The organism is Specibacter sp. NPDC057265, assembly GCF_042668835.1.
Lineage (GTDB): Bacteria > Actinomycetota > Actinomycetes > Actinomycetales > Micrococcaceae > Specibacter.
Window position 1 is genome coordinate 112,389 of the sequence record NZ_JBHUYE010000005.1, and the last position, 85,173, is coordinate 197,561.

The 85,173-nt window shown below is 64.3% G+C and carries 75 protein-coding genes and 3 tRNA genes (1 of these 78 cut by a window edge); 53 read left to right on the forward strand and 25 right to left on the reverse strand.

What is annotated here, in order from left to right:
• The 5 genes from murI to rdgB form a co-directional block, all read left to right on the forward strand.
• Positions 1–849, forward strand: the 3' portion of a protein-coding gene (gene murI / locus ACFUCV_RS05710; RefSeq protein WP_380813125.1) for a glutamate racemase. 192 nt of this gene lie to the left of the window's left edge; 849 of the gene's 1,041 nt are visible here — the last part of the coding sequence; its start codon lies beyond the left edge, outside the window; it ends in the stop codon at positions 847–849.
• Entirely contained in the window at positions 846–1,643 is a 798-nt protein-coding gene (locus ACFUCV_RS05715) for an MBL fold metallo-hydrolase (protein WP_380813127.1), read from the forward strand. Before murI ends, ACFUCV_RS05715 begins: the two co-directional genes overlap by 4 nt.
• A 150-nt stretch (positions 1,644–1,793) precedes the next feature.
• Positions 1,794–2,321, forward strand: a complete 528-nt coding sequence (locus tag ACFUCV_RS05720) for a hypothetical protein (protein WP_380813132.1) — start codon at positions 1,794–1,796, stop codon at positions 2,319–2,321.
• An 80-nt stretch (positions 2,322–2,401) separates the two neighbouring features.
• Positions 2,402–3,142 carry a ribonuclease PH gene (rph, locus tag ACFUCV_RS05725; RefSeq protein ID WP_380813135.1) on the forward strand — a complete coding sequence of 247 codons (741 nt, stop codon included), beginning with the start codon at positions 2,402–2,404 and terminating at the stop codon, positions 3,140–3,142.
• Positions 3,142–3,771 carry an RdgB/HAM1 family non-canonical purine NTP pyrophosphatase gene (gene rdgB / locus ACFUCV_RS05730; RefSeq protein ID WP_380813138.1) on the forward strand — a complete coding sequence of 210 codons (630 nt, stop codon included), beginning with the start codon at positions 3,142–3,144 and terminating at the stop codon, positions 3,769–3,771. Before rph ends, rdgB begins: the two co-directional genes overlap by 1 nt.
• Before the next feature lie 76 nt (positions 3,772–3,847).
• Here the strand turns inward: rdgB and ACFUCV_RS05735 are convergent, their stop codons facing one another.
• Positions 3,848–4,573, reverse strand: a complete 726-nt coding sequence (locus tag ACFUCV_RS05735; RefSeq protein ID WP_380813350.1) for a VTT domain-containing protein — start codon at positions 4,571–4,573, stop codon at positions 3,848–3,850.
• Between the two features lie 165 nt (positions 4,574–4,738).
• Between ACFUCV_RS05735 and ACFUCV_RS05740 the strand changes: the two genes are divergently transcribed.
• The 4 genes from ACFUCV_RS05740 (at position 4,739) to ACFUCV_RS05755 (ending at position 7,933) form a co-directional block, all read left to right on the forward strand.
• Positions 4,739–5,137, forward strand: a complete 399-nt coding sequence (locus ACFUCV_RS05740) for a GntR family transcriptional regulator (protein WP_380813141.1) — start codon at positions 4,739–4,741, stop codon at positions 5,135–5,137.
• Positions 5,134–6,081 carry an ABC transporter ATP-binding protein gene (locus ACFUCV_RS05745; RefSeq protein WP_380813144.1) on the forward strand — a complete coding sequence of 316 codons (948 nt, stop codon included), beginning with the start codon at positions 5,134–5,136 and terminating at the stop codon, positions 6,079–6,081. Before ACFUCV_RS05740 ends, ACFUCV_RS05745 begins: the two co-directional genes overlap by 4 nt.
• Positions 6,078–6,767, forward strand: coding sequence for a hypothetical protein (locus tag ACFUCV_RS05750; protein WP_380813147.1), 690 nt, complete (start codon positions 6,078–6,080; stop codon positions 6,765–6,767). Before ACFUCV_RS05745 ends, ACFUCV_RS05750 begins: the two co-directional genes overlap by 4 nt.
• 167 nt (positions 6,768–6,934) lie before the next feature.
• Complete coding sequence (locus tag ACFUCV_RS05755) at positions 6,935–7,933, forward strand: exonuclease domain-containing protein (protein ID WP_380813150.1); 999 nt, start codon at positions 6,935–6,937, stop codon at positions 7,931–7,933.
• A gap of 6 nt (positions 7,934–7,939) precedes the next feature.
• On the opposite strand, the gene ACFUCV_RS05760 is transcribed toward ACFUCV_RS05755, so the two are convergent.
• Entirely contained in the window at positions 7,940–9,028 is a 1,089-nt protein-coding gene (locus ACFUCV_RS05760; RefSeq protein ID WP_380813153.1) for an ADP-ribosylglycohydrolase family protein, read from the reverse strand.
• 80 nt (positions 9,029–9,108) lie between these two features.
• Between ACFUCV_RS05760 and ACFUCV_RS05765 the strand changes: the two genes are divergently transcribed.
• From ACFUCV_RS05765 to ACFUCV_RS05780, 4 genes are read left to right on the forward strand one after another with little or no spacing between them, the layout of a single operon-like run.
• On the forward strand, positions 9,109–9,465 hold the full coding sequence (locus ACFUCV_RS05765) for a YidH family protein (RefSeq protein ID WP_380813156.1): 357 nt from the start codon (positions 9,109–9,111) through the stop codon (positions 9,463–9,465).
• A gap of 1 nt (position 9,466) precedes the next feature.
• On the forward strand, positions 9,467–9,886 hold the full coding sequence (locus ACFUCV_RS05770) for a DUF202 domain-containing protein (protein ID WP_380813158.1): 420 nt from the start codon (positions 9,467–9,469) through the stop codon (positions 9,884–9,886).
• Between the two features lie 58 nt (positions 9,887–9,944).
• A complete protein-coding gene (locus ACFUCV_RS05775; RefSeq protein ID WP_380813160.1) occupies positions 9,945–10,841 on the forward strand; it encodes an aquaporin in 897 nt (298 codons plus the stop codon).
• 28 nt (positions 10,842–10,869) lie between these two features.
• Positions 10,870–11,232, forward strand: a complete 363-nt coding sequence (locus ACFUCV_RS05780; protein WP_380813162.1) for an SdpI family protein — start codon at positions 10,870–10,872, stop codon at positions 11,230–11,232.
• 129 nt (positions 11,233–11,361) lie between these two features.
• Here the strand turns inward: ACFUCV_RS05780 and ACFUCV_RS05785 are convergent, their stop codons facing one another.
• From ACFUCV_RS05785 to ACFUCV_RS05795, 3 genes are read right to left on the reverse strand one after another with little or no spacing between them, the layout of a single operon-like run.
• Positions 11,362–12,201, reverse strand: coding sequence for a sugar phosphate isomerase/epimerase family protein (locus ACFUCV_RS05785; protein WP_380813164.1), 840 nt, complete (start codon positions 12,199–12,201; stop codon positions 11,362–11,364).
• A complete protein-coding gene (locus ACFUCV_RS05790) occupies positions 12,198–13,412 on the reverse strand; it encodes a dihydrodipicolinate synthase family protein (RefSeq protein ID WP_380813167.1) in 1,215 nt (404 codons plus the stop codon). Before ACFUCV_RS05790 ends, ACFUCV_RS05785 begins: the two co-directional genes overlap by 4 nt.
• The gene (locus ACFUCV_RS05795) at positions 13,412–14,581 is read right to left on the reverse strand and encodes a Gfo/Idh/MocA family protein (protein ID WP_380813170.1); all 1,170 of its coding nucleotides are present in this window, start codon (positions 14,579–14,581) and stop codon (positions 13,412–13,414) included. The genes ACFUCV_RS05790 and ACFUCV_RS05795 overlap by 1 nt, the downstream gene beginning before the upstream one ends.
• 178 nt (positions 14,582–14,759) lie before the next feature.
• Here ACFUCV_RS05795 and ACFUCV_RS05800 point away from each other — a divergent pair, with 178 nt between their 5' ends.
• From ACFUCV_RS05800 to ACFUCV_RS05815, 4 genes are all read left to right on the forward strand, one after another.
• Positions 14,760–15,848, forward strand: coding sequence for a LacI family DNA-binding transcriptional regulator (locus ACFUCV_RS05800; protein ID WP_380813173.1), 1,089 nt, complete (start codon positions 14,760–14,762; stop codon positions 15,846–15,848).
• A 92-nt stretch (positions 15,849–15,940) separates the two neighbouring features.
• Positions 15,941–17,101 carry an exonuclease SbcCD subunit D gene (locus ACFUCV_RS05805; RefSeq protein ID WP_380813177.1) on the forward strand — a complete coding sequence of 387 codons (1,161 nt, stop codon included), beginning with the start codon at positions 15,941–15,943 and terminating at the stop codon, positions 17,099–17,101.
• Complete coding sequence (locus tag ACFUCV_RS05810) at positions 17,098–20,139, forward strand: AAA family ATPase (RefSeq protein WP_380813184.1); 3,042 nt, start codon at positions 17,098–17,100, stop codon at positions 20,137–20,139. Before ACFUCV_RS05805 ends, ACFUCV_RS05810 begins: the two co-directional genes overlap by 4 nt.
• Before the next feature lie 90 nt (positions 20,140–20,229).
• Complete coding sequence (locus tag ACFUCV_RS05815) at positions 20,230–21,531, forward strand: MFS transporter (RefSeq protein ID WP_380813187.1); 1,302 nt, start codon at positions 20,230–20,232, stop codon at positions 21,529–21,531.
• 13 nt (positions 21,532–21,544) lie between these two features.
• Here ACFUCV_RS05815 and ACFUCV_RS05820 read toward each other — a convergent pair whose 3' ends face one another.
• Both ACFUCV_RS05820 and ACFUCV_RS05825 read right to left on the reverse strand, forming a co-directional pair.
• On the reverse strand, positions 21,545–22,288 hold the full coding sequence (locus ACFUCV_RS05820; protein WP_380813190.1) for an alpha/beta fold hydrolase: 744 nt from the start codon (positions 22,286–22,288) through the stop codon (positions 21,545–21,547).
• Between the two features lie 168 nt (positions 22,289–22,456).
• Positions 22,457–23,839 (reverse strand): amino acid permease, encoded by a 1,383-nt coding sequence (locus ACFUCV_RS05825; RefSeq protein WP_380813193.1) that lies wholly within the window; start codon positions 23,837–23,839, stop codon positions 22,457–22,459.
• Positions 23,840–24,034: 195 nt separating this feature from the next.
• Here ACFUCV_RS05825 and ACFUCV_RS05830 point away from each other — a divergent pair, with 195 nt between their 5' ends.
• The 6 genes from ACFUCV_RS05830 (at position 24,035) to ACFUCV_RS05855 (ending at position 30,383) form a co-directional block, all read left to right on the forward strand.
• Positions 24,035–24,772: an NUDIX domain-containing protein gene (locus ACFUCV_RS05830; RefSeq protein ID WP_380813196.1), complete on the forward strand. Its 738-nt coding sequence runs from the start codon at positions 24,035–24,037 to the stop codon at positions 24,770–24,772.
• Positions 24,773–24,826: 54 nt separating this feature from the next.
• Positions 24,827–26,185: a quinolinate synthase NadA gene (gene nadA / locus ACFUCV_RS05835; protein ID WP_380813201.1), complete on the forward strand. Its 1,359-nt coding sequence runs from the start codon at positions 24,827–24,829 to the stop codon at positions 26,183–26,185.
• Positions 26,182–27,876, forward strand: coding sequence for an L-aspartate oxidase (gene nadB / locus ACFUCV_RS05840; protein ID WP_380813204.1), 1,695 nt, complete (start codon positions 26,182–26,184; stop codon positions 27,874–27,876). The genes nadA and nadB overlap by 4 nt, the downstream gene beginning before the upstream one ends.
• Positions 27,873–28,781: a carboxylating nicotinate-nucleotide diphosphorylase gene (nadC, locus tag ACFUCV_RS05845; protein WP_380813207.1), complete on the forward strand. Its 909-nt coding sequence runs from the start codon at positions 27,873–27,875 to the stop codon at positions 28,779–28,781. The genes nadB and nadC overlap by 4 nt, the downstream gene beginning before the upstream one ends.
• Entirely contained in the window at positions 28,778–29,989 is a 1,212-nt protein-coding gene (locus ACFUCV_RS05850; protein WP_380813210.1) for a cysteine desulfurase family protein, read from the forward strand. Before nadC ends, ACFUCV_RS05850 begins: the two co-directional genes overlap by 4 nt.
• 100 nt (positions 29,990–30,089) lie before the next feature.
• Positions 30,090–30,383, forward strand: coding sequence for a DUF1540 domain-containing protein (locus ACFUCV_RS05855; protein WP_380813213.1), 294 nt, complete (start codon positions 30,090–30,092; stop codon positions 30,381–30,383).
• Here ACFUCV_RS05855 and ACFUCV_RS05860 read toward each other — a convergent pair.
• The 7 genes from ACFUCV_RS05860 to ACFUCV_RS05890 all read right to left on the reverse strand — a co-directional run bounded on the left by ACFUCV_RS05860 (position 30,380) and on the right by ACFUCV_RS05890 (position 40,057).
• Entirely contained in the window at positions 30,380–30,877 is a 498-nt protein-coding gene (locus ACFUCV_RS05860; protein WP_380813216.1) for a GtrA family protein, read from the reverse strand. The genes ACFUCV_RS05855 and ACFUCV_RS05860 overlap by 4 nt on opposite strands.
• 13 nt (positions 30,878–30,890) lie before the next feature.
• Positions 30,891–31,724, reverse strand: a complete 834-nt coding sequence (locus tag ACFUCV_RS05865; protein ID WP_380813219.1) for a fumarylacetoacetate hydrolase family protein — start codon at positions 31,722–31,724, stop codon at positions 30,891–30,893.
• A 61-nt stretch (positions 31,725–31,785) separates the two neighbouring features.
• Positions 31,786–32,241 carry a MarR family winged helix-turn-helix transcriptional regulator gene (locus ACFUCV_RS05870; RefSeq protein ID WP_380813222.1) on the reverse strand — a complete coding sequence of 152 codons (456 nt, stop codon included), beginning with the start codon at positions 32,239–32,241 and terminating at the stop codon, positions 31,786–31,788.
• Position 32,242: 1 nt separating this feature from the next.
• Positions 32,243–33,346, reverse strand: a complete 1,104-nt coding sequence (locus tag ACFUCV_RS05875; RefSeq protein ID WP_380813225.1) for an LLM class flavin-dependent oxidoreductase — start codon at positions 33,344–33,346, stop codon at positions 32,243–32,245.
• Between the two features lie 96 nt (positions 33,347–33,442).
• Positions 33,443–36,691: an efflux RND transporter permease subunit gene (locus tag ACFUCV_RS05880; RefSeq protein WP_380813228.1), complete on the reverse strand. Its 3,249-nt coding sequence runs from the start codon at positions 36,689–36,691 to the stop codon at positions 33,443–33,445.
• A gap of 74 nt (positions 36,692–36,765) precedes the next feature.
• Entirely contained in the window at positions 36,766–38,253 is a 1,488-nt protein-coding gene (locus tag ACFUCV_RS05885; RefSeq protein WP_380813231.1) for a malate:quinone oxidoreductase, read from the reverse strand.
• Between the two features lie 124 nt (positions 38,254–38,377).
• On the reverse strand, positions 38,378–40,057 hold the full coding sequence (locus ACFUCV_RS05890) for an ABC transporter substrate-binding protein (protein WP_380813234.1): 1,680 nt from the start codon (positions 40,055–40,057) through the stop codon (positions 38,378–38,380).
• 174 nt (positions 40,058–40,231) lie between these two features.
• Between ACFUCV_RS05890 and ACFUCV_RS05895 the strand changes: the two genes are divergently transcribed.
• A tRNA-Leu gene (locus ACFUCV_RS05895) sits at positions 40,232–40,316 on the forward strand.
• 46 nt (positions 40,317–40,362) lie between these two features.
• On the opposite strand, the gene bcp is transcribed toward ACFUCV_RS05895, so the two are convergent.
• From bcp to ACFUCV_RS05910, 3 genes are all read right to left on the reverse strand, one after another.
• Positions 40,363–40,857 carry a thioredoxin-dependent thiol peroxidase gene (bcp, locus tag ACFUCV_RS05900; RefSeq protein ID WP_380813237.1) on the reverse strand — a complete coding sequence of 165 codons (495 nt, stop codon included), beginning with the start codon at positions 40,855–40,857 and terminating at the stop codon, positions 40,363–40,365.
• 151 nt (positions 40,858–41,008) lie between these two features.
• Positions 41,009–41,084: transfer RNA gene (locus ACFUCV_RS05905), tRNA-Lys, on the reverse strand.
• 67 nt (positions 41,085–41,151) lie between these two features.
• Positions 41,152–41,224: transfer RNA gene (locus ACFUCV_RS05910), tRNA-Lys, on the reverse strand.
• A 188-nt stretch (positions 41,225–41,412) separates the two neighbouring features.
• Here ACFUCV_RS05910 and ilvD point away from each other — a divergent pair.
• The 4 genes from ilvD to ilvC all read left to right on the forward strand — a co-directional run bounded on the left by ilvD (position 41,413) and on the right by ilvC (position 47,179).
• Positions 41,413–43,161 (forward strand): dihydroxy-acid dehydratase, encoded by a 1,749-nt coding sequence (gene ilvD, locus ACFUCV_RS05915; RefSeq protein WP_380813240.1) that lies wholly within the window; start codon positions 41,413–41,415, stop codon positions 43,159–43,161.
• Positions 43,162–43,670: 509 nt separating this feature from the next.
• Complete coding sequence (locus tag ACFUCV_RS05920) at positions 43,671–45,560, forward strand: acetolactate synthase large subunit (RefSeq protein ID WP_380813243.1); 1,890 nt, start codon at positions 43,671–43,673, stop codon at positions 45,558–45,560.
• A gap of 2 nt (positions 45,561–45,562) precedes the next feature.
• Positions 45,563–46,075 (forward strand): acetolactate synthase small subunit, encoded by a 513-nt coding sequence (gene ilvN, locus ACFUCV_RS05925; protein ID WP_380813246.1) that lies wholly within the window; start codon positions 45,563–45,565, stop codon positions 46,073–46,075.
• Positions 46,076–46,153: 78 nt separating this feature from the next.
• The gene (ilvC, locus tag ACFUCV_RS05930) at positions 46,154–47,179 is read left to right on the forward strand and encodes a ketol-acid reductoisomerase (protein ID WP_380813248.1); all 1,026 of its coding nucleotides are present in this window, start codon (positions 46,154–46,156) and stop codon (positions 47,177–47,179) included.
• A gap of 173 nt (positions 47,180–47,352) precedes the next feature.
• Here ilvC and ACFUCV_RS05935 read toward each other — a convergent pair whose 3' ends face one another.
• Positions 47,353–48,522, reverse strand: a complete 1,170-nt coding sequence (locus ACFUCV_RS05935; protein WP_380813251.1) for an ROK family protein — start codon at positions 48,520–48,522, stop codon at positions 47,353–47,355.
• A gap of 289 nt (positions 48,523–48,811) precedes the next feature.
• On the opposite strand from ACFUCV_RS05935, the gene ACFUCV_RS05940 reads away from it, so the two are divergent.
• From ACFUCV_RS05940 to metG, 9 genes are all read left to right on the forward strand, one after another.
• Entirely contained in the window at positions 48,812–50,068 is a 1,257-nt protein-coding gene (locus ACFUCV_RS05940; RefSeq protein ID WP_380813256.1) for an ABC transporter substrate-binding protein, read from the forward strand.
• A gap of 22 nt (positions 50,069–50,090) precedes the next feature.
• Entirely contained in the window at positions 50,091–51,002 is a 912-nt protein-coding gene (locus ACFUCV_RS05945; RefSeq protein ID WP_380813259.1) for a carbohydrate ABC transporter permease, read from the forward strand.
• A complete protein-coding gene (locus ACFUCV_RS05950) occupies positions 50,992–51,921 on the forward strand; it encodes a carbohydrate ABC transporter permease (protein WP_380813262.1) in 930 nt (309 codons plus the stop codon). The genes ACFUCV_RS05945 and ACFUCV_RS05950 overlap by 11 nt, the downstream gene beginning before the upstream one ends.
• The gene (locus ACFUCV_RS05955) at positions 51,911–52,894 is read left to right on the forward strand and encodes an ROK family protein (RefSeq protein ID WP_380813264.1); all 984 of its coding nucleotides are present in this window, start codon (positions 51,911–51,913) and stop codon (positions 52,892–52,894) included. Before ACFUCV_RS05950 ends, ACFUCV_RS05955 begins: the two co-directional genes overlap by 11 nt.
• A gap of 68 nt (positions 52,895–52,962) precedes the next feature.
• Positions 52,963–54,477 carry a M81 family metallopeptidase gene (locus ACFUCV_RS05960; protein ID WP_380813353.1) on the forward strand — a complete coding sequence of 505 codons (1,515 nt, stop codon included), beginning with the start codon at positions 52,963–52,965 and terminating at the stop codon, positions 54,475–54,477.
• Positions 54,478–54,479: 2 nt separating this feature from the next.
• Positions 54,480–55,829, forward strand: a complete 1,350-nt coding sequence (locus ACFUCV_RS05965; protein ID WP_380813267.1) for an alpha-L-fucosidase — start codon at positions 54,480–54,482, stop codon at positions 55,827–55,829.
• 23 nt (positions 55,830–55,852) lie between these two features.
• A complete protein-coding gene (locus ACFUCV_RS05970) occupies positions 55,853–56,593 on the forward strand; it encodes a copper homeostasis protein CutC (RefSeq protein WP_380813270.1) in 741 nt (246 codons plus the stop codon).
• Between the two features lie 215 nt (positions 56,594–56,808).
• A complete protein-coding gene (serA, locus tag ACFUCV_RS05975) occupies positions 56,809–58,404 on the forward strand; it encodes a phosphoglycerate dehydrogenase (protein WP_380813273.1) in 1,596 nt (531 codons plus the stop codon).
• Between the two features lie 112 nt (positions 58,405–58,516).
• Positions 58,517–60,091 (forward strand): methionine--tRNA ligase, encoded by a 1,575-nt coding sequence (metG, locus tag ACFUCV_RS05980; protein WP_380813275.1) that lies wholly within the window; start codon positions 58,517–58,519, stop codon positions 60,089–60,091.
• 69 nt (positions 60,092–60,160) lie between these two features.
• Here metG and ACFUCV_RS05985 read toward each other — a convergent pair whose 3' ends face one another.
• The 5 genes from ACFUCV_RS05985 to ACFUCV_RS06005 all read right to left on the reverse strand — a co-directional run bounded on the left by ACFUCV_RS05985 (position 60,161) and on the right by ACFUCV_RS06005 (position 67,290).
• The gene (locus ACFUCV_RS05985; RefSeq protein WP_380813278.1) at positions 60,161–62,656 is read right to left on the reverse strand and encodes an FtsX-like permease family protein; all 2,496 of its coding nucleotides are present in this window, start codon (positions 62,654–62,656) and stop codon (positions 60,161–60,163) included.
• A 3-nt stretch (positions 62,657–62,659) separates the two neighbouring features.
• Positions 62,660–63,412 (reverse strand): ABC transporter ATP-binding protein, encoded by a 753-nt coding sequence (locus tag ACFUCV_RS05990; protein ID WP_380813281.1) that lies wholly within the window; start codon positions 63,410–63,412, stop codon positions 62,660–62,662.
• A 401-nt stretch (positions 63,413–63,813) separates the two neighbouring features.
• Positions 63,814–64,521: a response regulator gene (locus tag ACFUCV_RS05995; RefSeq protein WP_380813284.1), complete on the reverse strand. Its 708-nt coding sequence runs from the start codon at positions 64,519–64,521 to the stop codon at positions 63,814–63,816.
• A 4-nt stretch (positions 64,522–64,525) separates the two neighbouring features.
• Complete coding sequence (locus tag ACFUCV_RS06000) at positions 64,526–65,728, reverse strand: sensor histidine kinase (RefSeq protein ID WP_380813356.1); 1,203 nt, start codon at positions 65,726–65,728, stop codon at positions 64,526–64,528.
• 65 nt (positions 65,729–65,793) lie between these two features.
• Positions 65,794–67,290, reverse strand: a complete 1,497-nt coding sequence (locus tag ACFUCV_RS06005) for an SDR family oxidoreductase (RefSeq protein ID WP_380813287.1) — start codon at positions 67,288–67,290, stop codon at positions 65,794–65,796.
• Positions 67,291–67,374: 84 nt separating this feature from the next.
• Between ACFUCV_RS06005 and ACFUCV_RS06010 the strand changes: the two genes are divergently transcribed.
• From ACFUCV_RS06010 to ACFUCV_RS06055, 10 genes are all read left to right on the forward strand, one after another.
• On the forward strand, positions 67,375–67,899 hold the full coding sequence (locus ACFUCV_RS06010; protein WP_380813290.1) for a MarR family winged helix-turn-helix transcriptional regulator: 525 nt from the start codon (positions 67,375–67,377) through the stop codon (positions 67,897–67,899).
• A complete protein-coding gene (locus tag ACFUCV_RS06015) occupies positions 67,899–69,119 on the forward strand; it encodes a polyprenyl synthetase family protein (protein WP_380813293.1) in 1,221 nt (406 codons plus the stop codon). The genes ACFUCV_RS06010 and ACFUCV_RS06015 overlap by 1 nt, the downstream gene beginning before the upstream one ends.
• Before the next feature lie 2 nt (positions 69,120–69,121).
• Entirely contained in the window at positions 69,122–70,033 is a 912-nt protein-coding gene (locus ACFUCV_RS06020) for a phytoene/squalene synthase family protein (protein ID WP_380813296.1), read from the forward strand.
• Positions 70,030–71,649, forward strand: a complete 1,620-nt coding sequence (crtI, locus tag ACFUCV_RS06025) for a phytoene desaturase family protein (protein ID WP_380813299.1) — start codon at positions 70,030–70,032, stop codon at positions 71,647–71,649. The genes ACFUCV_RS06020 and crtI overlap by 4 nt, the downstream gene beginning before the upstream one ends.
• Complete coding sequence (locus ACFUCV_RS06030; RefSeq protein WP_380813302.1) at positions 71,646–72,014, forward strand: lycopene cyclase domain-containing protein; 369 nt, start codon at positions 71,646–71,648, stop codon at positions 72,012–72,014. Before crtI ends, ACFUCV_RS06030 begins: the two co-directional genes overlap by 4 nt.
• Complete coding sequence (locus tag ACFUCV_RS06035) at positions 72,011–72,319, forward strand: lycopene cyclase domain-containing protein (RefSeq protein ID WP_380813305.1); 309 nt, start codon at positions 72,011–72,013, stop codon at positions 72,317–72,319. Before ACFUCV_RS06030 ends, ACFUCV_RS06035 begins: the two co-directional genes overlap by 4 nt.
• Positions 72,316–73,164, forward strand: coding sequence for a prenyltransferase (locus ACFUCV_RS06040; protein ID WP_380813308.1), 849 nt, complete (start codon positions 72,316–72,318; stop codon positions 73,162–73,164). Before ACFUCV_RS06035 ends, ACFUCV_RS06040 begins: the two co-directional genes overlap by 4 nt.
• A gap of 46 nt (positions 73,165–73,210) precedes the next feature.
• A complete protein-coding gene (locus tag ACFUCV_RS06045; RefSeq protein ID WP_380813311.1) occupies positions 73,211–74,584 on the forward strand; it encodes a cryptochrome/photolyase family protein in 1,374 nt (457 codons plus the stop codon).
• Positions 74,585–74,647: 63 nt separating this feature from the next.
• Positions 74,648–75,700 carry a 3-isopropylmalate dehydrogenase gene (locus ACFUCV_RS06050; protein ID WP_380813314.1) on the forward strand — a complete coding sequence of 351 codons (1,053 nt, stop codon included), beginning with the start codon at positions 74,648–74,650 and terminating at the stop codon, positions 75,698–75,700.
• A 127-nt stretch (positions 75,701–75,827) separates the two neighbouring features.
• On the forward strand, positions 75,828–76,940 hold the full coding sequence (locus ACFUCV_RS06055) for a branched-chain amino acid aminotransferase (protein WP_380813317.1): 1,113 nt from the start codon (positions 75,828–75,830) through the stop codon (positions 76,938–76,940).
• 93 nt (positions 76,941–77,033) lie between these two features.
• Here the strand turns inward: ACFUCV_RS06055 and ACFUCV_RS06060 are convergent, their stop codons facing one another.
• A complete protein-coding gene (locus ACFUCV_RS06060; RefSeq protein WP_380813320.1) occupies positions 77,034–78,104 on the reverse strand; it encodes a mechanosensitive ion channel family protein in 1,071 nt (356 codons plus the stop codon).
• Positions 78,105–78,280: 176 nt separating this feature from the next.
• Between ACFUCV_RS06060 and ACFUCV_RS06065 the strand changes: the two genes are divergently transcribed.
• The 6 genes from ACFUCV_RS06065 (at position 78,281) to ACFUCV_RS06090 (ending at position 84,315) form a co-directional block, all read left to right on the forward strand.
• Positions 78,281–79,057, forward strand: coding sequence for a fumarylacetoacetate hydrolase family protein (locus ACFUCV_RS06065; RefSeq protein WP_380813322.1), 777 nt, complete (start codon positions 78,281–78,283; stop codon positions 79,055–79,057).
• A gap of 170 nt (positions 79,058–79,227) precedes the next feature.
• Entirely contained in the window at positions 79,228–80,460 is a 1,233-nt protein-coding gene (locus ACFUCV_RS06070) for a sensor histidine kinase (RefSeq protein WP_380813325.1), read from the forward strand.
• On the forward strand, positions 80,457–81,113 hold the full coding sequence (locus tag ACFUCV_RS06075) for a response regulator (RefSeq protein WP_380813328.1): 657 nt from the start codon (positions 80,457–80,459) through the stop codon (positions 81,111–81,113). The genes ACFUCV_RS06070 and ACFUCV_RS06075 overlap by 4 nt, the downstream gene beginning before the upstream one ends.
• A 153-nt stretch (positions 81,114–81,266) precedes the next feature.
• The gene (locus ACFUCV_RS06080; RefSeq protein WP_380813331.1) at positions 81,267–82,709 is read left to right on the forward strand and encodes an amino acid permease; all 1,443 of its coding nucleotides are present in this window, start codon (positions 81,267–81,269) and stop codon (positions 82,707–82,709) included.
• Between the two features lie 81 nt (positions 82,710–82,790).
• Positions 82,791–84,068, forward strand: coding sequence for a hypothetical protein (locus tag ACFUCV_RS06085; RefSeq protein ID WP_380813334.1), 1,278 nt, complete (start codon positions 82,791–82,793; stop codon positions 84,066–84,068).
• A gap of 46 nt (positions 84,069–84,114) precedes the next feature.
• A complete protein-coding gene (locus ACFUCV_RS06090; RefSeq protein WP_380813337.1) occupies positions 84,115–84,315 on the forward strand; it encodes a hypothetical protein in 201 nt (66 codons plus the stop codon).
• A gap of 176 nt (positions 84,316–84,491) precedes the next feature.
• Here the strand turns inward: ACFUCV_RS06090 and ACFUCV_RS06095 are convergent, their stop codons facing one another.
• Positions 84,492–84,932: a cytidine deaminase gene (locus ACFUCV_RS06095; protein WP_380813340.1), complete on the reverse strand. Its 441-nt coding sequence runs from the start codon at positions 84,930–84,932 to the stop codon at positions 84,492–84,494.
• Between the last annotated feature and the right edge of the window lie 241 nt (positions 84,933–85,173).

The window sequence follows — 85,173 nt, forward strand, 5'->3', positions numbered from 1 at the left end:
GGCCCGCTGCCCATAGCCGAAGTCCGGGCCAATGCCCTGGGCGTGATGGATGAACTGGTCGACTCCGGCGTAAAGCTGCTGGTGATTGCCTGCAACTCGGCCTCCGCCGCAGTGCTGCGCGACGCCAGGGAACGCTACACCGCCCGCTACGGCATTCCCGTCATTGAGGTCATCCAGCCGGCCGTCCGCCGGGCCGTTTCGGCAACACGCACCGGCAAGGTGGGTGTCATCGGCACCGTGGCCACGGTGGGTTCGCGTGCCTATGAGGACACTTTCGCCGCGGCCCCCAACTTGTCCATCACCTCGGCGGCCTGCCCGGATTTTGTCAGATTTGTGGAATCCGGCATCACGGCAGGTCCGGAACTGCTCACCACGGCGGAACGCTACCTGGCCCCCTTGAAGGCCGCAGCCGTGGACACCCTGGTTTTGGGGTGCACGCATTACCCGCTGCTGACAGGCATCATCTCCTACGTCATGGGGGACAGCGTCACCCTGGTCTCCAGTGCCGAGGAAACTGCCAAGGACGTCTACCGGGCGCTGGTCAGCCACGACCTGGAACGGGTTGGCACCGAGCCGCCCACCCACCAGTTCCTCGCCACCGGCGACGCTGCCGCCTTTGGCGTGCTGGCACGGCGTTTTTTGGGCCCCGAGGTGGGCCGGGTTGAACAGGTCAGCCACGTCTCGGCGCATTACCCCACCGGTTCCCTGGCCAAGGTCACCGAGGACATGCTCCTCGCGGCACGAAAAAGTTCCAACGCAACAGCAGCGAACCCGGTCTCCAATTTTGTTTTAGCTGATTCCGTGGGCAGACTGTCTTATCCGGGACCAGCTGCGGGGGAGCAGAGATGAAACTGACCATAGTGGGATGCAGCGGGTCCTTTCCCGGACCGGCGTCGCCCGCCTCCTGCTACCTGTTGACAGCCCATGACGGTGAACGCCCCTGGCGGGTGTTGATTGATTTAGGCAGCGGCGCGCTCGGGGACGTGCAAAAGTACATGGACCTGGAAGACATTGACGCCATCTTCCTCAGCCACCTGCACCCGGACCACTGCATGGATTTGTGCGGCCTGCACGTTGCCGTGCGCTGGAGCCCGCACGGCTGGCACCGCGGCAGGATCCCCGTCTGGGGCCCGGCGGAAACCGCCGACAGGCTCGCCACCGCCTACGGTTTGGAGCTGGACCCGGGCATGCGCGAGGAATTCGACTTCATCAACTGGCGCGAACGTGAAGCTGTCACGGTGGGTCCCTTCAAGGTCACCCCGTACCCCGTCAACCACCCCGTTCCCGAGGCCTACGCGCTGCGGGTGGAAGTGGACGAATACGACGGCACCGGCCTGGACCGCACAGCCGTGCTGACGTATTCCGGCGACACCGACAGTTGTGCCAGCCTCGAGGAGGCGGCGGCGTCGGCGGATTTGTTCCTGTGCGAGGCAGCCTTTGAAGAGGGCCGCGACGATGCCATCAAGGATGTCCACCTCACCGGCAAGCGCGCCGGCGAGGCGGCGGCCCGGGCCGGCGTCAAACGACTGCTGCTGACCCACATCCCCGTGTGGACCGACACCAACAAGGTGGTGGCCGAGGCCCGCGGGGTCTACGGCGGGGACGTGTCGGCCGCCGTGGCGGGCGTGCATTACACAATCTAGGCGCCCCGGGCCGGCCCGGCCAAGGAGGCGTTCCCGGCGGCAAAGATACTCCGGAAGGACTATCCCTTTGGCCGCCTGTCCCGGCTAGGATCAGTGGCACCTGGGGACGGCCAACAGTGCCGTCCGTACCCGAGAACAAGGATGCCGACCATGACAGAGATGCCCCGCTACAGCCCCGCCGCCTCGGACCAGACCCAAGGCAAGGCGCCCACCGCCCCGCCCGTGATGAACACCGTCTTTTGGCTGCTCGTGGCCGCCGCCGTCATGAGCGTTGTCTCCGCCATTTTCAGTGTCATGCACGCCGGTTCCGACAAGGCCCGCGCCGAGATGGAACGCCAGCTTGTGGCACAGAACGTGGGGGACGTCACCGCCGAAATGCTGGACGTGATCATCAGCATTTCCATCACCACCGTCATCGCCGTTACCGTCATTTCAGTCATTGCCTACGTAGTGCTGGCGATTTTCCTCAAGAAGGGCATGGGCTGGGCACGCATTGTGGCGGCGGTGCTGGCAGTGCTTTCCCTGGGCAACCTGGTGGGCATGACCATGCCGGGGGCAATCGCCGCAATCGCGCAGATTCTGCTCGGCGTGGTGGCAGTGGTTTTGTGCTTCACCGGGGCCGGAGCCGCCTACTTCCGTGCCAGGAAGAACTACAAACTGGCCAACAAGGCCGCTTAGTCCACCTGGCCGGGCACCGGAGCCGCCACACCCTCCCTGCGCCGGTGCCCGGCCCGGGTCCCGGGCGCTAGGCTTGGTTTATGACTTCCAGCGAAAAGCTGCGTTCCGATGGGCGCACCAATGAACAACTCCGCGACATCACCATTACCCGGGGATGGTCCAAGCAGGCCGAAGGTTCGGCCCTGATTGAATTCGGCAACACCCGAGTGCTCTGCACCGCCTCCCTGACCCCGGGCGTGCCGCGCTGGCTCAAGGGCGAGGGGACCGGCTGGGTGACGGCCGAATACGCCATGCTGCCGCGCGCCACCAACACCCGTAATTCCCGTGAATCCGTCAAGGGCAAGATTGGCGGGCGCACCCATGAGATTTCCCGGCTCATTGGCCGTTCCCTGCGCGCGGTGATAGATACCAAGGCGCTGGGGGAGAACACCATAGTGCTGGACTGCGACGTGCTGCAGGCCGACGGCGGGACCCGCACCGCCGCCATCACCGGGGCCTATGTGGCGCTTGCCGATGCCATTGCCTACGCCAAGGAAAACAAGCTCATCGCCAAAAACGCCCAGCCCCTCATTGACTCGGTGGCGGCCATCTCCGTGGGCATCATTGACGGCGTCCCCATGCTGGATCTGCCCTACGTGGAAGACGTGCGCGCCGGAACGGACATGAACGTGGTGGTCACCGGATCAGGCAAGTTCGTGGAGGTCCAGGGCACCGCCGAAGAAGCGCCGTTCGACCGCGATGAGCTTAACTCGCTTCTTGATTTGGCGCTTTTGGGCACCACTGAACTGGCACGCATCCAGCGCGAGACGCTCGCCCGCTGATGGCTGCTCCGAAGCTGGTGCTGGCCACGCACAACCAAGGCAAATTGCGGGAGCTGCGGGAATTGCTGCGCAACCAGGTCCCCGGCCTGAATGTGGACACGGACGTGGTCGACGCCGGTGCCATCCATGCACCCGATGTTGCCGAAACAGGGGTCACCTTCGCCGAGAACGCCCGCCTCAAGGCCCACGCCGTGGCTGCCTTCAGCGGGGTGCTGGCCATTGCAGACGACTCGGGCCTGGCGGTGGACGTCCTGGGCGGTGCACCTGGAATTTTCTCCGCCCGCTGGGCCGGTGTGCACGGTGATGACGACGCCAACCTGAAATTGTTGCTGGCCCAGCTAAGTGACATTGTCCCGGGGAACCGCGGGGCCGCCTTTATCTGCGCCGCTGCTTTGGCAAGTGCCGACGGCAAGGTGGATCTGGTGGAGGAAGGCACGCTGCGCGGGACTTTGCTTAAGGAGCCTCGGGGAGAGGGCGGTTTTGGCTATGACCCAATCCTGCTGCCGGAGAATTTGAACAAGAGCTGCGCGGAGCTGAGTTCGGCGGAAAAGAACGCGATCAGCCACCGCGGGCAGGCGTTCCGCGCGCTGCTGCCGCATATTGTTGCAGCCTTGGGCGCGCAGGCCTGAAACGGTCCATCCAGATGCATGACAGCTACGGCCCCCGGACTCCTGCGTCCGGGGGCCGTAGCTGTCGTGGGGGTGTTTAGACCTCGGTGGCGTCTGTGCGTGCCGCGGACTTGGCGTTGTTCCTGCGGCCGTGGAGCAGGGCCTTGGTGCCTTCAATGATCATGGGCACCACTGAGACAAACACAATGGCCAGGAAGATCAAATCAATGTTCTCACCCACCCAGGCGTACTGCCCGAGCCAGAATCCCAGCATGGTGACACCCACGCCCCACAGCAGGGCACCGAGGAGGTTGAAGACGATGAAGGTGCGGTAGGGCATTTTGGCCACACCGGCAATAACAGGCACAAAGGTGCGCACAATCGGCACAAAACGGGCCAGGACCACGGCACGGCCGCCAAAGCGTTCAAAGAAGCCATGCGCCCGCTCCACGTAGCTTTGCTTGAAGAAGCGCGAATCAGGCCGCTTGAAAATGGTTGGCCCGGCCTTGTTGCCAATTAAATAGCCGGTCTGGTCACCCAGGAACGCCGCCAGGAAAATAAACAAGGCAAACAGTGGCAGTGAGACATCCAGCGCCCCCGTGGCCACCAGCAACCCCGCGGTGAAGAGCAGGGAGTCCCCGGGAAGGAAGAATCCCACCAGCAGCCCCGTCTCTGCGAAGACAATGCCGCAGACAATCAGGACAATCCACGGCGCCAGGGCGGGATCGCGCAAAAAGACATCCGGGTTCAGCCAGTCAGGCAGGATGCCCAGGGTCGGTGCTGGGCCGTGGCCCATCAAGGCGGGCATGGCGAAGTCACTCAAAGCGGAAAGTATCACACTTCAAGGTTACGGCACTTCCCTGAATGGATGCTCCACAAAAATACCCGCCCCAAGGGTTGACAGCGGGCGCCGGGCTTATATGGTTAGTCACATGAGTAACGAACCAACACACCTGAGCATGGGGTTCCAGCCAGGGGCGGTGGGCCCATGATCGATGACAGCAGGCCGATCTTTGTGCAAATTGCCGAATTGATTGAAAACGACATTGTCGACGGCGTGCTGGCCGAGGAATCCCAGGTTCCCTCCACCAATGAGTTCGCAGCATTCCACCGCATTAATCCAGCCACAGCCGCCAAGGGCGTCAACCGCTTGGTGGACAGCGGCATTCTCTATAAAAAAAGGGGCATAGGCATGTTTGTTGCCGCAGGAGCCCGGGCTGTCCTGGTGGGCAGGCGCCGGGAGGATTTTTTTGAACAATTCGTCAGGCCGCTTCTCGGCGAAGCCGGCAAACTGGGAATCAGCGGTGAGCAGCTCGCCGCCATGTTGCAGCTTGCCGGACCGGACAGCGGGATGGACCTGAACAAGGCGAAAGAAGGTGCGCGATGAACACCGCCATTGTGGAAGTAAAGGATCTGCATCGCAGCTTCCGGCACGTCGAGGCGCTGGACGGCGTCAACCTCACCTTGGCCGAGGGAAAAATTTATGGTCTGTTGGGCCGCAATGGTGCGGGCAAGACCACCTTGATGTCCATCCTGACTGCCCAGGCCTTTGCCAGCAGTGGATCGGTCAGCGTCTTTGGTGAACCACCTTATGAAAATGAAAAGGTTCTGCGCCGGCTGTGCTTTATCCGGGAGTCCCAAAAATACGCCGATGACTTCAAGCCCGTGCATGCCTTCAGGGCAGCATCCCTGTTCCACCGGAACTGGGACCAGGCACTGGCGATGGAGTTGGCCCGGGACTTTGGCCTGCCACTGAACCGCCGGATCAAAAAACTCTCCCGGGGCCAGCTGTCGGCGGTGGGGGCCATCATTGGCCTGGCCTCACGGGCGGAGCTGACTTTTTTTGACGAACCCTATCTGGGCCTGGATGCCGTGGCGCGCCAGCTTTTCTACGACCGCCTGCTGGCGGACTATGCCGAGTTCCCGCGCACCATTGTCTTGTCCTCCCACCTCATTGATGAGGTGGCCAACATCCTTGAGCACGTGGTCATTATCGACCGGGGAAAAATCATTCTCGATCAGGATGCCGACACCATCCGCGGCTCGGCGTTTACCCTGGCGGGCAGCCGCGCCAGGGTCGAAGCCTTTGCTGCCGGACGGAAGGTGCTTCACCGAGGGGACATGGGTGCCCTTGCCGCATGGACCATTGATGGCCCGCTCAGCCCGGGCGAACGCCGGGAAGCGCAGGAACTGGATCTGGAAATTTCCCCGGTGTCGCTGCAGCAGTTCGTGATTCGAAAAACCCTTGACGCAGGTGGCGCGGCCATCAAGGCCGCCGGCAACGGCGGCGCAGATGCCCGGCAGGCAAACAGGACAGGAGCATTGCAATGAACCGCGCAGTCGGGGTTGCCAAAATGCAGCTCATCAACAAATGGACCTTTCTGGGCATTCCGGCAGTCATTGTCCTGGTCTCCTTTGCCTTTAGCCTGGGCATCTGGGCGCTCATTCCCAACACCGTGGGCATGAAGTACTCGGGAGCCGGGCAGGCGGTCATGTGGTACTTCTTTGGCCTGGGGATCCAATCCCTGACCATGACCTTTCCCTTTTCACAAGGCCTCAGCGTCAGCCGGCGCAATTTCTTCTTCGGCACCGTGGGGCTCTTCACCGTCCTGGCGGCGCTCGTGGCCGGCCTCTACGTCCTGCTCGGCGTGGTGGAAAAATCCACGAATGGTTGGGGATTGCAGGGCCGCATGTTTGCCCTGGAATGGGTGGCGGACCAACCGTGGTTCATTCAACTGTTTTTCTACTTTGTCCTGATGATGTTCCTGTTCCTGTTGGGCTTCTGGTCGGCCACCGTCTACAAGCGCTGGCAAACCACCGGCACCCTGGTGATGTGCATCGCGTTGGCCGTGCTGCTCCTGGGGGCCGCGGCCCTCACCACCTGGCAGCAGCGGTGGAGTGAATTTGGGCTCTGGGTGTCCACGCTGACGCCGGGCACCACCGGACTCCTGGCGCTGGCGCTCGCCGTCCTGCTGGGCGTGGGCGGTTTCCTGACCCTGCGCCGGGCGACCCCCTAAGGCAAAACCACCCGCCGCCGTCGAACCCGCAGATAATGTCCCTTTGCCCCGTTCAAAGGGACATTATCTGCGGGTTCGCGGGCAACGGCAGTGGAAGGGGGGCGGAGGCACTGTGAGCTGCGGCTCGTGATGCGCCGGTGCGCCGGGGCGGGCTGTAACCTTGAGCGGTGGCCTTGGACTTTACAGCAATAGATTTTGAAACCGCCAACGGATTCCGGGGTTCCCCCTGCTCGGTGGGCGTGACGAAGGTCCGTGATGGCCAACTGGTGGATCAGGGCTACTGGCTCATGCGTCCGCCCGAGGGCCATGACCACTTTGATTCGCGCAACATCACCATTCACGGCATCACCCCCGATGACGTCGCGCGGGCGCCGCGTTTTCGCGAGGTCTTTGCCGAGGTCGAGTCGTTCATTGGCGGTGATGCGCTGGTGGCGCACAACGCCGCGTTCGACATTGGTGTGATCCGTTCGGCCTCGGAAGTCTCCGGCATGCCGGCCCGCGCCCTGGACTACGCCTGCACGGTGATGCTCTCGCGGAAGAACTATTCACTGCCGTCCTACTCGCTGCCCTTTGTGGCCGAGGCGGCCGGGGTGCCCCTGCGCAACCACCACGATGCCACTGAAGATGCCCGTGCCTGTGCCGGGATCATGGTGGACATTGCCGCCAAGCACGGGGCGGATTCGCTCCGCGGGGTGTTTGAGGCCATGGCGTTGACCATGCCCAGCATTGCACCCTACAACCCGGCCACCGACGAGGTCTCCAAAGCCACCCGCTCGGCCCTGGAAAAAATGGCCCTGCAGGGCCCGGCGGGAGCCCCCGGCGCCGTCCGCGGCGGCCGCTCCAGCTGGTCCACCGAGGGCCCGAATCCGCCGGCCAACCTGCACGCCGACGTTTCCCATCCACTCTTTGGCCAAACAGTGGTCTTTACGGGCGATTTGGCGCTGGGCCGGCCGGAAGCCAAAGTCCTGGCCGCCGTCCACGGTGCCCAGTGTGCAAGCAGCGTCACCTTGAAAACCACTGTGCTGGTGGTGGGCAGCGGCTTTACGGCCAGTGATCTGCGCAGCGGACGCCTGACCTCCAAGGCCGCGCGCGTGCTGGAACTGCAGCGCCGCGGCCAAGGCATTGAAGTGTTGTCCGAGGGCGAATTCATGCAAATGCTTGGCTAGCTGGAGCTAGGCGGCACCTGTGGTCAACGTCAAAAAGTCATCCGCCAGGCGGCGGATCAACTCCGGGGCTTCAACCACAGCCAACCACTGCGCCGGCAGCGCGGCCTCCCCGTAAAGGGCACCGAGCAGGTTCCCGGCAAGGGCGGCTGTCGAGTCGCTGTCTCCGCTGTGGTTGGCGGCCAGGGGCACAGCGGTGCGGAAGTGCTCGGCGGGGGAGGCGGCGGAGCTCTCGGTGACCAGCACGCAGTACAGGGCCACCGCCAATGCCTCCTCAGCCACCCACCCCAGCCCCAATGCCTCCGTGAGGTCATCACCGGAAAGCGGCTCGTTGGCGGACAGCGTCAGCGCAGCATCCAGACGGGCCAGCAGGGCGGGATCGGCGGCAGGCTCGGCCGCGGCACGTGCCTGGGCGCTTTGGGCCGCCGCGCGCAGGGACAGGCCGCCAATGACCAGCTGGTGGATGAGCCAGCTGAAGGCACCGGAACTTTGCCGTGCCGCCGGGTGGCCGTGGGTCAGGGACGCTGCCTCGGAGCTGATCTTGTACACGGTTTCAGCCTCAACATGGGGCAGCAGGCCGTAGGGGGCCGAGCGCATCACGGTCCCGCAGCCCTTCGAATCGGGATTGACAGGGCGCGCCACCGTGCCCATCTCCCCGGTTCCCAGCCCCGAGAGGCAGGCGTTGCCGGGATGGCGCCGATGGTGCAGCACCGTCTGCGCATCGATCCAGCGCGGAGGCTGCGCGGGGGCGTGGCCCGGAACCGGAACCTTCTGGGTTTTGAGCCAGCGCAAATACGCCAACCATTGGCAGGCATTGATGTCAGCACCCACGCCGTCATTGGCCCACTCCAACACATCGAGCAGGCCGTCCAGGGTATAGAGGGTCATTTGGGTGTCATCGGAAAAGTGCACGGGGGAACCGGCCGCAGCGAGGTCCTGCAAACCGGAGGGACCATGGGCGTTGACAATGTCGGCCAAGGAGTCAAATTCCACCAAATAGCCAAAGGCGTCGCCCAGGGCACCGCCCATGAGGGTGCCATGGACCCGGGTGGCGAAGTCGGGGCGGGCATGGTGGAGGGGCGCGGCAGCAAAGGTCATGATCCCAATTTACCGGTTCGGGGGCCGGCTGCCCTGCCCAGTAGACTCTGGGGTGAAACTAGACCCCCACAAGGAGTTCCATGCGCGAGCCGGCTTGGCGAAGAACGGGTAAGACTCCCGACTACAGGTTTTCACTGGCCAATGAACGCACCTTTTTGGCCTGGGTCCGCACGGCCCTGGCACTCCTGGCGGGTGCGGTGGCCATTGACCAGCTGGCACCGGAAATAGCCCCGCCGCTGGTGCGCATGCTGTTGTGCCTGGCGTTGGCCGGCATTGGAGCCGTGCTGGCAGTGATCAGCTACCGGCGCTGGGCACATCAAGAGCGGGCCATGCGCCACGACGCCGAGCTGCCGCACTCCTGGCTCATGTTGGGCATGGCAGCCATTGTGTCCGTGGCCGCCATTGTTTTTGCCGTGCTGATCTTGGTGCGGCCTTAAAGTGGCCGCCGGCAAACGGCCCGGTGCTGGGGCAGCCCCGCCGCCGGGCCGGGATCCGGGGCTGCAGCCTGAACGCACAGCCCTGTCGTGGCGGCGCACCATCATGAGCGCCGTGGTGGCCGATCTTTTGATCTGGCGGGCCTGGTTCACCGCGTTGGCCGCTCCCCACGACGGCATGGGCCCAGGCTCCGCGCTGCCATCCCAAGTGGTGGGGCTGGGGGTGTGTGCAGTGGTGGCCTGTGTGACCACCATCGTGCTGGTGGGGTGCGCGGCCCGCCGCATCCAGTGTTTGCGAACCGGCGTCCAGGGGCCCGCCAGTGGTGTCCAGCTGCCCGTTTCCACGCTTATGGTACGTACAGCATCGGCCGCTATAGTGGCTCTGGCCCTTGCCGCCATGGGCGCGCTGGCCCTGGGGCTGTAGCGCGTCGATTGCCGGGCCCCAAAGTCCATTCACGTTTCAAACAAAGGATTTACCCGCCATGACGTCATCCGGAGCAGTCCCGGTGCAGGCCCATCCGCTCAGTACCCGCGTCATCGTGGAGGGATTGGGCAGCTTTTTCATTGTTTTTGCCGGACTCGGCACGGCGCTTTTCAGTGCCGCAGGCGCGGGGACGAACGTGGGCTTTGCCTACGGCCTGGCCATGGTGGCTGCCATTATTTCCTTTGGCCATATTTCCAACGGCTATTTCAATCCCGCGTTTTCGCTCGCCATGGCCGTGGCGGGGCGGTTGAAGTTCTCCGCCATGGCCCTGTACCTGGTGGCCCAGACCATTGGCGCCGTGCTGGCCTCGGTGGTCTGGCTGGGCTTGATGATGGTCATGCCCGCGGGGGCCGCACCTGCAACACCTGAACTTTTTGCCGCCCTGGCCAATGGTTTTGATGCCCACTCGCCCTCCCAGGTGCCGTTGATTGGCGTGGCCATAGTGGAAGTGGTGGGTGCCGGCATTCTCACCGCGCTGCTGCTGGGCGCCACGTCCCCGCGCAACAAGAGCGTCCTGGGGCCGGTGGCGGTGGGCCTGGCCTTCGCCGTCGCCGTGGGCATCACCATGCCGTTGAGCAACGGTTCATTGAACCCGGCACGGGCCACCTCGGTGGTCTTTTTGGCCGACGGCTGGGCACTGGGCCAGCTCTGGCTCTTCTGGCTGGCGCCGCTGGCCGGAGCCGCGCTGGCGGCAGCCCTGCACCGCGCCTTCGCCCCGCGCACCGCAGTGGCGCACGACGCCGACACCTCCACCGCGCCCCAGCAAGCCGACACCGGGGTGGAGCAGGCACAGGAGCTCCTGGATGCTGAATCCGTGGCGGAGCCGGCACCGGTGCCCGCCGCGCAGCTCGATGATGCGCAGGCCTTCTTCGACGGACGCGGCAAAAAGCCGTGAGCCGCTGCACGCACACCGGATGGGTGCCATGCTGATTTTCTCCCTGGTGCTGCTTGCCGCGTGCTCCCTGGGCATTGCCGCCGCCAACCACGCATGCGCCACGGGCAGGATCAAGGTCAACGCGCTGGTGGGGATCCGTACTGCCCAGACCATGGTCAGTGAAAGGACCTGGCAGGCGGGCCACCGCGCCGCCGTGCAGCCACTGTGGGTCAGCGGGATTGCCGCCGCGGCCATTTCCCTGGCCGGACTGTTGTTTCTCGATGAACCCAACACCCAGGTGGTCATGTCACTGCTGGCCTGCGCGCTGCTGCTGGTGGCGGTCCTGTACGGGACCAAGGTGGCCAATACCGCAGCGCTGGAGGCACTGGACGCCAAGGAACCGCGCCGCTAGCCCAAGCGCCGGGACCTTGTTTGACCGGGTGGACGGCCAGGATTGCTGCCTGCGCCGCCCACCGCGGCCTGTGCCGCGGTGGGCGGGCGTTGGAGCGGGCCTGAGCCACCGCCCCCGGGGCGCCGTGCCTCAGGCGTACGGAAGCACCAAATCCGCGTAGCGTGCCTTGACGGTTTCCAGAACCTGGTTCCCGTCCGTGTCCCAGATCTCCTGGTTGAAGATCTCCACTTCAATGTCGCCGGTGTAGCCCGCCTCCCGCACCCACGAGCCGATCGTGGCGAAGTCCACCACGCCGTCGCCCATGTAGCCGCGCGAAAGCAGCGGATCCGCGGCCAGGGGCATGTTGAAGTCACACACCTGGTAGGAGGCGATCCGGTTTTCCCGCCCGGCGCGGGCAATCTGCGCCTGCAGCTCCGGATCCCACCAGACGTGGAAGGTGTCCACGGCGACGCCGACCGTGGCGGCATCGAACGGGGCGGCCAGATCCAGAGCCTGCCCCAGGGTGGAGATCAAAGCCCGGTCCGCCGCGTACATGGGGTGCAGCGGCTCGAGCACCAGCCGGACACCGTTTTCCTGGGCAAAGGGCACCAGATCGGCCAGACGGTCGGCGACGCGCTGGCGTGCCGCCACCACATCCCGCTCTCCGGGTGCCAGCCCGCCCACCACCAGGAACAGTTCCTGCGTGTTTAAGGCAACGGCCTCCAAAATGGCCGCACGGTTGTCCGCCAAGGCAGCCGCCTGCCCTTCGGCGTCGGCCGCGGTCAGAAAACCTCCCCGGCAGAGCGAGGAAACCCGCAGGCCGGCATCCTGGATCAGCTTGGCGGCCTGCTCCAGGCCAAGCTCGTGGACCCGGTCCCGCCAGGGGCCGATGGCGGGAATGCCCGCTGCCACGCAGCCTTCAACGGCTTGTGCCAGGGTCCACTTCTTGGTGGTGGCGCTGTTCAGGGACAGGCGTGAAAAACCGCTCATGCGCCCACCCCGTTGATGCGCAGGAAGTTTGACATCCTGGACGCGGCCAGCGACGGATCCTGCAGCAGCCCGGCCTGGTCGGCAAGTTCGAACGTTTTGGCCAAATGTCCCACGGAGCGTCCCGAGTGCAGTCCGCCCACCATCTGGAAACCGGCCTGGTGGCCATTGAGCCAGGACATGAAGGCGATGCCCGTCTTGTAGTAGAAGGTGGGGGCACTGAAAATGTGCTTGCCCAGCTCACGGGTGGAGTCCAAAATCTCCCGGGCCTTGGCGTCTTCACCGGCATCGTAGTGCTGCAGCGCCACGGACGCGGCAGGGTAGATGGCGGCGAAGATGCCCAGCAGGGCGTCGGAGTGGTGGCTTCCGTCGCCATGGATCAGTTCCGGGTAGTTGAAATCGTCGCCGGTGTAGAGCCGGACGCCTGCGGGCAGGGCTGCGCGCAGGGCAGTCTCGTGGTCCGCGTCCAGCAGTGACACCTTGACGCCGTCGACCTTGGCGGCGTTCTCGCGGATGAGCGAGAGGAACGTCGCGGTGGCTTCGGCGACGTCGCCGCTGCCCCAGTATCCTGCCAGCGCGGGATCAAACATGGTGCCGAGCCAGTGCAAAATGACCGGCTGCTCCACTTCCTGCAGCAGCGTGGAGTACACCTTGAGGTAGTCCTGGGGACCAGAGGCGATCCTGGCCAGCGCCCGGGACGACATCAGGATGATTTTGGGTCCGGCCTCGCTGACGACGGCGATCTGCTCCCGGTAGGCCTCCAGGACGGCCGCCAGCCCCGCCTGCCCGGTGGGCAGGGTCTCCAGGTCCAGCTGGTCGGTGCCGGCACCGCAGGAGACCAGGTCCCGGACGGTTTTTCCGGCGGTGGCGGCATTGTTGGCGGCGACCACGGAGGCCGCCTCCACGCCGGTGCGCTTGATGAGCTCCGCGGTGGCTGACCAGTCAAGGCCCATGCCGCGCTGGGCAGTGTCCATGGCATCGGCAACGCCCAGGCCATAGGACCACAGCTCATGCCGGTAGGCCATGGTGGCGTCCCAGTCCAGGCGTGCCGGGGCGCCGGGGGTGTTGTCAGCGAGCACCTCGGGAATGACGTGCGCGGCGGCATAGGCGTGCCGCGCCGTGAGGGGGGCGGTGGGCCGCTGCCAAACGGTGCGGCCCTGGACCCGGTATTCGCGGGTGCCGCCGTCTTCGGTGGGAAGTATCAACGAGGTCATTAGAGCGTGATCTCCGGGATGTCGATGGTGCGGCGTTCCTCGTTGGACTGCAGGCCGAGCTCGGCCAGCTGGACGCCGCGGGCGGCTGAAAGCAGGCCAAAGCGGTGTTCGCGGCCGGCGACCACGTCGCGGAGGAATTCCTCCCACTGCGCCTTGAAGCCGTTGTCCAGCTCCGCATTGGCGGGAACTTCCTGCCACTGGGCGCGGAAGGACTCCGTGACGGGAAGATCCGGGTTCCAGACGGGCTTGGGCGTGTGGGCCCGCTGCTGGGCCACGCATTTGTTCAAACCGGCAACGGCCGAGCCGTGGGTGCCGTCAATCTGGAACTCGACCAGTTCATCGCGGTAGACGCGCACGGCCCAGGAGGAGTTGATCTGGCCAACCACCTCATCCCCGTCCGGGGTTTCCAGTTCAAAGATGCCGTAGGAGGCGTCGTCGGCGGTAGCTGCGTATTCCGTGCCTGTTTCGTCCCAACGGGCAGGGATGTGGGTGGCGGTCTTGGCGTTGACGGACTTGACCTTGCCAATGATGCCTTCAAGGACGTAGTTCCAGTGGCAGAACATGTCAGTGGTCATGCCGCCGCCATCTTCCTTGCGGTAGTTCCACGACGGGCGCTGGGCATCCTGGACGTCTCCTTCAAAGACCCAGTAACCAAACTCGCCGCGGATGGAGAGGATGCGGCCAAAGAAGCCCTCATCCACCAGGCGGCGCAACTTGACCAGGCCCGGCAGGTAGAGCTTGTCATGGACGACGCCGGCGGTGACGCCTGCCTCCTTGCCAATGCGGGCCAGTTCAATGGCCTCTTCCAGGGTTTCCGCCGTGGGCTTTTCCGTGAAAATGTGCTTGCCGGCAAGCATGGCCTTCTTCAAGGTCGCGGCCCGCAGGCTGGTCATGGAGGCGTCAAAGATGATGTCCACCGTGGGGTCGTTGATCACGGAGTCAAGGTCCGTGGTCCATTCGGAGACCTTGTGCAGCTCGGCCAGTTCGCGGATCTTCGCTTCATTGCGGCCCACCAGGATCGGTTCCACCTGGACGCGCGTGCCGTCTTCCAAGGTGAAGCCGCCGGCGTCGCGGATGGGAAGAATGGAACGCAGCAGGTGCTGGCGGTAGCCCATGCGGCCGGTGATGCCGTTCATGGCGATGCGAATTGTTTTGGTTTCGAAGCCCAATTGGTCCTCCACGGTGAGTGAGCAGCGTTGCTCAAATGGTCGGGAAAGCGCATTCCCTCCCTCCATGATGCATGCGGAAGCGGGCTATGGCAAACGCTTTCCGAACTTGCTAAAGTATGTGGGGTCCCTGGCGCCCGCATGCCCGGAATTCACAAGCCCGACTGAACAGGAGGCGGCCATGGCCGCAAGCACGTTGGCAGAGGTGGCCAGGCTGGCCGGGGTTTCCCCCGCCACGGCTTCCCGCGTCCTCAATGGATCCGCCAGGACGCCGGGCCCGGACATTGCCCAGCGGGTCCGCAAGGCGGCCGACTCCCTGGGCTACGTTCCCAACGCCACCGCACAGGGCCTGGTCAAGGCGAGCTCCGGCCTCATTGGCTTGATAGTCCATGACATTGCCGATCCCTACTTCTCGGCCATAGCCCACGGCGTGCAGGAAACGGCCCGCGAGCGCCACAAGATGGTGCTGCTGGCCACCACCGACGGCACCCCTGGCGACGAGCACACAGCCGTCGCCGCCTTTGCCGCCCGCCGTGCCGATTCAATTGTGATTGCCGGCTCACGCTCCACCCGCCGGGAAGACGACGGCAGCAATGCGCAGTTGGCCGCCGAACTTGACCGTTACTGCCGCAATGGCGGACGGGTGGGCGTGGTGGGGCACCCCGTGGTCGGCGCCTCGGCGGCCGAGGGCTACCATGTGGTGGCCGTGCCAAATGAAGAGCTTGCCGCCGAACTTGCCGCCGAACTTGCAAGCACCCACAGCGGTGGCTTTGTGATTATTGGCGCCCCGGAAGGCCTGCTCACCTCCGACGACCGGGTCCGTGGTTTTCAACGGGGTCTGGCCGCGGCCGGTCTGCCGCCGGCGGAAGTGCTGCGCACCGGATTCAACCGCACAGGCGGCTACGAGGCGGGACTGGCACTGGCCCAAGGGATCCTTGACGCCCGGGAAGCCGTCCAGACGCCCGGTGGGGCAGCGGCCAGGCCCTGTATTTTTGCCGTCAACGACGTGGTGGCCATTGGTGTGGTGGCAGCCCTGCGCGCCAAGGGGGTGAAGGTGCCCCGGGATGTGCTGATTGCAGGATTTGACGACATTGAAACGCTGCGTGACTTCCGCCCCGCCCTGTCCACCGTCCGCCTCCCCCTGGAGGAGATGGGCAGGCTCGCAGCGCTGGACGGACCGGCGCAGGCCGGCGGCGCGCGGGACTGCATCAGCGGCCAAGTGGTCCTGCGCCGCAGCACCGAGACGGTCCCCGCCACATTGGAACAGTGAATACCGGATTGGAACAGTGAACACCGGCCCGCGGCTGCGGGGGACGTTTGGCTGAATCCATGAATGTGGCTGCCCTCCGCTAGCGTGGAGGCATGAAGCTACTGCACACCTCAGACTGGCACTTGGGCAGGTCCTTCCACGGCGTGGGAACACTGGAGGCCCAGCGGCGCTTTGCCGGGCAGCTGCTGGAGACCGTCTCCGCCGAGGGCGTGGATGTGGTCCTGATTGCGGGGGACGTGTACGACCGTGCGTTGCCGGGAGTGGATGTGGTGAATCTCTTTGATGAGATTCTGGCGCGGCTCAATGAGGCCAATGTGCAGGTGGTCATCAGCGGCGGCAACCATGATTCCGCCACGCGGCTGGGCTTTGGCGGGCGCCTTTTGGAACGGGCCGGCGTGCACCTGCGCACCAGGCTGGCAGACCTGGACAGGCCTGTGCTGCTGCCGCTGGGGGACACCGGGGAACAAGTGGCCATTTACGGCATCCCCTACCTTGAGCCACGTCTGGCCGCCGAGACGCTCGGTGTGGAAACGGCCACCCACTTCAGCGTCACGGAGGCCGCCGTGCAGCTTGTCGCCGCGGATTTAAGCACCCGTGCGCCGGGAACGCATTCGGTGGTGCTGGCGCACACCTTTGCCAGCGGCGGCATCACCTCCGACAGCGAACGTGAACTGGCCATTGGGGGAGTGGGGGCAGTGCCGCTGGATTTATTTGAGCAGTTCACCTACACGGCCCTGGGCCATTTGCACGGGCCGCAGCGGTTGAGCACGAACGTGCGCTACTCCGGTTCGCCGCTGCCCTATTCCTTCTCCGAGGCGCGCCACGGCAAGGGGGCCTGGCTGGTGGAGATCACGCCGCAGGGGCTCGGCGCCGTCACGAAGGTCAACTGGGCTCCGGAACGGCAGCTGGCGGTATTGTCCGGGAAGATCGACGAGCTGCTCAGCAGCGGCGAATGGGACTTTGCAGAAGGACATTTTTGCCAAATCACCCTCACCGACAATGACCGGCCGGCACTGGCCATGGAGCGGCTGCGTGCCCGGTTCCCGCACACCCTGGTGTTGTTGTTTGCCCCGGAAACGGCGCGGGCGGACAGGGGGCAAAGTTATGGGGCAAGGATTGCGCAGGCCAGCGATGAACTGGATTTGTGCTGCGGCTTTCTTGACCATGTACGTGAACGTGGCGCCAATGACGACGAGGAAGAGGTGCTGCGCGGGGTCCTGGCCGCAGTGCGGGCGCAGGAGGTGGCGGCATGAGGATCCACCGCTTGGAAATTCAGGCCTTTGGCCCCTTTGCCGGCAGGGAAAACGTGGATTTTGACCAGTTGGGCTCCCAAGGGCTGTTTTTGCTCAACGGTTCCACCGGCGCCGGCAAGACCAGCGTCCTGGACGCCATCTGCTACGCCCTCTATGGCCGGGTTCCGGGTGCCCGGCAAAGCACCGGCATTGCCCTGCGCAGCCACCATGCCCTGGAGGGGGTGGCGCCGGAGGTCCTGTGTGAATTCAGTGCCGGGGGCAGGCACCTGGAAGTTCGGCGCAGCCCGGAGTGGATGCGTCCGGTCAAGCGCGGCTCCGGGACCACGCGGGAGCAGGCCAAGACGCAGTTGCGGGAAAAAACGCCCACCGGGTGGGAAGTGAAATCCACCCGCAATGACGAAGCCGCCGTGGAAATCCAGGATCTGCTGGGCATGAACATGGCCCAGTTCACCAAGGTGGTGCTGCTGGCCCAGGGGGAGTTTGCGGCATTCCTGCGTGCCACCGCGGAGGAACGCCAAATCCTGCTGCAAAAACTCTTTGGCACCGACATTTACAAGGATGTGGAGCAGCGCCTGGCCGCGGACGCCAAAGTGGCCCATGGGCTGTTGGCTGCCGGACTCGCCGAGCTGAAGGCAAGCGAGCAACTGGGACGCAGCCACGCGGCAGCGCATCTGGACCAGGCTGCAGAATCCCTCGCGGAGGAACTGCAGGGCGTGGAACTTTTTGACCATCTGCGCAGCATCCTCACCGACCGGGTCCGCGGCGCGCGCTCCAGCGCCGAAGAGTCCCAGCGGCGCGCCGGGGACTTGACCGCCGGGCTGCAGCAATCCCAGGTCCGCAGCGAACGTCATCAAGCACTGGCAGCGGCACTGGCCGAACAGCAGCGCCTGGCGGAGTTGGGACCCCAGGCGCGGCAGTGGCGCACAGAGCAGGAACAACACCATCAAGCGCAGGTTTTGGCACCGGTGTTGGCCGCCGCCGCCAAGGCCGCCGGTGGCGCCAGGCTCGCCGACACGGCAGTGGAGCGCCAGATGCTGGAACTGCTGGACAACGGGCTTGTGGCGGAGCTGGCCCAAAGCGGCGCCGCCCCGCTGGGCGAGCCGGAACTGGAGCAGCTGGACCGCACGCTGCTGACGCACTTGGCAACCGTCAATGCGGCACTGCCCAACGAGCCCCGGCATGCCGGCCTGGTCCAGGAGCTGACGCACAAGCGGCAGCTCCTGGACCAGGCACAACAGCTGGCCACGGAGCAGGAGGAGGTGGCCCGGGCAGCGGCTGCGCGGCTGGAACGGATACACCTGGAACAAGCGGAAATCCGCCTCGGCGGGCACAATGTGGACGCGGCCCTCCAGCAGGCGGAGCAGGCCCGCGAGCTGCTCGCCACCATTGCGCAACATCAGCAGCAGCACGCACTGGTGGAGCAGCTTGCCCAGGAGGAAAAACTCGCCTGGGAGGAATGCCTTTCGGCCAAGCAGCAGTGGCTGGAGGCCTTTGACAGGCGGCTGGGCCAAGCGGCCGGCGAACTGGCCGGTGCATTGGTGGACGGTGAACCCTGTCTGGTCTGCGGCAGCACCACGCACCCGGCACCCTCGCCCCTGGCAGGTGCCGGGGCCGATCTGGTACGTGCGGAAAAAGCCGCGAAAAAGGTCCTGGAGGGCGCTGAGGCTGCCGCCACCGAAGCCCGCACGGCCCTTGCCGAGGCCAAAAACCTGCTCACTGTCCTGGCCGGGCGCGGCGGTGGGGAGCCCCTGGAGCGTGCCCATGCCGCCGTCGAACTGCATGAGCGGGCACTGGCGCAGGCCATCGAATCCGTGGCGGCGCTGGCCAAGCTGGCTGCTGAGGAGGAACAGCTCCTGGGCACCGCCGCCGACTCCCGAAAGGAGGTGTTGGCGGCGGTGGCGCAGGCCGCCGCGCTGGAGGCCGGCAATGTGGCACTGGCCGCGGAAATTGCCGGCCTGGAGACCGGTTTGGCGCAGGCCCGCAGCGGCTTCCCCTCCCTGGCCGGACGCCGCGAGGCACTGTTGGATGCCCAGCGCCCCGTGGCGGGGCTGCTGCGCGCGCTCCGCCGGCAGACCGAGGCGCAGCGCGTGCAGGACGAGGCGCAGGAAGCCCTGCACGCGGCCGTGGCGCAGTCCCCGTTTGCGGACGTGGACGCGGTGCAGGAGGCACTGTTGACTGCGGCCCAGGTGGAGGCGCTGGAGGGCCGGCTTCAGGAACACGCCCATGCCGTGGCTGTCAACGCGGACCGGCTGCAGGGTGCCGAGCTGGTGGCGGCGCAGGCGGAGGCGGCGGCCCACGTCCAGGTGCCTACCGCCCAGGAGCTGGAGTCGCTGCGTGAAGAGGTGCACCAGGCAGTTGCGGAAGCACGCGCCCAGGAGCTTGGCTGGGAACTGCTCCGCTCCGCCGCGGCGCAGCTGGCTGCGGCCGAAGCAGCCTTTCTGAAACTGGAGGAGACGGTGGCGCCCCTGCGGGCCCGCTCGCAACTGCTGGGCGCCCTGGCCGAGGCTGTGCGGGGCGGCGGGGACAACAAGCTGAAAATGACCCTCAGCAGCTATGTGCTGGCGGCCCGGCTGGAACAAGTTGCCGATGCCGCCTCCCTGCGCCTGGCCACCATGAGCGATGCCCGCTACACGCTGCGGCACAGCGACGCGAAGTCCGGCAACAAAAAATCCGGGCTGGGCCTGGAAGTGGTGGATGAATGGACAGGTGCCAGCCGGGACACGGCAACCCTCTCCGGTGGCGAATCCTTTATGGCCTCGCTGTCCCTGGCGCTGGGATTGTCCGATGTGGTGCAGCACGAGTCCGGCGGACTGGACATTGAAACCCTGTTCGTTGACGAGGGCTTTGGGAGCCTGGACGAGCAGTCCCTGGAGCAGGTCATGGACGCCCTGGAGGGACTGCGTGACGGCGGGCGCATGGTGGGCCTGGTCAGCCACGTGGCGGAAATGAAACAACGCATCCCGGTGCATCTGCAGGTGCACAAGGGGCGCAACGGTTCCACCCTGGAGCTGTCCGTGGCGGGCGCTGCACTGGCTTGAGCAGCTAGACTGGGGGGTCTGCAATTCTGGCAATGCCATGCACCCGTCAGTGGTGCCTTGAAGTGAAAGTAGCTGAGCTCCACGCCGTATTTGGAAACACCCCACGCCACCGCACCCGCAGCAAAAAAGTCCGGGCGCTATTCAGTGCTGCCCGTCCTTGCAGGCGGCAGCTACATTCCCTTGGGGCTTTTTGCCCGGGTGCCGCTGGCCATGCTGACCATAGGTGTCCTGACCCTGGTCACGCAGGTCAGCAACTCCTACGCCATTGGCGGCTTTGCTGCCGGGTGCATTGGCGTCGGGGCCGCCGTGGGTGCCCCCGTCACGGGGTACCTTGCTGACAGGGTGGGGCAAAAGAAGGTCCTTTTGGTCGCTGCCGTGCTGAACGCCCTGCTGGTGACGGCCGTGGTGCTGCTGGCCTATGGTCTGCTGCCGGATGCAGGCGCCCAGCCCGGCGACGCATCAACCCTGGCCGTACTGGGGACGGCGCTGCTGGCCGGCGCCAGTTCACCGCAGGTGGGGCCGCTGTCAAGGGTGCGGTGGATGGCACTGAGCAAGAAACTGCCGGCCAAGGAACAGGGCCCGGCAGTGGACACCGCCCTGTCGCTGGAGGGCACGGCAGATGAAATCACCTTTGTGCTGGGTCCGGCACTGGTGGGCCTGTTGGCGTCCCTCGTGGCTCCCTGGCTGCCCCTGGCCCTCGCCGCTGCCATGACCTTGACGCTGGTGACCCTCTTTGCCTTCCACCCCACCTCCGCACTCGTGGGCCCCCGCCAAGCCGTGAGCAGTTCGGTGGGCAATGCCGGCTACGTCAGCGCCCAGCGTCCGAACTGGTGGCTGGTGGCGGTTCCGGTGGCTGCCATGCTCTGCATGGGCACCTTCTTTGGCTCCTCCCAGACAGCCCTAACGGCCTTCACCGGCGTTTACGGCTCCGTGGATCAAGCCGGACTCATGTACGCGATCATGGGTGCCAGCTCCGCCGTGACGGCATTGTCAGTGGCGTATTGGCCCACGAAATTCAGCTACGGCTGGCGTTGGGTCCTCTCGGCCTCACTCATGGCAGCGAGCACCGTCATGTTCCTGCTCCCCTCCACACTGGGTCACATGGTGTGGGTGCTGCTGCTGGTGGGCTTGTTTGTGGGCCCCACCATGGTGACGATCTTCAGCGTGGGCAGCGTGGTGGCCCCACCCCAGTGGATGGGCACGGTCATGACGGCGCTGGCCAGCGGCATCGTGGCGGGCACCGCCTTGGGTTCGTCCCTCTCCGGAGCGCTGGCCCAAAACTCCGGCTACCACACGGCGTTCATTGTCCCCGTGGCGGCAGCTTCGGCACTGCTGCTGCTGGGCCTGCTGGCGGCCGTGATCCTGCGGGGGAAGCTGGCGCGCGGACTCTAGGGCCGGCTGCGCGTCACTGCAGGAAGGCAATGGCGGCGTCCTTGAAGCCGCGGGATGTGATGGTGTTGCTGTGGTCGCGTTTGGCAATGACGCTCTGCTGGACGTTTTTGGCCAGTTCAGCCAGGCGGCTCATGCTGCGGGCCCGCTCGTCCAAGTCCCCGGCGACCAGCAGGATGGGCATGTGGGGCACCGCATCGGCCGGACTGAAGGGCTCCATTTTGACTGCCTGAATCAATGACAGCAGCGCAAAAATGTTGTTGGAGGGTATGACCTGCGCCATTTCCAGCAGCCAGGCAGTGGAGGCGTCGCCAATGGGAGTGCCGTCGTTGAGGAAATCCTGGGCCGCCCGCAAATCAAAGTCAGCCAGCGGGTCCTGCGGGTTGGGGCCGCCCAGGACCATTTTGCGCACCAGCTCCGGCTGGGTGGCACCAAATTCCCAGGACAGCCGCGCACCCAGGGAATAGCCCAAAAGGTCCACCCCGCTGCTGGGGTCGGCGGCGTCCAGGGGTTTAACGCCATAGTCAACCAGGAGCTGGAGCAGATCCGCGCGGATTTTACTGGGCGTGTAGGAGTCAAGATCCATGGGCGCGGCGCTGCCGCCATGGCCCGGCAGGTCAACGCTGAGCACCCGGCGGCCGGCGTCGTTCAGCGCCTTCACCCAGCCGGTCTTGACCCAGTTCAGCTCCGTGGAGGAGCCAAAACCATGGATGAGAAACACCGGTGGCAGCGCAACGGCATGTTCAGGCTCAAAAAACACTGAGTTCAGCCCTGCAGGGGATCCTTCGGTGCTGTGCGGCTCGGCCCTGTGCCGGGGGGATGCTGCGCTGCTCTCTGGGGTTACCACGGCCAACCTTTCCCGCGGCGGCACCTGCCGCCGTCGTAGCTCAACCATAGCTAAAACTGCGCCGGCACGCGGGCGGGGGAGTTACTTGGACTTTTGGCGTGCACGGGCCAACTTGCCCAGTGCGGCCATGACCGCCACCAGCGCGAAGGTGCCCAACAGCTGCCTGCGGCTGGCGGCATCGCAGAAGCCCACCACAAAAATACCCAGCAGCACCAGCAGGCCGGCGGCGGTGAGCCAAGGGAAGGCGCGCATGCGCAGCGGCAACACCGTGCCTTCGCGGTCGGCACGCCGGCGCAGCACAAATTGGGAGACGAGTGCGGACCCCCACACCACCAGGCAGGTGGAGCCCACCAGGTTCAGCAGCAGCACCAAAACGGTGTCGGGGTAGAAAAACTCCCAAGCCACCGTGACAAAGCCAAAGGCGACGGAAATTAAAACGGCCGCCACCGGAACGTGCCGCTTGTTGGTGCGGGAGAAGATCCGCGGCGCCTCCCCACGTTCGGACAGGGAGTGGACCATGCGGGAGGCGCCGTAAAGGTTCGCGTTCAGGGCAGAGAGCAGCGCGGCGGCGGCAATGAGGGTGATGGCGGTGCCGGCCCATTCCAGTCCGGCAAAGTTCAACACCCCGGCAAAGGGGGAGGCCAGGGCTTCGGAGGTCCAGGGGAGCACTGCGGCAATGATGAAGATGCTGCCAACATAAAAGACCAGGATCCGCCACACCACGGTGCGGACGGCGGAAGCGACGCTGCGTGCGGGGTTGTCTGTCTCGGCAGCTGCAACCGCCACAATCTCCGTGCCGCCAAAGGCGAAGACCACCACAAACAATGCCGTGGCAATGCCCGCCATGCCGTTGGGGGCAAAGCCGCCGGCATTGACAAAGTTGCCCAGACCAGGGGACGTTGCGCCGGGAACCAGGCCCAGCAGCAGGGCCACGCCAAAGAGCAGGAACAAGACTATGGCTGTCACCTTCAACAGGGCAAACCAGTATTCAAACTCCCCGTAGTTCTTCACCGAACTGAGGTTGATGGCGGTGAAGACCACCATGAAGGTCAAGGTCAGGGCCCAGGCCGGCAGCACAGGCCAAATGGTGACCAAAAGCTGCGAGGCGCCCAAGGCTTCGGCAGCAATGACCACCACCAGCTGCAACCACCACAGCCAGCCCACCGTGGAACCGGCGGTTTTTCCCATGGCCTTTTCGGCGTAGACGGAGAAGGCCCCCGAGTTGGGATTCGCCGCGGCCATTTCACCCAGTGCCCACATCACCAAAATGACCAGGGTCCCGGCCACCAAATAGGAAACCAACACCGCCGGTCCGGCGGTCATCAGGCCTTCACCGGAGCCCAGGAAAAGTCCTGCGCCAATGGCGCTGCCCAGACCCATCATGGTGAGTTGGCGTTGTTTGAGCGATGTGCCCAGAGCTGTGGTTGCTGTCGCTGCCGAGGTGGCGGCGGACCGGGTCTTCATGAATGAGTGCCTTCTCTAGGGATGCCCCGCCGGCGTCGAAGCGGAGATGGGCGCTGGCCCGCCATGCATTATCCCCCGGGACGGGCGGCTGTCCCAAATGCAAGGGCGGGAGCAGGATTTGTCCAGCAGGCCGCCAGGCCCTACCCTTAGTTAGAGTCAAATTGACCATAACTAAGCAGGAAGGGGGCGGGCGCTGTGGTGCATCGGCTTCCGGCCCCGGAGGCGGCCGCTTTCGTGGGCGCCAACATCAGCGAACGCAAAGCCCTGCCCCCGGCTTTGGCCATCTCCACCGTGATCTTTGCCCTGCGCCCCAGTGCCAGCAGCGGACGTTCCACCCTGTGGCTGCCCCTGGTCCGCCGCATCCGCGAACCCTTTCAGGGGCTGTGGGCACTGCCCGGGGGGCCACTGACGCAAATGGATTCGCTGCAGGACGCCGCGGCCCGGAACCTGCAGGACACCACGGGCCTGGCGCCGGCGTATTTGGAGCAGCTGTATGCCTTCGGCGGCCTGCACCGTTCACCCAGCCAGCGCGTGGTGTCCATTGTGTACTGGGCGCTGGTCAAGCCCACGGAAGCGGAACTGGCGCGGGAGTCCGAAAATGTCAGCTGGTTCCGCGCCGACGGTCTGGCACCCCTGGCCTTTGACCACAATGAAATTGTTGACTATGCCCTGTGGCGGTTGCGCAACAAGATGACGTACGGCTCCATAGCGCACCACCTGCTGGGGGAGAAGTTCACCCTCGCCCAGCTCCGGGAGGTGTATGAGGCGGTTCTGAACCGCGGGGTCGATCCGGCGAATTTCCGCCGGCAGCTCAAGCAGGCCGCGAACATTGAAGCCACCGACGAATTTCTGCAGGGCGGCAAGCACCGCCCGCCGCGCCTGTACCGCTATACCGGTGGGAAGTCACCGCTGGAGAGCACCACACGGCTGTAGCCGCCCGGCAGCCCTGCCTGGAAAAATTTTGTCCCTACCGCCTTGGAGCACGTCATGACGTCAGTGAACACCACCCTTCGTTTGATCACGCGTGGGCAGGACGGGCTCCTGGCCCAGCCCACCGCCGGGCCCGGCCGGTCCCAGAGCAGTTGCGGCACCGGGCTTGCCAAGGGGCCGTGGGAGTTTGATGTGGCCGAGGCCCTGGCCGGCACCCCCGGATATGGGCCCGGCGCCTCCGTGGACGACGTTGCCCCGGCAGCCACTCCCCGGCAGGGCCAGCTGCCCCAGGAGTACAAGGACGCGTCCGACGCCGAACTCGAGGCACGCATCAAGGCCGCCAAAGCGGAGCTTGGGGAGCGGGTGGTCGTGCTGGGGCACTTCTACCAGCGCGACGAGGTCGTGGCGTTTGCCGACTTCGTGGGGGATTCCTTCCAATTGGCCAATGCGGCCCAAAGCAGGGACAAGGCTGAAGCCATAGTCTTTTGCGGCGTGCATTTCATGGCCGAAACCGCTGACATGCTCTCCGGCGCCCACCAGTCGGTGATCCTGCCCAACCTTGCCGCGGGCTGTTCCATGGCGGACATGGCCGACCTTCCCTCCGTGGAGGCCTGCTGGGCGGAGTTGCAGGAGCTGTACGGGACCGCGCCCGACGCCGCCGGACGGGTTCCCGTCATCCCTGTCACCTACATGAACTCCTCGGCGGCATTGAAAGCCTTCTGCGGCAGGCACGGCGGGATTGTCTGCACCTCCTCAAACGCCTCGACCGTGCTGGAGTGGGCCTTTGAGCGCGGCCAGCGCGTCTTGTTCTTCCCTGACCAGCATCTGGGCCGCAACACTGCCAAAGCCATGGGCGTGCCCCTGGCCAGGATGCCGCTGTGGAATCCGCGCCTGCCCCTGGGCGGCAACAGCCCCGAGGTCATGGAAAGCGCCTCAGTGGTGCTGTGGCAGGGATTTTGTTCGGTGCACAAACGCTTCACCACCGCCCAAATTGAGCAGGCGCGTGCCGACCATCCTGGAGTGCGGGTGATAGTCCACCCCGAATGCCCCATGGAAGTGGTGGATGCGGCGGATGAGGCCGGCTCCACCGACTACATTTTAAAGGCCATCCAGGGCGCCCCGGCCGGCAGCACCTTTGCCATTGGCACTGAGATCAACATGGTGAACCGGTTGGCACACCAGCACCCCGAACACACCATCTTTTGCCTGGACCCCGTCATCTGCCCCTGCTCCACGATGTACCGCATACATCCGGGTTACCTGGCATGGGTGCTCGAAGGCCTGGTGGCCGGGGAAGTGCGCAATCAAATCACCGTCCCGGAGGAAACCGCCCGGGATGCCCGCATTGCCCTGGCGCGGATGCTGGCCGCCAAGCCGGTGCCGCGCCCCTCCCCGGGCACTGAAACCCGGGGATGAACACCACCACGGGCCCGTCCCACCTGGTGGTGGTGGGCAGCGGCATTGCCGGACTCTATGGCGCCTTGCTGGCCGCTGAATCCGGCGTCCGCGTGACCCTGCTGAGCAAAGGCGGGCTGGCCCAAAGCAACACCCGCCACGCCCAGGGCGGAATCTGCGCCGTCCTTGCCCCTGGCGAGGCCGCGCCCGGCGACACCGTCGGGTCCCACATTGCCGACACCCTTAAAGCCGGGGCCGGCCAGTGCGATCCGGACGCCGTGCGGATCCTGTGCTCGGAGGCGGCCGGGGACATTGCGGCATTGGAGCGCTTCGGCATTGCCTTTGACACCGACGCCGCCGGCCGGCGGGCCCTGGGCCTGGAGGGCGCCCATTCGGCGCCCCGCATCCTGCACGCCGGCGGGGACGCCACCGGTGCCGTCATTGCCGCCTCTCTGATGGCGGCCGTGCGGGACAGTGCGGCACTGGGACTGATCACCATCCGGGAACATTGCCTGGCCACCGGGCTGCTCCAGGCGGGGCCCGGGGACCTAGGCGCCGTCGTCGCCGTGACCTACCTGGATGCCCGGCAGATGCGGCACACGGTGGCTGCCGACGCCGTGCTGCTCGCCACGGGCGGGGCCGGGCAGCTTTTTGAGGCCACCACCAATCCCGACATTGCCACTGGCGACGGCGTGGCCCTGGCGTGGCGGGCAGGGGCCGTCCTGGCGGATTTGGAGTACTTCCAATTCCATCCCACGGCCTTGGCCGGCGGCCAACACTTCCTTATCTCCGAAGCCGTGCGCGGGGCCGGTGCGGTGCTGCGCGACGCCGGCGGCCGGCGCTTCATGAGAAGCCGGCACCCGGAGGCGGAGCTGGCTCCCCGGGACGTGGTGGCCCGCAGCATCGCCGCCGAACTGGCAGGCGGTGCCGGTTCGGGCCGGGAAAGGGGTGTTTTCCTTGATGCCACCGGACTGGAGGAAAGCCATGGGGCCGGTTATCTGGCGGCCAGATTCCCCACCATTAACGCCGCCCTGGCTGGCCGCGGCCTTGATTGGAGGCAACAGTGGCTGCCCATAACGCCTGCGGCACATTACTGGATGGGCGGGGTGGTGACGGATGTGTGGGGCCGGACCACTGTGCCCGGACTTTACGCGGCCGGGGAGGTGGCCTGCACGGGTGTCCACGGGGCCAACCGGCTGGCCTCGAATTCACTGCTCGAGGGCCTGGTGTTCAGCCGCCGGGCCGTTGCGGCCTTTGTCCGGGAAATGCAGCAGCCCCGCCACGGGCGCGCACGCTGGCCAGGTCCCGTCCTGGAGGCCCAAACACCGGGCCCGCTTGCCGTGTGTGGCGCCGGCTTTTCCCGCTTGCGCCTGCAGCAGCTCATGAGCCGCTTCGCCGCGGTGGTGCGGGAACCCGGCGGCCTGCGCCAAGCGCTGGCGGAACTTGCCGCCGGCAGCACCGAAGCGGACAAAAACGCCTTGGTGCCGGCGGAGCGGGTGCAGACGCAGAATCTTTCCCTGCTGGCCCAATTGCTGTTGTATGCCGCGCTGGCCCGCGAAGAATCCGTCGGCGCCCATTACCGCCAGGACTTTCCCCACGGTTCCCCTGAAGCCGGGCGCAAACCCAACTTCTGGCGTCAGGCCCGCCCCGCGGCAGTGCCGTCCCGGCAGCTGCCCAACACCTTAGAGCTACGTGAAAGCGAGAGCGTATGAACGCCGTCGACCTTGACCTCCCTGCCGTTTTGCCAACGGCCCCCCTGCCGCCGGCTGCCGTGCTGGAAATCCTGGCCCGTGCCTTTGCCGAAGACGCCCCCCAAGGGGACATCACCTCAAATCTGCTTTTGCCCGCTGGGGCGCAGGCCAGCGCATGGTTGGTGGCGAGGGAGGCTGGGACCTTTTGTGGGGGTGCGGTGTTTGCGGCAGCCATGAAATACCAGGACGCTGACGCGCACATCCAACAGCACGTGGCCGACGGGGCCGGCTTTGCCGCCGGGCAGCGGCTCATGAGCGTTCAGGGACTGGCCCGGGCTGTGCTCACGGCCGAGCGGGTGGCCCTGAACCTCACCCAGCGGATGAGCGCCATTGCCACACAAACGGCCCTTTACGCCGATCTTGTGGCAGGAACAGGCGCCCGGGTGGCTGATACCCGCAAGACCACCCCGGGACTGCGCGTGCTGGAACGCTACGCCGTGCGGTGCGGCGGCGGACACAACCACCGCTTTTCCCTCTCCGATGCGGTGCTGGCCAAGGACAACCACCTGGCAGTGCTGACCGGCGGCGACCGGGGCAAACTCACCGCTGCGCTCGCAGGGGTGCGGGCGCAGCTGCCGCACACCGTGCACTTCGAGGTGGAGGTCGATGAGCTGGCCCAAATCGAACCCGTGCTGGCCGCCGGAGTGGACACCATCATGCTGGATAATTTCAGTTTGGAGGACCTGGCGGCAGCTGTTGAACTCATTGACGGCCGGGTCCTGGTGGAGGCCAGCGGCAATGTCAATCCCGCCACTGTCGCCGGCATTGCCCGCACCGGCGTTGACATTATTTCCGTAGGCGCCCTGACCCACAGTGTCCGGGCGCTGGATTTGGGCCTTGATGTTGTGGTGGAGCGCAGCCCATGATTTATCTTGATGCGGCGTCCACCACGCCTGTCCGGCGGGAAGCCATTGAGGCCATGTTCCCCTTTTTGACCAACCAGTTTGGCAACCCCTCCAGCCACCACGAGCTGGGGGAGTTGGCGGCGCAGGCGCTGGCCCAGGCCCGGGAACGCTGCGCGGCCGTGCTGGGCGTCCACGCCCAGGAGCTGGTGTTCACCTCCGGTGGCACGGAGGGGGACAATATGGCGCTGAAGGGATTGGCGCTGGCCCGCAGGGCAGCCAACCCGGCCTTGAACCAGGTGGTGATCAGCGCGGTGGAGCATCCAGCCATTGTGGAGTCGGCACGGTACCTGGACCGGGTGCATGGATTTGAGGTCCTGCAACTGCCGGTCAACGCAGCCGGGGAGGTTTCAGCCCAGGACTTTGCGGCCCTGTTGGGCCTGACCGGGGGCGGTCCGGCCCCACAGGGCCGCGGCAGTGTTGCGGTGGCATCGGTGATGTATGCCAACAATGAAGTGGGAACAGTGCAGGACATTGCCGCCTTGGCCCGGCTGGCCGCGCAGGCCCAGGTGCCGCTGCACAGTGACGCCGTCCAGGCCGCAGGGTGGCTGCCGCTGCAACCCCGCCGACTCGGCGTCGCGGCGCTGACCCTCTCGGGCCACAAAATCGGCGCGCCCAAAGGCAGCGGACTGCTGTACCTCCGGGCAGGAACGGCCTGCGAACCGCTGATCCACGGCGGCGGGCAGGAACGCGGCGCACGTTCGGGCACCCCAAACGTGGCCTTTGCCGTGGCTTTGGCCACCGCATTGGAATTGGCTGAGCAGGAACGCACGGAGGCCGCGCAGCGGGTCGCCGCGCAGCGCGATGAATTCACCGCATGGGTGCTCAGGCACATTCCCGGCGCCGTCCGCACCGGCCACGCGCGTGCACGGCTGCCGGGCGTGGCTTCCTTCTGCTTTCCCGGAACCAGCGGGGAATCCCTGCTGCTGGAGTTGGAACGCCGCGGCATAGTGTGTTCCTCAGGCTCGGCGTGCGCGGCCGGTTCGGATGAACCCTCACCGGTGCTCACCGCCATGGGCATGGAGCGCAGCGTGGCGCAGACAGCCCTGCGCCTGAGCTTCAACAGCTCCGTCACAGCGGCCGAACTGGCCGCCGCAGGGCGGGAACTGGCCGCGGCGGTGCAAAGTGTCCAGCGGTTCAAGGCAGCGCCACAACAGCACCAGGGGCAGTAATTAGGGAAGAAAATTGGCACTAATTAGCTGGCTGCTTTTGGGAGTAGGGTGAAGAAAAGCCGGGCCACCGAAGGGTCCGGCCCACACCGAGGAGAATGCCATGACCACCACGGTTCCCGTCACTGAATGCGCTGTGGCCCAGTGCTCGTTCAATGACCACACGCACTGCAATGCCGCCGGCATCACCATTGCCGGCGCCTCCGACCATGCCCAGTGTGCCACCTTCATTGACATTGGGGCCCACGGCGGGCTGCCCAAGGTCCTCGCCTCCGTGGGAGCCTGCCAACGCACCGAGTGCCGGCACAACGATCACCTGATGTGCGGTGCCGACTCAGTGAAGGTGGGCCCCGGCGCGGACAGCGCCGACTGTCTCACGTACGAGCACTCGGACTAGGGAATTTTTGCTGCGGACGCCTGTTCCGGGTCCGCCGGCCGGGCCGTGTGCACGCGCCGGAAAATCCAATACCGCAACAGCACAAAGCGGCTCAGGGCAGAGGCCACATTACCCAAGACGATCACTGCCAGCTCCAGGACCACGGGGGGCTCGGGATTGATCCGGTGCAGCAACCACAGGCTGCCGCTGGTCAACACCAGGGCCAAGGCCATGACGCCCAAGCCGCGGCGCTGGTCCCGCCACCAAAGCCTGCGGCTGGAAATCTTAAAGGTCAGACGCCTGTTCAAGGTGGTGTTGAGCACCGAACACAGCACCAGGGAAACGGCGTTGGCCCACTGGGTGCCCAGCCACGGCCGCAGCCCGGCAAAAAGCGCCATGGAAATGGCCGTGCAGACCACTGCCACCACGGCAAAACCCCGCAGTTGGGCCAGCAGCGCCGGATGGCGCCTGAGGCGGCGCAGCAGCGCGGCACGCATCCGGCCTTCAGATTCCATGGACGCCGATTTTTTAGACGCCGGCAACAACAGGGTTGCGCAGTTCGCCAATGCCGCCCACCCGGGCAACAACTTCATCACCTGGAACAATCCTGCGGCATTCGGCAGGGAATCCGGTCATGATCACATCCCCTGGCTGGAGGGTCATGAAACTGCTCAGGTAGACCAGAATCTCAGCAACATTCCAACCCAAATCACTGCTTGACGCCGACGCCAATTCGATGCCGTTGTGCACAATGCCAATGGCCACGGACTCGTCCTGCAGACCCACAACAATCCACGGACCCAGGGGTGTAAAGGTATCGGGGCTCTTGGCGCTGATCCACAACTGATCGGACTTCTGGGCATCGCGGTCCGAGACGTCATTGCCAATGGTGAAGCCCAGGATGGCGCTGCGTGCGTTGTCCAGCGTCAGGTTCCTGGCCGTGATGCCCATGACCACCGTCAACTCCGCCTCCGGATCGGTGTAGCCGGTGGCTGCGGTCAAGACAATGGGCTCCTCCGGGCCGATGACGGAACTGGCCGCCTTATGGAAGGCCTGCGGCGGGAGCGCGCGGCCGGGAGCGCCGGTGTTGTGCGCCATCCCAAAGACATTGACCGGCGCGCACGGGGCCAGGAAGGTGAATTGGCTTTGATTCACCACCGCCCCCAGGGTCCATCCGTCACGGAAGGCGCTGTTCTGGTTCGCCGCCGAGGAAGGAAAGGGGGAGGGCACCACAGTCCACAGCTGGCCCTGCGGACTCTCAAAGTCCAAGGCATCGCTGCGGACAAAGAACTGCTCCGGCAAGGCGGTCGGCAAGGCATCATGCGGGCGGATTCGGGCAAGGCGGTGGGGCGCAGTGGTCATGAGGACATCCTATCTTCCGCCGTGGTGCCGCATGCCACGCCCCCGGTGCCCGCGCCGGGCGCTAATGTTCCCGGGTGATGCCTGCACGCATCTTGCCCGTCAACTGCTGCAGCATGCGCATCTCCGCATCCGTCAGGCCCGCGTCCATGAGCTCCATAATGCGCTGGACATGGGCCCGGCCCACCGTCTTTTGCAACTGCGCACCCGTTTCAGTGAGCCCAATGAGCACCCCGCGCTTGTCATCCTCGGCACTTTTGCGGCGGACCAGTCCGCGGGCCTCCAGCCTGTCCACCATGCGTGAGATGCTCGGCTGCGTCAACAACACGTGGTCATTGAGTTCATTGAGCCGCAGCCATCCGCTGGGGCAGCGGGAAAGATTGAACAGCACATCGTACTCCCGGCTGCCCAACTCCTTGATGAGCGGTTCCTTGTTCAGCTCACGCATCATGGCCACTTGGGTGCGCAGCAGCGACTCCCAGGCGTCAGTGGCCAGCTTGCGGTGTCCGGGGGCCGCCACCCTACTTCACTCCCTGCGCGTGTGCCGCTTCGACGCCGGCGGCGGCCCGGCGCTCCGCGAAGGTGGGGCCGTGGGGCACGGAGGCGGGGCGGTCCTTGGCGAACTCCGCACGCAGGGTGGGCAGAACCTCGGAGCCGAACAGGTCCAGCTGCTCCAGCACGGTCTTCAGCGGCAGGCCCGCGTGGTCAATGAGGAAAAGCTGGCGTTGGTAGTCACCGAAGTAGTCGCGGAAGGCCAGGGTCTTTTCAATCATTTCCGCAGGGCTGCCCACTGTCAGCGGAGTCTGCGAGGTGAAGTCCTCCATGGACGGACCGTGGCCGTAGACCGGCGCATTGTCAAAGTAGGGCCGGAATTCATTGACGGCGTCCTGTGAGTTTTTACGGATGAAGAATTGGCCGCCCAAACCCACAATGGCCTGCTCCGGTGTGCCGTGGCCATAGTGGGCGTAACGCTCGCGGTAAAGATTGATGAGATTGATGTAGTGCTCCTTGGGCCAAAAAATGTTGTTGGCAAAGAAGCCGTCGCCATAGTAGGCGGCTATTTCAGCAATTTGCGGGGTCCGGATGGCACCATGCCAGACGAAGGGGGCAACGCCGTCCAGCGGGCGGGGCGTGGCCGTGAAGCCGCGCAGCGGGGTGCGGAACTTCCCTTCCCAGTTGACGACCTCCTCATCCCAGAGGCGGCGCAGCAGGGCGTAGTTCTCCACTGTCAGCTCCACCGAGTCCTGGTTGTTTTTGCCGAACCAGGGATAGACGGCGCCCATATTGCCCCGGCCCAGCACAAGGTCGGTGCGGCCGTCGGAGAGGTGCTGCAAGGTGGCAAAATCCTCCGCGATCTTCACCGGGTCATTGGTGGTGATGAGGGTGGTGGCGGTGGAGAGGATGATCTTGCTGGTCTGCGCGGCAATGTAGGCCAAAATGGTGGTGGGGGAGCTGGGGTAGAACGGCGGATTATGGTGCTCGCCGGTGGCAAAGACGTCCATGCCAATGTCTTCAGCGTGCTTGGCAATGGTGGTGATGGCCTTGAGGCGCTCGTGCTCGGTGGGGGTGTGTGCGTTGGTGGGGTCCATGGTGATGTCGCCAACACTGAAAATTCCGAACTGCATGGTGCGCTCCTCTGCTCACGGGATCACCGCGAGATATATGCGTTTGTATCTATTATAGGAGACAACCAGACCCTGGACCAATATGTTCCCCGGCTGCTAGTCGTTGGCGGCGCGGCGGCCGCGGACCTTGGGAATGGCCCCTGTGGTCCAGTCCTGGAAACCGGCTTTGCCCTCTGCCCCCGCTGCCGGACGGCCGGGCTGATGCACCACGTGCAGGGACTTGATGAGGTCCCTGCGCTCCCGGCGGCCCTCAATGAGGCGGTAAAGCACCGGCACCAACACCAGGGTCAGGGCTGTGGAGGAGACGAGCCCGCCGACCACCACCACCGCCAGGGGCTGGGAAATGAAACCGCCGCTGCCCGTCAATCCCAAGGCCATGGGAGTCAAGGCAAAAATGGTTGCCAGGGCCGTCATGAGGATGGGGCGCAGGCGTTGCCGGGCGCCATGTTCAATGGCATCGGCCACGTTCATGCCTGGCCGCCCCTGCGCGGGCAGCCGGTACTGGTTGATCAGGTCAATGAGCACAATGGCGTTCGTGACCACAATGCCCACCAGCATGAGCAGCCCGATCAAGGACGGCAGACCCAGCGGAATGCCTGTGATGAGCAGCAGGGCAATGGCCCCCGTGGCGGCAAAGGGAATGGACACCAGCAGAATCAGCGGCTGGATAAGCGATTTAAAGGTGGCCACCATGATGATGTACACAATGGCAACGGCAGCCAGCATGGCCAGGCCCAGTTGCTGGAACGACTCGCTCTGCTGCGAGGCGGCGCCGCCGAGTTCAGCCACGGTGCCCGCCGGCAGGCTGGTCGCGTCCAGGCGCTTTTGCGCCTCTGAGCTGAGGGAACCCAGGGCATCGTTTTCGGGGGTGATGGAAATGGTGGCTGTGCGCTGGCCATCGGAAGAGGTGACGGTCAAGGGGGTCTGGACCTCTTCGACGGTGGCAACACTGGAAAGCGCCACGGGACCTGCGGCCGTGGGGATTTGGGCTGCCGCCAGTGCCGCAATTGAGTCAAAGCTGGTTCCGAGCCCAATCTGGACAGGGTAGTCATTGGTGTCAATCCGCACGGTGCCGCCCGGAAGCGGGCTGACGGTTGCCGCCAGCAGGCCGGTGATCTGCTGTTCATCCAGACCGGCAGCAACGGCCTTGGCCCGGTTTACGTTCACCTGCACCACCGGCTGGGAACCGCTGAGGTTGCTGGCCACGGACTGGGCGCCGGGGAGGTCGGCCAGGGCCGCCAGCAAGGTGTCGCTGGCCTCCTGGAGCTCGTCGCCGGTGGTGGATTTGAGGGTGATGTCCACGGTGCCGGACATGCCCAGACCCCCGCCCTGCGCGGCCAAGGTGATCTCACCGGCGTCCTGGATCCCCTCCACCGCGGTGCGCACCTGGCCCTGGAGGGCAACTTGATCCGCATCGGGGTCGGTGATGACCTGAAAGGAGGCACTGGAGGCGCCGGAGGACAGCAGGGCCGCAAAGCCGCTGGAGCCGTTGCCAATGCTTACCTGGACATCGCTCACACCCGCAATGCCGGCAAGTGCATCCTCAACCTTTTCCGCCGCCCGCGCCGTGACGTCCAAGCTGGTCCCCGGCGGCAGCTCCTGCTCAATGCTGAGGCTGTTTTGTCCGGTGTTGCCCAGCAGGTTGGTGGGCAGGAACGGGACCATGGCCAAGGTGGCCGCCAAGATCACGCCGCCGGCAATGAGGGTCACCACCGGATGCTTTTGGGTTTTCGCCAAAATGGGCAGGTAGCCGCGCTGCAGCCGTGTGGCACGTTCCTGCGCTTCGGCAGTGTTGGGCGCACTGCCGGCGGCCGCGCCCGGGGCGGTGCCGGCGTCGTCCGGGGCAGCTGCAGGCGCCCCCACGGGGGTGGACTTGAGGAACCAGTAGGCCAGCACCGGCACAATGGTCAGCGACACCAGCAGCGAAGCCACCAGCGCCATGGTCACCGTCAACGCAAAGGGGCGGAAGAGCTCTCCGGCGAGGCTGCCGACGAAGGCAATGGGCAAAAACACTGCCACCGTGGTCAGGGTGGACGCCGTAATGGCAGCAGCCACCTCCCCAATGGCTGTCAAGATGGCCTGCTTCTTGTCCTCCCCGTAACTTAAATGCCGCTTGATGTTCTCAATGACCACAATGGAGTCATCCACCACCCGGCCAATGGCAATGGTGAGTGCGCCCAGGGTGAGGATGTTCAGCGAATAGCCCGTGGCCCACAGCCCAATGAACGTCACCAGCAACGACAGCGGGATGGAGATCGCAGTGACCAGCGTGGAGCGCACGGACATGAGGAAGATCAAGATGACCACCACTGCAAAGCCCAGCCCCAGCAGCCCCTCCACGGTGAGGTCGTGGATGGACTTTTCAATGAAGGGCGCTTGGTCCAGGACAGTGGTGAAGGTGGTGTTGTTGCCCATGGCCGCGGCAATTTCCGGCAGCACCTCAGTGATCTGGTGCGAGAGGGAAACGGTGTCACCGGCAGGCTTTTTAGTGATGGACAGCGCCAGGGTGGGTTCGCCGTTGGTGCGGGTGATGGAGGTGGTGGGATCATCGGCCAGGGCCACCGAAGCCACAGAGCCAATGGTGGGTGCGGCGCCGCTGGAGCTTGAATCCGCCAGCGGCAGGGCCTTCACGGCGTCGAGCGAATCCACCGGGCTGCCGGCCTGGATGGACAGGGTGGTGCCTTCGGTGCTGAGCTGACCGACGGGCACCAGGGTGCCATTGTTCTCCAAGGCCTTGGCCAGGGAGCCAGGGTTGACGCCGGCGGCCGCCATTTTTGCCGGATCCGGCAGGATTTCAATGTGTTGGGAGTTCGCGCCACTGACGTCGGCGCTGCGCACACCCTCAATCTTCATGAGTTTGGGCACGCCGGTGCGCTGGAGCTCAGTGTTCAGTGCCGCCAGGTCCAGGTCGGAGGAGACAGCCAAAAACACGATGGGGAAGTCGTTGATGCTCCCAGCCACCGGCTGCGGCGTCACACCCTCGGGCAGATTTTGGCCCACCGTGGAGATGGCGCGGTCAACCTGGTTGCGGGCCCGGTCAAGGTTGGTGCCATAGGTGAAGGACAAGTTGATGGTGGAAAAGCCGCTGCGGGAGGTGGAGGTGCTTGATTCCAGCCCCTCCACCGCATTCAGCGCAGCCTCAAGGGGCTCGCTGACCTGCTTGTCCACCACTGCCGGGGACGCCCCGGGCATGGCGGACACCACTGTGATTTGCGGGAACTCAATGCTGGGAATGAGCTCCTGCTTGAGGGAACCGAGCGTGATGACACCAAACACCATGGCAAAAATGGTGATGAGGGCAATCAACGCCCGGTTGCCCAGCGACATTTTGGCCAATTTAAACATCAAACCACTCCCAGTGCTTCATGCCATTCATGTCCGGGCCCGAGGGAGCGCCGGGTGTGTCCCTGGTGGAACCGCTACTTCAACTGCAGTGATGCCGCCGTGTTGGCCAGCGTGGTCTCAAAGAGCCCGGGGTTGTCATTGAGCTTGGTGCCGAAGGTGGGCATCATGGTGCGCAGGGTGTCCTGCCATTCCAGCTTGAACTTGCGCGGGAAGCAGCGCTGCAGCAGTTCGATCATGATGGGCACCGCAGTGGAGGCCCCGGGGGAGGCGCCAAGCAGGGCTGACAAGGTGCCATCGGCGGCCGTGATGACCTCGGTGCCGAACTGCAGCACGCCACCCTTCTTGTGGTCCTTTTTAATGATCTGCACACGCTGGCCGGCTGTAATAAGCTCCCAGTTTTCGCCGTCGGCCTCGGGGAAGTACTCGTGCAGTGCCTCCACCTTGCCGGCGCGGGACTTGGTCACCTCACTCACCAGGTACTTGACCAGATCCAGGTTGTCCTTGCCCACCGCCAACATGGGAATCAAGTTCCCGGGCCGGATGGAACCGGGCAGGTCCAGGTAGCTGCCGGTTTTGAGGTACTTGGTGGAGAATCCGCCGTAGGGGCCGAACAGGAGCGAACGCTTGCCGTCGACATAGCGGGTGTCCAGGTGCGGCACACTCATGGGGGGTGCCCCCACGGACGCCTGGCCGTAGACCTTGGCGCTGTGCTGGGAGGCCGTTTTTTCATCCGTGCACCTGAAGAACTGGCCCGAGACGGGGAAGCCGCCAAAGCCCTTGCCTTCAGGAATGCCGGACTTCTGCAGCAGGTGCAGGGCCCCGCCGCCGGAGCCAATGAAGACGAACTTGGCCTTGATCCTGCCACGCTCACCGGAGGAGGGGTGCTTGAGCGAGACGTCCCAACCGCCGTCGGAGGTCTTGGAGACGTCGGTGACGGAGGTGTTGTAGCTGATCTCCACCCCGTTGCTGCCCAGGTAGCCCAGGATCTCGCGGGTCAGCGCGCCAAAGTCCACGTCCGTGCCCTCGGGGGCGTGGGTGGCTGTGACCATCTGCGCAGGATCACGGCCCGTCATCACCAGCGGGGCCCACTGGCTGATGGTGCCGGGATCCTCGGAGTACTTCATGGAGGCAAAGAGCGGGCTGGACTTCAGCGCCTCATGCCGGGCCTTCAAAAACTTCCGGTGCGCCTCGCCTATGACGAAGCTCATATGCGGGACAGTGTTAATGAAACCCTTGGGTGAGCCAATCAGCGATTCATCCACCAGATGCGCCCAAAACTGGCGTGAAAGCTGGAACTGTTCGTTGATCTGGATGGCCTTGCTGGGATCCACGGAGCCGTCCTTGGCCACCGGGGAATAGTTGAGTTCACAGAGCGCGGAGTGGCCGGTGCCGGCGTTGTTCCACGGGCTGGAGGATTCCAGGCCGGGGGTGTCGAGCTGTTCAAACAGCGCAATTTTCCAGCTCGGTTCGAGTTGCTTGAGCATGGCGCCCAGCGTGGCGCTCATGATGCCGCCTCCGATGAGTACGACGTCAGCGTCTTTGGTGTTCGAAATGAAGGTCACAGTCAACTCCGTTAGAGGCTCTTCCTAGCGCTAGAAGCGTATCGCGGCAAGGAGCGGATGCATAAATCCATGCTTTGGACACCCTCCCCAGGAACGGACGCCTGTGGCCCGGGGCGGCGGCGGGCTAATCCTTGCGCGGAACCAGTTTCACCTGGTTGAAAACCTCGTTCAACACCGGACTCAGGGGATAGGAGGCCACCCTGTCCGAGAGGGCAATGGCGGAAATGGGGAACGCGATGGGAACTGCCGGCACCGTGGCCGCAAGCTGCTTGCTGATGGATTCATAGGCCTGAACCCGGTCCGGTCCGTTGGGCATCCCGCGCGCACGGGTGATCTTGGAGAACAGCTGGGGATCGTTCATGCCCAGCTCGGCGCTGTCAGCGGTAAAAAGGGGTCCCACAAAATTGTCGGGGTCCGCATAGCTGCCGTTCCAGCCCAGCAGACTCAAGGCGTGGCCGCCGTCGGCCTTGACGGCATTGACGTAGCCTTCGTTCCAGGGAATCGGCACGGGCTTGATGTTGAAGCCGGCTGCCGTGAGACCGGCGGCAATTTGGGCGTAGACCTTCTCCGGGGAGGGCAGATAGGTCCGCGCCGCATTGGTGGGGTAATAAAACTCCAGCGCCTGGCCCTGGTAGGAGGAGTCCGCCAGGAGTTCCTTGGCCTTGGCGGGATCGTAGGCTATTCCTTCAACGGCATTGTTGAAGCCGCTGAGTTTGGGTGGAATGAACTGTGCGGTGGTGGCTGTGCCGGCAATGAAATGGTTTGCGGCAATGGCGCTCTTGTCAATCGCCGCCGCAATGGCTTCACGCACCTTTTGATCGGCCAACACGGGATTCTTTTGGTTGATGCCCAGATACATGACGGAGAACGGGTCGCGTTGAAGCACCTGCTGGCCGCTCTTGATCAACTTGTCAAAGTTTCCGGGGGTGACGGGGTCGAAACCGTCCAAGGAGCCGTCCTGCAATGCGGCAAAACGGGTTTCCGGCTGCTCAAAGGTGATGAAGTTCAAGGTGGTGATTTCACCTTTTTCACCCCAGTAGCGCGGATAGGCCTTCATGGTGACGGCGCCGGGCTCCGCGGTGGTGAAGGTGAAGGGGCCGGTGCCCACGGGGTGCAGGCCATATTTGGAGACCTTGGCGCCGGCGAAGGTGCTGTCCGACACATTGGCTGTTCCAGCTTCCAGGGCGGTGGGTGAGGAAATGGCAAAGGCCGGCAGGGTCAGCGCCTGCAAAAAGCCCGTCAGCCGGGTTTTCAAGGAGATGGTCACTGCCAGCGGCGCCTGGACGCTGCAGCCTTGGTAAATGGAATTTTCGGGGTCGTCGGAGAAGGCCCGGAAGACCTGCTTGAACATGGCCAGCGAACCGTCACCCCGGGTGGCCTCGCCCAGGGCGTACCAGCGCTCAAAGTTGGTGCAGACGGCCTGTGCATCAAAGGCGGTGCCGTCGTGGAACGTCACGTCCGGCCGCAGGGTGAAGGAATAGCTCAGCCCATTGTCCAATTCCTGCCATTCGGTGGCCAGGCTGGGCGCAGGGGTTCCCGTGACGGGGTCAATGGTGAGCAGGCCCTCCAGGATCTGCCGCGTGACCCGGAACGATTCCGTGTCCGAGACCAGGGCCGGGTCAAAGCCCGAGGGGTCCGAGCCGGTCCCGAAATTAAACACCGCCGGCACCGGCGGGGAGCTCGCCGGCGGGTCGATTGCCGGCTGGGGTGCGCCGGTGCATCCCGTGGCCGCAAGCAAGACGACGGCGGCGAGCGTCAGGGCGCGGCGGGCCACCCTCTGCAGAGGTCCGGTGGTGCTGGGCACGTGGTGTTTCTCCTCGGTGGGCGGTGATGCAATGGGCCGGGCTGGCATGGCCTTGCGCCACTTATCCTAGTGGCCCCGGCTGTGGGCTTCAGGTGCCGGGGGGCTTCCCGCGGCTGCCTTGTGGTCAGGGAAGCTGCGCCGGGACGGTATTATGATTGTTGTTTCAATGCACCTGCGCGAGTGGTGGAATTGGTAGACACGCAGGTTTTAGGTACCTGTGCCTTCGGGCGTAGGGGTTCAAGTCCCCTCTTGCGCACCAGAAAAAAAGAACCCCGCCGGGCTTGATGGCGGGGTTCTTTGGCGTTTTAGCCAAGCTGGTGTGCGGGTGCGTCGGCAATCTTCAGGTCCCGGCGCAACTTGGCCACATGCCCGGTGGCCCGCACGTTGTATTGGGCAACTTCCACGCCACCTTCCGGGCCGATCACCACGGTGGAACGGATCAGGCCCTGGTAGCTCTTGCCGTAGTTCTTCTTTTCCCCCCAGGCGCCGTAGGCAAGCGCCACCGCATGGTCCTCATCGCTGAGCAGCGGGTAGCTCAAACCATCCCGGGCCGCGAACTTTTCCAGCTTGGCCACGGGATCGGGGGAAATGCCCAGCACCTGGTAGCCGTGGGACTGCAGGGAAGCCAGGTTGTCACGGAAGTCGCAGGCTTCTTTGGTGCAACCCGGGGTCATGGCGGCCGGGTAGAAGAACAGGATCACGCGCTGACCGGCAAAATCGGTCAGGGAGGTGGTGCCTGCACCGGCGGTGGGCAGGCTGAACAGGGGAGCTGCATCCCCCGGGACGAGACGTGTTGTCATTGACTGCTCCTCGGGCGCCGCGTCAAAGCGGGGCCGGGTAGGTGGTTTGGGCACTCCCTCCAGCCTAGCCGGTGCCGTTTGGTGGCGCGGGCCGGGGCACAGCAAAAGAACCGCCCCCGTCGGGCAGCTGCCGGACGGGGGCGGTTCCTGGTGGTGCACCCCTCCGGACTTGAACCGGAAACCCATTGATTAAGAGTCAATTGCTCTGCCAATTGAGCTAGAGGTGCGGGTTGTTGGAGCAGTAAAAAACCGCTCCGGCACTGCTTGTTGCCAGTGCCGGAGCGGTCTTGGCAGTGCACCCCTCCGGACTTGAACCGGAAACCCATTGATTAAGAGTCAATTGCTCTGCCAATTGAGCTAGAGGTGCATCTTTCCACTGCTGATTCCCACTGCTGGATTGTGTCCGGCGTGTTCATCGCAACGACATGAAACTATACTGCTTTTTCCTCCTGGTGTGAAATCGAAAATCCCAGATCCCGTTTTTTGCGGTGTGAATCACAATTTCACCTTCCCCGGTTCGTGACTTGCCTCACGGGCCCACCCTAGACTGGCCCCATGAGTGTTGAATCGGATGCCGCAAACGAAGCCCCTGCCGCAGTGCCTGCCCCCGCAGCCGTGCCGGACATCAAGCCCCGCAGCCGGGCCGTCACCGACGGAATCCATGCCGCCCCGGCGCGCGGCATGTTCCGTGCCCTGGGGATGGGCGACGACGACTTCCGGAAACCGCAGATTGGCGTGGCCAGTTCATGGAATGAAATCACCCCCTGCAACCTTTCCCTGAACCGCCTGGCCCAGGGCGCCAAGGAAGGCGTCTTTGCCGCCGACGGCTTTCCCATGCAGTTTGGCACCATTTCGGTTTCCGACGGCATTTCCATGGGCCACGAGGGCATGCACTTTTCGCTGGTCTCCCGTGAGGTCATTGCCGACTCGGTGGAGACTGTCATGATGGCTGAGCGCCTGGACGGATCGGTGCTGCTGGCCGGCTGCGACAAGTCCCTGCCCGGCATGCTCATGGCGGCCGCCCGCCTGAACCTCGCCAGCGTATTCCTCTATGCGGGCTCCATCATGCCCGGCTTTGCGAAGTTGGAGGACGGCACGGAGAAGGAGGTCACGCTCATTGATGCCTTTGAGGCGGTGGGTGCCTGTGCGGCCGGGAAGATGAGCCTGAAGGATTTGGACAGCATTGAACGCGCCATTTGCCCGGGGGAGGGGGCGTGCGGGGGAATGTACACCGCCAACACCATGGCGTGCATAGCCGAGGCCATGGGCATGTCCCTCCCCGGCTCCGCCGCCCCGCCCAGCGCCGACCGGCGCCGGGACATGTATGCCCGCAGGTCCGGTGAGGCAGTGGTCAATTTGTTGAAATCCGGAATCCGGGCCCGGGACATCATGACCAAGGAAGCCTTTGAAAACGCCATCGCCGTGACCATGGCGTTTGGGGGCTCCACCAATGCCGTGCTGCACCTTTTGGCCATTGCCCGGGAGGCGGAAGTGGACTTGAGCCTCCACGACTTCAACCGGATTGGCGACCGGATCCCGCATTTGGGCGATCTGAAACCCTTTGGCCGCTACGTCATGCATGACGTGGACAAGATTGGCGGCGTGCCAGTGGTCATGAAGGCACTGCTCGACGCCGGACTCCTCCATGGCGATGCCCTCACCGTCACGGGCAGGACCGTGGCGCAGAACCTGGCCGAGATCAGCCCCCCGGACCCCGATGGCAAGGTGCTGCGGGCCTTGGATAATCCCATTCACAAAACCGGCGGGATCACCATCCTGCATGGTTCGCTGGCTCCGGAAGGTGCCGTGGTCAAGAGTGCAGGCTTTGACCTGGATGTGTTTGAGGGCACCGCAAGGGTCTTTGAACGCGAACAAAGCGCCCTGGAGGCCCTGGATGCGGGCCGGATCCATGCCGGGGACGTGGTGGTGATCCGCTATGAAGGTCCCAAGGGCGGCCCGGGCATGCGGGAGATGCTGGCCATCACCGGTGCCATCAAGGGGGCCGGGCTGGGGAAGGAGGTGCTGCTGCTCACCGATGGACGCTTCTCCGGCGGCACCACGGGCCTGTGCATAGGACATGTGGCCCCGGAGGCGGCCGACGGCGGTCCCATTGCCCTGGTGCATGACGGCGACAGGATCAGGGTGGACATCGCGGCCCGGTCCTTTGAGCTGTTGGTGGATGACGCCGAGCTGCAGTCCAGAAGGGAAAAGTGGACGCCGCTGGCACCCAAGTTCACCACCGGGGTTCTGGCCAAGTACGCCAAACTCGTCAACAGCGCCTCCACCGGCGCCTACTGCGGCTAGGGGAGCTGAAAAAGCGCCTGAGGGGGCTTCTGCGGGGCCTTGGCGCCGGGCGTTTCTCCTGGCGGGGGTGCCGATCGGCTGCCATGCCAACGTCGGGGCCGCCCCTGCCGTCTGTCCGCAAGGGCTTCGCGGCGTCAGGGTCAAGTCATCCCCGCGCCCCGCACCCTTGACCACCTGTTGGACAGGGCGTCCAAATAATGAGACGCGGGGTGCCGTGTTTGACACTTATGCGCGTTAAACGGGAGACTGATCACATGCAATCAAAGCTTGTAACCGTCATTAGCTAGCGCGTGACGCAACTGACCACACCCACGGTCAAGGCTCCCGTGACGCTCCAATGACAGGGCGCCACACCACGTGCATACCCCTCGCTGAGAGCCTTATGGGCTGAGGGGTTTTTTTGTTTCCACCACCAGCGGCAACTCGAACCACTGCGTCCAGCACAGCAATGGGTGCAACCACATCAAGCAGTACCTTCGTAAAAGATGAGTTACCCAAAGGAAGAACCGATGAGTAAAGGAACGCCCGCCAGCCCAGCGCTGATGGCAACCAAATCCTCCGGGCCCGGCGCTGCGTCTGCTGCCGCCTCCGGTGCCGTGAGCACCCTCCACGCAAGTTCCGACGTCGTGGGTCCCAACAATGTTGTGGCGCCCGTGCGGATGAGCGGATCCGAGGCATTGGTGCGCTCCTTGGAGGAGCTCGGCGTCAAGGACATTTTTGGACTTCCCGGCGGCGCCATTTTGCCCACCTACGACCCGCTGATGGCTTCCTCGCTCAACCACGTGCTGGTACGCCACGAACAAGGCGCCGGACACGCCGCCCAAGGCTATGCCATGGTGACGGGGGAAGTTGGCGTCTGCATCGCCACGTCGGGGCCGGGGGCCACCAACCTGGTCACCGCCATCATGGATGCGCACATGGATTCGGTTCCCCTGGTTGCCATCACGGGCCAGGTCTCCAGCGCCGTGATCGGCACCGACGCCTTTCAGGAGGCGGACATTGTGGGCATCACCATGCCCATCACCAAACACTCCTACCTGGTGACGGATCCCAACGAAATTCCCCGCATTCTGGCCGAAGCATTCCACCTGGCCTCCACCGGACGTCCCGGCCCCGTCCTGGTGGACGTTTCCAAGGATGCCCAGGTGGGCCAGATGACCTTCTCCTGGCCTCCCGTGATCGATCTGCCCGGCTACCGCCCGGTCTTCCGTGGCCATTCGAAGCAATTGCGCGAAGCCGCCCGGCTCATCCGCGAAGCCAAGAAGCCGGTGCTGTACGTGGGAGGCGGAGTGCTCAAGGGCAACGCCTCCGCGGAACTGATGGTCCTGGCGGAACTGACCGGTGCACCCGTGGTCACCACCTTGATGGCCCGGGGGGTCTTCCCGGATTCGCACCCGCTGCACGTGGGCATGCCCGGCATGCACGGGACAGTGTCGGCAGTCACGGCGCTGCAGCAGTCGGACCTGCTGATCACCCTGGGTGCGCGCTTTGACGACCGCGTCACGGGTGTGCTCAGCAGCTTCGCTCCGCACGCCAAGGTCATTCACGCCGACATTGATCCGGCGGAAATTTCCAAGAACCGCTCAGCCGACGTGCCGATCGTTGGCTCGGTCAAGGAGATCATCCCGGATTTGGCCGCCGCCGTCAGGGCCGAGTTCGAAGCCAACGGGCCCTCCGACCTCGGTGACTGGTGGGCCTTTTTGGGCAACCTGCGCGACACCTACCCGCTGGGATGGACAGAGCCCGAAGACGGCCTGATGTCCCCGCAACGGGTGATTTCACGCATTGGCGAGCTCACCGGCCCCGAAGGTGTTTATGTGGCAGGTGTGGGCCAACACCAGATGTGGGCCGCGCAGTTCATCAAGTACGAGCGCTCCCGTTCCTGGCTCAACTCCGGCGGTGCCGGCACCATGGGGTACTCGGTTCCCGCGGCCATGGGCGCCAAGGTGGGCAACCCCGACCGCGTGGTCTGGGCCATTGACGGTGACGGCTGTTTCCAAATGACGAACCAGGAGCTGGCCACCTGCCGGATCAACAACATCCCCATCAAGGTGGCGGTGATCAACAACTCCTCCTTGGGCATGGTGCGCCAGTGGCAGACGCTGTTTTACGAAAGCCGCTATTCCAACACCGATTTGAACACCGGTCATGACACCATTCGCGTGCCCGACTTTGTCAAGCTCGCCGACGCCTACGACTGCGTGGGCCTGCGCTGTGAACGGGTGGAGGACATTGACGCCACCATTGAGGCGGCCCTGGCCATCAATGACCGTCCGGTGGTCATTGACTTTGTGGTCAGCCCCGACTCCATGGTGTGGCCCATGGTGCCCTCGGGCGTCAGCAACGACCAAATCCAAGTGGCCCGCAACATGACCCCGGTATGGGATGAGGAGGACTAGCAATGACACGGCACACCCTTTCCGTCCTCGTTGAGGACAAGCCGGGCGTTTTGACCCGCGTGGCCAGCATGTTTGCCCGCCGCGCCTTCAACATCAACTCCCTGGCCGTTGGACCCACTGAAAATGCCGGCATCTCCCGCATGACGGTGGTGGTCGACGCCGACGGCGACTTGATTGAACAAGTCACCAAACAGCTGAATAAACTAATCAACGTCATCAAGATCGTTGAATTGGTGTCAGAGAATTCCGTGCAGCGGGACCACATCCTGGTCAAGGTGCGTGCGGACGCCGCGACAAGGCTGCAGGTCACCCAAGCCGCAGACCTCTTTCGGGCCTCGGTGGTGGATGTGTCCACAGACTCACTCACCATTGAAGCCACCGGCTATGCAGACAAGCTCGCTGCCCTGCTGAACGTTCTGGAGCCTTTTGGCATCCGGGAAATCGTGCAGTCGGGCACCCTGGCCATTGGGCGGGGATCCCGCTCCATGAGCGATCGGGCGCTGAAGGCTTCCTAGGCCTGGCCCCTGCGGGGCCGCGCAGCAAAAACACTTTTCATCACAGCTTCACCCACCATTTATTCAAGGAGTTCCACAGTGACCGACATGTTTTACGACGACGACGCCGACCTGTCCATCATCCAGGGCCGCAAGGTCGCCGTCATTGGCTACGGCAGCCAGGGCCACGCGCATGCACTGAGCCTGCGCGATTCCGGCGTCGACGTACGCGTTGGCCTCAAGGAAGGTTCCAAGTCCATTGCCAAGGCCGAAGCCGAGGGCCTGCGCGTGCTCAGCGTTGCCGAGGCTACGAAGGAAGCCGATTTGATCATGATCCTCACCCCGGATCAGGTCCAGCGCTTCGTGTACGCCGAAGACATCGCCCCGAACCTGTCGGCCGGCGACGCCCTGTTCTTTGGCCACGGCTTCAACATCCGCTTTGGCTACATCACGCCCCCGGCCGACGTTGACGTGGCCCTGGTTGCCCCCAAGGCGCCGGGCCACACCGTGCGCCGCGAATTTGAGGCCGGCCGCGGCATTCCCGACCTGATTGCCGTGGAGCAGGACTTCACCGGCAACGCCAAGGCCCTGGCCCTTTCCTACGCCAAGGGCATTGGTGGAACCCGTGCCGGCGTAATCGAGACCACCTTCACCGAAGAGACTGAAACCGACCTCTTTGGCGAGCAGGCAGTGCTGTGCGGCGGTACCTCACAGTTGGTCCAGTACGGCTTCGAAGTTCTCACCGAAGCCGGCTACAAGCCCGAGATCGCCTACTTCGAGGTGCTGCACGAGCTCAAGCTCATTGTTGACCTCATGTGGGAAGGTGGCATTGCCAAGCAGCGCTGGAGCGTCTCGGACACCGCCGAATACGGCGACTACGTCTCCGGTCCGCGCGTCATCACCCCCGAGGTGAAGGAAAACATGAAGGCTGTCCTCGCGGACATCCAGAGTGGTGCCTTCGCCAAGCGCTTCATTGAGGACCAGGACAACGGCGGTGTTGAATTCAAGGCGTTGCGCAAGAAGGGCGAGGACCACCCGATCGAGGCCACCGGCCGCGAACTGCGAGGACTGTTCTCCTGGATCTCCAACAGCGACGACTACACCGAAGGCTCCGTAGCCCGCTAGGGATCATCATTTGCCCCAGGCGGAACCGCTGGCGCGCCCGTGCTTGGGATCCATAAGTGCATGCGTCCAGCCTCCTTGAGGTGTGTGGCACCAAATATGACGGCCCTTCCGTACCCTCCCGGGTACGGAAGGGCCGTCATACTGTTTTTAGGCGGCCTAGCGGTTTGGTAGGGCTACTGCCCAGGGCCCAAGTCTGCCAGGACGCGCTCCAGTACCAGCCGTGCTGCCCCGCGCAGCCCCGAATCCTGGCCCGTGCAGGCGGCACCAATATGCAGGTTTTGGGTCGTGAGTGGGTGGCAGCCCTCGTACACGCGACTGCGGACTGCGGCGATGAACAGTTCACTGGACGCCAGCCGGCCGGTCAGGAATAAAGAATCCGGGTTGAAGAAGTTTACAATGCTGGAGAGCACCCCTCCCAGGTGAGTGCCGGCCGTGCGCAGTCCCGTGGTGGCCAGCGGGTTGGCGAGGTTCACGAGCGTCAGCACGTCCTCGGTGGTAGCCACGTCCAGGCCTTGTCCTCGCAGCAGCCTCACCAGCGCCGCGCCACTGGCAATGGTCTCTAAACATCCCATGTTTCCGCAGGTGCAGGGCTCGTTCGCCGCGGCTTCAACCCGAGTGTGAGTGACGTCCCCAGCGGCGCCGGATGCGCCGCGGTGTAGTTCGCCGGCCACTATGATTCCGCTGCCGATGGCCGTGCCTGCCTTGACTGTGATGCTGTGCTGCCGGGGACCCAGGCTCGCGTGGTGCTCACCCAACGCGCTGAGGTTGGCGTCGTTGTCCACCACGGATGGAAGTCCGGTCTTCTCCTCAAGCCACGCCCGGACCGGGAAGCCGGACCATTCCGGCATGCGCGAGGGCAGCTGAACGGTGCCCGTGTTGACGTCTACGGGACCGGGTAGGCCAATGCCTACGCCGCGCAGTCCACTCAGGGCCGCAGCCTCTCCACCTGCGAGTTTCCTCCACGCCTCAACAACGGCCTCAAGGGTGGTCTCGGGACCGGCTTCCACGCTCACAGGGACGGTGGTTGTGGCCAGAAGCGCGCCGGTCAGTGAGAAACGGCCCAGCCGGGCGTGTCGGCCGCCGAGGTCCGCTGTGAGCACCTGTCCGCCTGCCTCGTCCAAGCGCAACAGCCGTGGTTTGCGTCCTCCCTTGGATGCGCCCGTGCCATTCTCGGCCAGGATGCCGAGCCCGGTCAGTTCGGCAATCCTCAACGAGACCGTTGACGGTGCCAGTCGCAGGCTCTTGGCAAGCTCGGCGCGCGTGGTGGCAGTGCCGTGGGCCACGAGGGCAATGATCTGCTGCGCCTGTGCGGGGATTGACGGCGTGGGCACAGATTGATGCATGGTTTTCCTTCGGGTCGAACTAACCAGGGACATGGGCGGGCGTCGGCTGCACCGTCGTAATGGAAGCAATGAGGCTGTATCCAAACAAAAATATGGATTTTACCGCCAAAGGTCGGACGAATGACTTTGAGATACAGGTCTCATCTGCCATGATTACTTTACGCGATGGAAAACGAAAGTTAGTTCGTATGTCGAAGTAAGTAGCATAAATGCGTCGCGTTGCACACATAATCATTCGTCGATACAAGCCTTGGCATTGCCGTGCCGAGAACTGAGGAGCAGATTTTCAATGAAGAAAGCACACATCGGCATCATGGCGGTTGCAGCCGCCACCTCACTGGCACTGACCGGCTGCGGGGGTGGCACAACGGGTGCCGATGCTTCCTCGGACAGCATTGTCATTGACATGTGGTCGGGCAGCGAGGACGACACCGCTGCTCTTGAGGCGCAGCTGGCAATCGCCAAAGAGGAGAACCCGGACCTGGACATTTCCCTGCGCACCGCCCCCTGGGGCGACTACTTCACCAAGATGACCACCAACATGGCATCGGGCAACATGGCCTGCATCTCCGGTATGAACTCAGGCATGCTCTCGGGCTACACCGCAGGCTTCGCCGAACTGACTGCCGAGGATATGAACGCTGCAGGGCTGGCCGAGGAGGACTTCGCGCCGGGTGCCTTGGATATCCTCAAAAACAAGGGCACCATGTTCGGCGTCCCGTTCGACATGTCCACCATGCTCACCTTCTACAACGAAGACCTGCTTAAGGCCGCCAGCGCCACCACTCCGAAGATTGGCTGGACATTCAGCGATTTTGAGAAGACGGCCAAAGAAGCCACCAAGGACGGCAAGTCCGGCTTCGCCGTGGGCATGGGTGATTTCCAGTGGCAGGCTTTGCCCATCTCCAAAGCAGGCGTCCAGCCAGTCAAGGAAGATGGCACCCTGGATTTGACCAACCCCGATTTTGTGGCGGCCTCGGAATGGTACGCCGGTCTGGTCACCAAGGAAAAGGTGGCAGTTCCCGTTGCCAGTGCATCGGACACTGGTTGGGGCGAGAACCAGTTCACCAGCGGCAACGCCGCCATGGCGGTGGACGGCACCTGGAATGCCGTGGGCTACTTGAACAACGATTCCGGCTTCGCAGCCGGAATGGCGCCACTGCCGGCAGGCAAGGACGGCGCCTTGGGACTCGTCCTGGGCTCCGGCTACGGCGTATCCAAGGAATGCAAGAACAAGGAAGGCGCCCTGAAGGTCCTCGGATCACTGCTTGGCACCAAGTCCCAGGACTACATTGCCTCCTCGGGCCGCAGCTACCCGGCACGCCTGGCGTCGCAGCCGCTGTACTTCGAAACCATTGATGCCAAGTACCGCGACCAGGTCAAGAGCGTCTTCGAGGCGGCATTTGAAAACGTCGAAGGACAGCGCGTCAACGACCAGTGGTCCAAGGTGGGCACATTCATCCAGCCGAACCTGGTGAGCGTATTCAACGGGCAGGACTCCATGTCCAAGGTGCTCGAATCCGCCCAGCAGCAGTTCGCCAAGTAAGCAATCCAGGAAGTTCCCCCTCATGATCTACACCGCAACCGACCGCCGCCGCGGCGCGTTGGCCAAGGCAGAATCGCGCCAGGCGCTGGGCTTCGTCAGCCCAGCCCTGGCCGGGCTGGCCCTGTTCACCGTGTTGCCAGTGGTGCTGTCCATTGTCATGGCATTCTTCGACTGGCCCACCTTTGGCGAGAAGAAGTTTATTGGCTTCGACAACTACACCAAACTCTTCAACGACAGCCCGGACTTCTGGCCGGCACTGCGCAACACGGCGCTGTTTACGATCATGTACGTGCCCCTGAGCGTCATCCTCTCGCTCACCCTGGCGCTTGCACTGCACGAACGCATCCGTGGCCGCGCCGCACTGCGCATCCTGTTCTTCATCCCCGTGGTGACTCCCATGGTGGCCAACGTCCTGGTGTGGAAGATGATCCTGCAGCCCCAGGGCCTGCTCAACGGCCTGTCCATTGAATTCTTCGGCCTGCAGCTGCCCAACTTTCTGGCCGATCCCCAGTGGGCCATGGTCATGGTGGTCATGATGTCCGTATGGCAAGGCCTGGGCTACAACATGCTCATTTTCTCCGCTGCCCTGGAACAACTGCCGGACTCTGTCATGGAAGCCGCCAAGCTCGACGGTGCCCGCGGGTTGCTGCTGTTGTGGAAGGTCAAGATGCCGCTCATCTCGCCGTCCATCTTCTTTGCCAGCGTGATGACCATGATCTCTGCGCTCCAGGTGTTCGTGCAGCCGCAGCTGCTGACCGGCGGCGGCCCCGGCAACGCCACCCAGCCGCTGGTGCAGTTCATCTACAACCAAGGTTTCAAGTTCCAGGACCTGGGCCTCGCGGCCGCAGCCGCTTGGATACTGTTCGCCATCATTATCGGCCTGACAGCAGGGCAGTTCGCCGTGCAGAAGAAGTGGGTGCACTATGAGCACTGATGTCCAGGAAAATGCGACCCGCTCCCGCCGCGACGTCGAGAAGACCAACGCGCCAAAGAAGAAGGTCCGCAGGAGCCGGCCCCCCATGAGCCGGGGCGAACGCGTTCGCCTGATCATTGCCCACTTCTGCATCTACCTGGCGGCGGCGCTCTTCCTCTCGCCCCTGGTGTACGCGTTTTTCTCCGCGCTGAAGCCCAACGGTGAAATGTTCGCCATGCCGCCGCGCTTGGTCGGCTCGGAAATCCGTTGGAGCAACTTCGCCGACGTCTTCTCCTATGGCCCGTTCGTCACGTACATCGGGAACTCGTTCTTCGTGGCCATCGCAGGCACCATCGTGGTGCTGATTGTGTCCACCACCGCCGGCTACGCGTTCGGCCGGCTCCGCTGGAAGGGCCGGGACGCCGTGTTCGTCCTATTCTTGGCAACTCTGATGGTGCCCCAGGAAGTCACCGTCATCCCCATGTTCATCCTCATGCAGTGGCTCGGCTGGGTAGACACCTACCAGGCCCTGATCCTGCCGTTCGCGTTCACGGCCTTCGGCACGTTCCTCATGCGCCAGTTCTTCCGCGGCATTCCCTACGAGCTGGAAGAAGCCGCACGTGTGGACGGCGCAGGCCCGCTGCGCTGCTTCCTGCAGATCATCCTGCCCCTGGCCAAGTCCGCTGTAGCCGTGTTGGCCGTGTTCACTTTCATGTCATTTTGGAACAGCTATCTGTGGCCGCTCATTGTCACCGTGGATTACGACTCCCTTGGCACACTTCCCGTGGGCTTGGCATCATTCTCCGGACTGACCGGCACCCGATGGGACCTGCAAATGGCTGCGGCAATCATTTCCATGATTCCCACCACGATCTTGGTCATTGCCCTCCAGAAGCACCTCGTCAAGGGGATCTCCATGGCGGGCCTGGGTGGCCGCTGACATGTTTGCAGCCAGTTCAAACAACGTTGTGGCCGGCATTGATCTGGGTGGCACCAAAACCACCGCAGTCCTGTGCCGGCCCGATGGCACCATAGCGGCACAGGTCACCATCCCCACTCCGGCCAAGGAAGGCGGCGCCGCCATGAGCGCCGCCGCCGCCGCCCTGGTCCGGCAGCTGGAGGCCACCCTAGGGCAGCGCGTTCTCGCCGTGGGCGTGGGTGCCGCCGGCGTCATTGACCAAAAGAACGGCGTCGTCACGGCTGCCTCGGCATCCTTCACCGACTGGGCCGGATTCCCGCTCGCTGCGGACCTGTCTGCCCGGCTGGGCGCCGGCGTCGTGATCGACAACGACGTCAACGCGTTCCTGCGCGGTGAAATGTCGTACGGTTCCCTGGCCGGGTGCAGCAACGCCATTGGCATCATGCTCGGCACGGGCGTGGGCGGTGCCCTGGCTCTGGGTGGGAGCTTGTTTCACGGTCCCCGCGGAGCCGCCGGGGAGATTGGTCACACGCCGGGCTTCAGCACCCTGCGTTGCAGCTGCGGGAAGATCGGGCACCTGGAAACGCTCGCCTCGGGCCGGTCCATTGCCCAGCGATATGCCGAACGCTCCGGCCGGGCAGCCGGCGGCGCCGAACAAGTTGCACAACTGGCCAGGATGGGGGACGCCCACGCGCGGGCAACCTTCGAGACGGCCGGTGCTGCCCTGGGCCAGGCCATTTCCACCACGGCCACCCTCCTGGACGTCCAGGATGTGGTGGTGGGCGGCGGTGTGCGTGGGGCCTGGGATCTGCTGGAACCGCCCCTGATCCGGATGCTCAAGGACAACATGCCTGTCTCCGGCTACCCGCTCATCGTCCACCCCGGCAACCTGGGCAGCAGCTCGGCCGTGCTGGGCTCCGCGGCGGCCGCCTGGGCAACGCTTGACCCCTCAACCATTCCCGCCACCACCATGAAAGAAGGATCCTCGTGTTGAACCTGACCGAGCCTGCGCAAGCCTCGCAGATTTGGACCGGCCCGCTGCGCCCACTAGCGACGGGCGGACTGCAGCGTCCGCGCATCGGCGTGGCCGGCATTGCCATTGAATCCAGCACCTTCAGCCCGCACATCAGCGGGGACGAGGCCTTCACCGAACGCCGCGGCGAAGAGCTCATGGCGTACTACGGTTTCCTGAACCCCGGTGACGAACTCCGTGAGGCAGCCGACTGGGTACCCCTGGTGCAGGCCCGCTCCCTGCCAGGCGGTGCCGTGGACCCTGCCACCTATGCGCGGCTCAAGGCGGAGATCCTGGAAGGCATTCGCACCCAGGGTCCCTTTGACGGGTTCTGGTTCGACATCCACGGTGCCATGAGCGTTGTCGGCATGGAAGACGCCGAAGGTGACCTGGGCCAGGCAGTGCGTGAAGCACTGGGCGCAGACACTTTTGTCTCCACCTCCATGGACCTGCACGGAAACGTCTCCCGCGAGCTGCTGGACATGTCCGATCTCATCACCTGCTACCGCATGGCACCGCACGAGGATGCCGGGAACACCAAGCAGCGCGCCGTGCACAACATGCTGGAACTCCTGCGGGCAGAGACGGGCTCGGATGTCGACGCCCGCCGCCCGTACAAGGCGTGGCTTCAAGTCCCGGTGCTGTTGCCCGGCGAAAAGACCAGTACGCGCATTGAACCGGCACGCAGCCTCTACGCCGCCGTTCCTGCAGTTGAGGCACTGGACGGCGTTATCGACGCTGCCATCTGGGTAGGCTACGCCTGGGCCGACGAGGCACGTTGCCAGGCGGCCGTGGTGGTCACCGGACATGACTCGGACGTGGTTCGCGCAGCTGCGGAGCGGCTTGCGAAGGCTTACTGGGATGCCCGCGACGAATTTGTTTTCGTCGCCGACGCCCTCCCTCTCGACCAAAGCCTCGACGCTGCCCTGGCCGACGGCGCACCGCGCCCCTACGTGGTCTCCGACTCCGGCGACAACCCCACGGCAGGTGGTGCTGGGGACGTGTCCTGGACGCTGGGCCAATTGCTGTCCCGGCCGGAATTTGCCGACGGAAGCACCACAGTGGTGCACGCCTCCATTTTTGACGCCCCCGCCGTGGCCGCATGCGTGCAGGCAGGGGTTGGGGGAGAGGTTGTCCTCAATGTTGGTGCCCGGGTGGATTCCGGACCCAGCGGTCCCGTAGCCATCTCGGGCACTGTCTTCTCCATCACGGACGGCGACAAGGATGCAGGCACGCAGGTTGTGGTGAAGTCCGGTGGCGTGCACGCCATCATCACCGAGCGACGCAAGCCGTTTCACCACATCCATGATTTCGCCATGCTGGGCATCGACCCGCACGCCATGGATGTGGTCTGCGTAAAAATCGGCTACCTGGAGCCTGAACTCTACGAACTGGCCGCGGGTTGGAAGTTGGGCCTGACGCCCGGCGGCGTGGACCAGGACCTGCTGCGGCTGGGCCACAAAAACCTGGCCCCGGGGGTGTACCCGTTCGCCGCCGGCGGGCCGGAACCGAAGCTGGCTGCAATTGTCACACGGGTGCAAGACGGAAAGGTTGAGGAGTTTTAACCATGCTGAATTTTGAAACACGGGTGGGCCCGGACTTCGGCGCCAACGCACCTAGCTACCCGTTGAACGCGGTGCCGGAATGGTACCGCGACGCCAAGTTGGGCTTCTTCATCCACTGGGGCCTGTACTCGGTCCCGGCCTGGGCCACGGCCCACGGGGAAGGCGGGGTACCCACAGAGGACGCCTACGCCCATCACCAGTACGCCGAGTGGTACGGCAACACCGTGCGGATTGCCGGCAGCCCCAGCTGGGTCAGGCACCAGGAGCTCTATGGCACCGGAACCAGCTATGAGGACCTGGCCGAGCACTGGGATGCGGGGAACTTTGACGCCGCTGACTTCGTGGGCAAACTGCGTGCCGCAGGGGCGCAGTACATTGTGCCCACCACCAAGCACCATGAGGGCTTCTGCCTGTGGGATACAGAAACCACCGAGTTCAACTCGGTCAAGCGCGGCCCCAAGCGTGACCTCATTGCAGAACTTGGCACGGCCACCCGCGCCTCCGGTGCCCGGTTCGGCGTCTACTTCTCCGGTGCCCTTGACTGGCATGTGAGCGACTTCCCGCCCATCGAATCGGACACGGACCTGTTCCGCTACCGCCGCAACGATGAGCAGTTCGCCAAGTACAGCGCCGCCCAGCTGGAGGAACTCGTTGAGCGCTTCTCCCCGGACATCCTCTGGAACGACATCGAATGGCCCGACGGCGGCAAGGACTCCTCCGAGCACTCCGTGGCCGCACTGTTGCGCCGCTACTTTGACGCCGTGCCGGAAGGCGTGGTCAATGACCGCTGGGGCGTGCCTTACCACGGCTACCTCACGCGCGAATACCGCCACGTGGAGAACATCATCGAGCAGCCCTGGGAATCCACCCGCGGTCTGGGCTACTCCTTCGGGTACAACCAGGATGAGGGCCCCGAGCACTCGCTGTCAGGCGAGGAGCTCATCCGGCTCCTGGTGGACGTCGTATCCAAAAACGGGAACCTGCTGATCAACGTGGGCCCCCGCGCGGACGGCTCCATTCCGGAGTTGCAGGAAATTGCCATGGCCGCCATGGGCAGCTGGCTGGAGGGCAACGGCGAAGCCATTTACGGTACGCGTCCGTGGCACCGTCCCGGCGACAGTCTGGGCGGCTCCCCAGTTTCCTACACCACCAAGGGTGGGGAGCTGTTCGTGCTCGCCATGGATCCCGCGGCAGGCTCCTTGACGCTGCCGGCCGAGCTGCGCAATGCCGCACGCATCGCCTGGCTCCCCGGTGAGGGCGCCGCCACCGTTGCCACCGGCGGCGTGGTGGAGATCCCTGAGGAATTGCGCGGCTCCGCCGTGGCCGTGGCCCGCATCACTGGGATTCAGTAGCGGTGGGCGCGGTGGCGCGGCCCATGCTCGAGATCGCGGTGCAGGACCCGGACGGAGCCAGGGCAGCCATGGCCGCGGGCGCCGACCGGGTGGAGCTTTGCACGGGTCTTTCCACCGGTGGGCTGACGCCTTCTTCTGGACTGGTGGCGGCGGTCGTGGAGGCCGCGGGCCCGGGACGCGTCCACGTGTTGGTCCGTCCGCGCGAGGGAGGCTTTGTCTACAGTTCAGCCGAGGTGGGGGTCATGGTCCGCGACGTTGAGTTGCTGGCACGTGGGGCGGCCAACGGAAGCGGCGTGGCCGGCGTCGTGGTGGGTGCCCTGTTGCCAGGAGGTGCGCTGGATGTGGCAGCCACAGGACGGATGGTTGCGGCGGCAGGCGGGTTGGAAGTGACGTTCCACCGAGCCATTGACGTGTGCCCGGAACCGGAGGCACTCGTGGACGGGCTGCTGGAACTGGGCATCGCCCGTGTCTTGACCTCCGGCTGCGCCAGCCGCAGCATCGACGGGATCAGCGTCATTGCCGCCCTGGCCGCCCGTGTCGGGGACCGCTTGGAAATCCAGGCAGGCGGCGGCGTGCGGGTGGAGGACATCCCGGCCTTGCTCGATGCCGGCGCCTCGGCCGTTCATCTCTCTGCGCGGCGGCAGGAAGATGCGGCTGGTCCCAGTGGCCCAGGTGGAGGGACTGCGGCATATGACGTGACCACGCCGGACATTGTGACGAAGGCGGCGGCCGCCGTCGCCACCTACCGGAATCGGCAGGCATAGGCAGGGACAGCCCCGCGGGCTGCTGCCCACAGGGTGGACAATAAACCCGTTGGTCCTGTGATTTATGTCGCTTACGTCGTCGATGCAGGCGATTATTACGGCCGCAAAGCCGGTCTCACCTAAACTGGAGACCGGCTTTTCTGCTGTATATGAGCACCAAAAGCAATCACCAAAATCCCCACAAGAACACAACTGAAAGCTAAAGAGGTCACCAGGTGAGCGCCACCAAGCCCGTAGTACTCCTCGCTGAGGAACTTTCGCCCGCCACGATCGAGGCGTTGGGTCCCGATTTCGAGATCCGCCACGCCGACGGCGCCGACCGTTCCGCCCTGCTGTCCGCCATTGTTGACGTTGATGCGATCCTGGTCCGCTCCGCAACCCAGGTGGACGCGGAGGCCATTGCGGCAGCGAAAAAGCTGAAGGTCATTGCACGTGCCGGCGTGGGGCTGGACAACGTGGACATCAAGGCCGCCACGCAGGCCGGGGTCATGGTGGTCAACGCGCCGACGTCGAACATTGTCTCCGCCGCCGAACTGACGATCGGGCACATCCTGTCCCTGGCCCGCCACATCCCCGCGGCCAGCACCGCGCTGAAGAACGGCGAGTGGAAGCGCTCCAAGTACACCGGCACGGAACTGCTGGAAAAGAAGCTGGGCATCATTGGCCTGGGCCGCATTGGCGCGCTCATCACCGAACGCGCCAAGGCCTTCGGCATGGACATTGTGGCCTACGATCCCTACGTCACCTCCGCCCGCGCCGCGAGCCTGGGCGTGCAGCTGCTGAGCCTGGATGAACTGCTGGAGCAGTCCGACTTCATCACCATCCACATGCCGCGCACACCGGAGACCCTGGGCATGATCGGCACCGAGGCGTTTGCGAAGATGAAGAAGAGCGCCTACGTCATCAACGTGGCCCGGGGCGGTTTGATTGATGAAGCAGCCCTGAACATTGCCCTGCGCGAGGGCGAAATTGCCGGCGCCGGCATTGACGTGTTCGTCAAGGAGCCGGCCACGGACGTGGACTTCCTGGAACTGGACAATGTCATTGCCACCCCGCACCTGGGCGCCTCCACCGACGAAGCCCAGGAAAAGGCCGGCGTCTCGGTGGCCAAGTCCGTGCGCCTGGCGTTGGCCGGTGAACTGGTGCCCGACGCCGTCAACGTCGCCGGTGGCGTCATTGCCGCCGAAGTGCGCCCGGGGATTCCGTTGATTGAAAGGCTGGGCCGCATCTTCACAGCCCTCAGCCACGCCTCCGTGACGCAGATCGACATTGAAGTTGCCGGTGAAATTGCCGCACTGGACGTCAAGGCCCTGGAGCTGGCAGCCTTGAAGGGCGTGTTCAAGGATGTTGTTTCGGAGCAGGTCTCCTACGTCAATGCCCCCGTTTTGGCGCAGCAGCGCGGCATTGCCACCAACTTGATCACCACCGCCGAATCCGCGGACTACCGCAATGTGCTCAGCATCCGCGGTGCCTTGTCCGATGATTCCCAGATCGCCGTTTCCGGCACGCTCACGGGGCCCAAGCAGATCCAGAAGATTGTGGCCGTCAACGGCTATGAAGTGGAAATCCCCATGAGCGACCACCTGCTGGTGATTTCCTACTCCGACCGCCCGGGCGTGGTGGGCACCCTGGGGCGCCTGCTGGGTGAAAACGACGTCAACATTGCCGGCATGCAGGTGGCGCGCCAGATTGAAGGCGGCCAGGCCCTGGCCCTGATCACCGTCGACAGCGCCGTACCGCAGCCGGTGCTCGATGCCATCAAGTCAGGCATTGGCGCCACCATGATCCGTGAAGTTGATTTGGAGGATTAGTCCCCACCCGGCATTGACGACGGCGGCGCCTGAACGGGCGCCGCCGTCGTGGTTTAAGGTCCAACACTGACACGAATCCATGTTTGGGGCCGGTTCGCGGTAAATTCTTTAGGTGACATCTACTGAATCGGCCAAGACGCCTTACTACCTCACCACTGCCATCACGTACCCCAACGGTGTCCCGCACATTGGGCACGCCTACGAGTACATTGCCACCGACGCCATGGCCCGCTTCAAGCGGCTCGACGGCTTTGACGTGATGTTCGTGACCGGCACCGATGAGCACGGCATGAAAATTGCGCAGGCGGCCGAGAAGGAAGGCATCACGCCCAAGGAGCTCGTGGACCGCAATGCCGCCGTGTACCAGCAGGCCCACGCGGCCCTGGGCATCAGCTATGACAGGTTCATCCGCACCACCGACGCCGACCACTACGCCGCCTCCCAGGCCATTTGGCGCAAGATGGAGGCTGCCGGGGACATCTACCTGGGTAAGTACGAGGGCTGGTACTCCGTCCGCGACGAGGCCTACTACGGTGAGGACGAGACCGAGCTGCGTGCGGACGGGGTGCGTTACTCCAAGGTCACCGACACCGAACTGACCTGGACCGAAGAGGAGAGCTACTTCTTCCGCCTGTCCAACTACCAGGACAAGCTGCTTGCCCTGTACGCGGACCAGCCGGACTTTGGCGCTCCGCGCACCCGCTTCAATGAGGTCATCAGCTTCGTCAAGGGCGGTCTTGAGGACCTTTCCGTCAGCCGCACCACCTTTGACTGGGGCGTCCCCGTGCCCGGCAACTACAAGCACGTGATGTACGTATGGGTTGACGCGCTCACCAACTACCTGACGGCTGTGGGCTACCCGGAGGTGGACTCCGAGTCCTTCACAAAGTTCTGGCCCGCAGACGTGCACGTGATTGGCAAGGACATTTCCCGCTTCCACGCCGTGTACTGGCCGGCGTTCCTCATGTCCGCCGGCCTGGAACTGCCCAAGCGCGTGATGATCCACGGCTTCCTGCACAACAATGGCGTGAAGATGTCCAAGTCCCTGGGCAATGTGGTGGCCCCGGCTGACTGGGTGGCCCAGTACGGGCTGGACCAGGTGCGCTTCTTCCTGCTGCGCGAAGTCCCCTTCGGTGCCGACGGCTCCTACAACCACGACGCCGTGGTGGGCCGCATGAACGCAGATCTTGCCAACAACCTGGGCAATCTGGCGCAGCGTTCCCTGTCCATGGTGGCCAAGAACTGCGCCGGCGTGGTGCCCACCCCCGGTGCGTTCACTGCCGCGGACGAGGCCATTTTGGCTGCTGCCGATGCCCTGCTGGCGCATTCGCGCGCCGCCTACCAGCAGCAGGACTTCCACGGTTCGCTGGAGCGGATCTGGCACGTGCTGGGAGAGACCAACGCCTACTTTGCCGAGCAGGCCCCGTGGGTGCTGCGCAAGACGGATGTGCCGCGCATGGAAACGGTGCTGTATGTGACCCTCGAGGTCCTGCGCAAGGTGGCACTGCTGGTGCAGCCCGTCATGCCCGACGCCGGCGCCGCCCTGCTGACGGTGCTGGGCCAGGGCACAGCCGCCGGTGACGCCGTGCGCTCCTTCGCAGCCTTTGGCACGCCGCTGGTGGCAGGCACGCAGCTGCCCGCCCCCACGCCGATCTTCCCCCGCTACGAGGAGCCGGCCGCGCCCTGACGGACTCTGGCAAAGCACAAAACGACCCTGCGGCACCTGCCGCAGGGTCGTTTTTGTGCCGTGGCCATGTCAATCCATGGCCAGCCCCTGCACGGGGGAGAGCTTGGCGGCCCGGCGTGCCGGCACCACGGAGGCCAGCAGCCCGGCCACGGCAGCCACCACCACCACCGCAGCAATTTGCACCCACGGGATCACGGCTGTGACCTCGGCGAAGGAGCCCAGGGCGGACTGCGCCCCGGCCCAGCCGTACACGGCGCCTAGAACCGACCCAATGACGGCGGCCACGCCGGCAATGAGGACGGCTTCCAGGGCCAGCATCCCGCGCAGTTGTCCGCGGGTCAGCCCCAGCGCCCGCAGCAGCGAGTTCTCCCGGGTCCGTTCCAAAACGGACAGGGACAGGGTGTTGGCCACCCCAATGAGGGCAATGAAGACCGCCACGGCCAACAGCCCCGTGACCACCAGCAACAGCAGGTCGATGACCTGGTTGAACATGATCTTCTCCAGCACCGCCCCGTCCACTTGGAACAGTTCCACGCCCAAGGTGCTGGCCAGTTCGGACTGCAGGTCCAGAGCGGCATTGGCGTCGAGTGAAGCGTCCACGGCAATCCACAACGGTGCCGCCGTGTCCTGGTAAAGCGGGTCCCCGGCGGGCAGGGGCACGAAGGAATCCAGGGACACAATGGCGGCGAAGCTGTCGGTGGTGGAAGGGACGGCTGTGAGGTTGGTGCTTTGCGCACCGGCCGTCAGGGCCACCGAATCACTAAAGAAGTTCCTGGGAATGACGGCAGTGGTCCCGCTGGGCCGGTTGCCGGGGGTGGACAGCACGGCCTGGGCGTCGGCGTCGGAAATTCCATAGGCGTCCAAGGTGGTGCCGCCGCTTTCCACGGTGCCCACCAGTTCCAGGCGGGCAATGTGCTTCACGCCCGGCAGCTGCGCCGCCTGGGCCACGGCGCTGTCGGCAATGCGGGGGCTGCCGGGGATGTTGCGCACCAGCATGTCCACCGGGTAGCTGCTGGCCAGTTCCGAGTCCAGGGCGGTGCGGGCAGTGGCGGCACCTGTCATCATCATGGTGACCAGGGTGACCCCAATCAGCAGGGCCGAGGCCGTGGCGGTGGTCCGGCGCGGGTTCCGCACGGCATTCTCCGCTGCCATCCTCCCCGGCACACCCGCAGGACGGGCCAAGGTCCCGGCGAAGGACACCAGCTTGGGCACAAAGAGGCTTGCCGCCATCAAAAAGCCCACAAAGGACGCTGCACCGGCAGGCAGTGCCAGCGGGAGGTTGGCGGTCATGCCACCGGCAACCAGGCCCGCGCCGCCGGCCAGCAGCAACACCACACCGCTGATCAACCGGATGACGCCGCCGGCATTGTGGACGGAGACGTCGTCGGCCGGGCGCAGCGCAGCCAGGGGAGCCACCGCGGTTGCAGCCCGTGCCGGGACCAGCGAGGCCAGGACCGTCAGGACAGTTCCCACGAGCAGGCCGGCAATGACGGCCGACGGCGGAACCGCCAACACCGCGAAATTGAAGTCGGGATTTTGGCCCAGCACGCCAACCACCAGTGCCATGGTGCCCGTGGCCGCGGCCACACCAAGGACCGAGGCCACCAGGCCCACCACCAGCGCCTCCATGACCACCGAGCGCCGGATCTGGCCCCTGCCGGCACCAATGCAGCGCAGCAGCGCAAGTTCACGGGTCCGCTGGGCAATGATCACCGAGAAGGTGTTCGCCACCACCAAGGTGGCCACCAGCAAGGCAACTGCGGCGAAGGCAAGCAGCACAATGGTGAGCTGGTCATCGCCGCCGGTGAACGAGGCAACCATTTGGGTGGTCATCTCATCCGTGGTCAGGATGGCGCCTTCGGGCCTGTCCAGTGCCGCGGCCAAGGCGGTCTTGGCTTCACTGGTGGATGTTCCGGCCACCAGGTTCAAGGTGATGTGCTCCGGTGCCAGGTCCGCGGACCCCAGCTGCTCCACGGCGGACCGGGTCCCCACGAACTGCGCAGTGCCCTGATCAATGGGATTGGATGAGGCTGCCATGATCCCGCTGATGGTGGCAGCAAGCACTGGTTCGGTGTCAACACCCGATGCCGCGTCCGGCTGCGCCGGGCCGCTGAGGCTTACGGTGCTGCCCACTGTCAGCTCATTGCGCCCGGCGGTCACCTCATCCACAGTCACTTCCGTGTCATTGGCAGGCCAGCTGCCCGACAAGAGCTTGACGGGCTGCAGCTGCGGATGTTCCGGCAGGTTCCGCAAGCTGGCGCCAAGTGCTGCCTTGCCCAGATCTGATTGGGCATAAACGCTCAGTTGCGGGTAGGACTGTGCCACCAGCGGAGACAATGCGATCTTTTCCGCGTCTGCAAGTGTCAGGGGCCGCTCGTAGCTGGGGGAGACCACCATCTCAGCCGCCGCGTAGGACTGCCCGATGCTGGCTTTCAGTGAGGCCTTGGTGGAGGCATTGACCATGAGTGTGGCTGAGAGGAAGGCCACGGCGAGGAGCACGGCCAAGGTGATGGCAATGAATCGCCGGGAGTGGCTCTTTAATTGACTGAAGGTTAGTGCCAGCATGGATTACGCCCCCAGTTTGGCGAGGGAAGCCAGCACGGAATCGGCGGTGGGTTCGAGCAGCTCGCCCACCAGTTCGCCGTCGTTCATCAAGACCACGCGGTCCGCGTAGGACGCGGCGACGGGATCGTGGGTGACCATGATGATGCTCTGTCCCATTTCCCGGGAGGAGTGCTGCAGCATGCCCAGGACCTCCGCCCCGGAGCGTGAATCGAGGTTGCCGGTGGGCTCGTCACCAAAAATGACGTCGGGGCGGGTCAGGAGTGCACGGGCCACCGCGACGCGCTGCTGCTGGCCGCCGGAGAGTTCATGGGGTTTGTGCTTGAGTCTGCCATTGAGTCCCAGGGTGGTGGTGATGTACTGGAACCATTCCTTGTCCACGGTGCCCCCGGCCAGGGCCACCGGCAAAGTGATGTTGGCTTCGGCGCTGAGAGTGGGCACCAGGTTGAAGGCCTGGAAGACAAAGCCAATCCGGTCCCGTCGGAGCTGCGTGAGCGCCTTGTCATTGAGGGCTGTCAATTCCGTGCCGCCGAGGTGGATGGTGCCGGCGGTGACCGTGTCCAGGCCGGCCAGGCAATGCATGAGGGTCGATTTTCCGGAACCCGACGGGCCCATGATGGCTGTGAACTGACCGGCGGGGAAGTCAAGGTCCACACCCTTCAAGGCTGTCACCTCGGTGTCGCCCTTGCCAAAGTTCTTGCGAAGCCCGCGGGCCTGAACGGCCAGTGTTTGTTGCGTGTGCTGTGTTGTGGTGGTCATGATTCCACCCTATTTATCAGTCCATGGTGTGCGGATCGGAGCAGGGGTGGAGATCGGCGGACAATCCATGAAGTGCTCTCCTACCTGGGACGGAGACGGCAGTCCTTGCCGGCGGAGCGATGCCGTCAAATTGCTGCGGGGAATCATGTCATGGGCGGGTGGCCGGGCCCCGGGAGTGCCCAAGGGGTGTCCGGCCACGTGCGGAGTCAGTGCCCAAGCGGTGCGCAATTCCATTCCCCCGGCGCTCGCGGCCTGGTCCGGACGCCAATCCGCAGATAATGTCCCCTTCAGCGGCTAGTAGGGACATTATCTGCGGGTTCGCGGGTTCGCGGGCTCGCGGGTTCGCGGGTTCGCGGGCTCGCGGGTTCGCGGCGGGGCGGCGGGGAAGGCGGAGGCAGCGTTTAGCGGGGGGAAACAATTCCGGTCTCGTAGGCAATCACCACAAGCTGCACGCGGTCCCGCGCCTGGAGCTTGGCCAGAATATGCCCCACATGCGTTTTCACGGTGGCTTCGGAAACGAAGAGCTGCCGGGCAATTTCGGGGTTCGAGAGGCCGTTGGCGATGAGCACAAACACCTCATGTTCGCGGGCGGTCAAGCTGGCAACAGCTGCGGAGTGGATGTCCTTTGCCGGGCTTGGGGCTGAAAGCATGGGTGCCACATGATCCAGCAGCCTGCGCGTGGTGGAGGGGGCAATGACGGCGTCGCCGGCAAAGACGGTCCTGATGGCGCCCAATAATTCCTCCGGGGGAGCGTCCTTGAGCAAAAACCCGCTGGCTCCGGCCTGGATGGCCGCCAAGGCGTACTCATCCAGGTCAAAGGTGGTCAGCACCACGATCTTCAACTGGGACAGCCAGGATCCGGAAGGGGCAACCTTGACGCGTTCCATGAGTTTTCCCGTGGTTTCAAGTCCGTCCATGCCCGGCATGCGCACATCCATGAGCACCACGTCGGCGGCCGTGCCGGAGAGCCCGGCGAGTGCCTCAATGCCGTTGCCTGCCTGCAGGACCACCTCAAGGTCGGCCTGGGAATTAATGAGCATGGCCAAGCCGGAACGAACCAGCTGTTGATCATCAACCAGTGCCACGCGGATGGGGGAGTTGCTTGTCATGATTTCAATGCTCCGTGTAGGGGATGAATGCCGCAATGCCGAAACCGCCACCGCTGAGCGGGGCTGCTGAAAGTGTGCCGTCATAGAGTTTGATGCGCTCGGCCATGCCGCGCAAGCCATTGCCCGTGCCGGCATCCGCAGCATCGCCGCGCTCCCCGCCGCGTCCATTGTCCTGGACCGTGATTTCCAGGCCACGGGCGTTCCAAATCAGATTTACAGTGGCCACGGCATTGGGACCGGCGTGTTTAATGACATTGGTCAAGCCTTCTTGAACCACGCGGTAGGCGCTGAGTTCAGCCCCGGGTGGCAGCTGCCGGCGGGCCTCTCCCGAGAGCGTGCACGTGACGGCCAGCCCTGTGGCGCGGATCCCCAGCAGCAGTTCGTCCAGGTCAGCCAGGCCAGGCAGCGGCCGCGTGGAGACTTCCGCGTCACCACGCAGCACTCCCAAGAGCCGGCGCATTTCCTGCAGGGAGGAACGCCCCGTGGCGGCAATGGTGGCCAGGGTTTCCGGAGCGATCTCAGGATGGGCCACCGCCGCGTAGCGTGCGCCGTCGGCCTGGGTGATGATGACGGAGAGGGAATGGGCCACGATGTCATGCATTTCGCGGGCAATGTGGGCGCGTTCATCACTGGCGGCAAGCGCGCGCTCGTGCTGGGCCTCAATTTCCAGGCGGTGCGCGCGATCCGAGAGGGCTTGTTCGCGCAGGCGTTTGGTGCGGGTGAGGTCCCCTGCCGTCCAGCTGAACAGCACCAGCACCCACACCATGAAAATGATCACCAGCGCATACGGCAGCTCGCCCAGGGTGAACAGGGTCAATTGATAGAAGTACCGGGTGACCAATAAAACCGAGCCCGCCAGGGCCAGCGCCAGACCTCCCAGGCTGGCCCATCGCGGCCCAAAAGCGGCCAGGGCATAGAGAATGAGCGGCACAGCCAGGTTGGCGGCCATGGGTTGCACCCCCACCGCCCACTGCAGCAGCGCCACCGCGGCAATGGCTCCACCGGCCCACACGGTGCGCGTGCGCCGCCAAGCCAGGGGAACCACCAGCGCCGTGGCAAAGGCTCCGGCAATGAGGGAATCCCTTAGGGAGGCGTCATATCCGCCGTCTATGACACTGAGCGGCGTGAACATCAGCCACAATGCGCCCATGAGGACAAAGTCCACAGCAAAGCGGTGCTGGCGGAACCAGTCGTAGATGGCATGCATAATCACAGCTTCAACTCTAGGCTGGAGCGGAAGCGCAAAACATCCTGCTGCGGGTGGAGACGCCCCTAGCTGCCCTGCTCCCGCACCTGTTCAACCCGGGCAGCCGCGGCAGTGATCCGGCTGGCCATGTTCTTGAAAATGACTCCGTGGAACGGCAGCACGGCCAGCCAGTACAAACGGCCCCATAGGCCGCGGGGGAAGAAAATGGCCCGTTGCCGGAAGACGCTGCCATCGTCTTCCTTAGCGGGGGTGACTTCAAATTCCAGCCAAGCGCGCCCAGGAACAATCATTTCCGCGCGGAGCCGCAACAAGTGCCCACGTTCGAGGGTTTCCACGCGCCACCAGTCCACGGTGTCATTGAGCTGGAGATGATTGGGGCTGCGCCGTCCACGCGCCAGTCCCACCCCGCCAGCCAGCTTGTCCATCCAGCCACGCACGGTCCAGGCAAAGGGCAGGGAGTAGTAACCGTTCTCCCCGCCAATGCCCTCCACCACCGCCCAGACCTTGCTGGCCGGGGCGGCAGTGGCCTTGCTGCGCTCATCGGTGAAGACCTTTTGTCCGGCCCACTCCGGATCACTGGGAAGCGGTTCCGCCGGCGCGCTGAGGGCATGGGCGGTGGCCCAGGTGGTTTCCACGGCGTCGGCCTGGATTTTGCGCAGCGCCAGCTCCACGGCCCGCCGGTAGGACGTCAGGCCGCCCTCGGGTTCGGGAATGTATTCCATGATGTCGGACTCGGCCACCACGCAATCATGTTGCAGGGACTCCACCAGCGGGATGGCCAGGTTGCGGGGAACGGGAGTGACCAAATTGACCCACTGGGCGGCCAGCCATGGGGTCAGCACCGGCAGGGCAATAATGGTGGGACTGCGCAAACCGGCCATTGCAGCATAGCCACGCATCATTTGCGCGTACGTCAGAACATCCGGACCGCCAATGTCGAACGTCCGGTTCAGTGTGCTGGGCAGCTCCGCGGCGCCCATGAGGTAGTGCAGCGCATCCCTGACGGCAATGGGCTGAATCTTATTCAAAACCCACTTCGGCGCCGGCATCACCGGCAGGACGTCGGTGAGGTGCCTGATCATTTCAAAGCTTGCCGAGCCGGAACCAATCACCAGCCCCGCCTGCAGGACCGCCGTGGGCACGCCGGAGGCCAACAGAATCTCCCCCACCTCGGTGCGGGAAGACAAATGACGGCTCAACTCTCCCTCGGGGTGCAGTCCTGAAAGGTACACCAAACGCTTGACTCCGGCGTCGCGGGCGGCCTGCCCCAAGTTCAAGGCGCAAAGGCGTTCGACTTTTTCAAAATCGGCGGCGGCACCCTTGCTCCCCGACATGGAGTGGACCAGGTAATAGACAATGTCGGCACCGGCACACAACTGCGCCGCAGCATGGGCCTGCTCCATGGATCCCTCCACGGTCTTGACGCGCTCACGCCAAGGCACATCGCGCAGCTTTTGAACATTGCGGCTCAGCACGGTCACTTCGTGTCCGGCCGCCAACAACAAGGGAATCAATCGGCCGCCTACGTACCCTGTGGCTCCTGCTACTGCAATACTGGCCATGATGCGTACCCTTCAGGTCGACAAAATTGATTTGTTACACCATTATGTAATTAGATTTTCTTATTATCAAGCGGGGAGAGGCAAATGACTGAAGGCCACGGCGGACCCCCCAGGGGCGCCATGCACGAAGCCTCGTTTTTGGTGCGCAAAATTCTGGTCCTGAACGAAAAAATGGAATTCATGATGCGCCGGGAGATGGACATCAATGAAACCGACTTCCAAGCCATGCAACACCTCATCAAAGCCAAGAGCATGACCCCCGGCCAATTGGCCCAATTGCTGCACCTCACGCCCGCAGCCACCACAACCGTCATTGACCGGCTGGTCAACAAGGGCCACGCAGGCCGCACACCGCACCCCACGGACCGGCGACGCTGGGTCATTACCCCCAGCGGGGATTCCGTCAAGTCTGCCATGGAAAAGCTCATGCCCATGATTTTGGATGTGGACAGCAAGATCCGCAGTTACGCCCCCGAGCAGCAAAGTGTCATTGTGGATTTCCTTTCCGGAGTGGTGAACGCGATGGACAACCGCGCCGCCGTTTTGGAATCAGAATGGACCGGCAAGAGTGCAAGAATTGAAGACACAACAGCCAAAGGTGAAAAGTGATGTCAGGTGCCCAGCAAAAACACAGCTCGCTTTTGGGCGAGCGCTTGGGCGGTGAAGGCAGCACCGCTTCCCCCACCGGAGAGCCGCAGCGAAACCCGGTGACGGGGCAGGCCGCTGATGGGTTCTCCGCACAGCCCGGCCGGCCCGCCGGCGCAGCGCCCGCCGGTGCAGCGCCGGACCTGGACTGGACGGCCTTCAAAGCCCAGGTCCACACCGTGCTGACCGAGTATTTTCAAAGCCACACGGCGCGGGCACGGGCCTATTCGCCTGCTTTCGGCGTGCTCTGGGAGCAAATGGCGGAGGCAACCCTGGGCGGGAAGTGGATGCGCCCCAAGCTGGTGTACCTGGCGTACGGTGCATTTGGCGGCGGCAACTGGCGCGCAGGTGCCGAACTCGCTGCGGCCTTTGAGGTGCTGCATGCAGCCCTGTTGGTGCACGACGACGTCATTGACCGGGACTTTGTGCGTCGCGGCGCACCCACCCTGGGCGCTGCGTACCGGGACATGGCAGCCACCTTGGGCCAGAATGCCCAGGACGCCGAGCATGCGGGTTTTGCCGCCGCGATCATTGCCGGCGACCTGCTGTTGACGGGATCCCTGCGGCTGGCGGGCACCGCTGCCAAAAACCATCCCAACAGCGCCTTGATCCTGGGGGCCGTGCACGAAGCGATTTTCGCCTCGGCCGCCGGTGAGCTTGATGACCTGCTGTTTTCCCTGGGCGGGCTGGCGGCGCAAATGCCGGAGGTTTTGAAGATGGAGCGCCTGAAAACCGCCGTCTATTCCTTTGAAACCCCGTTGCGGGCCGGAGCCCTGCTGGCAGGTGAGTCCGTGTCCACCGCCGACGCGTTGGCCACCGTGGGCCGTGACATTGGGATCGCCTATCAAGTCATTGATGATGTCTTGGGCACCTTCGGGCAATCCTCCGAGACCGGAAAGTCAGTGGATTCTGATCTGCGCGAGGGCAAGCGCACCATCTTGACCACCTATGCCGCCGGCTCGCCGGAGTTTGCCGCGATGCTGGAATCGTTCCGCAACGGCCAGGCGCAAACGGGGGAGCTCCGGGAAGTGCTGCATCAAATTGGTGCCCGCAACTTTGCCGTGGAGCTGGCCGAATCCCTGATCAACGATGCCTTGGGGCGGGCCGTGGAGCTGGAATTGCCGCCCACCCTGTACGCCGAACTTTCCAATATTTGTGATTACGTCCTAACCAGGAGGAATTGACCATGGGGAACGACCCTCTGGGGCACTATTCGGCCACGGCGACGCGCAGTGCCGGGGTGGTCATTGGCAGCTATTCGACGTCGTTTGGCATGGCCTGCCTGATGCTGGGCACCCGGCAGCGCCGCCACATTGAGAACATTTACGCCCTGGTGCGGGTCGCTGACGAGGTGGTTGATGGGGCAGCCGCGGCGGCCGGCCTCAACGCCCAGGACGTGTGCTGGCACCTGGATCATTTGGAGCAGGAAACGGAACGTGCCATGGCCTGCGGCTACAGCACAAATATGGTGGTCCACGCCTTTGCCCTCACGGCACGCAGCACGGGCATCGATTCCTCGCTGACCCGGCCGTTCTTTGAATCCATGCGCACGGACGTCCTTGAAAGCGTGCACTCGGAACAGACCCTGGCCCAGTACATCTATGGTTCCGCCGAGGTGGTGGGACTGATGTGCCTGAAAGTCTTCCAGGCCATGGACAAGTCCCGGACCGGCCACGAGGAGGAACTGGTGGCCTCGGCCCGTGCCTTGGGGGCGGCGTTTCAGAAAGTGAACTTCTTGCGTGACCTGGGAGCGGACAGCTCAGATCTTGGCCGCTTTTACTTTCCCGGCCTTGACCCCACCGTGTTCAGCGAGGTGCACAAGCAGCAGCTCCTTGATGACATCCGCCATGATCTGGCCGTGGCACGCCAGGGCATGCCCCATCTGGCGCCCGCCGCCCGCCGTTCCGTGCGCCTGGCCCACGACCTGTTCCTGGCGCTGGTCAATAGAATTGCCGGGATTCCCGCGGAAAAGTTGACCAGCCGCCGCGTGCGTGTCCCCGGCTGGCAAAAGGCCCTGATTGTGGTGGCGGTCTTCACCCGGCCCCTGGCCGCCCAGGAAAACATGCCCACACCCGCCACGGAAGGACTCCGGCCATGAAGCAGGCCCAGACACAGCAGTGTGTGGTCATTGGCGGCGGAATTTCCGGGCTGGCCACGGCCGCACTGTTGGCGCGCGATGGCCACCACGTGACCATTTTGGAAAAGCAGGACACCTTGGGCGGCCGTGCCGGCCGGTGGGAAAGCCATAACTTTGTCTTTGACACCGGTCCCAGCTGGTACTTGATGCCAGAGGTCATTGACCACTGGTTCAAGCTCATGGGCACCAGCGCCGAGGCGGAGTTGACGCTGGAGAGACTTGATCCGGCCTACAAATTGTTCAGCGCCCCCACGGACGACGGCGCCCGGCCCACCAATGTGCGTACGGGACGCGCCGATGCCATGGATTTGTTTGAATCCCAGCAAAAGGGCTCCGGCGCCACCCTGGCACAGTATTTGGACTCCGCCCAGCAGGCCTATGAGCTGGCCAAAAAACACTTCCTGTACGATCCCTTCAGCAACCTCAAGGGCCTGCTGAGCCCCGCGGTGCTCCGCCATGCACCCAAGCTTGCGCAATTGCTGCTGCGCAAACTTCATGGCCATGTTGCTGCCCGTTTTTCCCATCCCCTGCAGCAAAAGGTCCTGGGCTACCCGGCCGTGTTTTTAGGCACCAGCCCCTACAAGGCGCCTTCGATCTACCATTTGATGAGCCATTTGGATCTGCAGGACGGCGTGCTGTACCCGCAGGGTGGATTTGCCGCGCTGGTTGATGCCATGGAGCGCGTGGCCCGGGCTGCGGGCGTGCGCATTGTCACCGGCGCCACGGCCACGGCCATCAACACTGTTCCGGATGCGAAGGTGGCGCGCTGCGCGTCGGTGTCCTGGCAGGATGGCAACGGTGTGGCGCAGCGTACGGCGGCAAGCCTGGTGGTGGGCGCCGCCGATCTGCACCATGTGGAATCGGCGCTGCTGCCCCAGGAACTGCGCAGCCGCAGCAGCCGGCAGTGGCAGCGCGCCGATCCGGGCATCAGCGCCGTGCTGGTCTGCCTGGGCGTGCAGGGGACCCTGCCGGAACTGGCCCACCACAACCTGCTGTTCACCGAAGACTGGCAGGAGAACTTTGCCCGGATCGCCGACGGCCAGGCCCTGGGTGAGAGCACCTCGCTGTATGTGTGCCGGCCCAGCGCCACGGATCGCTCAGTGGCGCCGGCGGGGGATGAGAACCTGTTCATTTTGGTTCCGGCGCCTGCGCTGACCCGGTGGGGCAAGGGCGGGCTCGACGGCGGCGGCTCGGCGCAGGTGGAAAAGGTTGCCGATGCCGCCATTGCGCAGCTGGCCCAGTGGACCAACACCCCCGATCTGGCCGAACGCATTGTGGTCCGCCGCAGCTATGGTCCGGGCGATTTTGCCGAGGACTTCAATGCCTGGCAGGGCAGCGCCCTGGGCTTGGCGCACACCCTGGGACAAAGCGCGTTTTTGCGCCCGGGCAACAGCAACGCCAAGGTGGCCGGCCTGTTCTACGCGGGCAGCTCGGTGCGTCCCGGCATTGGCGTGCCCATGTGCATGATCAGCGCCGAAATTGTCCTGAAGCTGGTCCGCGGCGATACCGCGGTTGGTCCCGTGCCGGAGCCGTCCGCGGCCGTTTCCAGCACCCGGCAGGCAGTGGATGGTTCATGACTTATCTACTGATTTTGCTGGCCCTGTTGGGCTGCATGGCCCTCACTGATGCGCGTTGGAAGCTGTTTTTGTTCCACCGGCCCGCAGCCGGTGCCGCGGTCCTGATCCTGGGCACGGCGTTCTTTCTTGTGTGGGACGTTGCGGCCATTGCCGCCGGAATTTTCCTGCACCGCGATTCAGCGCTCATGACAGGGATCATGATTGGTGAACAGCTGCCCCTGGAGGAAGGCTTCTTCCTGTTGTTCCTGTGCTACCAAACCATGATCCTGTTCACCGTGGCCCAACGCCTTGTGGAGCACCGGATTAGCCGCCGTACCCGCCGCGGTGTGGCCGCGGACCGGCACGCGGGGGTGGGGCGGCAATGAGCTTTGTGGAGCTGAACATTATTTTCCTCTCCGCGGCCGCCCTGCTCTTTGCCGTGGGGTTGTGGCGCAGCGCTGAAAAACGCAAGGCCGCCGGCGCCGCAGTGGTGGCCATGGTGGTGCTGGTGGTGCTCACTGCCATCTTTGACAACATCATGATTGCCTCCGGGCTCTTTGACTACGCCGGCCACACCCTGCAGGGGTTCCACGTGGGCCTGGCCCCCATTGAGGACTTTGCCTACCCGGCCGGGGCAGTGCTGTTCCTGGGCGGTTTGTGGCTGGCGTTCACCGGGCGGAGCCGGGCATGAAGAATTTGTTTATGACCTCCCGGCCGGTGTCCTGGATCAATACCGCCTACCCCTTTGCCGCCGCGTATTTTCTGGTCACCGGCCGCATTGACTGGGTGCTTGTGGTGGGCACCTTGTTTTTCCTGATCCCCTACAATCTGCTCATGTACGGGGTCAATGACGTCTTTGACTATGAATCGGATCTGCTCAATGCCCGCAAGGGGGGAGTGGAGGGCGCCGTCCTGGACCGCAGCCAACACCGCCTGGTGCTGGCCGCATCAACGCTGCTGCCCGTTCCCTTTGTGGTGTTGCTGGCAACGCAGGGTGGGTGGGCCGCCAACACCGCCCTGACCGTTTCCCTGTTCGCGGTGGTGGCCTACAGCGCCCCCAAACTGCGTTTCAAGGAACGTCCCTTCCTGGATTCACTGACCTCCAGCACCCACTTTGTCTCCCCGGCCGTGTATGCCCTGGTTTTGGTCCAGGCGGAGTTCACCGCCGGCCTGTGGGCCATCCTGGTGGCTTTTTTCCTGTGGGGCATGGCCAGCCACGCCTTCGGCGCCGTGCAGGACATTGTCCCTGACCGTGAAGGCGGACTCGCTTCGGTTGCCACCGTGCTGGGTGCGCGGTTCACCGTCGGTTTTGCCTTTATTTCCTACGCCCTGGCCGGCGTGCTGATGTTGTGGACCCAGGTGCCCGCCGCAGCATTTTTGGCGGTGCCCTACCTGATCAATGTGGGCATCCACCTGCGGGTCACCGACGCCAGCTCGGAAACCGTCAACGTGGCCTGGAAACGCTTTTTGTGGCTGAACTACCTCACCGGATTCCTGGTCACCATGATCTTCATTGTCAGGGCCCTCATCCCGTAGGCCCGTCACAGTCCACCCCTGGTTTCCACCTTTGAAAGGACCCCGCATGAACGTGTCCCTTGTTTGGTTTCGTGATGATTTGCGCGTGGCCGACCACCCGGCCCTCACCGCGGCTGCCGGTGACGGGCAGGCAGTGGCGCTTTATGTCCTGGATGAAGTCAGCGCGGGGATCAGGCCGCTGGGCGGTGCCGCGCATTGGTGGCTCCACCACGCCCTGGTGGATCTGCGCCAGGAACTGGACGCCCTGGGCATCCCGCTGCTTTTGCGCCGGGGCGCCGGTCTTGACATGGTGACCGCCGTGGCCACCGAGCTTGGCGCCGGTTCCATCCGGTGGAACCGCCGCTATGGCGGTCCGGAACGCACAGTCGATGCCGAGGTGAAGCTCTGGGCCCAGGAACATGGCCTCCACGCCGAAAGTCATCAGGCCAATCTGCTGCATGAGCCATGGAAAGTCACCACCGGCGCAGGGGGCCCCTACCGGGTCTTCACCCCCTTTTGGCGCACCGTGTCCGCCCACGACTTCCGTGCTCCGCTGGACGCGCCGGATCCCGGCCATGGGTTCGCCGGGGAACTGCCGCACGGTGATGGGCTTCAGGACTGGGGCCTGCTGCCCCACACCCCGGACTGGGCCCAGGGACTGCGGGAGAGCTGGACCCCCACGGCCGCCGCCGGCCATGAACGCCTTGAAGGCTTCCTGGCCGAACGGGTGGCCGACTACTCCGAAGCACGCGACAGGCCTGCCATCAATGGCACCAGCGGACTTTCCCCCTATTTGCGCTGGGGCCAGCTGAGCCCCTTCCAAATCTGGGCCGCCCTGGGGCCAAGGCGGCGGGAGCTCGCCGGCAGCAACGGCCCCGGCGTCTTTGCCACGGAACTGGGCTGGCGGGAATTTTGCTGGCACCAGCTGTTCCACAATCCCGAGCTGGCCACCACAAATCTGCGGACCCAGTTCAACCAGTTCCCCTGGCGGGACCCGGCCAATGATCCGGACGCGGCGGCTCAGCTGCAGGCCTGGAAGCAGGGGCGGACCGGCATCCCGCTGGTGGACGCCGGTCTGCGGGAACTGTGGCACAGCGGCGCCATGCACAACCGCGTGCGCATGGTGGTGGCCAGTTTTCTGATCAAGAACCTGCGCCTGGACTGGCGGCTGGGGGAGGCATGGTTTTGGGACACGCTGGTGGACGCCGACGCCGCATCCAATCCGGCCAACTGGCAGTGGGTGGCCGGTTCCGGTGCCGACGCCTCGCCGTACTTCCGCATTTTCAATCCCGTGACCCAGGCCAAGAAGTTCGACGCCGAAGGACGGTACACCACGCACTGGATCCCGGAACTGCTGACCGGCGCCTACCCGGAGCCCATAGTGGATCTGCAGGAAACCCGCAGGGAGGCCCTGGACGCCTACGCCTCGATTAAAGACTGACACCGCGTCTCGGATCCTGAGATGCTTTGCCCATCATGTGGATGGTTTGATTAGGCTGATGCAATGAGCGCACAGATTGACATTGCAGTAATTGCCGGTGACGGCATTGGTCCCGAAGTCACGGCCGAGGCCGTGAAGGTGTTGAAAAAAGTCACCGCCGGTGAGGGTGTGGAGCTCAAGCTCACCGATTACCCCTTGGGCGCCGAACACTGGCTGGCCACCGGCGAAACCCTGCCCGATGCGACCATTGAGGCGCTGCGCGGCCATGACGCCATCCTTTTTGGCGCCGTGGGTGCCGCTCCGGGGGACACCTCCATCCCTTCGGGCCTGATAGAGCGCGAGATGCTCCTGAAGCTGCGCTTCAGTTTGGACCACTACGTCAATTTGCGCCCCTCCTTCCTGTACCCCGGCGTCGCCTCACCCCTGGCCAACCCCGGCACCATTGACTTCGTGGTGGTCCGCGAAGGCACCGAAGGTCCCTATGTGGGCAACGGCGGCGTGCTGCGCAGGGGCACCGCGCACGAGGTGGCCACGGAAGTTTCCGTCAACACCGCTTTTGGGGTGGAGCGTCTGGTCCGCGACGGCTTCCGCCGCGCCAACGAACGCCCGCGCAAAAAACTCACCTATGTGCACAAACACAATGTGCTGGTCTACGCCGGCCACCTGTGGAAGCGCACCGTGGAAGCCGTGGCACAGGAATTCCCTGACGTCACGGTGGATTACCTGCACGTGGACGCGGCCATGATCTTCCTGGTCACCGACCCGGCCCGCTTTGACGTCATTGTCACCGACAACCTTTTTGGCGACATTGTCACCGATCTCGCCGCGGCCGTCACCGGCGGCATTGGCCTGGCGGCCTCGGGCAACATCAACATGGACCGCACCGCGCCGTCCATGTTTGAACCCGTCCATGGTTCGGCCCCTGACATTGCCGGACAGCAGAAGGCGGATCCCACCGCTGCCATCCTGTCAGCGGCGCTGCTGCTAAGGCACTTGGGCCACCACGGTGCCGCGCAGCGCATTGAAACAGCAGTGGCCGCCGACATTGCCGCACGAACCCCGCAGCAGCCACGGACCACCAGCGCCATTGGCGACGCCATCGCGGCAGCCGCCTGACGCCGTCGTGCCTGTCCACAGCACAGGCGGGAGTAGGCTTTGGGGAAGATATTGACACTGGGGGCGCACGCAACAGGGCCGGGCCGGCCGCAGCGCACCCATCAGGGCATCACATTGTGGAGGAAGCATGACACAGCACGCCAATGGGCTCGGTTTCACACGCAGGCCCAACGAAAATCCCAGGAGCCAGGCCGAGCGCGAGGCAGTGCTGGCGAACCCCGGATTTGGCGACCACTTCACGGACCACACGGCAGTGGTGGACTACAAGGTCGACCCCGGGGGCGCAGGCGGCTGGTCCAATGCCCGCATTGAACCCTACGGACCCATTTTGATGGACCCGGCGGCGGCAGTGCTGCACTATGGGCAGGAGATCTTTGAAGGCATGAAGGCCTACCGCCATACCGACGGTTCCATCTGGACCTTCCGGGCCGATGCCAACGCGGCCCGCTTCAATGCCTCCGCCCGCCGCCTGGCCCTGCCGGAGCTGCCCGAGGAAACCTTCCTGGATTCGCTGCGGGAACTGGTCACAGCGGACAGGGAATGGGTGCCCAGCCGCGACGGCGACGCCCTGTACCTGCGTCCGTTCATGATTGCCACCGAGGCCTTCCTGGGAGTGCGCCCGGCCCGTGAGGTCTCCTACCGGGTCATTGCCTCCCCGGCCGGAAACTACTTTGGCGGGGAACTGAAGCCGGTGTCCATCTGGTTGACCACCACCTATGCCCGCGCCGGCGAGGGTGGCACCGGCGAGGCCAAGTGCGGCGGCAACTATGCGGCGTCCCTGGCGGCGCAATTGGAGGCCGAAGCCCACGGCTGCAAGCAGGTGTTGTTCCTGGATCCGCACAATGACAATGCTGTCGAAGAGCTTGGCGGCATGAACATCTTCTTCGTCTTCGGCGACGGCACCCTGGTCACGCCGGAACTCAACGGACACATCCTCCATGGCATCACCCGCTCCTCCGTGCTGCAGCTGGCGGCGGACCGCGGCATGACCATCCAGGAACGCAAAATCACCATTGACGAATGGCGTTCAGGGGTGGACTCCGGTGCCATCACGGAGGTTTTTGCCTGCGGCACGGCGGCCGTCATCACCCCCATTGGCGAGCTCAAGACCGCCGACGGCTCCATTGCCTCGCCCGCCCAGGGCATTGGCGAGGTCACGGCAGCCATCCGTGAACAGCTGGTGGGCATCCAGACCGGTGCGGTCCCGGATCTGCATGGCTGGTTGACGCGCCTGGCCTAGCATTTTTCGCGCCGGAGTCTCCCATGCCCCCCAGGTGGGGATCCGTGGGAGGCTCCTTGCATGCTTGCATCAGCAGGGCACGACGGCGGGAGGTCACCGTGCGGCGGCCGGCTGCGGCGTGTGCTCTCGGGGCTCCGACATCATTTCCCAGCGCTGGCGCGGCAGCGAGGCCGGCTGGATCGTTTGGATGAAACCCACCAGGGATTCGCGGATCAGGCAGCGCAGGTCCCACAGCTCGCCGCTGTCCGTGGCGCTGACCACCACCCTGATCCGGACCAGGCCGCCCACGGCGTCCGTCACCTCCAGTTTCCCGGTCCGCCCGTCCCAGAGCGGCGTGGAAGCCAGCAGGCCGTGAAGATGGGTGCGCAGTTCGGATACCGGTGTGTGCCAGTCCAGGTCCAGCTCCACGCTGCCCATGATTTTGGGGCTGTTGCGGGTCCAGTTCTCAAACGGGGTGGTGGTGAAGTGTGTGGACGGCAGGATCAGCATCCGTTCGTCCCACACCCGCACCACAACATAGGTCATGGTGATCTCCTCCACCCGTCCCCACAGGCCTTCCACCACCACCACATCATCAATCCTGAGGGCATCGGTGAAGGCCAGCTGCACACCCGCGAACACATTCGCCAAAGAACTCTGGACGGCAAGGCCGGCGACGATCGAGATGAGTCCGGCCGAGGCCAAAATCCCCGTCCCCAGCGTCCTGACTTCAGGGATGGTCAGCAACAACCCGGCCACGGCCAAGGTAATCACCAAAGCACCAATGATGCGCCGGCCCAAGGTCACCTGCGTGGTAAGCCTGCGACGGCGCCGGCCATCGGTGACGCGCCCGGTGAACTGGCGCAGCACAATGCGCTCGGCCACTGATAGTGCGGCCAGGACCAGCCAGCACAATGCCGCAATGAAGCCTGCCACCAGAATGAAGTCCACCGGAGCAAACCACGGCTGGCCGGACATGGTGGAGGCCATGGCAATGCGCAGCCCCACACAGAGCATGACCACAAAGACCGGGGCCGTCGCCGACGCGGAGCGGCTCTTGAAGTCCGGAACCCTGCGGAAAACATGATTCACTGCCAGCCGCAGCACAAGTGTTGCCAGCAGGGCAATGCCGGTGGCGGCGAGAACCGCCAGAATGGGTTTGATCGCTGATTCAAGTTCTTCCATCCATCGATCGTGCCAGAGGGTCCTGGGTGTTTGTCCAATTGCGCCGGGGTTGGTGCGGTCCCGGACCCACATGGCTGGTTGACGTCCCTGGTGGCCCTGGCCCAGGGTGTGGGCCAAAGCGCAGGGCGCGTCATGAACTTCCCGAACTGTGGGGCGTTGCCGATACACTAAGGCACATGCGTATAGCCCGTTTTGTAGTAGACAATGACCCGATGTACGGCGTGGTGGAGGGGGAGTCCGGCAGTGAAATAATCACTGTCATCAAGGGCGACCCCTTCTTCAACGGCGTGGAGCGCACAGCCGAAAAGCACCCGCTGGCGGACGTGCGCCTGGTGGCCCCCATCATTCCCCGCAGCAAGGTCATTGGTGTGGGGCGGAACTTCGCCGAGCACGCCCGCGAACTGGGCAATGAGGTCCCCGAAAGCCCCCTGCTGTTCCTCAAGCCCAACACCTCCGTGGTGGGCCCCAACGAACCCATTGTGCTGCCGGAATTTTCGGAGGAAATTTCCTACGAGGCCGAATTGTGCGTGGTCATTGGCCGCATCTGCAAGGACGTTCCCGAAGAGCGCGTGGACGAGGTCATCTTCGGTTACACCTGCGGCAACGACCTCACGGCCCGGGACATCCAGTCCGGTGACGGCCAATGGGCGCGCGCGAAGGGTTTTGACACCTCCGCGCCCCTGGGCCCGTGGATCGAGACCGAACTGGACCCCGACGAGCTCTCCATCAAGGGCTGGCTCAATGGCGAACTGCGCCAGGACGGCAACAGCAATCAAATGGTGCGCAGCGTCCGCGAACTCGTCTCCCTGATTTCCCACGCCTTCACCCTGCTTCCCGGGGACGTCATCATGACAGGCACCCCGGCCGGAGTTGACCTGCTTGAAGCCGGCGACCGCTACGAGGTGGAGGTTGAAGGCATCGGCCGCCTGTCCAACCCGGTGGTGCGCCGCTAGGAGTTCCTGCCAGCAGATTCAGTCAAGCGTGCCGCCGTCGTTTATGAACGACGGCGGCACGCTTGGCGTGGGGGACGCCCCCGGGTTTGGCCCGGGACGGCAATGCCGGGGGTGAAAGCGACAACTTTAGTTGGATGCGGTGCAGGCGGCTGAAAATTTAGGCTCGAAACATGACAACACAAAAATCCGCAGGCAGCAGCCGCCGGCGCACGGCCATGCTGGTGCTTTCCATCGCAGTGGCAGATGTTCTTTTGTCCCTGATGGCGCTGGGGCTTGGCCTGGAGGACGGTTCGGTGCCGGCGGTCCCTTCCGCGGCCGAGCTGCTTCGCTTTGCAGCGGCGCCGCTGTTGGCCCCGCTGGGGGCGGTTGCGCTCATCTGGCGCCATCGCTTTCCCGCAACGGTGGCGGCGGCCGCCGCCGTGCTCGGTGCCCTGTCCTTGAGCGGCCTGGCCTTTTTTGTGGCCCTGTACCTGCTGGCATGGCGACGCCTCTGGGCACGGGTGGCGGCCGTGATCGCCCTGGGCCTTGCGGCCGAGGCGTTGCTGGGGATGCAGCCGTTGGGCTGGGATGTGGCATTGCTCATGGCGGCATTTCTTGCAGCGGTGGCCGGCTGGGGTGCCTACCGGGGCCAGCGTGCCCGGGCCCTGGCTGAGAATGTGGCCATGCTGCGTGAACGGGCGGAACAGGCGCAGTCATCACGGGCGGCCGATCTGGAACGTGCCCAACTCTTTGAGCGTCAGCGCATTGCCCGGGAAATGCACGACACCCTGGCCCACCGCATGTCCTTGGTAGCATTGCAGGCCTCGGCCCTGCAGCTTGCTGCCCCGGACACCGAGACGTCAACGGCTGCCCGGGGGATCCGGGAAACGGCGCACGCGGCATTGCGGGAACTGCGTGATGTTTTAGGCGTCCTGCATGAGGACGGCACCCGCGGCCCGGGCCCGGAGGGGGCCTGGCCGGACGGCGTGGGCCGCGGTGCAGCCGGGACGCCGGCAGCCCTCAGCGCCCCTGGCGGGATCAAGCAAATCCCCGCCCTGGTGGAGCAGTGGCGCGAAGCTGGCCTCACCGTGCACTACGAGCCCGAACCGCTGGTGGCGGAAGACCTTCCCGAGACCGTCAACCGGGCCGCTTTCCGGGTCATCCAGGAAGGGCTGACCAATGTGGCCAGGCATGCACCCCAGGCGCAGGCCTGGGTGAAACTCGCCCGCAGGGATGGGGAACTGCTCCTGGCCGTCAGCAACAGCCCCGGCACGGCCGGGCCTGCCGTCCCCGGTTCAGGCCTGGGCCTTGCCGGCCTGGCCGAACGGCTCGGCTTGCTCGGCGGTGCACTGGAGCACGGGCCCGGCCCGGCCGGCTTTGAGCTGAGCGCACGCATCCCCGTAAACGGCCAGGTCCGGGCATGAGTGCACCCATCCGGATCATTGTGGCGGAGGATGAAACCCTGGTGCGCTCAGCCCTGGTCAAAATCATCAGCACCCAAAGCGACCTGCAGGTGGTGGCCGAGGCCGCCAATGGGCCGGAAGCTGTCAAAAGTGCGCAGCGGTTCCGCTGCGAGGTGGTGCTCATGGACGTGCGCATGCCGGGCGGGGACGGCATCAGCGCCACGGCGCAGCTGCGGGCCCTGCCCAACGCCCCGCAGGTGCTGGTGCTCACCACTTTTGACCTCGATGACCACGTCTTCGCGGCCCTGGAGGCTGGAGCGGCCGGTTTCCTGTTGAAGGACACGGATCCACAGCGGCTCCTGGACGCCATCCGGGCAGTGGCTGCCGGGGAAGGAATGTTGGCGCCCACGGTGACCAAACGGCTCATTGACCGGACCCGGGAGCGGGCCACGGCCGCCAAATCCAACAATGCCGTCACCAAATTGGAGCTTTTGACCGCCCGCGAAGCGGAGGTGCTCCATGCCGTGGCGCAGGGAATGGCCAACGAGGCAATAGCGCGGCATTTGTTTATGAGCACGGCCACCGTCAAGACCCATGTGTCGCGCATTCTAGCCAAGCTGGAATTGGAAAACAGGGTGCAGGCGGCGCTGCTGTTCCGCGACGCGCGCCGGTGAAAGTGAGCGCACCCGGTGAACCAGGAAGGAACGGCCTGCGGGCCCGGGAGCAGCCGGCAGGAGTAGAATCATCAAGGCCTTTGCCCCGTCGCGTTTCATGAATCCGCCAAATACGGGCGCCAAAGGGTTCCGCCAAGCAGAGGATTCTTTTTCATGTCGCACCACGTCACCGACGTAGCACAAGCGCCACGCGCCCACAACGTCTCGGTGGAGGGTTATCAACAAACCCTGTCGCGGCGGCATGTCACCATGATCGCCATGGGTGGGGCCATTGGTGTGGGGCTCTTCATGGGCGCCGGCGGGAGGCTTGCCAGCACCGGGCCTGCCCTGGTCTTTTCCTACCTGATTGCCGGCGTCATTGCCTACCTGCTCATGCGGGCCCTGGGCGAGTTGATCATGTACCGGCAAACTTCGGGTTCCTTTGTTTCCTACGCCGGTGAACTGTTTGGGAAAAAAGGCGCCTACCTTTCCGGATGGATGTATTTCATCAACTGGGCCATGACGGGCATTGCCGAACTCATTGCCATTGGCCTGTACTTCCAATATTTTTTCCCCGGGGTGCCCGTGTGGCTCAGCGCATTGTGCGCACTTGTCCTCCTGGTGGCGGTGAATTTGCTCAGCGTCAAGGCCTTCGCGGAGTTTGAATTCTGGGCTGCGTGCCTGAAGGTCGGCGCACTTGTGGTCTTCCTTGTGGTGGGCACCGTGCTGGTGGTGGTGAATGCCCAGGTGGGCGGCACCCAGGCCAGTGTGGGCAACCTTGTCAACGGTGCCGGTGGCATGTTTCCCCAAGGTGGCCTGGTCATGATCCTGGCCCTGAATGCAGTGATCTTTGCCTACAACGCCATTGAGCTGGTGGGCATCACGGCCGGGGAGATGAAAAATCCCGAACGCGAGGTGCCCAAGGCGATCCGCGCCGTGGTGCTGCGGATCCTGGTGTTTTACGTGGGCTCGGTGTCACTGTTGGCCATGCTCATGCCCTCGGAGAACTACAAGGCCGGGGAGAGCCCGTTTGTCACGGTGTTTGCGGCCATGGGCCTTGACTGGGTGGGATCGGCGATGAACTTTGTGGTCATTGCCGCAGCGCTTTCCTCCTGCAACTCCGGGCTGTACTCCATTGGACGCATTTTCCGCTCCATGGCCAACAATGGGCATGCGCCGGGCTGGCTGACCAAAATGTCTTCCCGGCATGTGCCCTACGCCGCCATTTTGAGCATTGCCGGGGTGTACGTGGCGGGTGTGCTGGCAAACATTTGGCTCGGTGGTTCCTACGCCTTTGACCTTGCCCTGAACACGGCCTCCATTGGGGTGATCTTCACCTGGTCCGCCATATTTGCCTGCCAGATCATGTTGCGCAGGAAAAAGGGGCTGGTGTCCACACTGCCCATGCCCGGCTCGCCCTGGACCAGCTGGCTCGGCTTGATTTCACTGGCTGTCATTACAGTGCTCATTGGCTTTGACACGTTGGCGAAGCCCGACGGCGGCGTGTACCTGTTGGGGCTGTGGACGCTGTGCGCCATTCCAATCCTTGCCCTGGTGCTGTGGTTTGGCTGGCAGTTTGTGAAGCGGAACGAGCCCAGGAACCCGCTCTTTAGCTGATCCCCGCGCTGCCGGCGGCAACTGCTGGATGGACGCGCCGGCCTCCTGCCCGCAGCGACCCATGGCTCGTAGACTTCTTTCATGTCAGAGACGGAGATTGCTTCCAAGGTTCCCGCCGGTGCCAGTGCCGGGGTCTGCCTGGCATGGCTGATCCTGAACTCCCCGCAGTGGGTGCACCGGCGGGTTGAAGCCCTCCGGATGGGAGAGAACGGGCGGTCCCGCTGGCACATTTCCCACGACCTCACCGTTCCTGCGGAATTCAGCATTCCCGGCAGCAAAAATCGCATGGTGGTGCCCCTGGGTTCCCTGCGCAAGGGTGCGCTTAAAAATGTTGACACCTCCGGCGCCGGGTCCACGTCATTGTCCATTCTGGGGGCGGCGGACAACGGCGACTATGCCGTGGCAATGCTGTTGATGATGGCCGAGTCCCTGCTGGGCCCTGAAATCGCCGGTGCTTCCCAGTGCAGTGAAGTCCTGACGAACATGGTGCGGGCGACGGCTGGAGGCGAAGAAGAGGCCAAGTTGGAGTTCACCCGCTGGCTGGCAGGGAGCGTGGCCTCCTTGGACCCCCGGTCCAAGGGATCCGGGTTTGAGCAGCGCCTTGATTTTTTCCAGGAATTCGCCAGCCAGTTTGCCGCAACATTTCTGCTGCTGATTGAAATTGATGCCAGTCTTGCCGGCACACGGTGTGTCATCAAGTACTCCAGGGATGATGCCGCGCCGGAGCGCCTTGATGCGGCATCCCAGCAATTGGCGTGGGAGATCCCGGACTATGGATTCGCCCGGAGCTATCATCTTGAAGTCCAGGTGCCGCCCGGCCTGGTGTACACGGAACTGGAAATACTGGAGCTGGATTCCAATGGTGAGTTGTCTTCCCGGGTGGTGGACGCTCCGCACCGGCCCCAGGTCCTGGCCCATGTTGCCTGCACGCCCCATGAGCGCATGGCCTCGGCGGTGGCCGGATTGACGCTGTCGCCGGCCAAGCAGGGGCAGTACCAGGTGGCAGGATTCAGCGCCGTCACGGTCTTTGTCATGTCGGTGCTTGCCTGGCTGTCCTCGCTCATGCCGGGGGCATTCACCGCCGGCGATTCCGGCCCGGCCTCCGCCGCTGTGTCCCTGCTGCTGACTGGTCCGGCGCTGCTGCTCTCATGGTTCAGTAGAAGCCCGGAGCATGAAGTCATAGCGTGGATCATGCGCCCGTACCGCCGAATGCTGCTGCTCTCGGTCGTGGCCTTGTTTATGATGGCTGCAGCTGCAGCCTTCCCGCTGGTTTCACCGGTGAAGGAGCTTGTCTGGTTCCCGGTGCTGTTCGTCCAGAGCTGGGCGCTGGGGCTTTTTCTGCACCAGCGGGCCAGCTGAATGTCAGGGACACCGTCTACACTGCACACTAAGGAAAGGAGCCAAAATGGCAAAGCCGGCCAAAGCCAGTACGTCAGCCTCCACCGCGAAAAAATCTCCCATGGACACTGCGGGAATGATCATACGCACTTCTGCCGGACGGACGTTTGGGCGGGTGACAACTTTCAGCGGGCAGCGGGAGACGCAAAAGGTGTTTGACAGCTTTCTGACCCGTCCCGCCGCGGGCCAGGAGAAGCTGCGCAACTAAGGGAGCGCTGTCTTGGCACGGGGCAGTGCAGCTGTCATTTTCAGGAGTCGAGTGCGCAGATTTCAGGCGTCATTTTCACGCGTCTGTTTTTCAGAAGTGCTCTGCACAGAATTTCCGAAGACGTTTGCACAGCGCATCCTATGCCCGCAGCGGGAACGTCTACCGGACGTCCTAAGTCAGACTTGCTCGGCTAGGTCGTCGTAGCTGAACGGCAAGAGGTCGCTGGCAATAACGCTCACAAGTCCATGTGGAGTATCGAGGATTACGCGGATTCCTGGGTAGTAATCAACAAGAATCTGCCGATCCCGACCGCACGGGCTTTTCACGCCTCGGTCATGATTTCCAACGGCCACAATGTGAGTTAATTCAGCCGCACCTGCGGCGCGCGCTGCTCCGAGCGCGACGAGCTCAGCGCAGGGACCTCCGGTAAAGTGGTACAGATTCACGCCTGAAAAGGTCCGTCCGTCTTTTGCTCGAACCGCAGCGCCCATTGTGTGCACTCCATCTTCCCCAGGTCCGGCATCAGTGGTTGCATTGATTGTCTCGCGTGCCAGGCCGATGAGAGACTGCTCGATCTCCGACAGGGGTAGCGCAGAAGCAGGAAGTGAATTGGGCATACCCCAATAGTAAGAGGGCTAGCGTCGGCATAGGGCGTTCCGCTGGGGAACCCGCTGCGGGATGGCAAGATCCGCCGAGGACGGTGCTCTCCCAAACCATGCAGTATGAGTGGTGATGTTCCCAATTCGCTAATACGCTTGTAGCCTGGGGTTAACCTGTTTTCGTGGACACCTTGATTAGCGGGATCGTGGGATTCTGCGGGAGGGTGTTCTCTATGAATGTTGCACGTCGAAAGTTTTC

Coding starts and splice junctions, on each gene's coding strand:
- ACFUCV_RS05990 (WP_380813281.1), bottom strand. CDS start 63,412: ATGACCACCACAACACAGCACACGCAACAAACACTGGCCGTTCAGGCC.
- ACFUCV_RS06045 (WP_380813311.1), top strand. CDS start 73,211: ATGAACGTGTCCCTTGTTTGGTTTCGTGATGATTTGCGCGTGGCCGAC.
- nadA (WP_380813201.1), top strand. CDS start 24,827: ATGACGTCAGTGAACACCACCCTTCGTTTGATCACGCGTGGGCAGGAC.
- ACFUCV_RS06010 (WP_380813290.1), top strand. CDS start 67,375: ATGACTGAAGGCCACGGCGGACCCCCCAGGGGCGCCATGCACGAAGCC.
- ACFUCV_RS05790 (WP_380813167.1), bottom strand. CDS start 13,412: ATGACCTCGTTGATACTTCCCACCGAAGACGGCGGCACCCGCGAATAC.
- ACFUCV_RS06055 (WP_380813317.1), top strand. CDS start 75,828: ATGACACAGCACGCCAATGGGCTCGGTTTCACACGCAGGCCCAACGAA.
- ACFUCV_RS05800 (WP_380813173.1), top strand. CDS start 14,760: ATGGCCGCAAGCACGTTGGCAGAGGTGGCCAGGCTGGCCGGGGTTTCC.
- ACFUCV_RS05785 (WP_380813164.1), bottom strand. CDS start 12,201: ATGAGCGGTTTTTCACGCCTGTCCCTGAACAGCGCCACCACCAAGAAG.
- ACFUCV_RS05745 (WP_380813144.1), top strand. CDS start 5,134: ATGAACACCGCCATTGTGGAAGTAAAGGATCTGCATCGCAGCTTCCGG.
- ACFUCV_RS05985 (WP_380813278.1), bottom strand. CDS start 62,656: ATGCTGGCACTAACCTTCAGTCAATTAAAGAGCCACTCCCGGCGATTC.
- ACFUCV_RS05760 (WP_380813153.1), bottom strand. CDS start 9,028: ATGACCTTTGCTGCCGCGCCCCTCCACCATGCCCGCCCCGACTTCGCC.
- crtI (WP_380813299.1), top strand. CDS start 70,030: ATGAAGCAGGCCCAGACACAGCAGTGTGTGGTCATTGGCGGCGGAATT.
- ACFUCV_RS05920 (WP_380813243.1), top strand. CDS start 43,671: ATGAGTAAAGGAACGCCCGCCAGCCCAGCGCTGATGGCAACCAAATCC.
- ACFUCV_RS05850 (WP_380813210.1), top strand. CDS start 28,778: ATGATTTATCTTGATGCGGCGTCCACCACGCCTGTCCGGCGGGAAGCC.
- ACFUCV_RS06060 (WP_380813320.1), bottom strand. CDS start 78,104: ATGGAAGAACTTGAATCAGCGATCAAACCCATTCTGGCGGTTCTCGCC.
- ilvN (WP_380813246.1), top strand. CDS start 45,563: ATGACACGGCACACCCTTTCCGTCCTCGTTGAGGACAAGCCGGGCGTT.
- ilvD (WP_380813240.1), top strand. CDS start 41,413: ATGAGTGTTGAATCGGATGCCGCAAACGAAGCCCCTGCCGCAGTGCCT.
- ACFUCV_RS05805 (WP_380813177.1), top strand. CDS start 15,941: ATGAAGCTACTGCACACCTCAGACTGGCACTTGGGCAGGTCCTTCCAC.
- ACFUCV_RS05765 (WP_380813156.1), top strand. CDS start 9,109: ATGCGCGAGCCGGCTTGGCGAAGAACGGGTAAGACTCCCGACTACAGG.
- ACFUCV_RS06050 (WP_380813314.1), top strand. CDS start 74,648: ATGAGCGCACAGATTGACATTGCAGTAATTGCCGGTGACGGCATTGGT.
- ACFUCV_RS05865 (WP_380813219.1), bottom strand. CDS start 31,724: ATGACCACTGCGCCCCACCGCCTTGCCCGAATCCGCCCGCATGATGCC.
- ACFUCV_RS05995 (WP_380813284.1), bottom strand. CDS start 64,521: ATGACAAGCAACTCCCCCATCCGCGTGGCACTGGTTGATGATCAACAG.
- ACFUCV_RS05825 (WP_380813193.1), bottom strand. CDS start 23,839: ATGAAGACCCGGTCCGCCGCCACCTCGGCAGCGACAGCAACCACAGCT.
- bcp (WP_380813237.1), bottom strand. CDS start 40,857: ATGACAACACGTCTCGTCCCGGGGGATGCAGCTCCCCTGTTCAGCCTG.
- ACFUCV_RS05750 (WP_380813147.1), top strand. CDS start 6,078: ATGAACCGCGCAGTCGGGGTTGCCAAAATGCAGCTCATCAACAAATGG.
- ACFUCV_RS05945 (WP_380813259.1), top strand. CDS start 50,091: ATGATCTACACCGCAACCGACCGCCGCCGCGGCGCGTTGGCCAAGGCA.
- ACFUCV_RS05855 (WP_380813213.1), top strand. CDS start 30,090: ATGACCACCACGGTTCCCGTCACTGAATGCGCTGTGGCCCAGTGCTCG.
- ACFUCV_RS05965 (WP_380813267.1), top strand. CDS start 54,480: ATGCTGAATTTTGAAACACGGGTGGGCCCGGACTTCGGCGCCAACGCA.
- ACFUCV_RS06080 (WP_380813331.1), top strand. CDS start 81,267: ATGTCGCACCACGTCACCGACGTAGCACAAGCGCCACGCGCCCACAAC.
- ACFUCV_RS06035 (WP_380813305.1), top strand. CDS start 72,011: ATGAGCTTTGTGGAGCTGAACATTATTTTCCTCTCCGCGGCCGCCCTG.
- ACFUCV_RS06000 (WP_380813356.1), bottom strand. CDS start 65,728: ATGCATGCCATCTACGACTGGTTCCGCCAGCACCGCTTTGCTGTGGAC.
- ACFUCV_RS06065 (WP_380813322.1), top strand. CDS start 78,281: ATGCGTATAGCCCGTTTTGTAGTAGACAATGACCCGATGTACGGCGTG.
- ACFUCV_RS05880 (WP_380813228.1), bottom strand. CDS start 36,691: ATGTTTAAATTGGCCAAAATGTCGCTGGGCAACCGGGCGTTGATTGCC.
- ACFUCV_RS06085 (WP_380813334.1), top strand. CDS start 82,791: ATGTCAGAGACGGAGATTGCTTCCAAGGTTCCCGCCGGTGCCAGTGCC.
- ACFUCV_RS05875 (WP_380813225.1), bottom strand. CDS start 33,346: ATGCAGTTCGGAATTTTCAGTGTTGGCGACATCACCATGGACCCCACC.
- ACFUCV_RS06095 (WP_380813340.1), bottom strand. CDS start 84,932: ATGCCCAATTCACTTCCTGCTTCTGCGCTACCCCTGTCGGAGATCGAG.
- ACFUCV_RS05775 (WP_380813160.1), top strand. CDS start 9,945: ATGACGTCATCCGGAGCAGTCCCGGTGCAGGCCCATCCGCTCAGTACC.
- ACFUCV_RS05780 (WP_380813162.1), top strand. CDS start 10,870: ATGCTGATTTTCTCCCTGGTGCTGCTTGCCGCGTGCTCCCTGGGCATT.
- ACFUCV_RS05740 (WP_380813141.1), top strand. CDS start 4,739: ATGATCGATGACAGCAGGCCGATCTTTGTGCAAATTGCCGAATTGATT.
- nadB (WP_380813204.1), top strand. CDS start 26,182: ATGAACACCACCACGGGCCCGTCCCACCTGGTGGTGGTGGGCAGCGGC.
- ACFUCV_RS05810 (WP_380813184.1), top strand. CDS start 17,098: ATGAGGATCCACCGCTTGGAAATTCAGGCCTTTGGCCCCTTTGCCGGC.
- ACFUCV_RS06015 (WP_380813293.1), top strand. CDS start 67,899: ATGTCAGGTGCCCAGCAAAAACACAGCTCGCTTTTGGGCGAGCGCTTG.
- ACFUCV_RS06020 (WP_380813296.1), top strand. CDS start 69,122: ATGGGGAACGACCCTCTGGGGCACTATTCGGCCACGGCGACGCGCAGT.
- nadC (WP_380813207.1), top strand. CDS start 27,873: ATGAACGCCGTCGACCTTGACCTCCCTGCCGTTTTGCCAACGGCCCCC.
- ACFUCV_RS06030 (WP_380813302.1), top strand. CDS start 71,646: ATGACTTATCTACTGATTTTGCTGGCCCTGTTGGGCTGCATGGCCCTC.
- ACFUCV_RS05715 (WP_380813127.1), top strand. CDS start 846: ATGAAACTGACCATAGTGGGATGCAGCGGGTCCTTTCCCGGACCGGCG.
- ACFUCV_RS05935 (WP_380813251.1), bottom strand. CDS start 48,522: ATGCATCAATCTGTGCCCACGCCGTCAATCCCCGCACAGGCGCAGCAG.
- ACFUCV_RS06040 (WP_380813308.1), top strand. CDS start 72,316: ATGAAGAATTTGTTTATGACCTCCCGGCCGGTGTCCTGGATCAATACC.
- ACFUCV_RS05950 (WP_380813262.1), top strand. CDS start 50,992: ATGAGCACTGATGTCCAGGAAAATGCGACCCGCTCCCGCCGCGACGTC.
- ACFUCV_RS06075 (WP_380813328.1), top strand. CDS start 80,457: ATGAGTGCACCCATCCGGATCATTGTGGCGGAGGATGAAACCCTGGTG.
- rph (WP_380813135.1), top strand. CDS start 2,402: ATGACTTCCAGCGAAAAGCTGCGTTCCGATGGGCGCACCAATGAACAA.
- ACFUCV_RS05940 (WP_380813256.1), top strand. CDS start 48,812: ATGAAGAAAGCACACATCGGCATCATGGCGGTTGCAGCCGCCACCTCA.
- ACFUCV_RS06090 (WP_380813337.1), top strand. CDS start 84,115: ATGGCAAAGCCGGCCAAAGCCAGTACGTCAGCCTCCACCGCGAAAAAA.
- rdgB (WP_380813138.1), top strand. CDS start 3,142: ATGGCTGCTCCGAAGCTGGTGCTGGCCACGCACAACCAAGGCAAATTG.
- ACFUCV_RS05970 (WP_380813270.1), top strand. CDS start 55,853: ATGCTCGAGATCGCGGTGCAGGACCCGGACGGAGCCAGGGCAGCCATG.
- ACFUCV_RS05860 (WP_380813216.1), bottom strand. CDS start 30,877: ATGGAATCTGAAGGCCGGATGCGTGCCGCGCTGCTGCGCCGCCTCAGG.
- ACFUCV_RS06070 (WP_380813325.1), top strand. CDS start 79,228: ATGACAACACAAAAATCCGCAGGCAGCAGCCGCCGGCGCACGGCCATG.
- ACFUCV_RS05720 (WP_380813132.1), top strand. CDS start 1,794: ATGACAGAGATGCCCCGCTACAGCCCCGCCGCCTCGGACCAGACCCAA.
- ACFUCV_RS06005 (WP_380813287.1), bottom strand. CDS start 67,290: ATGGCCAGTATTGCAGTAGCAGGAGCCACAGGGTACGTAGGCGGCCGA.